Raw genomic sequence first — 110,965 nt, forward strand, 5'->3', positions numbered from 1 at the left:
TGCCCCACCGCAAGCCGATCTTAACCGAGTGTGACGTGCCAGGGATCTAGAGAGGCGTGCTTTATAGACCGCTTACGATAGATTCGTGCTTTTTGCGGAGTGTCGAGGAGATCGGCGAGCGGCGAGAGCGCTGTGTGGACACCGCGGATCGTTCCGGGGGATAGCTTGCCGAAAACGGGGTCGTGCAGGACCGCCTGCAACGCTTGCAAAAGTTGCTTTGCACACGCGTCGTTGATCTTCGCTGCTTTGGTCGCTGCCGGCTCGGTGCTCGACGTGCCGCCGGTCAGGTGCTTTTTCGTGACCTTGTTCTTACCGGCTTCCTTCGCTTTCGACAGCCCGGATACGATGCGTTCAAGCGCCTTGTCGCCGCCGTGCGTGCGGATCTCTTCGATCGCGAGGGTGCCTGCGATCGAGCCGTTGCGGACGAGGTCGTGCAGTTCGGCGGGTGCCTTTTCAAGCAGTGCTGCATCACGGATCGACTGCTCGGAAATGTTTAGCTGGGCGCAGATCTCGTCCGCGTTCATTTTGTGAACGTCACGCAGTTCAGCAATCGAGGTGGCGAGATCGAGCGGCGACGATGGCTTTGAGCGATTGCTCAAGTAACCGTCGACGACCATCTTCGGTCGCTTCACTTCGCGAGAATCCAGCACGACAATCGGAATCTTTCCCAGATCCTTCCCGGCCTTAATCGCTGCGCCCGCTGAGAGGTAGCGGTGCTGGCCCTTGAAGACGTAGAAGTAGTCTTTCCCGTCCACCTTGCGCACATAGCAGTGCATCGGGGCGGCCTTGTCATATCCGTTCTGCATCATCAACGCGGTCAGCTCCTTGACCCACTCCGGATCTACCGGGCGAACGTTGTCGCGTGGGTCATAGCGGAGCGATTCGTAAGGCGTCATCCACAGGTCCGCCGATGTTGCGCCGGCAGCGGCTGCTGCAGCTTTCGTGTTCCCGGTTGGGATCGGCGCTGTAAGGTCGAGCTGTTGCGTGCGATCGTCCATTACGCAACCTCGCGCGTCGTCGCGGTGCGAGCCTTGCCGGGCTTCTTCGCCTTGTTGATCGCCTTCGATGCCTCGATAGCAGCTGCCCGCTTCGCGTCGCGGAGACGCTTGATTGCGTCGGCGCAGGTGCCTTCGTCCGGGATCGAGATCTGCTTGCGGGCAATCTCAGTGCCGTCGAGGATCAAATACTCCGTGTGTACGCTGTCCGGCAAGGGACGGCGACCAACAACGTATTTGCCGACGAGGATAGCGGTTGAGGGGCGTCGAGCGTTCGGGTCGTAACGGACGATCGTGCGCAGCGAGAGGGTGTCGCGACGTTCGACGTCGACGATGGGGAGGGTGCGGGCTTTGATTCGCGACATGGTGGGTCTCCATGACGCCGGGGGCGCATGCCCCGGCAGAGTCGGGGCGGATTAGACGGTGACGCGGTACGCGGTCGGCGGCACGACTGCCGGATCGTCTTGGAACACGTTCACCGCGACAAACAGGAGGCCGGCGACGACCGTCCAGCGGAAGATCGGCGATTTTTCAAAGTTGCTTTGGCGGGCCGGTTCGGAAGGCGTGATGCGGGGCGTGTGTTCGTCACGGAGCCATTCGTGGCGATCGGTGGACTGATGGTCGAACATTTTCATGGGCTTCTCCGAAGACTGCGCGAGCGGCAGCATTGGAGTCGAATGTTAGGCATTCCTTTGTCTATTTGCAATAGGAATTCCTAACTCTTTCGTCAATGTCGCGATTTCGGCGCGTATGCGCGCGAAGCGATCTCGGTGAATCTTCTTGAAAGGTGTTGTATTCTTTCGACCAAATACTGTATTTTTATACAGTAGTTAAGCCAGAATATTGCCTAGGGGAGGTTGTTGCGGGGCTATGTCAACAGGGGAATTGCGTTGCAAACCGGGCGATGTGGCGATCGTCAGCCGATGCCGGAACCGGTCGCGTATCGGCATCTTGGTACGAGTCATCGCCCCGCACGGCAGCGGAGACTTCGATTGGGATGTTGAGATTCTGGGCGGCCCGATCAGGGGACGCGGGATACGTTCCGGGCAGGTCGGAACGCACCGCAGAGCTGCTGTGTTTGACTGGAACCTTACCCCTCTTGCGGGTCAGGGGCATTCAGATCGAGAAGATCACCGGACTGCTGTCCGCGCAGATCTTCAAACACCTTGAGCGTATCCAGTAGCGCGACAAATGCCGTGGACGGCAATCCAACCTTGTCAGCTTTAGCAAGAGCATCAACTAGCGCTTGAGCATGCGCGCCTAGAGTTTCCTGTCTTTGTGGTGCAGGGGCATTGGCACGACGCACCATCTGCCCTTCGCCAGTGGCGAGCCACCAAGGATCAACGTTCAGGAATTCGGCCGCGAGCAGCAAGTTCGCGCCCTCCATCTTTTTGGTTTTCCCGCTTAACCAGTCGCTGACCGAGGGCGCTCGCACTCGGCACGCTCGCGCCAGATCTGCTGCCTTTTTCTCGGGCGGCAACTTCATTGCCTGTTCCAGGCGTTCGGCTAGTGTCGTCATTAGGAAAGCCTAACTGAATGGACATTAGGAATGCCTTGCTTTTTGTATAAGGAGCGCCTAACATGGCGGCATGAACACGCTCCTGAATCGAGATCCGTACGCGTGCGCCGTGATCGATGCATTTGGTGGTACGGCCGCAACCGCTCAACTTTGCGAAGTCCGTATGCCCTCCGTATCGGAATGGCGTCGAAACGGCATTCCGCGAGCGCGTCTCTTGTTCTTGAAGCTTGCGCGTCCTGACCTGTTTGCTTCTCTGGATTCACACGACAAGTCGTTGTGACACTCCGCCGTTGCGTGACCGCAGTGGTTACGCGGCTCATGAGCCGAATCTTAGTTGCGGCTACAAGTACGCAACAGGATGAAAGTTGCCGTCTACCAATCTCCCGCTATGACCTGCCGATACGACAGTACCGAATGGCTGGACGTCCTCTATACGTCCGTTCGCAACACGCCAGGCGGTGTCGCCGACGCCGCGAATCACCTCACGATACGGCGCGGTAAGAACATCACGCCGGAATCGCTTCGCTTGCGTCTGCGTGGTGTCGGCGACAGTCGCTTGTCGATGGAAATGTTCGAGCTGCTGATCGAGTGGATGCAGGAAAAGGCCGAGAGTGAGGTCTTTGCGCTCGACGCGGTGCACGCGTTGAACGCGCGCTTCGGGCTGGTCGCCGAACACGTCGATGACCACGCCGCTGACGACGTCGGCGAACCCGGCACGCTGCGCCTCGTTTCGACAGCGCTGCACCTGCAGGCGCATGTTGGTCTCGTCGCTGACGACGTGACGCGTGCGCTGGCTGATCAGCGAATCGACGACCAACACGCCGAGAAGATCATCGCGACCGGCCGCAAGGGCCAGCGCTTGTTCCAGCGTCTGATTCACGCTGCTCGCAATCTCGCCGCACGTCGCCGTCGCCGTCATGGAACGGTTTAAGTCCGGCATGGGGTGCTGCCGACCCGAGCGTGAACAGATCGGCCTCTGTTGTTCGCCTGAGCAGCAATTGGCGTGCGCTGTCACGACACTCGCATCCCGCTTCGAATGTGCCCCCGCTGAAGCGGGGCGCTTGCTATCCGAACTGATTGTCACGTTCCCCGATCGCCTCGCTCCGATTCTTGCAGAAGCGAGTGCAGTGGGGAACGTACGGTCGTTCGTCGACCGAGCTGCGCGCGCATGCGCCGCGCTCGCAACCAAGGCGGAACGTCACGCGTTCCGCGACCAGCTAACCGATCGTCTCTGCGCGCTGGACCTCGCGGCGTTCGACGATTCCATGTCGGCCGAGTGGCGTCGACTGCGCGGCAAATAACCGGAGACCGAAGTGAAGGTGAGTGCAACGAGTAGCGGGCTTAGACATGGCGCATCGCACATTCGCCGCAGGCCGAGCGGGCAGCACTGCTACGCAGCCGGGCGAGGTGTTTGGCGCAATTTTTCCCACCGGGCCGAGCGCGATCGACGGCTGCTCGAGCTGCTGAACGAAAGAGTGAAGCGCTAGGGGTGGTCGCGGTTGCTACTCAACGAATTGTGATCTGGCCGCACCACGCGGCCAAAGTGACTTTGAAAGAGGGAATTATTGTATGGCGACACTGGACCAGATCATTCGGCAATTGCGTGCGGCAGGGCATCCCGACCTACCCACCGGCCATCCGGTCGCGGACGGCAAACATCATCGGTACGGGCCGCGCAAGAAATACTGGTATCAGCTTCGCGAGATCGTCAGCAAGGGCACGGTAATCGGCTATGGCGGAACGTTCGGTCACTTCTCGGGCGACGATCCGGGCACCGAGCGATTCGAGTGGAGCGGTGCACCGATGAGCGAGGAAGTGCTCGCGGAGACGCGTCGCCGGCAGGAAGCTGCTGACCGTGAGCAGGCCGAGCGTGATGCACGTCAGGCGAAACTCGCCGCGAACCGTGCGCGGGACCAGTGGAACCGTGCGGCCGAACATGGCGAGTCCGCGTACCTGGGCCGCAAGCGCATCACGGCCGAAGGCGTGCGGTTCGACGCGGACGGCACGATCTTCGTGCCGATGTACCAATATGGCGAGGATACCCGTCTCGTCGGCCTGCAGAAGATCACGCCGGACGGGGCGAAGCGCTTCAACAAGGGCATGGAAAAGAAGGGCGCTTCGTACCTGCTCGGTGAGGTCGGCGCAGACGACCAGATCGTGCTGGTCGCCGAAGGCTACGCGACTGCGCGTTCGATCCGCATGGCGATCGACGACGCGTTCGCCGTCAATGTCTGCTTCGATGCGGGCGGCATCCTACCAGCCGTGCGCTATCTGCGCGCGACGTATCCGGATGTGCATGTGCTGGTCTGCGCCGACGACGACTGGAAGATCGAGCAGCGCGTGCGCGATTGGCTCGCCGACGAGTTCGCTTTCCGGGATGAACTGGTGTTTGGTGCCGACCCGGTGCGGATCGAGGCGAAGAACACGTGGTACATGGTCGCCGCGTCTCGACGTCGCGACGACAACGGCGTGCCGTACGTTGAGGTGAGCTACGGTAACGACGTGATGCCGCAGCGCCGTAAGCGCTTCGAGAATACCGGCCTGAAACGCGCGTACGAGGCGGCAGCGACGGTCGGCGACGTCAGCGTCGTCTATCCGGCATTCGCGAATCGCGGCGAGCGCAAGCTGACCGATTTCAACGACCTGCATGTCGAAGAGGGCTTCGAAGCTATCGAGGCGCAGCTGCAGGCGGCAATCTTGCGCGTCATCGCGCCAGCGAACGAAGGGATCCGGCCGGCAACGGTCGACGTGTCGACCGCGGACGTCACTCCGTCCAAACCTGTCGCGACGTCCGCTGCCGCGAAACGGCCGGAATGGGATGGCCGTGAGGCAGAGAACGGCGCACACACGTGGGAGCAGGATCTTGCGCGGTCGGACAAGGGCACGCTGCTGCCGACGCTCGGCAACGTGCACATGATCCTCTCGAATCACAAGGCATGGCAGGGCGTCATCGAGCAGGACGACTTCGGCGGACGGGTGATGAAGCGCAAAGCGCCACCGTTCATGCAAGGTGTGAAGGGCGAGTGGACCGACATGGACGACCAGCGCTGCGCGCTCTGGTTGTCGCAGCGATACGGCCTCTCGGTGCGTACCGATGTCGTGATGAACGCGGTTCTGCTGGTGGCGGATGCGACCCACTTCCACGACGTGCGCGAATACCTCGAGGGGCTGAAATGGGACGGCGTGTCGCGCGTGCGATCGATGCCGTCGACATACCTGCGTGTTGCCGACAGCGAGTATGTGCAGCTCGCGTTCATGAAGTGGATGATCGCGGCCGTCGCGCGCGTGATGGAGCCGGGCTGCAAGGTCGACAACGTCCTGATCCTCGAAGGCAAACAGGGGCATCGCAAATCGACGGCGCTGAAGGTGCTGGCCAGCGCTCCGTGGTTCACCGACACGCCGATCCAGATCGGCAACAAAGACACGTACGCGGTGCTGGCGGGCAAGTGGGTGATCGAGCTGGCCGAACTGGACTCGTTGAACAAGGCCGACTCGTCGGCGGTGAAGAGCTTCTTCGCGACGGCCGTCGACCGGTTCCGCAACTTCTACGGCAAGCGTGCGACCGACGTACCGCGTCAGTGCGTGTTTGCTGGCTCTGTCAACTTCGACACGTACCTGAAGGACGAGTCGGGCAACCGGCGCTACTGGCCGCTGCGTGTCGGCGGTCTGGTCGACATCGACGGCATCGTAGCCGTTCGTGAACAGCTCTGGGCGGAAGCCGTGCACCTGTATCGCACGGGTGTCGTGTGGCACGTCGAAGAGCATGAACGCCCGCTGTTCGAGATCGAGCAGGCGGAGCGCTACGAAGGCGACGTGTACGAGGACAAGATCGCCAAGGCCCTGGAATTCGTGTCACGTACCACGATGGAAGAAATCCTGGCGGACATCCTGAAGCTGGACACGTCGAAGTGGACGCTCGCAGAGCAGCGCCGCATCGGCAAGGCGTTGAAATCGCTCGGGTGGGTGCGCAAGCGCGAGTCGACCGGGTCGCGCGGTTGGTACTACGTCAAGGAAGAGCACGAGCCGGAAGCGGAACGCGAACTGGTCGCAGCGGGTGATGACGACAGTCCGCTGTGATCGCGTGGCGCGCTGTGCGTGCACGGTAAGCGCGCCACTTGCCCCGTCTTGGCGCGCTGCGGACGTCCCATGTCCCAATGTCCCAAGGCGCGGTCTCGGGCGCGTGTGCAGGGGCGCGACATGCGCGACGTGAGCGGCGCATGTCGCATGTCGCAGGCGCGCACCCCTGCAAGCTTTTCCCCTTGGGACATTGGGACATTAGGACGAGTAGGAGATAGCCATGATCGATTTGAAAGAGCGGGTGGGCGTTGCGATGAGCGTTCGTGGTCAGTTCACCGACCCGATTGCCGATCCTAAAGTTACTTTGGGCGCGCTCGCCTTTGCGAACGAACTCGGTAGCGCGCTCGCCCGAATCAAGGCTGGGCCGCTGCCGACGCCTGCGATGGTTCGACGTGCAACGTTGCTGTTGGCGCAGATGATCCGGACGTCGGGCCGATTCAAGCGTGCGCGATTCACGGGCCTGTCGCGCGACGAGAGTCGCGAACAACGTGCGGGGCATGTTGTTGAGAAATCGAAGGTCGACATCGTTGAGCGCTTCGCCCTGCGGTTGCTGGACGAGTGGGTGAACGACCAGTGTGTCGAGTGCGAAGGGCGCGGCGTCGTGCGTCGTGCGCGTCCCGTTACGACGTCCACGCATGCTTGTGATGTATGTGGGGGCAGCGGGAAGGTGTGCGTATCGGAGGAGCGTATCCCGTTCTTCGAAGGCCGTAACGGGCCGCTGGTCTTTCGGGAATACGAACCATGCGACGACTGCGGTGGGATGGGGCGGATCGCGGCGTCACCGGCTCCGGATGGGAAGGGCCGGCACATTTGCCCTGACTGTTCCGGTTCTGGCAAGCGACAGGTCGACGACGCTGGCCGGGCGCACGCGCTCGGAGTATCGCTCGACGAGTGTCGGAAGAACTGGTCCTGGCGCTTTCACGACATGCTCGCGCTGTTGGATACGGTAGATGGATCGGTATACGACACATTACGTCGGCAATTGCGAGGATGAAACGTATTCCATTTCAAGAGCGGATCGCGTAAACTTTGCACATCCTTTACCGCGTCACTGGATACGTGAGCGACCGCACACTCGTGTCGCAACAATCGCCCGACAGGCGTACTGAATCGCGGGAGCGCCGCGACCAATAACGATAACTGTCTGACGGGCTCTGTTGGGCGGGCGTTCGCCCTCAAGAAATGCAGCCAAGGCCCTGATGAAAAATCCTCAGGGCCTTTCCATTTTTGTTCCTTTGTAATTGTCGCGTGAACCTCGTTCTCCCGCGTCTTGTAGACGCAGGCCCGTGAAAATGGCTACTATCGACTATTACGGAATCGGCTACCGGGGGCGAAATGGCGGACGCAAAGTGTTACGAAATCTTGAACGAGTACGACGCAGCGGAAGGATCGTATCGAATTCTTGGGAAAAAGCTTACCGACCTGATGGCAGATCTGCTTGACGGTGATTCGATACGGGTACATTCGGTAACCTTTCGTAGAAAAGAACGGGACAGCCTGGAAAAGAAAATCGCAAGCAAGCCCAGTGGCAAGTACGCATGCCTTGCAGATATTACTGACATTTGTGGTTTGCGAATTGTCACCTACTTTGAGGACGACGTCGCGCGTGTGGAGGCGCTAGTTAGGCGGGAGTTTTCAATTGACGAGAAGAACTACGAAAATAAGTCTGCCCAGCTTGACGATAATGAGTTCGGGTACCGATCGGTTCATCACATAGTTTCGTTGGGTGACGCGCGGCGAAATCTTCCGGAAAATAAGAAGATCAAGAGTCTTAAGGCTGAAGTTCAAATACGTTCAATACTTCAACACGCATGGGCGGAAATTGAGCACGACCTCGGTTACAAATTCGACGCGGCAGTTCCTAAGCTTGTGCGTCGAAGGTTCTATAGGTTGGCTGGATTGTTTGAACTGGCGGATCAGGAGTTTATGACGATTCGGGACCAGTTGACGGAATATGCTGGTCAATTGCCTAGTGAGATTGTAGAAAAACCTGCAGAAGTGACTGTTGATATGCTGTCGCTTTCAGTGTTTGTCGAGCAGAGTGCCATTGTTGCTGATCTTGATCGAGAAATCGCCAATATTGGAAATTGGATGCTGGTCAGCATCAATGATGATATGGCTTCGCGAGATGCTGCTATGCTTCGTTTTCTCGGAATTATTACCATTGATCAGGTGGTCAGTGAATTGACGAAGTATAGGCAGTTAATTTTGGATTTTGCGCGAGCGTGGATTAATAGGTCGAAGACGTTCGAAGAGTTTCCTGACGACGATCCTGGCTATGACGAGGTCAAGAAAGGAATCGTTCTGATGTACCTTTCCTATGTTAAGGTTCTCTCGAGTGGAACCATTGCGATAGTTAAAACATACGTGAACGAGTTTTTTGATGGTGACGTCACTATGCCAGAGCGATTGATGGAGGTTTTTAAGTCCGTCGTTGATTCTCGTGGCGCGTGATTGACTTAAAAGGTTCCTGAAGCTCGGGACCACTGCGACCAGCAACGATAGCTGTTTGTCGGGATCTGTTAGCAGGGCGTTTGCCTTTACGAAATGAATATCGAAGCCCTGAGTGCGCAAGCCCTCAGGGCTTTTTGCATTGGAGTGTGCGATGTGTACAAACTCTGTAACTGGCAGGGTTGACCTGATTCTTGGCGAACGGGTGGTGGCGGCTGTCAATGAGGCGGTGCAAGACGATCCGAAGGCGTATGGCTTGGCGGATGGGGAAGAAGCGGATGCGCTCAGGGCTTTGTCGGCGAGCCTGAGCGCGGTGGACGAATCTGGCTGTCGGATCGCCATGTTGATCTACGCCGAGCGCAGCGTCCGTGAATCGCTTAGATCTTCCGCAGTGCTTCCGGGAGCAGGTCGCGTACCGACTGCTTGAACGTCTCGATGATCTCATCGGACGCTTGCGACGCGATGAGCTTCGATACGCGCAGCTCTGTCAGCGTATCGACAGAGGCGACAAATGTTGGATTGTTCGCGTTGGCTTCGGCGAGTGCGCGTACAACGGTGTAAAGCGCCATGTTGTCAGCAACGAGTTGTTGCTTGATCTGGGCCTCAGCTTCCATTGCTTCTGCGATTTTCTTGGTCGCGTCGCTCATGTGGATCTCCTGTGGTGGTTTGGACGCGCGATTCTACAGTGCCATCGGATCGATTTGACTCACGCTTCGGCCGTGTGTCGATGAAACCAATCCGCCAGGTGCCGTGGTTCCGTCGAAACGTTGACCGTGGCGGGGACCCTCAGGGGGCGCGCACACGCGGGGGCTCGCACCCGCGTTTTTTCTCTACTGGCGAGTTTCCATAGGGGGTCATATTCATGCCGACTCAGCAGCAGATTGCCGATCATCTCGACCTTGATCAGTCGGCCGTTTCAAGGTTCGTCGACAAGGTGCGGCTCGATTACCGTGTGACGTCGATCGACGAGATCCGCATCGCGTACATCCGGAATTTGCGCGAGGTTGCGGCCGGTCGCTCCAGCGGTACGGGCATCGATCTCGTTGCCGAACGGGCGAAGACCGAGATCGTCGACCGCGAGATCAAGCTGTTGACGCTGGCCGAGAAGAAGGGACAGCTCGTCAACGCGGCGCAGCTCGAACAGGCGTATGGCCTGATGGTCGGCGCATTTCAAACGGAACTGCTGTCGCTCTCCGACAAGCTGGTGCAGGAGCTGCACACGCTATACGGCGTCGAGGTGGACGTCGAATGGTTGAACGAGCATATATATGGATGCCTTGAGCAGCTTTCTGAATACGACCCAGACAGTCCACGCGGTGATTCGCCGGATCGCGAAGATGCTGCGTCCGCCGGAGCGGATTGGGACGACGGATTGGGCGCGCAAGCATCGTAGGTTGAGCGCGAAGGGATCAGCCAGCCCCGGCCGCTATAACCCGAGCATCACGCCGTGGGTGTTCGGCATGCATGAAGCGCTGGACGATCCGACTGTGCAGAAGGTCGTGTGCATGAAGTCGGCTCAGGTTGCGTGGACGGACGGCGTGCTGCTGAACTACATCGGCAAGCGGATCGATGTCGACCCGTGTCCGATGATCGTCATGTTCCCGAAAGAGAAGACGGCGAAGAAGTTCAACCTGGAGAAGTTCGAACCGATGGTCGAGGTGACGCCTCGCCTGTCGGCGAAATTGCCGGTTCACGCGGCACGTGACAAAAACAACTTGTGGGATCACAAGACGTTCGCGCGCGGCTTTTTGAAGTTCATCACGTCGAACGCGCCGGACGATGTGAAGTCGACGCCGGCCCCGGTCGTCGCGGTCGAGGAACCGGACGACGCGAACACGAACGTCCGCGAACAGGGTGACTCGATCACGCTGCTGGAGGAGCGGAACAAGAGCTATTCGGCTCGGCGACGCAAGATGATCTTGGGCGGGACGCCGACTGTTGATGGCCTGTCGCGCATCCAGCAGGGCTACGCGGCTTCGGATCAGCGCGTCTATCTGGTGCCTTGCCCTGATTGCGACGAGGAGCATGAGCTGGCGTGGGAAAACGTCACGTGGAGCGAGGGCGCCGAAGTCGCGCACGAGGTCTACGGCCGTGCACAACCGGAGACGGCCCGTTACACCTGCCCGCATTGCGGCTCTTTGTGGGACGACGCGACGCGCATTCGCGCGGTTCGTCGCGGGCGATGGGTTGCGACGGCACCGTTTCACGGCGTTGCCGGCTTCCGCATCAACGAGCTGGTGTCGCCGTTCCCCGGCTCGAACATGGCCGAGCTGGTCAAGAAGTGGCTGACGGCCGACAAGGCGCTGCGCGAGGGTGACGATACGAAGATGCGTTCGTTCGTGAACAACTCGCAGGGCCGACCGTACAAGTACAAGACCGATCTGCCCGAGCTGGACGTACTCGCGCAACGTGCGTTGCCATATGCGGAGCTGACGGTGCCGATCGGCGGCCTGCTGTTGACGCTTGGCGTCGACGTGCAGCACGACCGGCTCGCGATCGTAGTGCGCGCATGGGGGCGCGGCGAGGAAAGCTGGCTCGTTTTGTGGGGCGAGATCTTCGGCAATGTGACGGAGCAGCAGCAAGACCCGCTGACGGGCGGTGTATGGGGCGCGTTGACGACGCTGCTGTCGCACGCATACCGGCACGAGAACGGCTGGCTGCTGCGTGTACGTGCAATGTCGATCGACTCGTCGGACGGAGCGACGTCGGACGCCGTATACAAGTACGTGCGCGCGGCGCAGCAGGCTGGTTTCAACGTGATGGCCGTCAAGGGCAGTAGCAACGTCGACGCGGAGATCTTCAGCGTGCCGAAGGCGTCGATCGACTCGACACGCAACAACAGCAAGGCGGCGAAGTACGGGCTGCGGCCGTATATGGTCGGCGTGAGCCGTGCGAAGGATCTGATCCTCGAAAACCGGCTGAAGCTCGAAGGCGACGGGCCGGGGCGGATGCATTGGTATAGCGGCGTGCGCAGCGACTACCTGTCGCAGCTCACGGCGGAGGTCAAGGTGCCGGGGCCACGTGGTGGTAAGCGCGTGTGGAAGAAGATCAGTCCGCGCAACGAGGCGCTGGACTGCGAAGGGTACGCGCTGCACGCGGCCCGCAGCGTGAAGGTGCACCTGATGACCGAGGCGCACTGGCAGGTCGAGCAGCATCGTGCGTCGCAGGTTTCGCTGTTCGATGCGGTTCCGGTGCTGGAGGCCTTGCCGTCGGCCGTGCCTGCGGAGGTGCCGCCTGATCCGCCGGACGTGCCCGAGGTTATCGAGACTCCGCGGCCGTCGCCGCCTGTAGTAAAACCCGCTGAAACCCCGCCCCCGAGCGGGGTTTCGCGCTTTCAGGGCCGTCGTGTCGGTCGCTCGACGTACCTGAAGCGCCGCTAAACGAGGTAATCGCATGGCATACACAAAGCAGGATCTGGAGCGCATCCAGTCGGCAATCGCGAAGGGCGAGCTGGAAGTCCAGTATGCCGACCGGCGAGTTAAATATCGCTCGATCGGCGAGCTGCGCGAAGCCCGCACCGAGATCATTCGCGACCTGAACGGCGCGGCCGGACGTTCGTCGATCGTGCGTATTCGTCACGCAGGCAAGGGGGTGCGATGAAGTCGGGCTATCCGTCACTCGCACGGCGCGGGTTCGTGGTGCCGACGCGGCTGAAGGCGGCGGCCTACGAGTCGGCGAGCACGTCGGGCGCACGGGCGAAGTCGTGGCGGGCATCGGGCGCGGGACCGAACGCGGCGGCGGTGCAGAACCTGCCGCTGTTGCGGTCTCGTGCTCGCGATGCGATCCGCAACGATCCATGGGCGAAAACGGCGATCGCGCGACTCGTATCGAACACGATCGGGAACGGTATTCAGGCGCACCCGCAACATCCGAACGACGCGGTGCGCAAGATGCAAAAGCAACTTTGGGAGGATAGCTGCGAGGAGATCGACGCGGACGATCTCTTCGACATGGCTGGTGTGCAGACGCTCGCCGCGCGCTCGTTCTTCAGCGATGGCGAGGTGCTGGTGCGTCGCCGATTGCGCAGTCCGCGTGAGGGTTTGGCGGTTCCGATGCAGATCCAGCTACTCGAAGGCGATCTGCTGCCGATGGAGAAGAACGAGATCGTGGCGGGTGGGGGCGAGATCATCAACGGCGTCGAGTTTGACTCGGGCGGCCGACGCGTTGCGTATCACCTGCTGCAGCGGCATCCCGGCGAATACGGGCGCGCGTTGACGACCAACATGCTGACCGTGCGCGTGCCGGCCGACGAGATCGCGCACGTTTTCTATGCGCTACGGCCCGGCCAGGTGCGCGGTGTTCCGGAGCTGTCGACCGTGCTGCTGCGGCTCAAGTCGCTGGACAACTTCGACGATGCGGTGCTGTTCCGGCAGGAGGTCAGCAACCTCTTTGTCGGCTTCGTCACGAAGCCGCCTGCCGAGCCGGGTCTGATGGGCGATCCAGTTACCGGCGCTGCGATGGAGTACGACGTCGACGGCTTCTCGCCGGTCGTGTCGCTCGAACCGGGGAGCATGCAGGAGCTGGCTCCGGGTGAAAGCGTTACGTTTGCCGAGCCGCCGGGCGCGGGGACCGACTACGGCCCGTTTATGCGTCAGCAACTGATGGCCGCTGCGGCATCGGTCGGCATGCCGTACGAAGTGATGACCGGCGATTTGCGCGACGTGAGCGACCGCGTGCTTCGGGTGATCTTGAACGAGTTCCGGCGGTCGATCGAGCAGATCCAGTGGAACGTGTTCATTCACCAGTTTTGCCGGAAGGTCTGGCGCTGGTGGGTTGACGCTTGCGCGTTGTCTGGCGCGATGCCGATGCCGGACTACTACCGACGCCGTCGCGAGTATCTGCGGGTGCGGTGGGTGCCGCAGGGCTGGCCATACATCCATCCGGTGCAGGACGTCACGGCGAAGCGGATGGAGATCCGCTCCGGGCTGGCGAGCCGGACAGGTGCGGTGCTTTCGCGTGGTGACGATCCGGAGCAGGTTGACCGGGAGAACTCGGACGATCTTGCTCGCGAGCGTCGCCTCGGGATTCGGTATGACACGCTCGATCCGGTCGACGGGGCGGGCGATCTTTCTAATGGGGATGGCGAATGAAAGGGAAGAAGCGGTGGTGGGACATCCGCGCGCAAGCGAACGCGGACGGCGGCAAGGCGGTCGAGATCCAGATTTACGGTGACATCGGATTCTGGGGCACCGACGCGGATCTGTTCGCTTCGAAGCTCGACGAGGTAGCGGCGACGGCGATATCGATCGTTGTCGCGATCAACTCGATGGGCGGTGACGTGTTCGATGCGTTCACGATTTACAACGCGCTGCGTCGGCATTCCGGCAAGGTGACGGGGCGCGTCGATGGCGTTGCCGCGTCGGCAGCGTCGCTGATTCTGATGGCATGCGACACGATCGAGATGCCGTCGAACGCCATGTTGATGATTCACAACCCGCATACGGTCGCGGCCGGAGAGGCAGGCGATCTGCGCAAGCTCGCCGATCTGCTCGATAGCACGTCCGGAAACATGCTGGCGGCGTACGTTGAGCGCAGCGGCCGGACCGAGGAGGAGGTCCGCGCGATCATGGATGCCGAGACCTGGCTGACGGCTGCGCAAGCGAAGGAGCAAGGTTTCTGCGACGCGATTGTCGATCCGATCCGCATCGCCGCATACGCGGGTGCAGCGCGGCTCGCTGCGCGCTATGCGGCGGTGCCCGCCGAAATCGTGGCGGTACTGGAGGACGACGTCGAGGTGCCGCCGGTCAATCCGCCAGTCGATCCTGCACCGCAGCCGCCGGCAACGCACGACATCACTGCGCTGGCGTCGCATGTGTACGCGGCGTGCCGTGACGCGCGGATCGAGCACTGCGCCGAGGGCATTGTGCTAGCGACGGGACTGCGCGATCGCGCGACTGTCGACGCGGCGATCCGCAGCGCACAGGACATCGCCGGTATCTGTCTGGCTGCGAGCCTGACCGAGCTGACGGCTGGCTTCGTCGCAGACGGCCTGACGCCGGATCAGGTGCGCGCGCGGCTGTTCGAGCGCGTGACGGCGTCGCAGAAGCCGATCAACCATCGTGCTGCCCCGGTTGCGTTGCAAGACGCGCCCGTGGTCGCGAACGCGCCGCGAGCGGCGTCCATCTACGCGGCTCGCAAGAGCGGCAAGTAACTTTGACGTAACCCGAGGAGGGGAAAACTCATGTCGAACTGGAAGGTACAGGCAAATCTCCCGGCCGAATTTCTCGTGTCGGAAGGCAACGGGCAGATCTCGCGCGAGCACATCATCGTCAAGGCCGGCCCGGCGCTGCCGGCCGGGCAGGTGCTTGGCGTGACGAGTACCGGCGAATACGCGCCGTACGACAACGCGGCGAACGACGGTTCCGAAGTCGCAGCAGCTGTGCTCTACGCGCCGCTGGCGGCGTCCGAATCGCCCCGCTCGGCGACAGGGATCGTTCGGCTCGCCGAAGTCGCCGGCGGGCTGTTGACCGGGCTGGATAAGGCCGGACGCGGTGATCTCGCCGAGCGGCACGTGATTGTCCGCTGATCGCAACACACCCCATTCGAGGCCACGCCGACCGCGTGGCCTTTTTTGTATCCATTTTCATGTCGGAGGTTGTATGGCGGATATCGCCCTGTTTCAAGACGACGCGTTCTCGCTGTCGTCCCTGAGTGCTGCGATCAACGAGCAGCCGTATGTTCCCGGCCGGATTGGCTCGCTCGGCCTGTTCGAAGAGGACGGAATCACGACGACGACGATCCAGATCGAGCGCGACGGCGACACGCTCGCACTCGTTGCGGCTGGTGAGCGCGGCTCGCCGGCTGCCGTTGTCAGTGGCAGCAAGCGCAGCATGATCCCGATCAACGCGGTCCACCTGCCGCAGCGTGCGGTGATCAAGGCGGACGAGATCCAGAACCTGCGCGCGTTCGGTTCGGAGACCGAGCTGGAAGCACTGCAGACCGTCGTGAATCGCCGCCTCGCGAAGATGCGCCGCCAGCTCGATGCGACACACGAATTTCATCGCATCGGTGCGATCAAGGGTGCAGTGCTGGATGCGGACGGCAAGCGGGTGCTGATCGACCTGTGGAAGTACTTCGACATCGAGCAGACGGTGATTCCGTTCGAGCTGGGCAAGGCTGATACGGAGCTTCGCACGAAGTGTATCGAGGTGCAGGACGCGATCGAAGATGCGCTCGGCGCGACGACTTACACGGGCGTGCGCGTGCTCTGCGGCCGCGCGTTCTGGAACAAGCTGATCAGCGCGAAGTCGGTCAAGGAGACGTATCTGGCGTCCGTGATGGCGGCGCAGTTGCGTGGCGACGCGCGCGAGGCGTTCGACTTCGGCGGGTGCACGTTCGAGCGCTATCGCGGCCGCGTCGGCGACGTCGGCTACGTGGCGGACGATGAGGCGCACGCGATCCCGGAAGGTGTTCCGGACCTGTTCATCTCGCGCTTCGCACCGGCCGATTATGTCGAGTCGGTCAACACGACCGGCATCCCGTACTACGCGAAACAGGAGCTGATGGACTTCGGCAAGGGGGTCGAGATCGAGGCGCAGTCGAACCCGATTCACCTGTGCACGCGCCCGAAGGCGCTGATCAAGCTGAAGGCGTGACATGGCGTTCCGGGATCTGATGGCCGATGTCGACACGGCCGTGAAGCGAGACCTGTCGGACGAGGTGAAGATCGACGGCAAACCGCTGGCGGGCATGTTTAAGGCGCCGTGGCTTGGCCCGGATCTCGGAACGCAACGCACGCAGCTCGTTGCGCCGGTCCTCGACATCACGGACGACGATGCGGCAAGTGTGCGCGAGGGCAGCATCGTCGAAGCGGGTGGCGAGCGGTTCCGTGTGTTAGAGATCCACCCGACCGGCACGGGCTGGACGATCCTGATTCTGAGGTGACGATGGATCTGCTGAAGATCGAGATCGACGTGAAGGGGGCGCTCGAAGCGCTCGCGGGCTTGCCGCCTGCAGCAATGCAGGCGGCATGGCGTCGGACGCTGCGCAAGACGGGCGCATGGATCAGGAGCCAGACCGCGAAGGAGGTAGGCAACGCGACGGGCATCCAGCAGAAGCTGCTGCGGCAGCGGATGTACTTCTTCATGCGGTCGCTCGATACGGGCAAGGTGTGGCTCGGGTTAAATCCGATCGAGGCGCACCGGCTCGGCACGGTCCGGCGCACTAAGAAGGGCATCCGCGCCGGCAAATCGCTGTTCGAGGGTGCGTGGCGCAAGACGACGCGCCAGCCGGACGGGCCGATCTACCGCCGGACCGGGAAGGCGCGAACGCCGTTCGAGGTCGTGACGGTCGAGTGGTCACAGACGGGCGATCCGGCGTTTCGACGGGCAGCCCGAGCCTGCGAAGTGCGTCTGATGACGGTGCTGCGGCAAGAGGTCAACTATGAACTGCAAAAGGCGATAAACCGTGCTCGATAACCTGAAGCAACTGCACGACGGCATCGAGGCCGGGCTGCGTGAGCGGCTGCCGGATCTCGAACGCATCCACGCGTACCCGAAGATCGGCAAGTCGATCGACACGCCGTTCATTGCGATCGAACTGACGGAGCTGGAGCCGGGCCACGATGACGGTACGGGTCGCGTGCCGCTGATCGCGCGCATGCAGGCCCGCGTGATCGTTGACCCGTTGGTGGAGGATGCCGAGGTCCAGGTGCGCGAGCTGTCCGCCCGCGTCCTGCAAACGGTGCACGGGGCGACGTGGGGACTGCCCATGACGCCCGGCAAACAGGTCGGGTCGGCCGGTGAAGATCCGTTCCGGCCCGAGCTGGACACGTATCTCGTCTGGCTCGTCGAGTGGGTGCACGAATTCGACCTGGGCGACGCGTACGAGCCGCCGACAAAGGGGCGGGCGGTGTTGTGGGGCGTCGATCCGGAGACGGGGCCGGAGCACGAAGACAGGTACTGGAATCCGGCGGATCACGGAGCGGGGTGACGTGTGAGCGACTTCGAACTTGGCGAGATGGATCGCCGCATGGCGTGTCTGACGCAGTCGGCGATCGTCGAGGCGATCACGTACGACCCGCCGCGCGTGAAGGTGCGTGTCGGCGATTGGGTGAGCGATTGGCTGAAATGGCAGGCGGGCGCAGCCGGCAAGGTTCGGCATTGGCGTCCGCCGTCCGTCGACGAAGAGGTCGCGCTGTGGGCACCGTCCGGAGATCTCGCGGGGGCGTTCGTCGCGCCGGGGTACTACACGGAGCAGCACGGCGGGTCCGGTCGGTCGAGTCCAGACGAGACCGCGACCGACTTCCCGGATGGCGCATTCGAGCAGTACAACCATGCGAGCCATGAATACGTGCTGTCGGTGCCGGCCGGTGGTCGGATCGTGTTTCGCATCGGCGGGACGGAGTTTGAGCTGAAGGCGGACGGTGCGACGCTGCGTAGCGCGAAGCTACTGGCAGATGTGCCGGACTCCACGTTCACAGGGAACACGACGACCGAACAACTGCTGACATTCAACGGCGGCATGCAGGGCAAGCCGGGCGAGGGTGGCGGTGTCGCGATGAAGATCGCGGGCAGTGCCGAATACACCGAAGACGTTGTTGCCGGCGGTAGGTCGCTCACGAAGCATCGACACCGCGAGCAAGGTGACGGCGAGTTAGTTAGCCAGCCAGTTTAGGGTCTGCCCGAGAATTGCGCGGGAAGTCACGAAGTGGCATTTTGATGCCGACTAGTTTCTCAGGCGAACATATCGCGTCAATCCCAGTTAGGAGCAGCTCTGTCATTGCATTCTGGCCAGCTTCGCTCCCTAGATCGAACCGAGGGTGTGGCCGGATACTTCTTGTGAAATAGTTCATGCACAGTCTCAGTGCGATTAGTCGCGATTGAATAGTGAAATCCGGTAGAGGTGCGCTTGTCGAGCATCGTAGGTCTGCGGATTTATCCACTCGTATCCCTGATACATCGTTGAAATGGGACTGCACGCAGTTGTCCAGTAGCTCTGTTCCAAGCTGTACTAGATCGCCGATTTTGATGATGACGTGCCCGCTACTGCCACCCACCAGTCGCTGGTTGATCGATACGGTATCTATGGCTCGATGCTGGACCCAAGTGGCGTATGCGGCTTGATAGTCACGATTCGCCTGCAGCAGGGTTGCATCAGACGAGCTTGATTGCAAGGCGAGCATCGCGTGTTTCGATGCCGACGCATACAAATCGAACGAAGCGGCCAAGTCATCAATCGATGATCGAAGCTGATCATGGTCCCGAATGACGGCGTCGTTGTGCCGACGATCTTCGTCGAGTTTGTTGGTGATGCGAAGGGCGAGACCGTTCGTAAGGACGAAACCTACCAAAAGAAGCACAAGCGGGTGACGGAGCGACGCAACGAAACCCTGCCAACCCTTTTCGATCATTGCGGTGGCGGTCCCATGGCCGGGAACTGCGGACTTTGCGGGGCGTCTCTTGATTGTAGTGCGTCGCTGAGTGCTCACGGTTCAACTCCATGCAGGTATGTACCGTGATTCTAGACAAAAGTTACTTTGCCCCGCCTAGTGCGGGGTTTTTCATTTGCGGGGGATGTTATGGCGAAAGACGCGCATCAAGGTGGGGCGGTAGCACCCGTGACGTACATCGATACCGAGTTTCGCAGTCGCGTCATCGTGTTTCCGGATGGCTCGCACGTCGCGGTGTTGGCGGGTAAGGCGACTGTAACGGAGCCGGCGCACATCCGGTACATGGACGACCGCGCAGACTTCAGGCGCGTTGACGCGAAGGTGATCTGATGGTCGCGCTGGTCGGTATGTGTCGCCGCACGGGCCGACTGATCGGCGGACTCGATCATCTGGTGCAAAGCATCGCGGACATCCTGAGCACGCGCAAGGGAACCCGCCGCGAACGGCCCGATTACGGTTCGGATCTTCCTGCGATGGTCGACCTGCCCGTCACGCGCGGATGGATATCGGCCGCGCAGGCCGAAGCCGCGCGTGCAATCGGACGGTGGGAGCCGCGCATCGCGCTTGACCGTGTGAACGCGCTGTCTGTCGTGGACGGCAAAGTAACTTTTCGAATCGCCGGCCGTTACAGCGGCGATGACGTTGTGTTCGAGGTGACGATATGACAGTGATCGATCTGTCGGCGCTTGATCCGCCGGATCTCGTCGAAACGCTCGACTTCGAAGAGCTGTACCAGCGCAAGCTGGACCACTTCAAGCGCATTTATCCGGACTGGACGGCCGCGCTGGAGTCCGATCCGGTCGTCAAGCTGCTGGAGCTGGCTGCATACGAGGATGTCCGGTTTCGGGCTCGCGTCAACGATGCGGGCCGGGCTGTGTTGCTGGCCTATGCGACGGGCGCGGATCTCGAACACCTCGCGGCGCTCTGGAACCTGAAGAAAGAGATCGTCGACCCCGGCGACCCGGAGGCACATCCGCCGATTCCGGTCACGTACGAGCGCGACGAGCGGCTGCGATTGCGCACGCAGATGGGGATCGAGCGCGCGTCGACGGCGGGGCCGTTCGGCGCGTATCGGTCGCTCGCGATGGACGCGTCGGCGGATGTCGCCGACGTGCGTGTCGATCGCCCGGAGCCGGGCGTGGTGCGCGTCGTGGTGAAGTCGTCGACGAACGGCGGTGTTGCGAGCGCTGCGTTACTCGATACGGTCCGCCGAGCGCTGTCCCCGGAAGATCGTCGGCCGCTCAACGACAGTTTGCTCGTTGTGCCGGCCCGGCCGGTCGAGTACGCAATCGTCGCGGACGTGTATATCGGGCGCGGACCCGATCCGGGCGTCGTGCTTGCCGCGCGACGGCAGGATCTCGATATCGCGATTGCAACTGGTGAAGCGCTGCGGGTTGGCATGCCGCGCTCGGCCGTAACCGGGGCGCTGCATCCGAAAGCGTCGGGTGTTGTGCGCGTGGATCTGAAGTCCCCTGCGGCTGATGTCGTGTGTGCGATCGACCAGTTCGCGCGGTGCACATCGATTGTGCTGAATCCGAAGGTGAACGATGACGACTGAAGCGCTGTTGCCGACGAACCAGACAAGTCTAGAGGCGGCGCTCGCGCAGGTAATGCGGCCAACCGTTGACCCGGATGTGATTCGTACGCTGTGGGATGCGGATCGCTGTCCGGCCGCCTTCCTGCCGTGGCTCGCTTGGTCACTCGCGGTCGACGGATGGGAGCTGGCGGAGTCGGAAGAGGCGCGGCGCGAGCTGATCAAGTCGTCTCTGGCGATCTATCAAAAGAAGGGCACGCCGTGGGCGATCCGCGAGATCGTTCGACGTCTCGGGTTTGGCGAGGTCGACATTCAGGAGGGGCGGCAGATCAAGCGGCGCGACGGCTCGGCGAAGCGCGACGGTCGATATCTGCACGGCGGGTCAACTGCGTGGGCCGAGTACATCGTGAAGCTGCGTCGACCGGTGACGCGAGATCAGGGCGAAAACCTGAAGCGGGCGATCGAGCGTTACGCGCCGGCTCGTAGCCGGCTCGCGTGGCTCGATTTTTCTGAGGTTGCGATCCGACACAACGGTGTCGCGATGCGCAATGGTCAATTTACGCGAGGGGTGATCGGTACATGGCCAATCTGAAAGAAGAAAGTAAGTGGGAAGACGGTGTCTATCAGTTCGAGACGTCGGACCCCGTGCAGGGCGGTCCCGATGGGGTCGACAACTTGCCGACAAAGCAACTTGCGAATCGGACACGGCACCTGAAAGACAGGGCGGACGGCAATGACCGACGAGTCGGCGATATCAGTGCACAGGTCGATGCGCTCGGTAAGCGTACTGACGCGCTCGGCAATGACAAGCTGCCGTACACGGGCGGAACGTTGAAGGGTGTTCTAAGGGGGAAAGTCGGCGCAATCACGCCGAACAACACAAACAACGCTGGCTTCGGGTTCGACAACGATCCGGATACGGGCATGTTTTCGCCGGGCGATGGATATCTGCAGATCGGTGCACAGGGCGTTTCGCACCTGGAGATTCAGGGCAATAACTGCTTTGTCGGGCCAGCCGCCGCGAGTGGATGGCTCGCACTCATTGCAGGCGGAGCCGAGCGGATGCGCGTCACTCGCGAGGGGCGCGTGCTTCTGGGGACGACGGCCGACAACGCGCGGGACGGCTTCCAAGTAGCTTACCGTGCGTCGTTTTCAAACGGAATTCAGATTACCGGGATGGACTCGGGCGACGGTGGGCAGCTTCGAGCCAGCAGCGGCAATTACGGGGTATTCCTGCGCAACGACGACGTTTCTGCGTATTGGCTGCAGACAAAGAAGAGCGACCCGCTTGGCTCCTGGAACGCGTACAGGCCGTTTTCGTGGGCGCTTGAAACCGGTGTTGTGAGCATTGACGGAACGGGGGCTGGCACATACCTCGGTGGGGCACTCAACGTCGGTGGCGACATTGTCGTTAAGCGAGGCCAAGGCGAGGGTCACCTCATCCTGGGTGACAGCAATGGGTACTTCTTTGCCAACGCTGGGCGTGCTGGATGGTACTCGGGGACCAATGGTTCGTTTCAGTACCACTACGGCGAACGTGTTCTGAAGGTCAACGACAGGGTTGTCTGGAACGAAGGCAATCTGACGCCGCTTGATTTGAACAATGGCGGGACGCTCAAAGGGACACTCTCCCTCGCTGCTGGTGCTCGGATCTTTCTGTCGGAAGGGTCGCCGCAGTTTCCGTCGTTGGTGTTCAGTGAATACGGCTCTGACACGGGGCTGTACCACGTGGCAGACGGTGCGTTTGGCGTGACTTGTGACGGCAAAGTTACTGTCCGATTTACGTCCGACAAGGGCACGATCTTCGATCGTCCGGTGCAAGTCCCGACCGTGGCGGCTGGCGACCGTTCAAACAATGCGGCGTCGACGGCATATGTTGTCGACGCGATTGCATCGGCGTCGATCGGCCAGATCATCTTCGAGGTGCGGAACAGCGTCCGGGCGGGTTGCCTGAAGCTGGACGGTGCGCTGCTCAAGCGTGCCGACTATCCGCAGCTCTGGGCGTATGCGCAGGCGAGCGGAGCGCTTGCAACGGAAAAGGATTGGGCGGCTGGGTGGTGGGGGTGCTTCTCAATCGGTGACGGCGAGACAACCTTCCGTATTCCCGAGTTTCGCGGTGAAGGCATTCGGTGCGCCGACGGTGGACGTGGTGCAGATGCCGGTCGAGGTGTCGGCTCTTGGCAAGACAGCCAAAACCGCTCGCACGCGCATGGTGCTTCGTCTAGTGGAGTTGGGGACCACTCGCACAACGCTTGGACAGATGGGGCCGGGTGGCATGGACACAATGTTTCGCAGCAGCCGCACTCGCACGGGTTCGGTCTCGGGTCGAATGGCGCGTATTCGACGAGTACTGGACGTGGATACGGTATGGACAACGGTCGTGCGAACAACTTGGGGACCGATGGCGCAACGATCCCGATCGGCATTGATGGAAACGGGACGCATACGCACGCCGTTGGTATCGGTGGGGCGGGTGGTCACTCGCACGTGATTAGCGTCGCGGCTGACGGTGGTTCGGAGGCTCGCATGCGCAACATCGCTGTGCTCGCCATGATCCGCGCATATTAATTCGAGGGGTACAGCATGCTTTGCAATCAATACGACAGTTTGACGGGACAGTACATCGTGAGTTTTCTGGCCGATCTCGATCCGATGAATCCGGATCGCTATCTGGTTCCCGCGTTCTGTACGCTCGAACCGCTGCCCGAGCGTGCCCCGCGCACCTGGCCGTTCTGGCGTAACGAAAAATGGGAAATGCTGCCCGACTATCGCGGCGTGCGTCTGTATCGCACGGAGTCGGGTGCAGCCGCCGAGATTACGGTGGCAGGCGTGACGCCTGACGATGCGGGCCTGACCGAGAAGCCGCGTCCGTCTGATACGCACGTTTGGCTGGACGGCGCATGGGTCGTCGACGAGAAGATCGTCGCGGATCGGGCGCGCGAGGCAGCGATGAATGACTTCTTTGCTCGGCTAGAAAGTGCCCGCCAGCAGAATCGCGGGAAGTCGGATGCGCGGATGACGGGGCGGCTGTCGGATCTCGAAGAAGCGACGTTCGACGCGTGGGCCGACTATCAGGTCGCGCTGGCGCGTGTCGTCGACTCGCCGGGTTTCCCTGCGAAGATCGAATGGCCGGCCGAACCCGATCCGCAAGCGCTTCTCGCGAAGGTCGCAGCCGAACGTGCGGCAAAGGCGGCACGTGAAGCCGAAGAGGCTGCGCAGCGCGAGGCTGCGGCGAAGCAGGCCGAAGAGGAACGTGCTGCAGCCGAGGCCGAAATGCAGCGTCGAGCTGAAGGAGCGGATGCGTCCGACGTCGCTGTCGATTCGGAGCAACCGAAGGCATCCGATAAACCCGCCAAAAAGTAACTTTGCCGACGCAGCACGCGTCGTTTCGTTTCAAGCCGCTCCGATGAGCGGCTTTTTTATTTCGGAGATCCGCATGGCAGCGACTTCCTTTTTTCACGGCATTACGACGACGATCGTCGATAGCGGCCCGCGCACGATCGCGGTGCCGTCGTCGTCGGTGGTCGGCATGACCGATACCTACACGCCCGGCCCCGATCTCGCCCAGCCGAATGTGCCTGTGCAACTGACGAGCTACGGCGAGGCTGCACGCGCGTTTGGTGAGAACAGCTCGATCGCGCGGGCAGCCCGCGCAATCTACGCGCAGAGCAGCGCAGTTGTGATCGCGGTGGGCGTGCCGGCAGCGGCCGACGCGGCGCAGCTCACGTCGGCGATCATCGGTGGCGTATCGGCCGGCGGTGCACGCACTGGTATGCAGGCGCTGCTCGACGCGAAGTCGCGTTTCAACGCACAACCGCGTTTGCTGATCGCACCTGGGCACACGTCCAAGCAGCCGGTCGCGACGGCCGCCGACTCGCTCGCCGGCAAGCTGCGCGCGATGGCCGTGATTGACGGCCCGAACGTCGACGACGAGGCGGCGATCGCGTACGCGAAGAATTTCGGCAGCAAGCGTCTGTACATGGTCGACCCCGGCGCGAAGGCTTGGGACAACACGACGAACGGCGAGATCTCGCTGCCGGCGTCGACGTACGCGGCGGGGTTGTTCTGTCAGACCGACGCGAAGATCGGCTTCTGGGCGTCGCCGTCGAACAAGGAGATCGTCGAGATCACGGGCACGGGCCGGCCGATCGAATACCTCGACGGCGACGATACGTGTCGCGCGAACCTGCTCAACAACGCGAACATCACGACGATCATTCGCGACGGCGGGTTCCGCCTGTGGGGAAACCGCACGCTGTCGGCCGATCCGAAATGGAAGTTCGTCACGCGCGTGCGGACGCTCGACATCGTCATGGATGCCGTGCAGGCCGGCCACAAGTGGGCGGTCGATCGCGGCATCACGGCGACGTACGTCAGCGACGTGACCGAAGGGCTGCAGGCGTTCATGCGTGACCTGAAGCGTCAGGGCGCAGTGATCAACTTCGAGGTCTATCCGGACCCGCTGCTGAACACGGCGAGCCAGCTCGAAGACGGCAAGGTGTACTGGAATATCCGCTTCACGGATGTCCCGCCGGCCGAAAACCCGATTTTCCGCTTCGAGGTCACGAACCAGTGGCTGACCGAAGTGCTCGACAACCAGATCTAAGGGGGAACGATGATTCCGGAAACTCTGCACAACTGCAACGCGTTTATCGACGGCCGCGGATACGCGGGCCGTGCAACGAGCGTGACGCCGCCGAAGCTGAAGATCAAGACGGACGACTTCCGCGCTGGCGGCATGGACGCGACGGTCAAGATCGATCAGGGGATGGAAGCGCTCGATGCGTCGTTCGCCATGTCGACGATGGAATACGAGGTGCTGCGCTTCTTCGGGCTGGTCGACGAGAACGCATTCAATGGCGTATTCCGCGCAGGCTTCAAGGATCGCAGCGGTAAGACGAAGGCGGTTGCCGTGTACATGCGCGGCATGCTGTATGAGGTCGATCCCGGTGAATGGAAGCCGGGTGACAAGGTCGACGCGAAGTTCAGCGTCTCGTGCGACTACTACAAGCTGGAGATCGACGGCGCGATCGTGCATGAGATCGACGTATTCGCATGCAAGCGCGTGATCAACGGCGTCGACCAGCTCGCTGACATGCGCAAGGCGCTCGGCATGTAGCCGTCATCGAGCAGACACGCAGCAAATCTACTTTTATCAATCAATGGCGAGCCGACGGCTCGCCATTTTTCTTTTCAGGAACCGCAATGGAAAAGGTCACGATCAAGCTCGACTATCCGATCGATCTCAATGGCGTGCAATGCGACACGTTCACGATGCGACGGCCGAAGGTGCGCGACATGCGCGGTGCGCAAAAGCTCGCGCCGAACGATGCGGAGGAGCAGGAGCTGATCCTGTTCGCGTCGCTCGCCGAAGTCGCACCGAGCGATCTCGATGCGATGGACATGGCCGATTACGAGCGCGTGCAGGACGCCTACTACTCCTTTCGATCCGTACGCAAGGGTGGACAGAAAGACGCTCAAAGCGCTGGCGAAGCGGCTGGTGCGTGAATACGGCATGTCGCCGACGTCGATCGACGAGATGACGATCGACGACATGCTCTGGTGGCTGACGGATTGAGGGGGCCGGGATGGCGAAAGACCTAGCGCTTGGCATCGTGATCGGCGGGGCCGTGTCGGCGACGTTCGGGAAGGCAATCACCGACACGTCGTCGAAGATCGACGCGATGAAGAAGCGGGCGAACGACTCGCGGCTCTGGCAGCGCCAGATCGGCGAGACGATGCGTCTGCAGGACGAGTTCCGCCGGCTGCATCTGGCGGGCGATAGCGCGGCGGATGGTATCCGTCGCAAGCTCGACAGCAATCTGAAATCTCTGCGAGACGCTGGCATCGAGGTCGCGCGGCTCGATCGCGCGTATGCACAGCTTGGCCGGACTGCTCGGGGGCTGGATCTGAAGGCGTCCGGTCATGAGCGGCTGGCCGCCGGGCAAGAGGCCGGGCGTGGCGTGATCGGGGACGCTATGAAGCTGACGGCAGCGGTCGCGGTGCCGGCGACGATCTCGGCGAACTATCAGGCGATCATTCGCGACATCGCGATCAAGGCCGGTATCGCGCGCACGCAGGAAGAGGCCGCGATGAGCGCGCGTATTCGGCGCGACGCCGGGGCGAACGGCATCGGTCGCAACGAGCTGGCGGACGCCGTGAACCAGATGGTTGCGGGCGGCATGGACCTCGACCGGGCGCTCAACTTCGCGCCGCTGGTCGCGAAGTTCTCGATCGGCCAAGGGGCGACGACGGTCGAGACCGCGAAGATGATCCAAGCGCTGCAGCAAAACGCGGAGATCGTCGACCCGCGCCAGATGGCGAAGGCACTCGAAGCAATCGCGTATCTCGGCAAGGAAGGGTCGTTCGAGTCCGTCGACATGGCGCGGTGGTTCCCGGTGCTGCTCGCGGAGATGAAGAAGATCGGCATCACGGGGCAGGACTCGGTGACGCAGCTCGGGGCGATGCTCCAGGTGCAGATGAAGACGGCGGGCAGCTCGGACGAGGCGGCGAACAACCTCAAAAACTGGTTCTCGAAGATCGGCTCGGGCGAGACCGAACGCAACTATGCGAAGGCCGGCGTCGACTATCAGGCCAAGATGCGCGAGGCGATCGGCAAGGGCTGGTCGCCGCTGGAGGCGTCATTCGTGCTTGCCCGTGCGTACATCGAGCGTGTCGACCCGGCCAAGGCGAAGCAGCTCGCAGCGGCTGCCAAGCAGTTCAATTCGGAAATGGACCCGGCCAAGCGTCAGACGCAGATGGCCGCGTTCGCCGAAACGATGAAGACCGGCGACCTGTTCAACGACATGCAGGTCAAGGCTGCGCTGACGGCTTACATGCAGAACGCCGAGCTGTATGCGAGCCTGAAGCGAAACGCGCAGCAGGCGAGCGGCGAGATCCAAAAGGATCTGGAGGCGCGTCGGGAGACGTCCAAACAGGTCTGGGGCGAGGTCGGGCAGCAATGGGACGACGCGATGCGCAGTATCGGCGACGCGTTGCGTCCGATCACGGATCGCGTTGGCGAGGCTGTTAAGGGGGCCGGGAGCGGTGTCCGGTCCGCAGCGGACAGCGCTCCGAAGGCGACGGCTGCTGTCGTCGGCATTGCCGGCACGGTTCTCGCGGTGCGCGGAGCAAAGGCACTTTGGGGCATCGGGCGCGGCTTGTTCGATATCGCGCGGGGCACGCTGCTGGCGCGTGGTGGTGGTCGAGGGGCCGCAGGGAGGGCGGGGGCTGCGGGCGGGGCGGTCGGGCGAGCGTTGGATGCGCTCGGCGGGGCCGCTGGTGCCGCTGGTGGCGTGCAGCGCGTGTTCGTCGTGAACATGCCCGGCGGTGGCTTCGATGGTGGCGGGCTTGGTGATCTCGCGGGTGGTGGGCGTGCCGGTCGAGCCGCGCGTCGTGCCGCAGCTCGGGCGGGGCGAATCGGGAGGATCGGGCGGATCTTCAACGCTGGACGTGCTTTATTCGGTCGAGTTGCGCCGTGGGCGGGGAAGCTGGCCGTGGCGGGGACCGTGCTGAAGTTTGGTCTGGCGGCTCGCGAAGCATACGCCGTCGCGTCGAGCACGGATACGAACGAGAAAAAGGCGACTCGCTTTGCGGGTATCGCCGGCAGTCTCGCGGGTGGCGTGATCGGCGCGAAGGTCGGGGCGACGATCGGAGCGCTCGGCGGGCCGATCGGATCGGCCGTCGTCGGCGTGCTTGGCGGGGCACTCGGGACGTTCGTCGGCGACAAGGCATTGAGCGCCCTCGCGAGCAAGTTTCTGGCCCAGAAGCCTGACGAGACGCCCGCGAACGCCGAAGCGGTCGCCAATGCAGCGAAGGCCGCAGAGACTCCGGCGGCAGATGCCCGCTTCGGCCCGCGTATCGATCAGCAGAACACGTTCGCGCCGGTCTTCAACGTGAAGATCGAAGCGAGCGATACCGACATGGCTAACAAATTCCTCGCGCAGGTCAGTCCGCAGTTGACGCGGATGATGGAGGAGCAGCAGCGCAAGGCGAATAGTCGATCGGCAATGTTCGACTCGCCACATATGTAAGGGAGGTGGTATGGACGTGATTCGACAGATCACGGGGGCGGCAACGCAGGCGGGAATCGCGACGGAGCGCGTGCGGCAGATGGTCCGCATATTCGATCGAAACCGCGCGGCGAGCATGGCGACCATCGACGTGCTGCAGCGTCTTGCGACCGGCAACCTGAGCAGTGCAGCCGAGCTGCTGACAGGCGCGACGAGTGCGCTGTCGGTCGCGTCGGATCTGTTTCCGCAGGTCGGTGCTGTCCTGCGCAGCTTCAACGCGACGCAGGCGTCGATCGGCTCGATTCTGAAGGCCGTCGACGGATCGAATTTCCCCCTTGTGCGGGCTGCCGCCGACAGCGTCAAGTCTGCATTGGGCGGGGCATGGAATCAGTTCAACGCGGCAGTCGGCCTGAAGGATTCGGCGGTGCTCGATGTGATCAAGTCGACCGGTGTCGGCTCGATGCTGTCGGGTTTGGTCGACGGAGCGTCGTCGAGCACGCCGCACCTGATGACGATGACGACCGATGCCGGCGACGCGTTCCACTTCAACCTGTCGACGGCCGCTCACGACAAGCTGCGACGGGCGACGCGGTATCGCGTCGCGTCTCAGGAGCGCCTGAATCGTCAGGAGGCGCTGCAGCCGGTCAGCGAAGGGGGCGAGACGATCACGCTGTCGGGCGTCGTGTTCCCGTCGCTTGGGGCCGGCACGAAGCAGATTACCCGGCTGCGAGCGATCGGCGGCCGGATGAAGCCCGCGCAGCTCACGACCGGCGACGGCGAAGTGCTCGGTCGCTGGCTGTTGCAGGCGATCGAGGAGGAGCAGGACGCGTTGCTCGCCGATGGCATGCCGCGCAAACAAACTTTCTCGGTGGAGTTCGGCCGCTATGGCGAAGACTTTAAGAACGTCTGACGGTGACGTGCTCGACACGCTCTGTTACCGCGTCTACGGAACGCTGCAGGGCACAGTCGAGGCTGTCTATGACGCGAATCCGGGGCTGGCGAATCGACCGCAGCCGTTCCCGTCCGGCGTCGAGATCCTGATGCCGGATCTCGATGCGCCGCGTGTTGAATCGGTCCAGCTCTGGACATAGGGAGAGGCGATGGAAGCGATCTTTCAGGTCGTCGCGAACAGCTCGGACGTGACGAAGGTCATTCAGGATCGCGTGCTCGAGATCCGGGCGATCGACAAACCCGGCCTGGACGCGGATGAATGCACGATCACGCTCGACGATCGCGACGGCCGCATCGAGTTTCCACCGAAGGGCGCGACGTTGAAGGTGTCGATCGGATGGGAAGGGCAGGGGCTGTCGATGCTTGGCGAGTATGCCGTCGACGAGGTCGGCGTGCGCGGGCCGCCGGCCAGCGTCGTGATCAAGGGCAAGCCGGCGAACATGCGCGCGACGTCGAAAACGCAGCGATACGGAAGCTGGTCGAACGCGAAGCTGGCCGACATCGTCGGCGACATCGCGCGTCGTAACAAGTGGTCGGCTGCGTGCGACGTCGACGTCGTCGTGCCGCGTATCGACCAGTTCGGCGAAAGCGATCTGCACTTCATCACGCGCGTGGCTCGACTGTACGGTGCGACGGCGACGGTCAAGGCCGGCAAGCTGATCGTGCTGGCTCGCGGCGCTGGCAAGAGCGCGAGCGGCAAGCCGCTGCCGATCGTGACGCTCACGCCCGGCGATCTGCTCGACTACGACATCAACTTCCCGGACCGCGCGAGCTTTGCGGCCGTTCGCACGAAGGTGCACGACCGCAAGACGGGGAAGAAGATCGACCTGACGATCCCGAATCCGGACGCCCCGCCAGGTGCGTCCGCGGTGCATACCGAACGCCATACGTTCGCCAGTCCGGAAGCCGCGAAAGCCGGGGCGACGTCGCGACTCGCGACGCTCAACCGGCACACGTCGACGAGCCGGCTGACGATGCGCGGCCGCGCCGATCTGTCGGCGGAAAAGACGATCGCGCTGAAGGGGTTCAAGACGGGTGTAGACGGCGAATTTCTGATCGAGTCGGTCGAACACACGTTCGCGTCGCGCGGGTGGATCACGGTCGTCTCATTGAACGGAGGGAACAAGGGGAAAGCGAAGGTCGGACACGGGAAGAAACCGGGCAAGAAAATCAATCTGGTAGTGCCGGCGCCGCAGTAACGCGTCACGCACTGTATTTGCAGGCCGCTCACGGGCAACCGTGGCGGCCTTTCTTTTTATCGGGAAGGGGAACCGATGCAAGACCACGAAAAGACGATTCTGGAGCTGATCATCATGGGCGGATTGATCGGCATCGCGAAGGTGTTGGTAGGTGGGGAACAACTGACGTTTCGGCTCGTTGCCGGCCGGGCCATGCTCGGATCGGCGACGTCGATGGTGGCCGGCATTGCGCTGCTGCAGATCCCGGATCTGCCGCCGATCGCGCTGCTGGGTCTCGGGAGCGCGCTCGGCATTGTGGGGTCGCAGTACCTCGAAGTGCTGCTGCGTCGGAATGCAAAGCGTGTGTTTGGGGAGAAGTGAGCATGGCTCGAATCAGTGTTGCCGCCGCAGGCGGAAAGAACCGCGTGGCGTTCCTCGATGCGATTGCGGTAAGCGAGATCGGATCGTCGCTGCTGGCGAAGACGGACGACGGATACAACGTACTGGTCGGGGCGACAGCGTCGCGTCCGATGCTGTTCTCCAGCTACGCGTCGCATCCGAACGTGCTCAACCGACAGATCCGGGTGCCGTCGACGGCGGCTGGCCGTTATCAGATCCTCACGCGCTGGTGGCGGATCTATCAAGCGCAGATGAAGCTGCCTGACTTTGGACCTGTCTCTCAGGACCGATACGCGCTGCAGCAACTGCGCGAGCACGGCGCATTGCCGTTGATCGACGCCGGACGGTTTCGCGAAGCCGTCGCGAAGGTGTCGAACGTGTGGGCCAGTCTGCCGGGGGCCGGATACGGCCAGCATGAGAACGACATCGAGCATTTGCTGGCCGCGTATCGCGCGGCCGGCGGGGAGGTGGTCGCATGACGTGGATCGACCCGCGTATCTGGCTGCTCGTCGTTGCCGGCGTCATAGCCGGATCGGCATGCGGGTACTTCAAGGGACATCGTGACGCCGACCAGTCCGCGAAGGTTGCAGATCAGGCGAGGCAGATCGACGACCTGGCGAACGAGCGTAATGAGTTTCGCCGCCGGCTGGCGGCACAACAGGAGATCGCAACCGATGCTGCGAAAGAACGTGATCAAGCGGTGGCTGATGCCGCTGCTGCTGGTGGAGCTGCTGACGGGCTGCGCAGGCAGGTCGCCGCGCTTGTCGCCGATGTCCGACGTGCCGGCGCTACCGCCGGAAGCGCGACAGCCGGCGACGCCCTCGATCTGCTTGCCGACGTGTTCGGCCGGGCTGACGAGCGCGCGGGAGAGTTGGCGAGGATCGCTGACGAGCGCGGCATCGCCGGCAGGCAGTGCGAGCGCAGTTACGACGCGTTGATGAACGACGCGGAAAGCAATTTGACATGGTAATGCAGGCCATTCAGTCTCGAAATAAACGAGGCTGCTGACTTTTTCAGTTGCCTTTCTGGTTGATATTCGATAGGTGTTTTGTATGAATAATGCGATGTGATGAGGGGTGATTGTTAAGTGAAGTTGTTATTATTTTGTATTGTATTTGTTGGAGTGAAAATTAACGAGGGTTTTTGTGGATGATTTTTGCTTGATATCAATCATTGGGCTTCTATCATGAAGCTGTATCGGTGGCTGGTTTGGACGTGGGGCCGTTGTTGATTTGGTGAATTAATGCGCGGGGTGGGTATGAAAAAATCACAAATGATGCTTTCTGCCATTATTGGGTCGATTTGTTCGATTTCGTATGCGAATTGCTATGTAATTAGGAATGACAATAATTCAAATATTCAGCTGCAATTTCATTACAATGGAACGATACCGAATGGCGCCACTACGGCAGCTACTGTTTTTCCGCATCAGCAGTTCCCGCTTGGTGGTGGGCAGTGGTGCTGGAGTGGGACAGGAGGGGCAGGTGCAAGCATAATATTTTCTGGTGGCGGTAAGCTTCATAGCCCTAGTGGCAAGGTGTTGATGGGGCCTCCAATGTTTGGAGATGGTCCTCAATTTGCGCCGTCAGGATTGTATGTGGTCGGGCCATAGTGTCAATTTGGTTTCGCCAGTTACGCAGCATGTGACATCGCTGAGGTGTGAGGTCGATTATGTTTGATCGAAAATATCATGAAATTGATGAGGGCAATGAGTTTTTTTCAGATTCGTTGTCTGAGAAAGAGGTGTTGAAGCCTCGTGCTGGTGATCATCCGTGTAAGCTCTGTGCGTGCGCGAATTTTACAGAAAGTGTCTGGAATAGTGTGACTTGCACTTGTGGGCATGCGTCTAATGAGCATGTTGGTTTGCCGTAGTCGATGTAGTTGGTGTGTTTTTTTTGTGTTGTTTTAATTTATGTAATTGGGTTTGGATGATTTTTAATTTGATAATTTTTGGTGTGAGTCGATTCGACTGATTATGTGGTTCGGTGTTGGTGATTTCTGATGGGTCTCTTGAGTAAGGAGGCGTCATTTTTTAATTCATAGTCGACGGCGCAGACTATTTTTCTATGAGCTGCAGTGTTCGGCGAGCGGAGTTCTGAGACGAGCGGTACATATGCAGGGCATCGGCTTTCCGATCGGCAATCGTATGCGTCACCAGCATCTGGCGGCGCTACGATGGTCGTGACGGCCGTTCGCTGGTCGGCATGAGCATGTGGGACCGCCAACGCGGACGGGTATGCCGTGATGGGGCGCATGCACAAGCCCGATGACGAAAAGCGGTCAGTGGTCATATTGCGCCCAGCTGATTATGACGAGTGGCTGCACACGAAGAACATTGATGCCGCGCGCACGATGTTGCAGCTCTATCCGGCAGGGGAGATGGTCGCCGAGCCAAAGTCACTTTGATGTAGTTTCAACCACTAACCATCAGACCTTCTTGACGGGATGCCGCGCCGAGCCGCGTCGATGATGCGCGCCCTGTTTCGATCGAACTCGTGGAGCACCTGCTGTGGAAGGATTAGCTTGACCTCGCGATTCGCTATCAAACGTTCTAGCGGGCTGCCAACGGGCTGTTCCCGAAAGTCCTTCGCAAGGTCGAGCCAGACGCAGGTATCAACCAAAATCCGTGCAGCCGTACCGTCTCTCCTTTGCGGTAGCGCATTCGCAAAATTCTGCATTTCGATCGACGCAGTTGAAGCACGGCTCGGTAGATTTCGTTCGACAAGACCGGACTTCTGTTGATCGCAGAAATTCAGGCCAGCGGCGGAATCTTTGCGATCATCTGATCTGGGTACGCTACTTCCTGTTTCACGCGTTCCCATTCCGTCTTCAGAATCTCATTCGTCAACGTATCGGCCTCAGCCACTAACGTTTCCACACTTGCGAGCAGCGCGACAGCCGTGTTTTGATCCTCCGCGCGAGCCATATCATCGAAAATCTTGCGGATCTCGTCCAGATAGCCGCGCAACCTTATATGGTTCGCCTCGTTGGGGTTGAGGCGAAAGCGAAGGCGGTGGTGACGCTCCTGATGAGAGCGGTCAATTGCGCCATTCTTCTCCGAAAAATCTAGTGCTAACTGCTTCATCTCCGCTACGCGCTTTTCGTGCGGAATAGTTGCATCGTTCATCAAATCTGCGCTGCGTAGTCGTATGCCGTGCCATTTCCACAGATATTCTTGGGACTCCGCGAGGTGAGCCGCCATGTCAGTTCGCAGCTCGTCGATCCACTTTTGGCGCTTGTCTGCGATAAAAGTAGCCGCTGTGCGACCCGTTGTCGTGCGCTGAACATCGAGAGATGCGGCAGCTTGCCGGAGTGTTGCTGAGGCCGTTTCAATTGTTTGATTTCGGCTCTTTTGGCTTGCGTAGGAGGTCGCGACTACGCTAATGATCGCGGTTAGGGTGGATCCGATAATCGCCCAGCCAGCGGTGTGTATGCTCATAATTAAGTTCTGTATTGCCTAGATGACGTCTGCAGGTTGTGTACGCATGTGGCTGAGAAAACCAGCTTTGGATGAACTTAGATCTCAGCGTCGCGTTTCTCAAATTGCATTATGGAGCAGGATGCAGATGCCGCTGAATCATTGAACGCTGCAAGTTGCTTTGCGACGCGTGGCTGGATCGATGTTCAGAAACGCCCGCTGCGAGTGGGCTTTTTTGCGCTAAAAACTTGCTACAGCAAGGGCTAGAAGCCTTTCTGGAAAAGCTTTGCGGTTATCATTCCATCCCTTGAACTACGGCGTGGACATCTTCGAGGGAATATGGTCCATATTACTGTAATGCCGCTTTCGCTTCAGCCTCGAATCGGACGCAGGTGCCGCGGTGGGTTGCGTGCTCATGTGACCGGGAAAAGTTGCTTTGGCTGTCCGAGTTTACCAGCGGCGCGTATGCGATCGCTCGAAGTTGGGCTATCCGGTCAGGTGTCTGCGATGGCGGGCGGCAGCTATCCGCAGCCAATAGCCGACACTCGACGCATACGGCCGGATCGTTGACAATTTGGCTTCTTGAACGTCGGCATACACGATGAAACCGTACGGTATTCAACTCCGTGAGCACGTGCCGTCTGACGCCGATCGGTTCTGCGAATTGCAGATGAGTTCCGCTGTCGCACGATATGTGTCATGGCTCCCGCGAACGCGAGAGCAGTGCGAGAGAGCTCTGGCTGACGCGATCGCGCAACAACGATCCGCCAGACGGGTACGGTTCTTCTATGCTGTTGAATTTCAGCACGTGGCAGGGATGATCGGAAGCGTCGGATATACAGTTCGGGCTCCCGGCTCGGCCGATTGCGGGTGGTTCCTGTTACCCGCCTTCTGGGGAAAAGGCCACGCGGCTTCGGCGGTTCGAGAATTGCTGCAACGGGCGTTTGGCTCGGGTGGAATCGTAAGCATGACCGCGTCATGCTCCGTTGAAAATCGGGCCTCTGTTCGAGTAGCGGAAAAATGCGGATTTCGCCTGATCGCAGAGATTCGCGGGCGCGCGCACTTTGAAATCCGGCGGGAAGACGCTCACGAGCTTGCTCTGCATGGGCCTGACTAGAACGCTCGTTACCGGCTATGAGCAGCCGTTCGACGTTCGGGGGCGATCGTTGACAATTTGCAAGCGTTGCCGGTACACCTCAAACAGAGCGACGTAGAGTAAGACGGTTCATCTGTCGGAAAGAGGGGCACTATATGGATCGCGACGAAGCCCGGGCGTTGATGGCCGGTAGGCTGGGCGAACAGCTAATGAAGTTCCCCTTGCGGTGGTGCAAGCCCGCTTTCTTCGGGATTGAGCCCGAGCCTGGAAACCAAGTTGAAGTGCAAAACGGCACAGCTACCCTCATCGTCCGCGGCGATGACCATTTCGCAATCACCTGTCGGCACGTTCTGGACGGCTTTAGAGACGTATGGGTAAAGTCTGATCAGGCATTTTTCCAGATCGGCAATTGCCCGATCGATCCGTTAGCTCAGCTTGTAATCGAAGGACTTGGCGATCTGGACGTTGCCGTGCTGAGCCTGACGCAGGAACAAGCGCAGCGCATTGTCTACAACAGCGACGGCATCGGAGAGGGCTTTTTTCAGGTCGGTCAGCACCGGCCGGTCGTCATCGGTGAGGGCAACGGCGTTGCATTCGCAGGCTTTCCCGGCGCACTGAGACGCCATGACGCGCCCCAAGAGCTCAATTTCGGTTCGTATGGTTGCGGTGCCACGCCTGTCACAGCAGCGAACGATGAAAGGTTCATCTGCCAGTTTGATCGCGACGAATGGGTCGTCCGAGCGGTCGAAGCCGAGCCCGCGACCATCGGCGGCCTTAGCGGCGGTCCAGCTTTCCTGATCAGGCAAAGTTTGGCCGGACTGATTTCCTACGAATTCGCCGGCATCGTCTATCAATTTTCCGAAGACTACGAACTACTGTACATCGCCCAAGCCGCGGCCATTTTTGACCTGATGCATTGAGGCGAGCCGCTGCCGCATGCGAACACGCAACAGCCATATCTCACTCCAGGCTCGCGAGCATAGCAGCTAACGGTGGAGGCGACGGGCCGCTCCAGGTCGGCATACACTGGATGTGTCGGACTGCAAGCGGCTAGCGTGAGACGTGTACGCTTCGTGCCCCCGTTCATCGTGTGGTCTGTTGCTGCTCATGCTCCCTGCGGTGAGCGGCCATTAACTGGCGGATGTCGCTCTGCACTTCGTCAAACAGAGGGCGAATTTTTCCGGCCGTGATCTCTGCTGCTTCCGCGACCATGGGTCCGTGATGACTCTCGTGGCCAACGCGTACAGTTGTCAGCGCGCTATACAAAAGCTCCGACAGGGCCCCCAGCTTCACGAATAGCGTTTCTGGCATAAATAGGAAGTTGCGATTGGCGTAGATCGAGAACTGACGAACGGCGGTTTCGACGCGCTGGTAGCGGTGAAAGAAGATCGTGTGCTGGTAGTACTCCGCTCGGTCGCGGCCTTTGCTCTGGCGCAGCTGCTGCTTTTGCGTCTCGAGAAGCTCGCTGTCTTTCAAAAACTGCTCAAGCTCCGCATCATTCATTGCTGCAACGTCCGCATACTGCTGTGTCCGGCTGGTAAGCCAGCTTACGAGACCGAACGCATCCGCAAGCTTTTCCCATGCATCGGGGATGACTGTGAATTCGCGCTCTTGGTACTTGAGTCTGCCTTGAAGGTCAGTGTCCCACTTGACCTTCAGCTCGGCCAGTTCCTTGGCATTTGTTTGCCGAAGGTGCTCTAGACGCTGGGAAAATTTGTCTTCGATCCACTTTTGGCCTAGCCACTTGAACAGCCCGTATGCTATGGCAGCTGCACCACCACCGGTCAGAATGAACTGCTTGAAGAACTCCCAGGCGTCAGCTTGCGTCATTTTTTTGAATGTCTCCCGGACTACGTGTTGTGGGCCGTGGCGCGAGCAGTCGCCTTCTAAGATTCGCCGTCGACGGCCGCAATTGCAACCGCATGATAACGTCCAACGAGGAGACAGCACGCAGCAGTAGGTTACCGAGAGCGTCCGCTTTCGGGACGTCCGGTAGGCCGAAACGGGTCGGTAGTTGCCGCAGGCAAAACAATTCAGCGTAGGTTGCAGCGTAGCTTTCGAGTTCGGGCCTTGTCAGATAAGGCGCAGGTACTGCTGCATCATCGGTCGCTGATGGGGATGCTTGCGGTACCCCCATCTCGGAATGCCTCCTCCTCGACGTCTCTGAGCCAGTTCGCCCACGCTTGCATCATCTCCCGACGCTCCGGTAAATACTTCGCATGGTTGTACGTCGAGCGAGTCCTGTCCTTGTCCTTATGCGACAACTGCATTTCAACCACTTCGTCCTTCCACCCCATTTCATGGAGGTTGGTCGACGCGGTTGCTCGAAAATCATGACCCGTTATCGGTTCGGGGTTGTCCGGAACCATGTAGGCGATCGCGCGATTGATCGTTGCACGACTCATGTGTGGACGAATTCGATTGCTATGCAGAATCGGCAGGATGTACCCACGATCTCCATACATCTCCTGCAGTTCGCGCAGCAGTCCCAGCGCTTGCTGTGGAAGGGGAACGATATGCAGGCGCCTTGATTTGATCTTCTCCGGGGGCACCCTCCATTCGGCGGTTCCTAGGTCGATTTCTTCCCATCGCGCCCGGCAAAGTTCGATCGTTCTCGGAAACAGAATCATCAGCAATCGAATCGCAATTGCTGTTCGTCTGCTTTTGTAGGTCGGAAGCTGTCGGAAGAGCGCCTTCAGTTCGTCGCGGCTCAACGGCCGAGCATTCTCTGTTGGTGGCTTCAAGACAGATCCCCGCAGCACCGATGCGGGGTCTGCATCTGCCCGAAGCGTGATCACCGCATACTGGAATACGTTGGACACGTACTGGCGCAGTTTGATTGCTACGGAAGGGGAGCCACGCTCTTCGACCCGACGCATCAAAGCAAGCACATCATGGGCGGTAACAGAGCGCATGGGGCGGTTCCCGATGTATGGATAAGCATCGGCTTCGAGCATGCGCAGAATCTCGCCAAAATGCCGCTCGGTCCAAGTCTTCCGCTTCTTCTCCAGCCACTCGTCGCTGATAGCTCGAAAAGTTGCTTTGCCTTCGTTGATGCGCGCGGACAGGACTTCCTGTCGCGCGTGGGAAGGGTGCAGCCCCTTCTTGACGAGTTCACGGGCATCGTCGCGTGCAGCGCGTGCGCCTTGAAGGCTGATGGTGGGATATTCGCCGATCGCGAAGAGATTCTCCTTCCCGGCAATTCTGTACTTGTATCGCCAGAGCTTGGAGCCGGACGGATTCACCAACAGATACAGTCCATTGCCATCGGTAAGTTTGGTAGGCTTGTCGCCTGCCTTCGCTTGTCGGATCTTGATGTCGGTAAGTGGCACGGTGAAAAAGGGGGTATCGTCTCTGGATGGTCGAAATGATACCCCCTTTTTTCTCGGCTGAACACGATTTTCGGCGAACGTAAGCGAACAGTGGAAGGGCATGAAATGCCCGACTGGCAAGGGGTTGCGGCAAATTGCCGAACCATCACGAACAGGAGCGAACGAAGTGATCAGACATATTGTCATGTGGAAGTTGAAAGAATCGGCCGAAGGCGCGACGCGCGCACAGAACGCGCTGAAGCTGAAGGAAAAGCTCGAAGGCTGCCGCGACCTCGTGCCGGGCACGCTGCAGATCGACGTCGGCGTGGCGACGCCGGGCCTCGACGCAACCGCCGACATCGTGCTGGTATCCGATTTCGCGGACAAGGCCGCGCTCGATGCGTACCAGGTGCACCCGGTTCACCAGGAAGTGAAGAAATTCGTCGTCGCGGTGGCTGAATCGCGCGAGTGCGTCGACTACATCGTCGACAGCGCACGATGAGCGACGCGGCAACTCCGACGGACGGCCCGTCGATCGAAAGCCCGTTCGTCGACCTGCTCGGCGTGCAGCTCGTGTCCGCGAAGGACGGCGCGAGCGAGCTCGTGCTGCCGCTCGAAGAGCGGCACATGAACACGTGGAGCATCGCGCACGGCGGCGTGACGATGACGCTCGCGGACATCGCGCTCGCGATGGCCGCACGCAGCCTGACCGACGACGGCGTCGGCGTCGTGACGGTCGAGATGAAAGTGAACTTCATGCAGCCGGGGCGCGGCGAACTGCGCGCTTACGGACGCGTGATGCATCGCTCGACGACGATGGCCTACTGCGAAGGCGAAGTGCGCGACAGCGACGGCAATTTCGTCGCGAAGGCGCTCGGCACGTTCAAGTACATGCGGCGGCTCGCGGTGGGCCGCGACATCAAGCGGCAACGCTCGCGCACGGCGCCGGACGCCCAGCCCGGCCCGAGCGACGCGTAAGCGCCCGGACGCACGGCGGCCCTGCCTCTTCACCGGCAGGGCCGTTTTGTTTTGCGGCGTGCACTGGCTCGCCGGGATTTCGATACGCACGGCGCGGCGCGCCCGCCCGACCTGCGCATGGCATCATGCACGCTTGTCCGTTCACGGTGCCCCGCAGGCGCCGTCCTACCCGATGCCGCTGAATCCGAAGATCGCCCAGGTGCTCGACATGATCGAGCGCGCGAAACGTCCGACCTATCACCACCAGACACCGCAGCAGGCGCGCGCCGCGTACGAGAAGAGTGCGCCGATCCTCGACGTCGCATCGGCGTCGATGCATTCGGTCGAAGAATGCGTCGTGCCGACGCGCGACGGCCGCACGATCGGTGCGCGGCTGTACCTGCCGGTCGCGCCGAGTCTCGCGGAGCCGCTGCCCGCGCTCGTCTACTACCACGGCGGCGGCTTCACGGTCGGCAGCGTCGACACGCACGATGCGCTGTGCCGGATGTTCGCGCGCGATGCGCAATGCGCGGTGCTGTCGGTCGGCTACCGGCTCGCGCCGGAACACCGGTTTCCGACCGCGGTGAACGACGCCGACGACGCATTGCAATGGCTGCATCGCGAGGCGGCCACGTTCGGCATCGACGCCGAGCGGCTGGCCGTCGGTGGCGACAGCGCGGGCGGCACGCTCGCGACCGTCTGCGCAGTGCTCGCACGCGACGCAGGCATTCGCCTGGCGCTGCAGATGCTGATCTATCCGGGCGTGACGGGCTACCAGGACACCGAGTCGCATGCACGGCTCGCGAACGGCTACCTGCTGACGCAGGACACGATCCAGTGGTTCTTCACGCAATACGTGCGCGACCGGGCGGACCGCGACGACTGGCGTTTCGCACCGCTCGACGGCACGCGCGATGCGCCGTCGTTCGCGGGTGTCGCGCCGGCGTGGATCGCGACGGCCGAATACGATCCGCTGAGCGACGAGGGCGCCGCGTATGCGGACAAGTTGCGCGCGGCGGGCAACGCGGTCACGCTGGTCTGCTATCCGGGGATGATCCACGAATTCTTCAAGATGGGCGGCTACGTGCCCGAGGTACGGGCCGCGCATGCGGACGCGGTCGCGGCGCTGAAGGCCGCATTCGACGACGTTTGACGGCGGTTGTTTGGCGGCTTATGCGCCGCATGGGAGCTGCGATGACGAACGGCGTGGTGGAAACGGGCGACTGGACGGTACTGGGCGGCGACGCCGCGCGGATTCGCGACGCAGTGTTCGTGCGCGAACAGCAGATTCCGCCGGAATGGGAGCTCGACGACGACGATCCGCTGTCGCTCCATGCGGTGGCGTACCGGGTCGATGCGGCGACCGGCGCACGCCGCGCGGTCGCGACGGGGCGGCTGCTGCCGTCGGGCACGATCGGCCGCGTCGCGGTGCTGGCCGATGCGCGCGGGCAGGGCGTCGGGTCAGCCGTGCTGAACGCGCTGCTGGGCGCGGCGCGGCGCCGCGGTGAAATCGTCGTGCGGCTCTACGCGCAGGATTCGGCCGTGTCGTTCTACTTGCGGCACGGCTTCGCGGCGGTCGGTGAACCGTTCGTCGAAGCCGGCGTGCCGCACGTCGAGATGGCGCGTGCGCCGTAGCGCAGCGCCTGCTCGCGCTTAGCGCGGCGGCGTCGCGTCGAGGTCGAAGGTGAACGCGCGCTCGAACGTGCCCGGCCGGACGGTGCGGTGCGAGCCGTCGTCGTCGCAGCGTTCCTTGATCTCGACCGTCAGCCGCACGCCTTCCTTCATCGTGACGCGCAGCGCGGTCGTGCCGCGCGTGCCGTATTCGGGGGTCTCGATGAACGCGGCCGACAGCGCACGCTCGCGCTCGATCGGAATGCCGGTGTGCGGCAGTGCGTCGTCGTCCGCGACATGCGGGTCGCGCATCAGCGCGATCAGTTCGTCGAGCGACGGGGTCGGATTGTCGGTGAGCAACGTGCCGAGCTCCGCGCGCTTGCGCACCACTTTCGGCCAGGGCGTATCGAGCCGCGCATTCGACAGCGCATGCACGCCGGGCGCGATCGCGACCGGCGCGGCGACACCGCTTTCGCCTTCGGGCGCGCGATTGCAGAACCACGCGAGTTCACGCCGCCGCCAGTCGCCGACGAGCAGGTTGAAGCCGTTGTAGACGGCCGCATGCTCGGCGAGCTGCTTGAGGTAGTCGAGCGGCGCGACGGACGGTCCGCCGAGAAAATCGGACACGAGCTTGCCGCGGGTCGGTGCACCCGCGCGGATGTCGAACGGCGCGCGGTAATTCGTCAGCGCGGCAAAACGGCCGTCGCGCGATACGCCGAGCCACGTGCCGCCCGCTTCGAGATCGCGGCCGGCCAGCACGCCCGGTACATCTTCCCACCACGACAGCGGCGCGCTCGTCCGACGAAAGAACTCGTCGCGGTTCGCGGTGAGGGTAAAGACGGGACCGGCGGCGGCATCGGGCTGCCAGTCGAAGGCAATCAGACACATCGGGCGAATCTCTCGCAGGAAACATCGGGCGCCGGCTGCGACTCGCGAGCCGGCGCGCGAACGGGTTATCAGTGCGTCACGCTTCCGTCGGCCAGGCGTACGGCAGCGTATCGAACGCGAGCACCGGGCCGTCGGCCGAACCGAGGTGCACCGTGCCGTTGTCGAGCGCGGCGAGCTTGATCTCGACGAGCGCGTCGACACCGCCCGCGGGCGCGGCCGCCGCATTGACGATCATCCCGCACGGCTGGCCGGGATCGTCGCTGTGGAACAGCTCGACGCCGGCATGCACGCTATCGGTCTCGCCGGCGACGTGCGCGAGCGCGGTGCGGCGCTTGATCGTGCCGCGGTACTGGCTGCGCGCGACGATTTCCTGGCCCGGGTAGCACCCCTTGCGAAAGTTAACGGCGTCGATCACGTCGAAGTTGACCATCTGCGGCACGAACTGTTCGACGGCAGGCTGCGTGATGCGCGGTTCGCCCGCGCGGATGTCGAGCCAGTCCCAGACGGCCGGCGACACGACCGGCAGCGACTCGCCGAGCGCAGCGATGCGTGCGTCGACTTCCGCGCGCGGGCCGATCCACAGATAGCGCTTGCGGCCGGCCGCATCGGGCACGCGAATCAGCGTGCCGGCGGGGCCGTCGACCTTCACGTGCACGCCGTCCGGCAGCGCATCGAAGATGCCCGACAGCGCGTCGCGCACGTCGCCCGCGAAACCGACCACCGCGAGCGCGTCGCTCGCATCCGTCAGCTTCGCCTTGGCGCGCAGCACGAACATCGACAGCCGCTTCTGCACGGCGGGCTGCACGTCCTTCGACACCAGCAGGCGCACGCCGTGGCCGGCGCGCCACGTGAGGAACGAGCCGAGGAGGCGCCCCTTCGGCGAGCAATAGCCGGACAGCCGCGCAGTCGCGGCGTCGAGATGCTCGATGTCGTTGGTGAGCTGGCTGTGCAGGAACGTCGCGGCGTCATCGCCGGCCACGTCGATCACGCCGAACTGCGGCAACGGCATGCAGGCGCCCGGCGCGTCGAAATCGGCGGCGGACGGACGGGGGAAAACGGGGAGCGAGGCGGGTGCGGCCTGGACTGCCGGTGAAGCGAACGGTGTGCTCATGGAATGAGGGAACAGTCAACCCTGACTTTGACGAAGGCGAGCAAGTATTATATGGGTCTTACCTGAGTCACGTTTCCATGTCCCTACTGAAGAAATGCGCCGCGACCGTCGTGGCGCTGGCCGTCGTTGTGGCCGCTGCCGGCGCGGGCGGCGGGTATTACTGGGCAACCCGGCCACTGCTGCTGGGTTCCGCATCGCTCGACGTCACGATCAAGCCGCGCAGCAGCGTGAAGAGCGTTGCGCTGCAGCTCAAGCGCGGCGGCGTGCCGGTCGAGTCGCTCGGCTTCGTCGCGATGACGCGCGTGCTCGGGCTGTCGAGCCGGCTCAAGTCCGGCAACTACGAATTCAAGACCGGCATCACGCCTTACGAGGTGCTGCAGAAGATCGCGCGCGGCGACGTGAACGAGTATGTCGCGACGGTCATCGAAGGCTGGACCTTCAAGCGGATGCGCGCGGAACTCGACTCGAACCCCGATCTTGCGCACGCGACGGCCGGCATGAGCGACGCCGAGCTGCTGCGCGCGATCGGCGCGTCGGACAACGCGGTGCAGCGCGGCAGCGGCGAGGGGCTGTTCTTCCCCGATACCTACCTGTTCGACAAGGGCACGAGCGACCTGAACATCTACCGGCGCGCGTACCATCTGATGCAGACGCGCCTCGACGAGGCCTGGGCCGCGCGCGTGCCGGGCCTGCCGTACAAGACACCTTACGAAGCGCTGACGATCGCGTCGATCGTCGAGAAGGAAACGGGCCATGCGGCCGATCGTGCGTTCGTCGCGGCCGTGTTCGCGAACCGGCTGCGCATCGGCATGCCGCTGCAGACCGATCCGTCGGTGATCTACGGGCTCGGCGACGCGTACGACGGCCGCCTGCGCAAGCGCGACCTGCAGGCCGACACTCCTTACAATACCTACACCCGACGCGGGCTCCCGCCGACACCGATCGCGTTGCCGGGCGTGGCCGCGCTGCAGGCGGCGATCAATCCGGCACAGACGAGCGCGCTCTATTTCGTCGCGAAAGGCGATGGCACGAGCGTGTTCTCGGACACGCTCGGCGACCACAACAAGGCCGTGGACAAGTACATACGAGGTCAATAATGGCGAGCGGTAAATTCATCACGTTCGAAGGCATCGACGGGGCGGGGAAGACCACCCACCTGCAATGGTTCTGCGAACGCCTCCAGGGCAAGCTGGCCGCGGCCGGCCGGCAGGTCGTCGTCACCCGCGAGCCGGGCGGCACGCAGCTCGGCGAAAAGCTGCGCGAGATCCTGCTGAACCAGCCGATGGATCTCGAGACGGAAGCGCTGCTGATGTTCGCCGCGCGCCGCGAGCATCTCGCGCTCGTGATCGAGCCGGCGCTCGCGCGCGGCGACTGGGTCGTGTCCGATCGCTTCACCGACGCTACGTTCGCGTACCAGGGCGGCGGCCGCGGGCTGCCGCGCGACAAGCTCGAGACGCTCGAGCGCTGGGTGCAGGGCGGTTTCCAGCCGGACCTGACGGTGCTGTTCGACGTCGCGCCGCAGGTCGCGAGCGAGCGCCGCGGCGCCGCTCGCATGCCCGACAAGTTCGAAAGCGAGTCCGACGCGTTCTTCGCGCGCACGCGCAGCGAGTACCTGCGGCGTGCGGAAGAGGCGCCGCACCGCTTCGCGATCGTCGACGCGACGCAGACGATTCCCGAGATCCGCCAGCAGCTCGAACGCGTGCTCGCCGCGCTGTAATTCGCAAGGAACGCACCACATGATCTATCCGTGGCAGACCGACGACTGGAACCGCCTGCAGCAACTGCGTGCGCAATGGCCGCACGCGCTGCTGCTGCATGGCCAGGCCGGGATCGGCAAGCTGCAGTTCGCGCAGCATCTCGCGCAGGGCTTCCTGTGCGAATCGCCGCAGCCGAACGGCGAGCCGTGCGGCACCTGCGCGGCCTGCACCTGGTTCTCGCAGGGCAACCATCCGGACTACCGGATCGTGCTGCCCGAGGCGCTGGCGGGCGAGGCGCCGGGCGCCGCGGACGACGCGAAGGCGACCGACGCGGACGAGGGCGGCAAGAAGACGCGTGCGCCGAGCAAGGAAATCAAGATCGAGCAGGTGCGCGCACTGCTCGACTTCTGCGGAGTCGGTTCGCACCGCGGCGGCGCGCGCGTCGTCGTGCTGTATCCGGCCGAGGCGCTCAATGTCGCCGCGTCGAACGCGTTGCTGAAGACGCTGGAGGAACCGCCGTCCGGCGTCGTGTTCCTGCTCGTGTCGGCGCGCATCGACCGCCTGCTGCCGACGATCATCAGCCGCTGCCGGCAGTGGCCGATGACCGTGCCGGCGCCCGACGCGGCCGCGGCGTGGCTCGCCGCGCAGGGTGTCGATCACGCGCCTGCGCTGCTCGCCGAGGTCGGCGGCGCGCCGCTCGCCGCGCTGGCGCTCGCGAGCGACGAGAACCGCCCGCTGCGCGACTACACGCTCGGGCAGCTCGCGGCCGGTGCGGCATGCGACCCGTTCGCGTGCGGCGAGACGCTGCAGAAGCTGCCGGTGCCGCTGGTGCTCGGCTGGCTGCAGCGCTGGCTGTACGACCTGCTCGCCCAGCGGATGGCGGGCACGCCGCGCTATTTCCCGGCGCACGCGGCGGCGCTCGCGCGCTGCGCGGAAGCGGTCGATGCGAACGCGTTCGCCCGCTTCATGAAGGCCGTGACGCGGCAGCGGACGGTGGAGAACCATCCGCTCAACGCACGGCTCGTATTCGAGGAATTGTTTCTCGGATACCGGGAAATGTTCGCGTGATCCGGCATTGTTTCTCGTGGGTTGCGAAACGATGATCGGCTCACGCCGCGACGCGACCGTGGCCGTCCGGCCCGCGAACGCCGCCCGTTGCCGCATGCCGGCGCGCGCATGAGCGCACGCCTTACGTATTCAGGAAACACGATGTTCGTCGACTCTCACTGCCATATCAATTTCAAGGGCCTGGCCGACCGCCTGCCGGCCGTTCTCGAGAACATGCGAGAGCACGACGTCACGCACGCGCTGTGCGTGTCCGTCGATTTCGAGACGCTGCCCGACGTCCTGGCGATCGCGGACGCGCACGACAATGTCTATGCGTCCGTCGGCGTGCATCCCGATCACGAGGACATGCACGAGCCGACGCTCGCGGAGCTCGTCGAGCTGGCCGCGCACCCGAAGGTCGTCGCGATCGGCGAAACGGGCCTCGACTACTACCGTCTCGAAGGCCGCTCGATCGCCGACATGGAATGGCAGCGCGAACGCTTTCGCACGCATATCCGCGCGGCGACCGCGACGATGAAGCCGCTGATCATCCACACGCGCTCGTCGTCGGAAGACACGCTGCGGATCATGGCCGAGGAGCGTGCGGACGTGCCGGGCGGCGTGATGCACTGCTTCACCGAGCCGTGGCCGGTGGCCGAGCAGGCGCTCGCGCAGAACTTTCATATCTCGCTGTCGGGCATCGTCACGTTCAAGAACGCGACCGACGTGCAGGACGTCGCGCGGCGCGTGCCGCTCGACCGGCTGCTGATCGAAACCGACTCGCCGTACCTCGCGCCGGTGCCGTATCGCGGCAAGCCGAATGAACCTGCGTACGTCAGCCATGTCGGACGCTTTATCGCATCCGAGCGCGGGATCGCCGTCGAGGCGCTCGCCGATGCGACGACGCAGAACTTTTTCCGGCTGTTCAAGATCGCCCGCTAACGACGTGCGCGCAGCCGACAACCCAGGGAAGGAGCCCACAACAATGACGAAGCCGACCAACCATCTGCCGAAACGCGCACTCGTTGCCGCCGCGCTCGTCGCGAGCGGCCTGTTCGCGGCAGCCGGCGCGCATGCCGAATCGCTCGACGCGATCGTCAAGGCCGTCAAGTTCGACGACATCGCCGACATCGGCCAGCAGCTCAAGAGCGGCAAGCTCGACCCGAACACGATCGCGCCGAACGGCGACCCGCTGATCGTGATCGCCGCGCGCGAGAAGTCCGACAAGGTCGCGGCGGCGCTCGCCACGACGCCGAACGTCGACCTCGAGAAGGAAGACAAGGCCGGCGAAAACGCGCTGATGCTCGCGTCGCTGAACGGCGACGTCGGTCTTGCCAAGCTGCTGATCGACAAGGGCGCGGAAGTCAGCAAGAAGGGCTGGGCGCCGCTGCACTACGCGGCCACCAACGGCCAGGACGCGGTCGTGAAGCTGCTGCTCGACCACGACGCGTACATCGATACCGCCTCGCCGAACGGCACGACGCCGCTGATGATGGCCGCACGCGGCAACCATCCGTCGACGGTCACGCTGCTGCTCGACCAGGGTGCCGATCCGCAGGTGAAGAACCAGCTCGGCATCACCGCGCTCGAATTCGCGAAGCACTACAACGCGCCGGACGCGATCGAGATCCTGAGCAAGCGGACGACGCGCATCGGGGCGTCGACGCCGGCAGATGCACAAAAGAGTGCAAAATGACGGTTTTCGGTGCGGCTGACGGTGCCCGCCCGGCCGGATTCCGGCCGGAGCAGGGCGTCCCGGCGCCGTGCCGGCCAAGGCAGCAGGCGGTCTCGGGCCGCATTGACATAAGGAACACCATGTTGCGCGCAATGTTTTGTGCCGCGGCGTTTGCCGTGCCGTTGTCGGCGGCGGCTTTCACGGGCGCTGATCTCGACCGGCTGTGCGCGAAGACGGACGTCAAGTCGCGGGCGTCGTGCGCGGCCTACATCGAAGGCGCCGCCGACGGCGTCTACAACACCATCGATGCGATCGGCGGCACGACGGGGCCGCGGGTCGGCCAGTATTTCTGCCTGCCGCCCGACATCCGGGCGCAGCAGATGACCGACGCGGTGCGCAAGTACATCGCGGAAAATCCGAAACTGGCCGACTACAACGCGAGCACCGCGGTGTCGCTCGGTCTCGGCAAGGCGTTTCCCTGCAGGAGCGGCAACTGATCTGACGCCGTGTCCGGGCACACGCATCGCCCGGACGTCGCCGACGCATCCAGGACGAGGCGTGCGCGCCTCATCACCCAAGGGCGCCGATGATTTCAATCGAGGAACTGCAGCGCATCACCGATGCGCCGCTGCATTCGTGGCTCGGCACGCTGGCCGTGTCGGTCATCGTCATACTGGTCGTCACGATCGTGCACCGTCTCGGCGCACGCATCGTCAAGCGTATCGCGCAGCCGTATCCGTTGATGAGCGCGATCCTGCGCTACATCGACAGACCTTCGCTCGTCGTGCTCGCGCTGCTGGCGCTCGAATTCCTGTGGGTCCAGGCCGACGACGGCATGTCGTTCGTGCGCGGCATGCGCACGGCGGCGGCGGTCGGCTCCATCGTGTCGCTCACGTGGCTGCTGGTGCGGCTCGCCGCCGGCGTCGGCGACGCCATCATCCAGGCGCATCCGATCGATACGGCCGACAACCTCCAGGCCCGGCGCATCCATACGCAGGCGAGGGTGCTCGTGCGGACCGTGATGGTGCTGATCGTGATCATCGGCACCGGCGCCGCGCTGATGACATTCCCGAACGTGCGCCAGGTCGGCGCGAGCCTGCTGGCATCGGCCGGCGTCGCGGGCCTGGTCGCCGGTATCGCCGCCCGCCCGGTGCTCGGCAACCTGATCGCCGGATTGCAGATCGCGCTCACGCAGCCGATCCGGCTCGACGACGTGGTCGTGATCCAGGGCGAGTGGGGGCGCATCGAGGAAATCACCGGGTCGTTCGTGTCGGTGCGGCTGTGGGACCAGCGGCGCCTCGTCGTGCCGCTGCAGTGGATCATCGAGAACCCGTTCACGAACTGGACGCGCAGCAGCTCGGAAATCATCGGCACGGTCTATCTGTCGGTGGATTACCGCACGCCGCTCGCGCCGCTGCGCGAGGAACTCGCGCGGCTCGTCCATGCGGCGCCCGAGTGGGACGGCCGCGTGCAGGTGCTGCAGGTGACCGACGCGACGGAGCGAGCGATGCAGTTGCGCGCGCTCGTCAGCGCGGCCGATTCGTCGTCGTGCTGGGATCTGCGCTGTCGCGTGCGCGAAGGCCTGATCGCCTACCTGCAGGACCGCTATCCGCAATGCCTGCCGCGCAGCCGGATGGAGCTGTATCCGCATGATTCCGCGCCGGACGCGCCGAATCCCGAACGGCCGCACGCGCGGTCGCCTGCCGCCAGTACGGCGGCCAACACCGCGGCCGACCCGCAAGCCGCCGAAGGCCGCTGACAGCGGCTTCGCTCTCCATCGTCATGACCGCGCTGAAAACGCTCGCTATCGCCAATTACCGCTCGCTGCGCGAGCTGATCGTGCCGCTCGCGGCGCTCAACGTCGTCACGGGGCCGAACGGCAGCGGCAAGTCGAGCGTGTACCGCGCACTGCGACTGCTCGCCGACACCGCGCAGGGGCGCGTGATCCCGTCGCTCGCCCGCGAAGGCGGGTTGCCGTCGACGCTGTGGGCCGGCCCCGAGCGCTTCTCGCGGGCGATGCTGGATGGCGACGTGCCGGTGACGGGCACGGTGCGCAAGGGGCCCGTGAGCCTGAAGCTCGGCTTCGCCTGCGACGATTTCGGCTATTCGATCGATCTCGGCATGCCGGTGAAGAACGACGCGACGCAGTTCTCGCTCGATCCGGTGGTCAAGCGCGAGTGCATCTGGGGCGGTGCGCTGCTCCGCCCGTCGACGCTGCTGGTCGACCGGCAGGGCGCGCAGATCCGCGCGCGCACCGCATCGGGCGACTGGCAGACGATTCCGCAGCCGGTGGCCAGCTTCGACAGCATGATGACCGAGTTCGCCGATCCGACCGGCGCACCCGAGATGATCGCGGTGCGCGAACGGATCCGCTCGTGGCGGTTCTACGACCATTTCCGGACCGATGCGCAGGCGCCCGCGCGGCAGTCGCACATCGGCACCCATACGCCGGTGCTCGCGGACGACGGCGCCGACCTGGCCGCCGCGTTGCAGACGATCCGCGAGATCGGCGACGGCGCGGCACTCGATGCGGCGCTCGACGACGCGTTTCCCGGCGCATCGGTCGAGATCGACAATCCGGGCGGCCGTGGCCGCTTCGACGTGCTGATGCGCCAGCCTGGGCTGCTGCGGCCGCTCGCGGCGGCCGAGCTGTCGGACGGCACGCTGCGTTACCTGCTGCTCGCGGCCGCGCTGCTGACACCGCGGCCGCCGGCGCTGATGGTGCTGAACGAACCGGAGACGAGCCTGCACCCCGATCTGCTGCCGGCGCTCGGCCGCCTGATCGCGCAGGCGGCGCAACGTTCGCAGGTGCTCGTTGTGTCGCATGCGGCGCGGCTGATCGCGACGCTCGAGCGCGAGGCCGGTTGCGAATCGCTGGTGCTCGACAAGCAGCTCGGCGCGACGGGGCTCGTCGATGCCGATACGCGCGACCTGCCGGCGTGGAAGTGGCCGTCGCGCTGACGGGCGGGGCGGCCTGAATTCGGGCGTGATCGTCGCGTTGGGGGCCGGATCGGCCCGGCAGGCGGAATGTATCCTGCCTGTAACAACGCCCATAAAATGAAAGACGGGCGGTTCCGGGCAGCGGGATCGCGAATAATGAAGAGATATCCGCCCGGCGCCGAGCCGGCCGGCGCGGCATGGGGGCGAGTGGGGCGCGACAGCCCGAAGGCCCGCCGGCCGTGCCGCAATGGACAGGACACAGGAGACGTGGACCATGAGAATTGCCCAGATCGCGCCGCTGACCGAATCCGTGCCGCCGAAGCTGTATGGCGGCACGGAGCGCGTCGTGTCCTACATCACCGAGGCGCTCGTCGATCTCGGCCATGATGTGACGCTGTTCGCGAGCGGCGATTCGACGACGCGGGCGAAGCTCGAGCCGGTCTGGCCGCGCGCGCTGCGGCTCGACTCGTCGATCCGCGACCGGGTCGCACCGCACATGCTGCTGATGGAGACGGTCGCGCGCCGCGCGAAGGACTTCGACGTACTCCATTTCCACATGGACTACTACTCGTTCTCGGTTTTCAACCGGCAGGAAACGCCTTACGTGACGACGCTGCACGGCCGGCTCGACCTGCCCGAGCAGCAGCCGGTGTTCGACACGTTCAACACGGCGCCGGTGATCTCGATCTCGAACTCGCAGCGCCAGCCGCTGCCGCAGGCGAAATGGCTGACGACCGTCTACCACGGGCTGCCCGATACGCTGTACATGCCGCAGCCAGTCGAGCCGCGCTACCTCGCGTTCCTCGGCCGCATCTCGCCGGAAAAGCGCGTCGACACGGCGATCCGCATCGCCCGCCAGTGCGGGCTGCCGATCAAGATCGCCGCGAAGATCGATGCGGCCGACCAGGAATACTTCGAGCGCGAGATCAAGCCGCTCTTCGCGTTGCCGCACGTCGAATACATCGGCGAGATCGCCGATCGCCAGAAGGCCGAATTCCTGTCGGGCGCACATGCGCTGCTGTTTCCGATCGACTGGCCGGAGCCGTTCGGCCTCGTGATGATCGAAGCGATGTCGTGCGGCACGCCGGTGATCGCGTTCAATCGCGGCGCGGTGCCCGAGGTGGTGGACGAGGGCGTGTCGGGCTTCATCGTCGAGGATGAAATCAGCGCGGTGGCCGCCGTGAACCGGCTGCACCTGCTGCCGCGTGCGCGTGTGCGGCAGCGCTTCGAGGCGCGTTTCACGTCCCGCCGCATGGCGCAGCAGTATGTCGACGTCTACCAGTCGGTGATCCGCGCGCAGAAGCGCTCGCGCTTCAAGGTGATCGATTCGACGACCTGACGCGTAGGGTGCAGGTCGCGCGCGGATAAAAAAACGGCGATGCCCGCAAGGACATCGCCGTTTGTGCATGGCCCGCGCGCAGTGCGCACGGGCGGTGCACGAGCGTCAGATCTTCAGCTTCGAGACCTTCGTGCCGTTGATCGACACGTCGCCCATCAGGCCCGCGTTCGTCAGCACGACGACCTGGACCGGTGCGGTGGCCGTGGTCGTGTCGACCGCGCCGTTCGCGCCCATCTTCACGAGCGCGACCGACGCGCCGGCGCCGGCTGCCCAGCCGTCCGAGCCGCGGAATTCGTCGAGCGCTTCCTGCGTCATGAACAGGAACACGATCGCCTTCGACTGTGCACCGGCCTGCAGGCCGACCGACAGCGACGACGTGTTGTAGTAGCCGACCGTGCTGCCGCCGACGCGCAGTGCGCCATTGCCGGACTGGCCGCCGACGATGAAGCCGGCCTGGATCACGTCCGGGAAGACGAGCACGCCGCGCGACTTCGCGACGAGTTCACGCGAACCCTTGACCGTGGAGTACATGCGCGACAGCGTGGCGTCGACGCTCGAGTCGATTGCCTGGCGCTTCGACGCGTTCGTTGCGGCGTTGTCCGGCTTGTCCGGGGTGGTGGTGCAACCGGTGAGCGCGAGGCTACCGACGATAAGCGCCGCGGCGGCTTTCAGCACAAGATTCCGTTTTTGCATCGTTCTTCTCCATCGGATGATGTTCGGAGTGAGTCTCGCTCAGGGAGCAGATCACGTCGGCAGTTATATCACAGCGGATTACAGCCTCTTTTCGTTGCGGCGTGAAAAAGCGTCAAATCGCCTGGGGATGTCGCGGCGCACCAACGGACGAACCGGCGCCCGCGCGCCGACGTCGGGTCGGCATGCGGGAAACACGGTGGTCGATCGGACGGCGGCGCCTGCCGCGCGCATCAGTGCGTGACGGGCGGAACAGGCGGCTTGATCGGGGGACGGCGCAGCGCACGGCGGATCAGCGCGATCACGACGCCGCAGGCGAACAGGAACGCGGCCGGCACGACCCAGTAGCCGACGAATGCGTGCCACAGGTAGCTCGCGAGCGTGCTGCGGCGCACCACGTATTCGTCGCGGGCGGCCTGCTGGCGCGGCGCATTGGCGGCGAGCACGTCGGCCGGGCAGCCGGCCGCGCGCGCCTCGTCAGGATCCCCGTGGCACTTCGCGGCGGCGCCGGCTGCCTGCTGCGCATCGGTGAGCTGCCAGGTGGTCAGCGCGAGCTGCAGGTCCGCCTTGTTGTACGCCATTTCCTCGCGGATTTCGCGCACGGCGACGATCGCGACGGGCACGGCCCAGAATACGATCACGATCAGCCAGCGGCGGAACCAGCGGTGTTGTCTCCATGCCATCCATGCCTCCGTTTGACGCGTGTGCGCGTCTGTCTCGAGGGCGGCCCGATGGCGCTTCTTGTACTTGGATGGGCCGCGTTGCAGCCATCATAGAAGAAAACGCGGCGAATTGCCGCACCATGTGGCGACGCCGGCACGGCGGGGCGGGAAAGCGGGGCGGGAGGCGCGGGAGAGGCGAGGGGCGGGGCGCGTCGATGCGCGTGCAACGAAAACAAAAATGCCGCGCCCGCCGAAGCGGTGCGCGGCATTCGATACGGGAGCGCGGGAACTCAGGCGGCCGGCGCGTTGCTCAGGCAGCTCTTCATGAACGCCTTGCGGTCGTCGCCTTTCTTGCCGGTGGCCTGCGTGTTGCACGCCTTCATCTTTTCCTGCTGCGACATGGCTTTCGCGGGTTTCGCCGACAGGCAGTCCTTCATGAACGCCTTGCGTTCGTCGCCCGTCTTGCCGGATGCCTGGGTGTTACAGGCTTTCATCTTGTCCTGCTGGCTGTTCGCCGCGAACGCGGGGGAAGCCAGCATGCCGCCGAGAAGTACTGCGGCTACGAGCGATTGGATTTTCATTTCGACACTCCCATGGGGTGAATTGCGTGTTATCGACGCCGTCACGAAGCGCCGCGCGATGAGGATAGGGCCGCATCGCACAGCGCGCTCCGATTATGGCAAATCAATGTGAAAACACCAAAACGGCACTTTCTATAACGTTGCGGACACCACGGCCGTTGACGGCACGCGCGGCCGGACGATCGGGACAAACCATGATGTGCGGCGGCCGGCCTGGGCCGCCGCGCCGGAACCTGCCGGCTCCCGGCCGCAAGCCTTTACAATCGCGGCCATGAACACTCCGAATTCCGCATCCCCTTCGTCCGCGGCGGCTCTGCCGCGCATCGCCGTGCTCGCCACCGGCGGCACGATCGCCGGCGCCGCGCCCGACGCGGCCAGCACGGCCGGCTACCAGGCCGGCGCGCTCGGCGTCAATTTCCTGGTCGACGCGGTGCCGGCGCTCGCGTCCGTCGCGCGCATCGACGCCGAGCAGATCGCCAGCATCGACAGCAAGGATCTCGCGCTGCCGTTGTGGAACACGCTCGCCGCGCGGATCGACGCACTGATGGCCGACCCGGCGGTCGACGGCATCGTGATCACCCACGGCACCGACACGCTCGAGGAAACCGCGTATGCGCTGCACCTGGTCGTCAACGGCGACAAGCCGGTCGTGCTGACGGCCGCGATGCGCCCGGCGACCGCGCTGTCGTCCGACGGCCCGCTGAACCTGCTGAACGCGGTGACGGTGGCCGCGCATCCGTGCGCGCGCGGGCAGGGCGTGCTGGTCGCGTTCAACAACCGGATCCACGGCGCGCGCGACGTCGTGAAGACGAGCACCTATGCGGTCGACGCGTTCCAGTCGCCGGAGCTCGGCGCACTCGGCTGGGTGCAGGACGGCCGGGTCGAATTCGCACGCCGCGTCACGCGTTCGCGCGACACGCAACTGGCGATTGCCGCGGCGTGGCCGCCCGTCGAAGTCGTCGCGAGCTATGCGGGCGTGACGCGTACGGCCGTCGACGCGCTCGTGGCCGCCGGCGTGCGCGGTCTCGTCGTCGCGGGCACCGGCAACGGCTCGATTCATGCGACGCTGCAGGCGGCGCTGGCCGATGCGGTGAACGCGGGCGTTGCGGTCGTTCGCGCGTCGCGCGTCGGGTCGGGGCACGTGATGCGCAACGGCGCTGCGAGCGACGATGCGCTCGGCTTCGTGAGCGCCGGGTCGCTGAACCCGTTCAAGGCACGCGTGCTGCTGATGCTCGCGCTCGCGAACGGCATTCATGGCCGCGACGAACTGCAACGCAGGTTCGATACGCTGTGACCGGCTGACTGATACGCGCGTCGCCATGAAAAAAGGCAGGCCATCGGCCTGCCTTTTTTGTGCCAGTCAGTCCGGCAGGAATGCTCAGGACTGCGGCGGAATCACGAGCTTCTGGCCCGGGTAGATCCGGTCCGGGCTCGACAGCATCGGCTTGTTCGCCTCGAAGATCACCGGGTACTTGTTCGCGTCGCCATAGACTTCCTTGGCGATCGCCGACAGCGTGTCGCCCGACTTCACGTCGTGGTACTGCACTTCCGGATCGTCCGGTTGCAGATCGTCGTCGTTGACGCCCGCGACGCCCTGCACGTTGCCGGCCGCGACCTTGACCTTGGCCTTCGTGTCGAGGTCGGCGACGCTGCCCGACAGCGTCACGGTGCGCGATGCGCCGTCGAACGCGACGGTCAGGTTCGACGTATCGAGACCTTGCGTGTTGATGTAGTTCTTGATGGCATCGGCCGCGGTCTGGTTTGCGGCATTCGGATCTTCCGCGGCTTGCGCATCGGCATGACCCAGCAGTTTTTCACCCGCCTCTTTGATAAACGAAAGAAGACCCATCGTTGCACTCCCTAGGTGGTTGAAAAGAAAACGCGCCGTGAAGTGGCGAAAAAAACACCGCGCTGGGCGCGGTCACCGGAGGTGAACGCAAGCGCGGCGGTTTTCTCGAAAGGCGTGGCGAAAGTGTAGGCGTTCATGACGACGATTGCATGAAAAATCGCACGCTTGAACGTAAAGAAATGTAATACGCGAAATCCGACAGGCGGACACCCGACGACGACGTCTGACCGACCAAGGCTTCCCCGGCGTCGCCGGGTGCCGCTGCGGACCCCACCACGCCGCTCTCAGCCCAGAGCGGCGTTTTTCGCCCCGTCCCGCATGCCGCTAGGCAGTGCAGGGCGGGGCGCCCCACCGTGATGCGCGAGTGCGTGGTGCCTCGCGCATCGATGCGACCGGCCGTACCGGTCACGTATGTCTGTCGCGCGCGTCCGCCATCGCGGCGGAAACGCGCATCGTTGCAGCCGTGTTACGCAGCCGGCGTCTGGCCGATCTCGAAGTTCGACATGATCTCGAGCGCGCGCACGAGTGCCGAGTGATCCCATGCCTTGCCGCCGTGCGATGCACACACGCTGAACAGCTGCTGCGCGCTGGCCGTGTGCGGCAGTGCGAGGCCGAGCTTGCGTGCGCCGTCGAGCGCGAGGTTCAGGTCCTTCTGGTGCAGCTCGATGCGGAAGCCCGGATCGAACGTGCGCTTCGTCATCCGCGCGCCATGCACTTCGAGGATGCGCGATGCGGCGAAGCCGCCCATCAGCGCCTGGCGCACGCGCTCCGGATCGGCGCCCGAACGTGCGGCGAACAGCAGCGCTTCGCCGACCGCTTCGATGTTCAGCGCGACGATGATCTGGTTCGCGACCTTGCAGGTCTGGCCCGCGCCGTTGTCGCCGACGAGCGTGATGTTCTTGCCCATCTTCTCGAACAGCGGCTTCGCGCGCTCGAATGCCTGCTCCGGGCCGCCGACCATGATCGTCAGCGTCGCTTCGCGCGCGCCGACTTCGCCGCCGGACACCGGTGCGTCGAGGTAGTCGCAGCCGAGCGCGTTGATCTGCTTCGCGAATTCCTGCGTGTCGAGCGGCGAGATCGAGCTCATGTCGATCACGAGCTTGCCGGCCGTCAGGCCCTTCGCGACGCCGTCTTCGGCGAACAGCACGTTACGCACGTCCGGCGTATCCGGCACCATCGCGATGATGATGTCCGCGTTCTGCGCGACTTCGGTCGAGTTCGCGACGACCTTCGCGCTCGTGCGCAGGTCGTCCGGGATCGGGAACGCGCCGTTCACGACGAGCTGGTGGTCGCCCTTGAGCAGGTTGCGCGCCATGTGCGCGCCCATGATGCCGAGGCCGATGAAACCGATGGTTGCCATGTGAAAGTCTCCTATAGGGCTGAAAACGGGAAGGGCGTGACTCAGGCGGCGCGACGCGCCGAGCCCGGTGCGCAGCCGGCGACGCTTTGCAGCCAGCCGAGGCCTTCCGTCGTGGTGGTGCGGGGCTTGTACTCGCAGCCGACGTAGCCGGCATAGCCGAGCCGGTCGAGCAGCGCGAACAGGAACGCGTAGTTGATCTCGCCCGTGCCCGGCTCGTTACGGCCCGGGTTGTCCGCGAGCTGGACGTGGCCGATCGATGCGAGGTTGCGTTCGATCGTCGCGGCCAGTTCGCCTTCCATGCGCTGCATGTGATAGATGTCGTACTGCAGGAACAGGTTGTCCGAGCCGACCGCGCGGATCACGTCGAGCCCTTCCGACGAGCGGTTCAGCGCGAAGCCCGGGATGTCGAAGCTGTTGCACGGCTCGACGAGCAGCCGGATGCCTTCGCGCTTGAGCGCGTCGGCCGCAAAGCGCAGGTTGTCGACGATCGTGACGAACGTCTTGTCGCGCGCCGTGCTCGCCGACGGGATGCCGACGAGGCAGTTCAGCTGCGGCACCTTCAGCGCCTTCGCGTACTCGATCGCACGGCCGACACCTTCCTGGAACTCGCCGACGCGATCGGGCAGGCACGCGATGCCGCGCTCGCCCTGGTCCCAGTTGCCGGCGGGCAGGTTGTGCAGCACGAGGCGCAGGCGATGCGTCTCGAGCCGCTCGGCGAGTTCCTCTTTCGCGTACGGATACGGGAACAGGAACTCGACGGCGTCGAAGCCCGCGTCGGCGGCCGCCTTGAAGCGGTCGAGGAACGGCACTTCGTTGAACAGCATGGTCAGGTTTGCAGCAAACTTCGGCATGAGCTAAGCCTCTTCGGTCGGTCAGTCAAAAATGTCGTGCGGTTCAGTCGAGCATCGAGATTGCGGTCGGTGCGTGCTCGGCCTTTTCGGCGAGATCCTCGAATTCGTTGATCGCGTCGATCTCGGTGCCCATCGAGATGTTCGTCACGCGCTCGAGGATCACTTCGACGACCACCGGCACGCTGAACTCTTCCGCGAGCGTTTGCGCCTGACGCAGCGCCGGCTCGATCTCTTCCGGCTTGAACACGCGCAGCGCCTTGCAACCGAGGCCTTCCGCGACGGCCACGTGGTCGACGCCATAACCGTTCAGTTCCGGCGCGTTCACGTTGTCGAACGCGAGCTGCACGCAGTAGTCCATGTCGAACGCACGCTGTGCCTGGCGGATCAGACCGAGGTACGAGTTGTTCACGACGACGTGCACGTACGGCAGCTTGAATTGCGCGCCGGCTGCCAGTTCCTCGATCATGAACTGGAAGTCGTAGTCGCCGGACAGCGCGACGATCGGGCGGCTCGGGTCCGCTGCACGCACGCCGAGCGCGGCGGGGATCGTCCAGCCGAGCGGGCCGGCCTGGCCGCAGTTGATCCAGTTACGCGCCTTGAACACGTGCAGGAACTGCGCGGCGGCGATCTGCGACAGGCCGATCGTGCTGACGTAGCACGTATCGCGGCCGAACACCTTGTTCATCTCTTCGTACACGCGCTGCGGCTTGACCGGCACGTTGTCGAAGTGCGTCTTGCGCTGCAGCGTGCGCTTGCGTTCCTGGCATTCCGAGACCCATGCGCTGCGGTCCTTCAGCTTGCCGGCGGCCTTCCATTCCTGTGCGACCGCGACGAACAGCTCGAGCGCTGCCTTCGCGTCCGACACGATGCCGAGATCCGGGCCGAACACGCGGCCGATCTGCGTCGGCTCGATGTCGACGTGCACGAACTTGCGGCCCTTCGTATAGACCTCGACGCTGCCCGTGTGGCGGTTCGCCCAGCGGTTGCCGATGCCGAGCACGAAGTCGGACGCGAGCATCGTGGCGTTGCCGTAGCGGTGCGACGTCTGCAGGCCGACCATGCCGGCCATCAGCGGGTGATCGTCCGGAATCGCGCCCCACGACATCAGCGTCGGGATCACCGGCACGCCGATCGTTTCGGCGAACTGGACGAGCAGGTCTTCGGCCGCCGCGTTGAGCACGCCGCCGCCCGACACGATCAGCGGCTTGTCCGCGTCGTTGAGCATCGCGAGCGCCTTCTCGATCTGCGCGCGGGTGGCCGCGGGCTTGTAGATCGGCAGCGGTTCATACGTGTCGATGTCGAATTCGATTTCGGCGAGCTGCACGTCGATCGGCAGGTCGACCAGCACCGGGCCCGGACGGCCCGAGCGCATCAGGTGGAATGCCTGCTGGAACACGCGCGGCACGAGCGCCGGCTCGCGCACGGTGACGGCCCACTTCGTGACGGGCTTCGCGATCGATTCGATGTCGACGGCCTGGAAGTCTTCCTTGTACAGGCGGGCACGCGGTGCCTGGCCCGTGATCGCGAGAATCGGAATCGAGTCGGCCGATGCGGAGTAGAGGCCGGTGATCATGTCGGTGCCGGCGGGGCCCGACGTGCCGATGCACACGCCGATGTTGCCCGGGGCCGCACGCGTGAAGCCTTCGGCCATGTGCGATGCGCCTTCGACGTGGCGTGCCAGCACGTGGCTGATGCCACCCGACTTGCGCATCGCGGAGTAGAACGGGTTGATCGCTGCGCCCGGCACGCCGAACGCGGTCTGGATGCCTTCCTTCTCGAGCACGAGCACAGCTGCGTCGACGGCTCTCATCTTGGCCATGAATGTCTCCTTGAATGGGGTGGATCTTGCAAATCGGTCTGTTGGGGACACTTTAGGGATGCAGGAAAGGTTTGATAAGATCAGCCGAAGTCGCTTTTTTCGAAACTAAAAGTATGGAATGACGGCCGGGCGGGGCTTTCCGCCAGCGCCGGAACAGAGACGGAGACGGGAGATGGATCGCTTCAAGCAGATCGAGACGTTCGTGCGGGTGGCCGATGCCGGCAGCCTCGCGGCGGCGGCGCTCGAGGAGGGCGTGTCGCCGGTGGTGCTCGGGCGGCGCATCGACGCGCTCGAAAAGCGTCTCGGCGTGAAGCTGATGTACCGCTCGACGCGGCGGCTGGTGGTCAGCGAAGAGGGGGCCGCGTTCCTCGAGCGCTGCCGCGGCCTCCTGTCCGAATGGGACCAGGCCGAGAACGAGCTGGCCGCAGGGCGGCGCGCGGTCAGCGGGCACCTGATCGTGTCCGCGCCGGCCGCGTTCGGGCGCAAGCACGTCGCGCCGCACGCGCCCGGTTTTCTGGTCGACAAGCCCGAGATGCAGCTGTCGTTCAACCTGACCGACCGCGTCGTCGATCTCGTGCGTGAAGGCTACGACCTGTCGATCCGGATCGGCGGGGCCGTCGATCCGAACTTCGTCGCGGTGAAGCTGGCGTCGAACCGGCGCGTCGTGTGCGGCACGCCGGAGTATTTCCGCCGGCACGGCCGGCCGAAGTCGCTCGACGATCTGCTCAAGCACAACTGTCTCGCGTTCAACCTGCAGGGTGGGCAGAACCGCGGCTGGTATTTCCAGCGCCACGGCAAGATCGCGACGATGCGCGTGGCCGGCAATCTCGACTGCAACGACGGCGAGTTGCTGCACCGCTGGGTGGCCGAAGGCCTCGGGCTCGGCTGGCGCTCGACGTGGGAAATCGCCGCGCAGCTCGAGACGGGCGCGCTCGAGACCGTGCTCGACGAATATGCGCTGCCCGACTACGACATCCTCGCGGTCTACCCGCAGCAGCGCTATGTGCCGGCGCGCGTGCGGTATTTCATCGACTACCTGCGCGCCGCTTACGCCAGCCCCGGCTACTGGAGCACCACGCCGTAACCGGCGCGGCGGGCGGTCCAGCCACGGGGCCGCGCGACTTTTTTACGCTTCAGGCGCACGGCACGGGAATAAACTCGACGCAACGACGGTAAGGTCATCGAGCGCGCACGTTGCCGGTCTGTCCGGGCGTCGTGCGCGGAACGGGCGCGGCTTTGGCCGCCGGGACCAGGGGGGCGATGTGGGGCAAGCCGGACAGGCGGTCGATGAGCGGTCGGCGGACGACGCGGTTGCGCGCGGCGAGCGGTTTCGCGCGCTCGTGCTGCCGCATCTCGACGCCGCGTACAACCTCGCGCGCTGGCTGAGCGGCAGCGCCGGCGATGCGGACGACGTCGTCCAGGACGCGTGCATGCGCGCGCTGCGCTTCGTCGATTCGTGTCGCGGCGACAACGCGCGGCCGTGGCTGCTGACGATCGTCCGCCACACCTGGTACACCGAGTGGCGGCGCCGCACGCATGCGCACGAGGTCGCGCTGCCCGACACGCTCGACGACACCGACGTTCCCGACGACTGGCAACCGGCGACCGACGATCCGCTCGCGCACCTGCTGCGCGGCGAGAACGTGCGGCTCGTGAACGAAGCGCTCGCGAAGCTGCCGCCCGAATACCGCGAGGTGCTCGTGCTGCGCGAGATGGAGGACCTGAGCTATCGCGAGATCGCGGCGATCGCGGACGTGCCGGTCGGCACCGTGATGTCGCGGCTCGCACGCGGCCGGCGCAAGCTTGCCGCGCTGCTGGGCGGCGCGCCGGCACCGGCGGCCGCAGGCAGGCCGGGCCGCACGCCGGCCGGCGGAACCGCATCGGAGGCTATCGATGGACTGTAACGAAGCGCGAGCGTTGCTGGACGCGGACGTCGACCGCGAGCTGTCGGCGCCCGATGCGTTGCGGGTCCAGCAGCATGTCGAAGGGTGCGAAGCGTGCCGCCGTGAACGCGCGCGGATCGTCACGCTGGTGCAGGCCGTGCGCCAGGCCGACTATCACCGTGCGCCGGATGCGTTGCGGGCCAGCATCCTCGCGAGCCTGCCGGCGGCGGCCGAAGCGCCCGCGCGCGAGCAGGCGCGGGCGGAGCCGCAACCCGAACCGCGATCGCAGCCGCGTCCGCGTGGCCGTCGCTGGTTCTCGTGGCTGACGGATCAAGGCGGGGCGGCACGCCCGGCGTCGGCCGGCGCGGGGCCGCGGGTTGCCGCGCTGCCCGGCCTCGGCTGGGGCGTCGCGCTGCTGGTGGCGCTTGCCGCGGCGGGCGGTATGACGTTGTCGGCGCGCCACGCCGACACCGACCGCACGGTCGACGAACTCGTGTCGAGCCACGTGCGGGCCGACCTGTCGGCGCGCGACATCGACGTGATCTCGACCGACCGGCACACGGTCAAGCCGTGGTTCAACGGCCGGCTCGACTATGCGCCGCCGGTCGAGGATCTCGCGGCGAACGGTTTCGCGCTGGTCGGCGGCCGGCTCGACTACGTCGGGCGGCGCCGCGTCGCGGTGCTCGTCTACCGTTACCGGCAGCACGTGATCGACGTCTACGTGCGGCCGGCCGGGGAAGGGCCGGGCACGCCGTACGCGACGGTGTCGCAGGGCTATGCGCTCGATCGCTGGGACGCGGCCGGGATGACGTGGTGGGCCGTGACCGACGCCGAGCCGTCGGCGCTCGCGGCGTTCAGGACGGCGCTCGATGCGCGGCTCGGCGGCACGCGCACCGAGTGACGGCACAGCGGCGGGCTGCAGACCCGCCGCGCGCCTCGGTTCCGACCCTGACCGGGAAAAGGGCCGAAGGGCGGCCCGCTTGCCGGGCGCGCCCGTTCAAGTCTTTGAAAACATGGCCGAATCAGCGCGCGAATTGTCGATTGGCCTTGCATGCGCCCCGTATCCGGGTTAGAATCTTCGGCTTCTCACTTGCCACACCGGTTCAGACGCCCGGGTGGCTTTAATCCACAAGGAGTGTGTAATGCGTCATTACGAAATCGTATTCATCGTGCACCCCGATCAAAGCGAGCAAGTGCCCGCGATGATCGAGCGTTACAAGACCACGATCGCGTCGCACGGCGGTCAGATCCACCGCGTCGAAGACTGGGGCCGTCGCCAACTGGCCTACATGATCGAGAAACTCGCGAAGGCTCACTACGTCTGCATGAACATCGAGTGCGACCAGACGACGCTCGACGAACTCGAACACGCGTTCAAGTTCAACGACGCCGTGCTGCGTCACCTCATCGTCAAGATGAAGAAGGCCGAAACCGGCCCGTCGCCGATGATGAAGGAAGTTCAGCGCGAAGAAGCCAAGAAGGCGGCTGCAGCTCAGCCGACCGAAGCGCAGGCTTAAGTTCGTCATTCATTAAGCCATCAAGGAGCGCGTCACTCACGTGAACAGGTTGCAATTGACGGCAAGCGTCGTCGAACGCGCACCGGTGCGATATACGCCGGCAGGTGTTCCGATCGCAAGCGCCACATTGCATCACCGCACGGAAGTCGTCGAAGCAGGCATTCCCCGTCAGGTCGAAATGACGATCGAGGCGGTGGCGGCCGGTGAGGCGAGCGGCAGGCTGGAGAGTCGTGAAATGGGCGTCGAAACGCTGTTCACGGGCTTCCTGGCAAAGAAAAGCCGCAACGCGAGAACCTTGGTGTTTCACATCACAGCATTGCAGGACATTGGAAAGGACTGAAATCATGCCCCGCCCGACTGGTAAGAAATTCGACAAGCGTCGTCAGCAACAAAACCCGCTCTTCAAGCGCAAGAAGTTCTGCCGTTTCACGGCCGCAGGCGTCGATCAGATCGACTACAAGGACACGGATACGCTGAAGGACTTCATCGGCGAAAACGGCAAGATCACGCCGGCTCGCCTGACGGGTACGAAGTCGCACTATCAGCGTCAGCTGGATACGGCAATCAAGCGTGCGCGTTTCCTCGCGCTGCTGCCGTACACCGATCAGCACAAGGCGTAATCAGGCGACGCAATAAGGAGAATTCGAATGCAAATCATTCTGTTGGAAAAAGTCGCCAATCTGGGTAACCTCGGCGACATCGTCAAGGTCAAGGACGGTTACGCTCGCAACTTCCTGATCCCGAACCGCAAGGCTCGCCGTGCAACGAAGGAAGCGATCGCCGAATTCGAAGTTCGCCGCGCCGAACTCGAAAAGATCGCCGCTGAAAAGCTGGCGGCATCGCAGGCAGTCGGCGAGAAGCTGAACGGCCTGTCGTTCGAAATCACGCAGAAGTCGGGCGTTGACGGCCGTCTGTTCGGCTCGGTCACGAACGGCGACGTCGCGGAACTGCTGAAGAAGGCAGGTTTCGAAGTCGAGAAGCTGCAAGTTCGCATGCCGGAAGGCCCGCTGAAGATGATCGGCGAGCACAGCGTCCAGGTCGCGCTGCATACGGACGTCGTCGTCGACGTCACGATCAACGTGATCGGCGACCACGCGTAAGCGTACGCAAGCTTTCCGGGCGGCTTCCGCCGTCCGGACAAGGGCAGGCGCCCGGGCAACCGGGGCCTGCCTTTTTTATTGCCGCATCGCCGGGGCTCTCTCTGGCGTCGTCGTAGGTTATTCGCGATAATCCCAACCCATGAACGCGCCGCAAGATCCTCAAATCGAATCGCTGAAAGTCCCGCCGCACTCGGTCGAAGCCGAACAATCCGTGCTCGGCGGCCTGTTGCTCGACAACGCGGCCTGGGACCGGATTGCCGACTTCCTGTCGCAGGGCGATTTCTACCGCTACGACCACCGGATCATCTACGAGCACATCGGCCGCCTGATCGCGTCGACGCGCCCGGCCGACGTCGTGACCGTGTACGAAGCGCTGACCACGTCCGGCAAGGCCGACGACGTCGGTGGGCTCGCCTACCTGAACGCCCTTGCGCAGAACACGCCGAGCGCGGCGAACATCCGCCGCTATGCGGAAATCGTGCGCGACCGTGCGGTGTTGCGCCGGCTCGTGTCGGTCGCCGACGAAATCTCGGCCGATGCGTTCAACCCGCAGGGCAAGGAAGTCCGCCAGCTGCTCGACGAGGCCGAGTCGAAGGTGTTCTCGATCGCCGAAGACGGCGCGCGCGGCAACCAGGGTTTCCTCGAGATCGGTCCGCTGCTCACGCAGGTCGTCGAGCGCATCGATACGCTGTACCACACGGCAAACCCGAGCGATGTCACAGGTACGCCGACGGGCTTCGTCGACCTCGACCGGATGACGTCCGGGATGCACGGCGGCGAACTGATCATCGTCGCAGGGCGTCCGTCGATGGGTAAGACCGCGTTCTCGATGAACATCGGCGAATACGTCGCGGTCGAGTACGGGCTGCCGGTCGCGGTGTTCTCGATGGAAATGCCGGGCACCCAGCTCGTGATGCGTATGCTCGGCTCGATCGGCCGGCTCGACCAGCACCGGATGCGGACGGGCCGCCTGACGGACGAGGATTGGCCGAAACTGACGCACGCCGTGCAGAAGATGAGCGAGGCACAGCTCTTCATCGACGAAACGGGCGGCCTGAACCCGATGGAATTGCGCTCGCGCGCACGGCGTCTTGCGCGGCAATGCGGCAAGCTCGGCCTGATCATCGTCGACTACCTGCAGCTGATGTCGGGTTCGTCGCAGGGCGAGAACCGCGCCACCGAAATCTCGGAAATATCGCGATCGCTGAAGAGCCTCGCGAAGGAACTCGACGTGCCGGTGATCGCGCTGTCGCAGCTGAACCGCGGCCTCGAACAGCGTCCGAACAAGCGCCCGGTGATGTCGGATTTGCGTGAATCGGGCGCAATCGAACAGGACGCGGACGTGATCCTGTTCATCTACCGTGACGAAGTCTACAACCCGGACAGCCCCGACAAGGGCACGGCCGAAATCATCATCGGCAAGCAGCGTAACGGTCCGATCGGCCCCGTTCGGCTCACGTTCCTGGGGCAATACACGAAGTTCGACAACTTTGCAGGGGCGCAGACGTTCTACGGCGAGTAACGCCGGTTTGTAAAGCCCTAAATCGCCAAACGTTGTATCCAATCCCGGCGCGCGCATGTGCGCGCGTCGCGGCGCGACCGAAAACGGTACAATGTCGCCCGTTTTCGTGACAGTAGTTTGACAATCTCTCAGGAATCCCATGTTCGGTCGATTCATGCCCACCGAGGGCAAGTTCTTTGAACTCTTCAATGCGCACGCGAAGTACATCGTTTCCGGTGGCCGCGAGCTCGAACTGCTGATCGACAATCTCGCCGACGCCGAGATTCACAAGCAAAACGTGCAGACCGCCGAGAAGGCCGCTGACAAGCTCACGCACGAAGCGATCGATTTGCTGCACAAGACTTTCATCACGCCGCTCGATCGCGACGAGATCCACAAGCTGATCACGACGATGGACGACATCCTCGACCTGATGGAAGACGTCGCAACGGCCGTGTCGCTGTACGACGTCCGTGCCGTCACGTCCGAGGCGAGCCAGCTCGCGCACATCGTCACGCAGTCGGCCCAGCACGTTCAGCAGGCAGTCGCCATGCTGTCCGACATGAAGCAGTCGGCGCAGATCCTCAAGGCATGTGAAGAGATCGATCGCTGGGAGTCGGAGGCCGATCGCGTGCTGCGCGCGGCGATGTCGAAGCTGTTCCGCGAGGAAGACGACGTGAAGACGCTCATCAAGCTGAAGGCGATCTACGAGCTGCTCGAAGAGATCACCGACAAGTGCGAGGACGTCGCGAACATCATCGAAGGCATCGTGCTGGAAAACGCCTGAGCGGACCACGATGCATTCGATACAACTCGCCCTATGGATGGTCGCGACGCTGGTGCTCGTCGCGCTCGTATTCGACTTCATGAACGGCTTTCACGACGCGGCGAACTCGATCGCCACCGTTGTGTCGACCGGGGTGCTGAAGCCCCAGCAAGCCGTCGTGTTCGCGGCGGCGTTCAACGTCATCGCGTATTTCATCTTCCACCTGAAGGTCGCACAGACCGTCGGTAAAGGCACGATCGATCCCGAGATCGTCGACCACTACGTCGTGTTCGGTGCGCTGGTCGGTGCGATCGGCTGGAACGTGATCACGTGGTACTACGGGATCCCGTCGAGCTCGTCGCACGCACTGATCGGCGGCCTGGTCGGCGCGGCGCTCGCCAAGTCGGGCTGGAGCTCGCTGAACATCGACGGGCTGCTGAAGACCATCGCGTTCATCTTCATCTCGCCGCTGCTCGGGTTCATCCTCGGCTCGCTGTTCATGCTCGGCGTGTCGTGGCTGTATTTCCGCACCGCGCCCAGCAAGGTCGACCGGCGCTTCCGCCGGCTGCAATTGCTGTCGGCCGGGCTGTACAGCCTCGGCCACGGCGGCAACGACGCGCAGAAGACGATCGGCATCATCTGGATGCTGCTGATCGCGTCGGGCTATGCGTCGGCGACCGCCGATGCGCCGCCGGCGTGGGTGATCGGCGCGTGCTACCTGTCGATGGGCCTCGGCACGCTGTTCGGCGGCTGGCGCATCGTGCGCACGATGGGCCAGAAGATCACGAAGCTCAAGCCGGTCGGTGGCTTCTGTGCGGAAACCGGCGGTGCGATGACGCTGTTCCTCGCGTCGTTCCTCGGTATTCCGGTGTCGACCACGCACACGATCACCGGTGCGATCGTCGGCGTCGGCGCGACGCAGAAGCTGTCGGCCGTGCGCTGGGGCGTGGCCGGCAACATCGTGTGGGCGTGGGTGCTGACGCTGCCCGCGGCCGCACTGTTCGCGGCCGGTGGGTGGTGGCTGGGCCATCAGATCTTCTGATCGCCGACACTGTCGAACGGACATGAAATGCGCCGCAAGCCGAAAGGCTGCGGCGCATTTTCTTTTGGGGTGCGGGAACGTGCGGCGAATGGCGGCTGCGGTCGCGGGTGGCGGCAGGCGAGGGCGAAACGGATCAGTAACTTCCGTTCGCGAACCGGGCAATCGGATCGTCTGCGGTGGCGGTGCGCGGGCTGATTGGGGCGGATTGCGTCGACGCACGCAATACCTGCACGGGGGCGGGCTCGATACTGCGCGGTGACGCAGCCGCGGTGGCCGGCGGCGGCTCCGCATCGAACGCGGCGGCCTGGGCGGCGGTCAGCGCCGTCGTCGGAATCTGTGTGCCGGACTCGGCGGGGCCGGCCGGCGCGGCATTCGCCGTTACGGCGGCGGCGCCCGTGCCGTCGTTGACCGACGTTGCTTGCCGCTGAGCCGCCTGCATGCGCGGTGGCGGCGGTTCATACGGGTCGGCCGACGTGGCGGCGGGGGCAACTGTCGCGGTCGATACGACCTGTGCGGCCGGCATGACGGGTGCAGGTGCCTGCGTCGCGGCAGCTTGCGGCGGCGCATAGGCCGGCTGTCGCGACGCAGTGGCCGTCACGACCACCGGGGCGGGTGCAACGACGGGGGCACTGCGTGGCTCGTCACGCTTCGCCTCGTAGGTCGGCGCATCGAACGGCGTAGGCGCCCCGCGCGGCGGCGCGACGCGGCGAATGCCGTCGAAACGCTTGGCCCAGTACGGGTTCGTCAGGTAGTCGAGCCGCACGGTGCCGCCCGTCGACGGGGCGTTGACGAAGCGCAGCTTGCCGACATAGATGCCGACGTGCGAATGCGGCCGTCCGGTCGTATTGAAGAAGATCAGGTCGCCCGGCGCGATCTGGTCGGGGTCGACCGACACGCCGCGGCCGCTCATGTCGGCGGTGGTGCGCGGCAGGTTCACATCGGCCGCACGGCCGATCACGTAGCGCACGAGCCCGCTGCAGTCGAAGCCGCTCGTCGGCGTGTTGCCGCCCCAGCGATACGGGACACCGACGAGGCTCATCGCCTGGATCGAGATTTCTTCCTGGCCGACGCTGTGGTCGACGAACTTCGGGAAATTGGCGGGGGCGGGGAACGCGCGCGGCGTCGTGATCTTCATGCCCGAGGCGGGGCGCGATGCCGACTGCGGCGGCACGCTGGAGCAGGCCGCAAGCAGTGAAACGACAGCAACGGGAACCCAGGTTCGAAGCATGGCAAGGCGGGCGAGCGCGGCGCGCTCGCGAATCGTATGACAACAGACAGATCCGATGGTAGACGCTCCGGCGGGGCTTAGGCAACCATTCTTGAGAATTTACTTGAAGTTTCGCGCGTAAATGTGCTTGTTGCGTGACGAAGCGTTACCAACGTTTCCGACCCCAAAATAAAAACGGCGCTCCGGAAACGGAGCGCCGTGAGGCGTTCGATGCCGGCCGACGGGCCGGCGCAACGCAGGGTTACAGGATGTCCGACGCGTAGTCGGCAAGCCGCGAGCGTTCGCCGCGCGCGAGCGTCACGTGGCCGCTGTGGCCCCAGCCCTTGAAGCGATCGACGACGTACGTGAGACCCGAACTGCCTTCGGTCAGGTAAGGCGTGTCGATCTGCGCGATGTTGCCGAGGCACACGATCTTCGTGCCCGGGCCCGCGCGCGTGACGAGCGTCTTCATCTGCTTCGGCGTCAGGTTCTGCGCCTCGTCGATGATCAGGTACTTGTCGACGAACGTACGGCCGCGCATGAAGTTCATGCTCTTCACCTTCAGGCGCGAACGGATCAGTTCCTGCGTTGCGGCACGGCCCCACTCGCCGGCAGCGTCGTCGGTCTTCTGCAGCACTTCGAGGTTGTCGTCGAATGCACCCATCCACGGCTGCATCTTCTCTTCCTCGGTGCCCGGCAGGAAACCGATGTCCTCGCCGACGGGCACGGTCGCGCGCGTCACGATGATCTCGTTGTAGCGCTTGTCGTCGAGCACCTGCGCAAGGCCGGCCGCGAGCGCGACGAGCGTCTTGCCGGTGCCGGCCTGGCCGAGCAGCGTGACGAAGTCGATCTCGGGGTTCATCAGCAGGTTCAGCGCGAAATTCTGCTCGCGGTTACGCGCGGTGATGCCCCACACGTTGTTCTTGTGGTGGCTGTAGTCGCGCAGCGTCTGCAGCAGCGCCGTCTTGCCGTTCAGTTCGCGGACGATCGCATGGAACGTCGGCTCGCCGTTCTGCGGCTCGAGATAGACGAACTCGTTGACGAGCATCGACGCGACGAGCGGGCCGGTCACGCGGTAGTACGTGGTACCCGTCTTCGTGTCCTGCCAGCTCTCCATGCCCTTCGCATGCTTGGTCCAGAAGTCCTGCGGCAGTTCGCGCACGCCGTTGTACAGGAGATCCGAATCCTCGAGCACCTGGTCGTTGAAGTAGTCTTCCGCGGGCAGGCCGAGCGCGTGCGCCTTGATCCGCATGTTGATGTCTTTCGACACCAGCACGACCTGGCGGTCGGGCCGGTCGCGCTGCAGCGCGCGCACGACACCGAGGATCTGGTTGTCGGCCTTGCCTTCGGGCAAGCCTTCGACGGGCGCGATATCCGCGAGCTTCGTCTGGAAGTACAGCCGGCCGAGCGCTTCGCGGCTGCCGAGTCGCGACAGCGGGATGCCGGCCGTGATCGCGCCGGCATCGGCGACGAGCGCGTCGAGCGTGCGGCTGACCTGGCGTGCGTTGCGCGCGACTTCGGACATCCCCTTCTTGTGGTTGTCGAGTTCCTCGAGCGTCATCATCGGCAGATAGACGTCGTGTTCCTCGAAGCGGAAGAGGCTGCTCGGGTCGTGCATCAGCACGTTGGTGTCGAGCACGAACAGTTTCTGCTGTTCGGTTTCGGCGGGCTTGCGGCTGCGCGATTTCGTCGCGGCGCCGGTATCGCGCGCGGGCGCGGCGGCTGGTTTGTCGGCAGCCGGCTTCTCGTTGCGCGCAACGACCGGTGCCGCGGGTTCGGCGGGCGCCGGCATCGGCTGCAGCAGTGCAGCCGTCTGTTTCGTCTTGCGGCCACGTGCGGGTGTGCTTGCGGCATCTTGCGTCGAAGACGCGACGGCGCGCAGCGGCGCGGCCGTGTTCGCGGCTTCGGTCATCGGTTGGGCCACGCTCGCCGGACCAAAGTCACCGGCTGTGGATGCGTCCCCTTCGGCGGATTTCTTCGCGGCTTTCGCGGGCCGCGCTTTCGCCTTGTATTCGTCGGGCGGCAGCAGGCTGCCGAGCTTGCTGGGGGGGGTAGGCAAAGGCATGGTGTCCCTCGGGAGGAATCGTGTCGCATGGCGTGCGCCGCTGATCGCATCCTGCGTGACGTAGACGCATGCAGTTTGCGCGCGGTGGCGCACAGGAAGTTCGTCTAGCCGGTTCGCCTAAGTGTCGATCAGCTCCTTGACGCGGTGAGGGCCGGACCGAGGGCCGGCGCGCAATCCATAAAAAAAGCCGCTGCCTCGTCGATAGAGGCATGCGGCTCGGCTGATACCGTCGTAATGCGCGTCAGGTGCCGGCAAGCATCGCAACGAGCACCGGCGCAGCTACGAGAAATATGGGGCGAACTGGCATTCATTGCGGCCCAATATAACGCGCCTCAAAGCGCTTGTACAGCACTTAGCACGTCGTCCACGTGACCCGGAACCTTGATGCCGCGCCATGCCTGGCGAAGCACGCCGTCAGCGTCGATCAGGAACGTGGAGCGCTCGATTCCGCGCACTTCCTTGCCATACATTTTCTTCATCTTGATGACATCGAACAGCGCGCACAGCGCTTCGTCGGCATCGGAAATCAGCGGGAACGGCAGTTCCAGCTTTGCCTTGAAATTGTCATGCGAGCGCAGGCTGTCGCGCGACACGCCGATGACTTCCGCACCGGCTTTCTTGAACTTCGGATAGAGATCGCGGAACTGCAGCCCTTCGGTCGTGCAGCCCGGTGTGTTGTCCTTCGGATAGAAGTACAGCACGAGTTTCTTGCCCTTCAGGTCGGACAGCGAAATGTCGCCGCCCGTGGCCGGTGCGGTGAAATCGGGAACTTGACGGTCAACTTCGACGGACACGTGTTTCTCCTGTTGTTATGGAAAGGCGCCGCTGCGGCGGCGCGGTTCGCAAGGGCGTCGCGGCAGCGCGCCGCAACGGCGGAGCGGGCGACGCCGGCTCGTGCGAACTCAGTCGGGCTGGACGATCAGTTCGCCGGAGCGGCCGGGGATTTCGCCCCACGTGACAGGGTACGATGGCAGCGAGTCGCGGTCCAGCGTCGCGTGGTAGTCGCCCATCGTCGCAAACGTGTGGCCTTGCGCGCGCCAGCCGGCGAGCAGTTGCTCGAACACGGGCGCGAGCTTCTGGCCTTCCAGTTCCGCGTGCAGCGTGAACACCTGGTCGTGCGGATTGGTTTCGGTGAACTTGAGGATGTGCGCGGCGACGTTGTGCGTGTCGACGCCGTCGATGCCGAGCACTTCGTCGAGCGTCGGCAACGTGGTGGGCATCTGCACGTGCGACAGCGTGCGGCCGTTGACGACGGGCAGGTACGGCGAATGGCCGCGGCCGTCGGATGCGTAGCGCATCCCCCATGCGTCGATCTGCTCGAATGCGGAATCGTTCATCTGCCAGCCGGCCGCGCCGTGCGTGACGGGCGGCGCGCCGAAGACCTCGATGAAGCGCGCGTGACTCTTCTGCATTTCACGCGCGGTCCAGTCGCGATCGCGTGCGCGGACGTTGTCCTGCCAGTACACGTGATCCCACGTGTGGATCCCGCATTCGAAGCCGGCCTCGTGAATCGCGCGCATGTCGGCGATTGCACGGCGGCCGATGTCGGGGCCCGGCAGCAGCACGCCGTACATCAGCTGCTTCACGCCGTAGTGTTCGACCACCGACGTGCGCGACACCTTCTTCAGGAAGCCGGGGCGGAACACGCGCCGCAGCGCCCAGCCCGTGTGATCGGGCCCGAGGCTGAAGAGGAAGGTCGCGCGCGCATTGAAGCGGTCGAAGATGCGCGCGAGGTTCGGCACGCCTTCGCGCGTGCCGCGCAGCGTGTCGACGTCGATCTTGAGGACGATGCGAGCCAAGCGAACGTCCCGATCAGCCTTGCTGTTCGACGAGCGCGCGCGCGTCGGCGACGTGGCCGCGATACGCTTCGAAGATGTTGCGCAGCGCGTCGTCGAACGTCGCTTGCGGCGCCCAGCCGAGCTCCTGCATCGTGTTGTCGATCTTCGGCACGCGGTTCTGCACGTCCTGGTAGCCGTTGCCGTAGTAGGCGCCGGACGTCGTTTCGACGAGCTTCACCTGCTTGGCCGAATCGGCGTACTCGGGGTATTCCGCCGCGAGTTCGAGCATCTTGTGCGCGAGTTCGCGAACCGAGAAGTTGTTCTTCGGATTCCCGATGTTGTAGATCTTGCCCGACGCGACGCCGTCCTTGTTCTCGATGATCTTCATCAGCGCGCTGATGCCGTCGCCGATGTCGGTGAACGCGCGCTTCTGCGAGCCGCCGTCGACGAGGCTGATGTTCTCGCCGCGCACGATGTGGCCGAGGAACTGCGTGACCACGCGCGAGCTGCCTTCCTTCGGCGTGTAGATCGAGTCGAGGCCCGGGCCGATCCAGTTGAACGGGCGGAACAGCGTGAAGTTCAGGCCTTCCATCCCGTAGCCCCAGATCACGCGGTCCATCAGTTGCTTCGAGCACGCGTAGATCCAGCGCGGCTTGTTGATCGGGCCGTAGGTGAGGGCCGATGCATCCGGGTCGAACTGCTCGTCCGAGCACATGCCGTAGACCTCGGAGGTCGACGGGAACACGAGGTGCTTGCCGTACTTGACGGCCGAACGCACGATCGGCAGGTTCGCCTCGAAGTCGAGTTCGAACACGCGCAGCGGCTGCTGGACGTAGGTGGCGGGCGTCGCGATCGCGACGAGCGGCAGGATCACGTCGCACTTCTTCACGTGATACTCGACCCACTCCTTGTTGATCGTGATGTCGCCTTCGAAGAAATGCATCCGCTCGTGGTTGACGAGGTCGCCAAGCCGATCGGTCTGCATGTCCATGCCGAACACTTCCCAATCGGTGGTTTCAAGAATGCGCTTCGACAGGTGATGGCCGATGAAGCCGTTCACACCCAGGATCAGGACTTTTTTTGCTTTCATGAATGACGGGAAGAATGAATGAACTGCGCGAATTCCGCGGGCGTCACGACGGTTTCGCTACCGTCGCGCTGCTGCCACAGCTCGAGAATGGATAGGGCGCGGCTGTCGCCGCAGACGCCGAATAGCGCATTATCGCTTACGTGCAGGCCGGGCGGCAAATCTGCCGCGGCGGCCGCAGCCGCGCTGCCGGGCGCCGCGAGGCGCGCGCGCGCGATCACGAAACGCGCGCCGTCGACATCCGTGAACGCGCCCGGATACGGGGGCGCGACCGCGCGCACCAGGTTGTAGACCTGCGCGGCCGGCTTCGACCAGTCGATGCGGCCGTCCTCGGGCTTGCGCCCGCCGTAGTAGCTGCCGGTCGAGAGATCGTTCGGCAGGTGCGGCGCCTCGCCGGCAAGCAACGCGGGCAGCACGCGCCAGAGCGTCTGCTCGGCGGCCACCGTGACCTTGTCGAACACCTGCGTGGCCGTGTCGTCCGGCAGGATCGGCACCGCGGTCTGGCCGATGATCGCGCCCGCGTCGGGCTTCGCGGCCATCTCGTGCAGCGTCGCGCCGGTTTCGGTTTCGCCGTTCAGCACCGCCCAGTTGGTCGGTACCCGACCCCGGTATTTCGGCAGCAGCGAACCGTGCATGTTGTACGCACCCTTCGGCGCGATCGCGAGCAGGTCCACCGGCAGCATGTGCCGGTAGTAGAACGAGAAGATGAAGTCCGGCTGCGCGTCGGATACCGCGCGGCGCAGCGCCGGATCGGCGGGATCGGCCGGCATGAGCACCGGGATGCCGTGCTCGGCCGCGACGGACGCGACGCTGCCGAACCAGATGTTCTCGTTCGGGTTGTCCTCGTGCGTGACGACGAGCGCGACGTCGACACCGCGCGCGAGCAGCACCTGCAGGCACCGCACGCCGACGTTGTGATACGCGAAGACGACTGCGCGCGGCTTCATTGCGCGGTACCCGTGCGGTTCGCGCCGGCCGGCACCGCCGGCACGCCGTCGTGCTGCTCGAGCACGGCCTGGATCAGGTAGCGCGGCCGTGCGCGCACCTGCTGGTAGATGCGGCCGACGTATTCGCCGAGCAGGCCGAGCGCGAAGATGATCACGCCGAGCAGGAAGAACGTGATCGCGAACAGCGTGAACACGCCTTGCACTTCCGCGCCGACGATGAAGCGGCGCACGAGCAGCAGCACGAACAGCGCGGCGGAGCCGAGCGACAGGATCACGCCGATGAACGACAGCCACTGCAGCGGCACGACCGAGAAGCCCGTCACGAGGTCGAAATTCAGCCGGATCAGGCTGTACAGCGAGTATTTCGACTCGCCGGCGAAGCGCTCCTCGTGCGCGACCTCGATCTCGGTCGGCTTCTGCGCGAACGTATACGCGAGTGCGGGGATGAACGTGTTGACTTCGCCGCACACGTTGATCGTGTCGATGATGCGGCGGCTGTACGCGCGCAGCATGCAGCCCTGGTCGGTCATCTTGATGCGCGTGATGCGCTCGCGCAGACGGTTCATCATCTGCGACGCCTTGCGCCGCCACAGGCTGTCCTGGCGCTGCTTGCGGATCGAGCCGACGTAGTCGTAGCCCTCGCGCATCTTCGCGATCAGCTTGCCGATTTCCTCGGGCGGGTTCTGCAGGTCGGCGTCGAGCGTGATGACGATCTCGCCGCGCGATTGCGCGAAGCCGGCGAGGATCGCCATGTGCTGGCCATAGTTGCCGTTGAGCAGCACGATGCGCGTCGTGTCGGGCCGTACGTGGAACTGATCGGCGAGCATCGCGGCCGAGCGGTCGCGGCTGCCGTCGTTGATCAGGATCACTTCGTATGACGTGTCGAGTGCGTCGAGCGCCGGATACAGCCGCGCGAACAGCGCGGCGAGGCCGTCTTCCTCGTTGTACACGGGGATGATGATCGATACTTCCGGCTGCCCGGCGACCGGATGCCCGGCGCGTGCTTCAAGGTGACTCATGTACGCTTATTTTCCGTATTGTTCGCAAATCTGGTTGATGGCGTCGACCACGCGACGCACGTCGCCTTCCGTCATCTGCGTGAAGAGCGGCAGCGTGACGGTCGACGCGCCGTACCGTTCGGCGTGGGGGAACATGCCCTCCTTGAAGCCGCGCGCGCGGTACAGCGTGAAAAGATGGATCGCCGGGTAGTGGATGCCCGTGCCGATGCCGCGTTTCTTCAATTGCGCCATGAACTCGGCGCGCGTGATCGTCAGCCGCTCGAGCGGCAGCGTGATCAGGAACATGTGCCAGTTGCTGTTCTCGAAGTCGGCAACCGGCAGGCCGACGCCGAGCTTCACGGCCGCGCCGCCGTCGAACGCGGCGAAATACGCACGCGCGAGCGCGCGGCGCTGCGTGGTGAAGCGTTCGAGGTGCGGCAGCTGGCCGAGGCCGACGCGCGCGGCGACGTCGGTCAGGTTGTACTTGCCGCCGAGCACGTCGCAATCCATCCCGTCGAAGCCCGTGCGCGTGATGCCCTGCAGCCGGTACTTCTGCGCGAGCGTCGCTTCTTCCTCGTTGTTCAGCACGAGTGCGCCGCCTTCGATCGTCGTCAGGTTCTTGTTCGCGTGGAAGCTGAACGACACGATGTCGCCGATCGCGCCGATGCGCTTGCCGTTCCACGTCGAGCCGAACGCCTGCGCCGCATCCTCGATCACGCGCAGCTTGTGCGCGCGCGCGATCGCGTACAGGCGGTCCATGTCGACCGGCAGGCCGGACAGGAACACGGGGATGATCGCCTTCGTGCGCGGCGTGATCGCCTGCTCGAGCTTGTCGAGGTCGATGTTGCGCGTGACGGGATCGATGTCGGCGAACACGGGCGTCGCGCCCGTCTCGATGATCACGTTGCTGGTCGAGACCCACGATGCCGGCGTCGTGATTACCTCGTCGCCGGCACCGACGCCCGCGATGCGCAGGCCGATCTCGAGCGTGCAGGTGCCAGAATTGAACGCGCGGACCGGACGGCCGCCGCAGTACTCGGACAGCGCCGCTTCGAATTTCTGGCTCTGCGGGCCGGTGGTGATCCAGCCCGAGCGCAGCACTTCGACGACGCCCTGGATGGTTTCCTCATCGATCTCGGGGCGGGTGAACGGCAGAAACGGAGCGGTAGTCTGGCTCATGTACGCGTTGGCCTGTAATGGCGTGTAATAAAAGGGTCGGGCGATCCCGGCCGAAACCGGCATTAAACACCGGTTGGCGGAATCGCACCGTGATTTTTTGTAGGCGGACGCTTAACGCGGCGGGGAGTGCTCAGCTTCGCGCGAGCACCAGCACGCCGATCAGGATGATGCCGATGCCGACGAGCCGCTGGACCGACAGCACTTCGCCGAACAGGTACCAGGCCGCGAACGCGTTGACGACGTAGCCGAGCGACAGCATCGGGTACGCGATCGATACGTCGACCCGCGACAGCCCGACGATCCAGACCACGACGCTCAGTACGTAGCAGCCGAGGCCGCCGATGATCGGCAATTGGGTCGCGATCTTCAGGCCGACCGGGATGATGTTCGCACGGCTGAATTCGAAGTGCCCAACGGCGTTGACGCCGGCTTTCAGCAGAAGTTGCGCACAGGCGTTGAGCATCACGCCGGTGATGATGCAGACGAACGAAACGGGATTCATGCGGCAGGGATCCTTACGATTGCGGTTTCTCGACGATCACGCGGCGGTTGTCGCGCGCAATCACGCGCATCGGCACGCCTTGCTTGACCAGGGTGTCGTACTGGCCGGGCGACATGATCGCGAGCGCATGGGTTTCCTGCTTCCAGCGCGTGATCCACTCGTCGACCGTCGGAACCCACTTGTTCGGCTCCATCGAGATCCCGAACGCAAGCTCGTCCTGGCGCTGGACCATGATCGTCGTGTGGCCCATATAGAACGGGAACGTGTGATCGAGCATTTCGACCGAGTAGAACGGCGTGTCGGGCGGCAGCTTCGCCAGTTCGGCGCGCACGGCCGGCGCGAGCAGCGCGCCCGAGCTGTAGCGGCCGAACTCGTCGTGCCCGGTGCCGCCGATCGTGCCGAACGCGAGCCAGGCGGCGCCGAACGCGGCGAGCGCGGCCGCCACGCCCGCACGGCGGTTCAGCCAGGCGGCCGCGAGCGTCAGCGCGCCTGCGACCGCGAGGCCTGCGTACAGCCACATCTGGAACGCGCGGTACTGCGCGTTCGGCGTGCGGGCATCGCCCAGGTACGCGAGGAAGATGATCCCGAACGCCGCGACGACGACGAACACGAGGTAGCCGAGCAGGTGGCGGCGGAACCGGTCGGCGCTCATCAGCGGCAGGTACGCGCCGATGATCAGCGCGAGCGCCGGCGCGACCGGCAGCACGTACGAGATCAGCTTCGAATGCGACGCGCTGAAGAACAGGAAGATGAATGCGCTCCAGATCAGCAGCACGAGCATCGGCGAGAAGCCGTTCGGCTGGCGCGGCATCCGCAGCGCATGGCGGATGCTCTGCCACGCGACCGACAGCCACGGCAGGAAGCCGACCAGCAGCACGGGCACGAAGTAGTAGAGCGGGCCCGGGCGGTTCTGTTCCGGGGTCAGGTACCGGCGGAACTGCTGGACGATGAAGAAGAAGTTGAAGAACTCGGGGTTGCGCTGCTGGACGAGCACGAACCACGGCGTGACGATCGCGAAGAAGATCACGAGGCCGCTCACCAGGTAAAGGCGCTTCCACAGCGCCCAGTCGCGCGCGACCAGCGTGTAGAGCACGAGCACGGCGCCGGGCAGGATCAGGCCGACGAGGCCCTTCGACAGCACCGCGAACGCCATTGCGGCCCAGCACGCCCACATCCAGCCGCGTGCCGCGGCCGGGCGCAGCCCGGGCCGCTGCGCGAGCAGCAGCGAGCACAGCGACAGCGACATCCAGAACGCGAGCCCCATGTCGAGCGCGTTGAAGTGGCCCATCAGGTTCCAGTACGGCGACGACGCGAGCACGACGGCGGCGAGGAAGCCCGACAGCGGGTTGAACAGGCGCGCGCCGGTGTAGCCGACCAGCAGGATGCCGGCGAAGCTCGCGACGGCCGTGTAGAGGCGCGCCTGCCATTCGCCGATGCCGAACCACGCGAACGTGAGCGCATTCAGCCAGGTCTGCAGCGGCGGCTTCTCGAAGTACTTGTAGCCGTTGTAGCGCGGCGTGATCCAGTCGCCGGTGACGAACATCTCGCGCGCCATTTCCGCATAGCGGCCTTCGTCGCTCGGGATCAGGTGGCGCAGCCCGAGCGGCGCGAACCAGACGATCGCGAGCGCGATGACCAGGAGGACGAGCGTGATGCGATTGAGCGGTAGCCTCGACGGCGTATCGTTCATGGATTTTCAGCCTGTTGGTTATTGTGACGGGCCGCCGGCGGGTTGCGCCGGGGGCGGGCGGCCTGGCCGGGCCGATCCGGGGGATCGACCCGCTGCGCCGGCCCGAGTTTTACCGCATCGGGGATTAACGTTCAATTAAGAGCGCGGCGGCGACTTTGCGGCCTTCGGCCATCAGGATGTTGTAGGTGCGGCAGGCGGCCTGGAAATCCATCGTCTCGACGCCGATCCGCTTCGCCGTGAGCGCCGCGACGAGCCGCGGGTGCGGGAAGCGCAGCCGCGCGCCGCTGCCGAAGATCACGAGTTCGGGCGTCGGGTCGAGCAGCATCGCGAAATGCTCGGGCGCGAGCGCCTCGAACGACGACACGGGCCATGCCTGGACCGGCGCGCCGGGCAGCACGATCACGCTCGTTTCATGGCGTTCGAGATTGACGTCGACATAATCGGGGCCGTAGCCGGTGACGGTGTTGAGCGCGCCGCTCGCGTCCTGGTGCAGTTTCAAATCGGTATTCCGCGGTTCCGTAGGGGAATGTGTCGCAGGGCCACAGGGGCCCGGATGGCCGGTTTTCGCTCGCCCGGGCACGCGGGACGCCTGACGGCGTGGGCCCGCGCGGCTATGGTGCATTGCGAAAGTCGGCCAAAATCCGCTAAATTATAACTTTTTGGTCGCCCCCGGGCGCCACTTGCGTCGCGCGTCGCCACAAGCCGCGCCCGACCGCCCGCTTTTTTCCAGTCTAGACAGCGCGCACAGACCGGCCGCTTTCCAGTTTTGATCCCGTCCCCCCGGCCGCAAGGCCAACCCAGGAACCGTGTCGTCGTGAAACCGATTCAGAAGTCGAACAAGCTGCTCAACGTCTGCTACGACATCCGTGGCCCGGTGCTCGAGCACGCGAAGCGCCTCGAGGAAGAAGGCCACCGCATCATCAAGCTGAACATCGGCAACCTTGCGCCGTTCGGTTTCGACGCGCCGGACGAGATCATCCAGGACATGATCCGCAACCTGCCGACATCGTCCGGCTATTCGGATTCGAAGGGCGTGTTCTCGGCGCGCAAGGCCGTGATGCACTACACGCAGGAAAAGGGCGTCGTGGGCGTCGGCCTCGACGACATCTACATCGGCAACGGCGCGTCCGAGCTGATCGTGATGGCGACCCAGGCGCTGCTGAACGACGGCGACGAAGTGCTGCTTCCCGCGCCCGACTACCCGCTGTGGACGGCGGCGGTCAGCCTGTCGGGCGGCACGCCGGTACATTACATCTGCGACGAGCAGAACGCGTGGATGCCCGATCTCGACGACATCCGCCGCAAGATCACGCCGAACACGAAGGCGATCGTCGTGATCAACCCGAACAACCCGACGGGCGCGCTTTATTCGGACGAATTGCTGCTCGAGCTGCTCGAGATCGCGCGCCAGCACGGGCTGATCGTGTTCGCCGACGAGGTGTACGACAAGATCGTCTACGACGGCCTCGAGCACACGGCGCTGGGCTCGCTGTCGGAGGACGTGATCACCGTCACGTTCAACAGCCTGTCGAAGAGCTATCGCTCGTGCGGCTACCGTGCGGGCTGGATGGCCGTGTCGGGCCTCGGCGGCGACAACCGCCGGCACGCGAAGGATTATCTCGAGGGGCTCGGCATCCTGTCGTCGATGCGCCTGTGCGCGAACGTGCCCGGGCAGTTCGCGATCCAGACGGCGCTCGGCGGCTACCAGAGCATCAACGAGCTGATCGTACCGAGCGGGCGCCTGTACAAGCAGCGCGAGCTCGCGTACGACATGCTCACGTCGATCCCGGGCGTGACCTGCGTGAAACCGCAGGCCGCGCTGTACATGTTCCCGCGCCTCGACCCGAAGCTTTATCCGATCCAGAACGACCAGCAGTTCATTCTCGACCTGCTGCTCGAGGAGCGCGTCTTGCTCGTACAGGGCACGGGCTTCAACTGGACGACGCCGGATCACTTCCGCGTGGTCTTCCTGCCGAACCTCGACGACCTGACCGATTCGATCAACCGGATCGCACGCTTCCTCGACGGCTACCGCAAGCGCCATTCGGCCTGAGCGGCACGGCCATACGGAACTTACTACTTCTCACTCATTCGATCACACGCAGCATGGAACCGATCAAAGTTGGCCTGTTGGGCTTCGGCACGGTGGGCAGCGGCACCTTCACGGTGCTGGGCCGCAACCAGGAAGAAATCAAGCGACGCGCGGGGCGCGGCATCGAGGTGACGCGCATTGCGGTGCGCAACCCGGCCAAGGCGCTGGCTGCGCTCGGCGGCGACGCCGGCGCCGCGCAGATCACCGACGATTTCAACGCAGTCGTCGATGATCCGTCGATCTCGATCATCGCCGAGATGATCGGCGGCACGGGTGTCGCGCGCGAGCTCGTGCTGCGCGCGATCGCGAACGGCAAGCACGTCGTGACCGCCAACAAGGCGCTGCTCGCGGTGCATGGCACCGAGATCTTCGAGGCTGCGCGCGCGAAGGGCGTGATGGTCGCGTTCGAGGCGGCCGTCGCCGGCGGCATCCCGATCATCAAGGCGCTGCGCGAAGGCCTGACCGCGAACCGCATCCAGTACATCGCGGGCATCATCAACGGCACGACCAACTACATCCTGTCGGAAATGCGCGATCGCGGGCTCGACTTCGCGACCGCGCTGAAGGCCGCGCAGGAGCTCGGCTACGCGGAAGCCGATCCGACCTTCGACATCGAAGGCGTCGACGCCGCGCACAAGGCGACGATCATGAGCGCGATCGCGTTCGGCGTGCCGGTGCAGTTCGACCGCGCGTACGTCGAGGGCATCAGCAAGCTCGACGCGACCGACATCCGCTACGCGGAAGAGCTCGGCTACCGGATCAAGCTGCTCGGCATCACGCGCCGCGCCGAAAACGGCATCGAGCTGCGCGTGCACCCGACGCTGATCCCGGAGAAGCGCCTGCTCGCGAACGTCGAAGGTGCGATGAACGCGGTCGTCGTGCACGGCGACGCGGTCGGCACGACGCTGTACTACGGCAAGGGCGCGGGCGCGGAGCCGACCGCATCGGCCGTGGTCGCGGATCTCGTCGACGTCACGCGCCTGCACACGGCGGACCCCGAGCATCGCGTGCCGCATCTCGCGTTCCAGCCCGACAGCCTGTCGAACACGCCGATCCTGCCGATCGAGGAAGTGACGAGCGGCTATTACCTGCGCCTGCGCGTTGCCGATCAAACCGGCGTGCTGGCCGACATCACGCGCATCCTCGCCGCATCGGGCATCTCGATCGACGCGCTGCTGCAGAAGGAATCGGAGCAGGTCGACGACGCGAACGGCGAAACCGACATCATCCTGATCACGCACGTCACGGTCGAGAAGAACGTGAATGCGGCGATCGCGCAGATCGAGAGCCTCGCGACGGTGGTATCGAAGGTGACGAAGCTGCGCATGGAAGCGCTGAACTGAGCTGAGGACGACATGAACTACATCTCCACGCGCGGCGCCGGCATCGGCGAGCGCCACACGTTCTCCGACATCCTGCTCGGCGGCCTCGCGAAGGACGGCGGGCTCTACCTGCCGACCGAGTATCCGCAGGTGTCCGCCGACGAGCTCGCGCGCTGGCGCACGCTGTCGTACGCGGATCTCGCGTTCGAGATCCTGTCGAAGTTCTGCGACGACGTGCCGGCCGACGACCTGCGCGCGATCACGCGCCGCACGTACACGGCCGACGTGTACCGCAACACGCGCCATGGCGAGAACGCAGCCGACATCACGCCGCTGAAGACGCTCGGCACCGAGAACGGCGTGCCGATCTCGCTGCTCGAACTGTCGAACGGCCCGACGCTCGCGTTCAAGGACATGGCGATGCAGCTGCTCGGCAACCTGTTCGAGTACACGCTCGCGAAGCACGGACAGACGCTGAACATTCTCGGCGCGACGTCCGGCGACACGGGAAGCGCGGCCGAATACGCGATGCGCGGCAAGGCCGGCGTGCGCGTGTTCATGCTGTCGCCGCACAAGAAGATGAGCGCGTTCCAGACGGCCCAGATGTTCAGCCTGCAGGATCCGAACATCTTCAACCTCGCGGTCGAAGGCGTGTTCGACGATTGCCAGGACATCGTGAAGGCCGTGTCGAACGATCACGCGTTCAAGGCGCAGCAGAAGATCGGCACGGTCAACTCGATCAACTGGGCGCGCGTCGTCGCGCAGGTCGTGTACTACTTCAAGGGCTACTTCGCGGCGACCCGATCCAATGACCAGCGCGTGTCGTTCACGGTGCCGTCGGGCAACTTCGGCAACGTCTGCGCAGGCCACATCGCGCGGATGATGGGGCTGCCGATCGCGAAGCTGGTGGTCGCGACCAACGAGAACGACGTGCTCGACGAGTTCTTCCGCACGGGCGCGTATCGCGTGCGTAGCGCCGAGAACACCTATCACACGAGCAGCCCGAGCATGGACATCTCGAAGGCATCGAACTTCGAGCGCTTCGTGTTCGACCTGCTCGGCCGCGATCCGGCGCGCGTGATGCAGCTGTTCCGCGACGTCGAGGAGAAGGGCGGCTTCGATCTGGCGGCGAGCGGCGATTTCGCGCGTGTGGCCGAGTTCGGTTTCGTGTCGGGCCGCAGCGGCCACACGGACCGCATCGCGACGATCCGCGACGTGTTCTCGCGGTACGACACGATGATCGATACGCACACGGCCGACGGCGTGAAGGTCGCGCGCGAGCATCTCGACGCGGGCGTGCCGATGGTCGTGCTCGAGACGGCGCAGCCGATCAAGTTCGGCGAGACGATTCGCGAGGCACTCGATCGCGAAGCCGAGCGGCCGGCCGCATTCGACGGGCTCGAGGCGCTGCCGCAGCGTTTCGAGGTCGTGAACGCCGACGCGCAGCAGGTGAAGGACTTCATCGCCGCCCATACGGGCGCATGACGCACGGCCGGGCCGCGAGCCCGGCTGCGCAGGACGGCCGGAATGCCGATTCGTCGAACGGATCGGGGTTCCGGCCGTTTCGTTTGGCGGTGCCGCGCGCTTACAGCCGCACCGCGCCCGAAACAAGTGCCAGACCCGCACGTTCGCGCCGATCACAGTTTCCGCATGTCCGCCATATCGCGCGCCCGCGCGACGGCGTCGCTACAATGACGTATTGAATCCAACGATCCCCGATTCCATCGATGTCGAACCCGAATCCCGCGGCGCCGCGCGCGCCGATGCTGTCGACCGCCGAGGCACTCGCCGCGCTGCTCGATGCCGCGAAGCCGTTGCCCGGCACCGAAACCGTCGCCACGCTCGATGCGCTCGGGCGCGTGCTGGCAGCCGACGTGAGCTCGCCGCTCGACGTGCCGCCGATGCATACGAGCGCGATGGACGGCTATGCGGTGCGCGTCGCCGACCTGCTGCATGGCGAGCGGCGTCTGCCGGTGTCGCAGCGCATTCCGGCCGGTCATCCGGCCGCGCCGCTCGCGGCCGGCACGGCCGCGCGGATCTTCACCGGCGCGACGGTGCCGCCCGGTGCCGACGCCGTCGTGATGCAGGAGCAGACGGCGGCCGATGGCGATGCGGTCGAGATCCTGCACACGCCGAAGGCCGGTGAATGGATCACCGCGCAGGGTGCGGATATCCGGCAGGGCTCGGTGATCCTGCCCGCCGGCACGCGGCTCACGCCGCAGGCGCTCGGCCTGGCCGCGTCGGTCGGCTGCGCGCAGCTGTCCGTCGCGCGGCGGATTCGCGTCGCGGTGTTTTTCACCGGCGACGAGCTGACGATGCCGGGCGAGCCGCTGAAGCCAGGCGCGATCTACAACTCGAATCGCTTCACGTTGCGCGGGTTGCTGGAGCGGCTCGGCTGCCACGTGACCGACTACGGGATCGTGCCCGATTCGCTCGCCGCGACGCGCGACACGCTGCGCGAGGCTGCACGCGATCACGACGTGATCCTGACGAGCGGCGGCGTGTCGGTCGGCGACGAGGATCACGTGAAGCCGGCAGTCGAGGCCGAAGGGCGGCTCGCGCTATGGCAGATCGCGATGAAGCCCGGCAAGCCGCTTGCTTACGGCGCTGTGCGTCGCGGCGACGATCGCCCCGACGCGCACTTCATCGGGCTGCCCGGCAACCCGGTGTCGAGCTTCGTCACGTTCCTGCTGTTCGTGCGACCGTTCCTGCTGCGCCTGTCCGGCGTGCGCGACGTCGCGCCGCGCGCGCTGTCGCTGCGCGCCGACTTTTCGCAGAACAAGGGCGACCGGCGCAACGAATTCCTGCGTGCGCGCGTCAACGCGGCCGGCGGTCTCGACCTGTTCCCGAACCAGAGTTCGGCGGTGCTGACGTCGACGGTGTGGGGCGATGGCCTGATCGACAACCCGCCGCAACACGCGATCAGCGCCGGCGAAACCGTGCGTTTCATTCCGTTTTCCGAACTGCTGTCGTAACGCGACGGCTTCCCGAACCATGAAGATTCAGCTGAAATTTTTTGCAAGCGTGCGCGAGGCACTGGGCGTCGCCGACGAGCAGGCCGACGTGCCGGACAGCGTCACCACCGTGGGCGACGTGCGCGCGTGGTTGCGCGTGCGCGGCGGTGCGTGGGCCGAGACACTCGCGGAAGGGCGCGCACTGCGCATGGCGTGCAATCACGAGATGACCGATCCCGACACGCGGCTGACCGAAGGCTGCGAAGTTGCGTTCTTTCCGCCGGTCACGGGCGGTTGAGGCACCGGCGATGGCTACGGTACGAATCCAGACCGACGACTTCGACCTGAACGCCGAGGTTGCGGTATTACGTGCGCGCAACCCGAAGATCGGCGCGGTCGCGTGCTTCGTCGGCACGGTGCGCGATCTGAACGAAGGCGATTCGGTTGCGGCAATGGAGCTCGAGCACTATCCGGGAATGACCGAGAAGGCGCTCGAGAAGATCGCCGCCGAGGCCGCCCGGCGCTGGCCGGGCATTGACGTCGCGATCGTGCATCGGGTCGGTCGGCTCCTGCCGCTCGACCAGATCGTGATGGTCGCAACGGTTGCGTCGCACCGCGGCGATGCGTTCGCGTCGTGCGAATTCGTGATGGACTACCTGAAGACGGAAGCGCCGTTCTGGAAGAAGGAAACCACGCCGGATGGCGAGCGCTGGGTCGATGCGCGCAGTACCGACGATGCCGCGCTCGCGCGCTGGGGCATCGAATCGGGCAATACGCGGCGCTGAGCGTGGCGCCTGGGTAATGCGGCGCGATGCCGCATGCGTGCAAGCGGCGCGCGCGATGGCCACCCGTTCCGCTTACGCGTCCGGATCGCTGCTGCGCCCGATGATCTTCGTCGGAAACGGCTCGCCGCGGGCACGCGACGGCAACGCGTGCGGATCGTCGCCCGCGTCGCGACGGCGCGGCGCGACCGCGTCGAGCAGCGCCTGCTGCTCGGGCGGAATCTGGTAGTCCCAGCCGAACCGGCTCAACTGCAGGCTCTGCGCGATCCGCAGCGCCGGTTCCATGAAGCGGATCGCCGCGGGCGGCGCGTAGCGCGCCTCGACGGTTTTCAGGAACAGCGACAGCCAGCGGCTGAAATGGGCCGGCTCGATTCCATCGAGCGGCTGGTGCGCCTGCTGCACGTTACCGCGATAGCCCTTGGTGCCGAGCACGAGGCTCGACCAGAACATGACCATCTTCGGCAGGTGGTCGTCCCAGCGGCCGGCCAGCTTCGCGTCGAACACGGGCCCGAGCAGCGGATCGGCGCGCACGCGGTCGTAGAACGCGTAGACGAGATCGCGGATGTTCTCTTCGGTCGGCTCGGTGTCGCGAGGGCGGGCCGGGGCGGTATCGGGCGAGGCGGGCAGGACGGTCATGGAAAAAGGGCCGGGAGAAATAGGCAACGCCGGGGCGACGGCGCGGGCATCGAGCAGGACGCCGGCCGGATTTTGACGCAAAATAGCGTCCAACAACCCCTGAAAAACGTGTAAGTGTCACGCATCTTATTGCGCGCGCGCCATCCCGGCAACCCGGGACCGCGGAACAGGGCCGTCAACCGGCCTCGTGCGCATCCCGATCGGCCCGGCTCACGTAATCGGGGCACGATCGATCTTTTCCGTATTCGCCCATGAGACTCACCGACTACACCGACTATTCGCTGCGCGTGATGCTGTACCTTGCCGTGCGTGGCGAGGGACTCGCGACGATCCAGGAGATCTCGGACGCCTACGGCATCTCGAAGAACCATCTGATGAAAGTCGTGCAGCAGCTCGGCGAGCTGGGATGGGTCGACACCGTCCGTGGCCGCAATGGCGGGCTGCGGTTGTTTCCCGAATCGCTGCAACTCACCGTCGGCCAGGTCGTGCGTGCGACCGAGAGCGATTTCGCGCTGGTCGGCTGCTTCTCGACCGACGGTGACGCGTCGCGCGGCTGCGTCATCGAGCCGCAGTGCCGCCTGAAGGGCGTGCTGGCAGCCGCGCGCGATGCGTTCTTCGCCGAACTCGACCGTCACACGGTCGGCGAGCTGGTCGAACCCGCTTCGCCCCTCGTGGCATTGCTCGGCATCCGTCCGGTCGTGCGCATGCGTGCCGAGCCGTCGCCGGAAGACGCGCCTGCGTCCGTCGAGCCGCCGTCGACGGCCGGCTGATACGCGCTCGCCGCGCGCCGCAATCCAGCCGTGGCCCGTCCCCGGGCCGCTTCGAGGCTATCCATCGATTTTTGCGCTGAATCAACCCGAATTTCGCTTGAAAGCCGCATAACCATCCTCATCTTGGTGTTAATCGAAAATTGGAGGTCTCGACTAAATGAGAATCGACAAGCTCACCACCAAGTTCCAGGAAGCACTCGCGGACGCGCAAAGCCTCGCGGCAGGCCGCGACAATCAATACATCGAACCCGTTCACGTTCTCGCGGCGCTGGTCGCGCAGCAGGACGGTTCCGCCCGCTCGCTGATGTCGCGCGCGGGCGTTCACATTCAGGCGCTGCAAGGCGCGCTGAACGAGGCCATCTCGCGCCTGCCGCAAGTGACGGGTACGGGCGGCGACATCCAGATCGGCCGTGAACTGGCCGGGCTGCTGAACCAGGCCGACAAGGAAGCGCAGAAGCTCAACGACACGTTCATCGCGAGCGAGATGTTCCTGCTCGCCGTGTCCGACGACAAGGGCGACGCCGGCAAGCTTGCGCGCCAGCACGGCCTCACGCGCAAGGCGCTGGAAGCCGCGATCGCCGCGGTGCGCGGCGGCTCGCAGGTGCACAGCCAGGACGCGGAAAGCCAGCGCGAGGCACTGAAGAAATACACGGTCGACCTGACCGAGCGCGCCCGTGCGGGCAAGCTCGATCCGGTGATCGGCCGCGACGACGAAATCCGCCGTTCGATCCAGATCCTGCAGCGCCGCACCAAGAACAACCCGGTGCTGATCGGCGAGCCGGGCGTCGGCAAGACGGCGATCGTCGAAGGGCTCGCGCAGCGGATCGTCAACGGCGAAGTGCCCGAGACGCTGAAGGGCAAGCGCGTGCTGTCGCTCGACATGGCCGCGCTGCTTGCCGGCGCGAAGTATCGCGGCGAATTCGAGGAGCGCCTGAAGTCGGTGCTCAACGACATCGCGAAGGACGAAGGCCAGACGATCGTCTTCATCGACGAAATCCACACGATGGTCGGCGCGGGCAAGGCCGAAGGCGCGATGGATGCGGGCAACATGCTGAAGCCGGCGCTGTCGCGCGGCGAGCTGCACTGCATCGGCGCGACCACGCTCGACGAATACCGCAAGTACATCGAGAAGGATGCCGCGCTCGAGCGCCGCTTCCAGAAGGTGCTCGTCGACGAGCCGAGCGTCGAGGCGACGATCGCGATCCTGCGCGGGCTGCAGGAGAAGTACGAACTGCACCACGGCGTCGACATCACCGATCCGGCGATCGTCGCCGCGGCCGAGCTGTCGCATCGCTACATCACCGACCGCTTCCTGCCGGACAAGGCCATCGACCTGATCGACGAAGCCGCTTCGAAGATCAAGATGGAAATCGATTCGAAGCCCGAAGAGATGGACAAGCTCGACCGGCGTCTGATCCAGCTGAAGATCGAGCGCGAAGCGGTGAAGAAGGAGCAGGACGAAGCATCGCAGAAGCGCCTGCAGCTGATCGAGGAAGAGATCGAGCGCCTCGGCCGCGAATATGCGGACCTCGAGGAGATCTGGACCGCCGAGAAGGCCGCGGTGCAGGGCAGCGCGCAGCTGAAGGAAGAGATCGAGAAGGTGCGCGCCGACATCGCGCGGCTGCAGCGTGACGGCAAGCTGGAGAAGGTTGCGGAGCTGCAGTACGGCAAGCTGCCGCAGCTCGAGGCGCAACTGAAGCAGGTCACGCAGGCCGAAGAGCAGGAGCAGCACAACCCGACGCGCCCGCGCTTGTTGCGCACGCAGGTCGGTGCGGAGGAAATCGCGGAAGTCGTGTCGCGTTCGACCGGGATTCCCGTGTCGCGGATGATGCAGGGCGAACGCGAGAAGCTGCTGCACATCGAGGAAAAACTGCATGAGCGCGTGGTCGGCCAGCACGAGGCGATCAGCGCGGTGGCCGATGCGATCCGCCGTTCGCGTGCGGGTCTCGCCGATCCAAACCGTCCGTACGGCTCGTTCCTGTTCCTCGGCCCGACGGGTGTCGGCAAGACCGAGCTGTGCAAGGCGCTGGCGTCGTTCCTGTTCGATTCGGAAGAGCACCTGATCCGCATCGACATGAGCGAGTTCATGGAGAAGCACAGCGTCGCGCGGCTGATCGGCGCGCCGCCGGGCTATGTCGGCTACGAGGAAGGCGGCTACCTGACGGAAGCCGTGCGTCGCAAGCCGTACAGCGTGATCCTGCTCGACGAGATCGAGAAGGCGCATCCGGACGTGTTCAACGTGCTGCTGCAGGTGCTCGACGACGGCCGCATGACGGACGGGCAGGGGCGCACGGTCGACTTCAAGAACACGGTGATCGTGATGACGTCGAACCTCGGCTCGCAGGTGATCCAGGCAATGACGGGTGCGCCGCAGGAAGAGATCAAGGACGCGGTGTGGCTCGAGGTGAAGCAGCATTTCCGCCCCGAGTTCCTGAACCGGATCGACGACGTCGTCGTGTTCCATGCGCTCGACCGCAGCAACATCGAGTCGATCGCGAAGATCCAGCTCGCACGCCTGCACGACCGGCTCGCGAAGCTCGACATGGCGCTCGACGTGTCGGAGGCGGCGCTCGAACAGATCGGCAAGGTCGGCTACGATCCGCTGTTCGGTGCGCGTCCGCTGAAGCGCGCGATCCAGCAGGAGATCGAGAACCCGGTCGCGAAGCTCATCCTCGCGGGCCGCTTCGGTCCGAAGGACGTGATTCCGGTCGACATCCACGACGGCAAGTTCGTGTTCGACCGCGTCGTTCACTGATCGCAGGCCTCCGGCCGCCGCCCGGTTCGCGCCGGGCGCGCAAAAACAAACACCCCGCCTCGGCGGGGTGTTTGCTTATGGAGCGTCGCAACGACGCAGCGCTTCAGCCCTGCTTGTTGCCGCCGAACATGCCGGCGATCTGCGACAGCGAGCCGAGCACGTTCGACGGGTCGACCTGTGCCTGGCCATCGGCCGGCACGGCGCCGTCCGGCGTCGCGTGGTTGACGACGTGCGGCAGCACCTGCGCGAGCACGGTCGACGCCATCGACGGGTCGACACCGAACTTGCTTGCCAGCGCGCCGATCGCGTCCGAGCCGAGCACGTTCTGCAGCGCGTCCGGCGAGATCGGCTGGTTCTGGCCGGTGCCGACCCACGAACCGATGACGTCGCCGGCGCCGCCGGCCTTGAACTTCTCGATCAGGCCGTTCAGGCCGCCCGGCTGGTTGTTGATGAATTCGAGCGCGGTCGTGATCAGCGCGCTTTGCGAGTTGCCGCCGGCCTGGCCGCCGATCAGACCGCCAACGATGTCGAGGAGACCCATGGTTCTTCACCTTTACCGATAAGGGCGCCACGCAGTGGGCGCCCGTTGAACGAATGCCGCGCGCACGCTGTCGTGCGCGCGGCGCATATCAGGCGCCCGACGCCGCGGCGGCGGAGGCTGCCTTGTCCTTCTTGCTCTTCTTCTTCGAACCCTTCGTCGCCTTTGCCGACGACGCTGCGGCCGGTGCGCTCGCACCCGCATCGGCGGATGCCGCCGCTGCTGCGGCCGCCTTTTCCTTCTTCGTCATGCGCTTGGCCTTGGCCGGCTTCGCCGCCGCATCCGGCGCGCTTGCCGCCGGTGCCGGCGCAGTGGCCGTGGTGCCGGCCGTCGCGGTCGTGGACGTCGATGCCGTGCCTGCCGACGTCGTTGCCGACGTGGTGGCCGATGTCGTCGCGGCCGGCTTCGACAGCTTCACGCCCTTCGGCGGCGTCGACGAGCCGCCGATCGTCAGGCCGTTTTCCTCGAGATGCCCGACCGACTTCGTGCCGAGGCCCTTGACGCGGTTCGCGAGATCGTCCGCATCCTTGAACGGGCCGTTCTTGGTGCGTTCGTCGATGATCGCCTTCGACTTCACGGGCCCGAGACCCTTCACGGATTCGAGCGTGGCCTGGTCAGCCGAGTTGACTTCGACGGCCGCGGCAAGGCCTGCGGCGAGCGACAGCGATAGCGCGACGAACAGCATCAGCAGCTTTTTCAGCATGGCAAAGGCTCCCTGGTTCTGACGGATGAATGGCTGTTGCAACGGACGGCAGGTCGAGGCGTGGCCGGGCGTCGCCGTTAAGCATAGGACAAATGCGTGCCCTTTTTAAGACAGGCTGACCGAATCTTGCTGAAGGCTTGCGGCGCTGTAAAGACAGAAACCCGTGTCGGGCGGCGGTTTTGACCATTCTTTACGGTGTCGCCGGCATGTCGCCGACGATCGTCGCGCTAGCTGTTCGACAGGGCTTGACTTAGAGTGAACTCTAACTCCTAACCTTGTTCCTGCCATGTCGAAAACCGTATCCAAACCTTCCGCCGCCGGTCCGCTGACGATCGGGCAAGTCGCCGAAATGACCGGCTTGTCGACGCATACGCTGCGGTACTACGAGCAGGTCGGCCTGCTGCGCGCGATTTCGCGCACGGCGGCCGGGCACCGGCTCTATGCGCCGTCCGACCTTGACTGGCTGGACTTCGTGATGCGCCTGAAGGCGACCGGCATGCCGATCGCGCAGATGCAGGCGTTCGCGGTACTGCGTGCACAAGGCGAGTCGACCTTCGGTGCGCGGCGCAGCCTGCTGGTCACGCATCGCGACGCGGTGCGCGCGCATATCGCGGAGCTGCAGGCGAGCCTCGACGTGATCAGCGACAAGATCGCGTACTACGAGGCGCGGGAGCGCGAGTCGGAACGACAGGCAAACCCTTCTTACTCTCTACCGGAACAGGACGGACACCATGGAACGACTCGTTGAAGATCGCTACACGCGCGGCTGGAACAAGCTGAAGGAAATCGACGGTGAAGTGGGGGAACGCGTGATCGCGGCGCTCGCGCCGATCGCGCCGGATTTCGGGCGGCTGCTCGTCGAGTTCGGCTTCGGCGACATCTACAGCCGGCCGCAGCTCGACCTGAAAGCGCGCGAGATCGCGACGATCGCGGCGCTGGCCGCGCTCGGCAACGCGCAGCCGCAACTGAAGGTGCATATCGAGGCCGCGCTGAACGTCGGCTGCACGCGCGACGAGATCGTCGAGGTGTTCATGCAGATGGCCGTCTACGCGGGTTTCCCGGCCGCGCTCAACGCGCTGTTCGCCGCGCAGGAGGTGTTCGTGCGACGCGACGAAGCGGCCGGCAAGGCCGATGAGGCGGGTGGCACCGCGAACGCGCGCGAAGCGGCAGCGCAGGACGCATGAGGGGCGACGCGCCGGATCGTCACGCGCGGTGCGGCGCGACGATCCGGTGCTTCGCGATGCGCCGGTACAGCGTCGCACGCGAGATGCCGAGCGCCTGCGCGGCCGCGTCGGGCCGCCAGCGATGCGCGGTGAGCGCCGCGACGATGCGGCCGCGTTCGTCGTCGGGTAGCGTGCCGGGTACTACGCCGCGGAGTTGCGCGGCGATATCGGCCGGCAGATCCTGCCGCGTCACGCGCGCGGCGTCGCACACCGCACACGCATAGCGCAGCACGTTGCGCAATTGCCGCACGTTGCCGGGCCACGGGTACGCGGCGAGCTGTTCGGCGAGCGTCGCATCGAGCGTCAGCACGTGGCCGGTTGCCTGTGCCTCCTCGGCGAATACAGTGGCGATCACGTCGCGCACATCGGCGCGCTCGCGCAGCGGCGGCAGTTCGAACGTCGCGCCGCTCAGCCGGTAGTACAGGTCCTCGCGGAATATGCCGTCGGCCACCATGCGCGCGAGATCGCGGTGCGTCGCGCAGATCACGTCGAGATCGACGCGAACGGGCGTGTCGCTGCCGAGCGGCACGACTTCGCCATCGGCGAGCACGCGCAGCAGGCGCGTCTGCAGCGCGAGCGGCATGTCGCCGATTTCGTCGAGGAACAGCGTGCCGCCGTCGGCGAGCGCGATCTTGCCGCGCGCGCCGTGCTTGCGTGCGCCGGTGAACGCGCCGGCCGCATAGCCGAACAGTTCGCTCTCGATCAGCGCTTCCGGCAGCGCGCCGCAGTTGACCGCGACGAACGGCCGCGCGCGCCGTGCGCCGGCGTCGTGGATCGCACGCGCGAACACTTCCTTCCCCGCGCCGGTCTCGCCGAGTACGAGAATCGGCAGCCGCTTGCTCGCGACACGCAGCGCGAGTTCGGCCTGTTGTGCGATATGCGTGTCGCTGCTGTGCAGGAACGGCGTCAGCGCGCCGACGTGGCGTTGCGCGGTGCCCGGGCGGCGCGAGGCCGTGCCGGGCTCGCGGCCGGTGCGCCGTAGCGGCGCACGCAGCCGCGCATAGAGCGGCGCGCCGGTCGCGCGCAGCCGCAGTGCGACGATCGCATCGAGTCGCGCGGCATCGCGCAGCGGCATCTCGGTCGCATCGAAGATCTCGTCGATATGGCGCGGTTCACGCAGTGCGGGCAGCGCGTCGCGCGCCTGCCGGTTCGCAGCGACGATATTGCCGCATTCGTCGAATGCGATCAGCCACTCCGGTTGCGCTTCGACATAGTGACGATTCGGATGCCCGAACAGGATCCAGTGCTGCGCGGTGCTATGTACGAAATAGCCGTCCTCGATCAGCGCTGCGCTCTGCCGCACGAGTTGATAAACGAGACGCTGGCTGTCGCGGCCGTCGGGCGAGTGGACGGCCGACGCGTCGAGCACGCCGATCAGCTCGCCGCCCGGCGAGAAGATCGGCGCCGCGCTGCAGGTGAGCGTCGTGAATGCCGCGCGAAAGTGATCGGTCTTGTGCACGGTGATCGGCGCGAGATCGGTCAGCACGTTCGCGACGCCGCACGTGCCTTCCTCGCTTTCCGACCAGCACGAGCCGATGTGCAGCCCCGCATGACGGAAGTCGTTGCGGCGCTCGCGGTCGATCCGGTAGTCGATCGTCACGCCGTGCGCGTCCGTCAGCATCACGCAGTAGTCGGCGACGCGGATCATGTCGTGCAGCCGCGTCAGGCACTGGCCCGACGCACGCAGGAAGGCCTCCTCCTTGTCGCGCACTTCGCGCAGCTCGGCCGCGGTCAGCACGCGCGGGCCGATCGATGATGCGGGGTCGAGACAGTAGCGCTCCAGCGACCGTTGCCACGACGACACGAGGCGCGTGGAATCGGCCGGCGCGGGCAGGCGTCCGGCGAGCGCGCCGAGCACTCGGTCGGCGTGCTGGGCCTGGGGGACGGCGTAGGGCATGGTCGGCTCCGGTTCCGTACGGCGGGGATGCGATGTTCTTGTAGCACATCCCGTTCGCCGGATCACATTGCATCGCAGCACGCGGCGGGCGTGAGACGTTCGTCTCACCGGTATCGCGGACTGTCTCGTGTCGTTGAGACACGTTCATGTGCGACAGGCGGAGATCGTCCGGCATGACGCGGCCTGCGCGGCGCCCCGATACCGCGGGGTTTGCGGCCAGAGCGGTGCGCTTGCACCGGCGACGCGGCAGCCGTTTCATCGCATCGGCGATGTGAGACGCGCAGGCCGAGTTGCCGCGCGCTCCGTCCTTCCAGCATCGAATCAGGAACGCCTGCATACCGGCTGCTCCCGCATTCACAAGGGTTTCACGTTCATCGCACGCACGGTGGCACGCCGCTTGCAGAGATCACGGGCAAGTCGGCGCGGTCGCGTCGGCGACGATCCGCCGCCCGACGATGGCAGCGGACGAGACAGGCAGGACCCGGCGCACGCCAATGCACCGCGGCCGGCCAACTGGATGGAGACGAACCCGTGACGACGCCCGTTACCGTCGGTGTGATCGCGAACCCCGCATCGGGGCGCGACATCCGCCGCCTCACGACGCATGCCTCCGTGTTTCCGACGGCCGAGAAGGCGAACATGATCGTGCGCCTGCTGGCCGGCCTCGGCGCGATGGGCGTCGAGCGCGTGCTGACGCTGCGCGACCGCACGGGCATCGCGACGCTGCTGCTGCGCGCGATCGACACCCATCGTGCGGTCGCGCCGCGCGAGCGCTGGCCCGAGGTCGAATTCGTCGACCTGCCGATCACCGATTCCGTCGCCGATACACAGGCCGGCGCCGCGTACCTGCACCGGACGGAAGTCGCACTGATCGTCGTGCTCGGCGGCGACGGCACCCATCGCGCGGTTGCCGCGCACTGCGGCGCGACGCCGCTCGTCGCGCTGTCCACCGGCACCAACAACGCGTTTCCCGAACATCGCGAAGCCACCGTCGCCGGCGTCGCGGCGGGACTTGCCGCCACCGGCGCGGTGCCGGCTGAAGTCGCGTTCACGCGCAACAAGCGGCTCGTCGTGCGCTGCGTGGCGGGCGCGCAGCCGGGGCGCGAGGAGATCGCGCTCGTCGACGTGTGCGCCGCGCGGCAGCGCTTCATCGGCGCCCGCGCGATCTCGGGGTCCGACGACATCGATTCGCTCTACCTGACGTTTGCGGAACCGGACGGAATCGGGCTATCCGCGCTCGGCGGCGCGTGGGCGCCGCTCGAACGCAGCGCGCCGCACGGGCTTGCAATGCGCTTCGCGGCCGAAGGCAAGACGGCCGGCACGCCGCTCGTCGCACCGATTGCGCCGGGCCGCGTCGACCGCGTCGTGATGCGCAGTTGCGAGCGGCTCGAGCCGGGTGCATGGCAGACGATCCCGTTCGAGCACGGCACGCTCGCGTTCGACGGCGAGCGCGAGATCGAGGTCGCGCGCGGCGATCGCTACGAGATCTCGCTCGACTGGCGCGGGCCGCTGACGGTCGACGTCGGCCGCACGCTGCGCTACGCGTCGTCACGGCAGCTGCTGCGCGATGCCGGCGAGTGGCGCTACTGAGACGCCGTTTTACCGTGTGACATTTCGATATCCATAACGATCATCAAGGAGACATTGCCATGACAGCCCCACTCGAAGGACAGGTCGCCATCGTCACGGGCGGCGCGCGCGGCATCGGCCGCGGCATTGCACTGACGCTTGCCGACGCGGGCGCCGACATCCTGCTGGCCGACCTGCTCGACGACGCACTCGACGCCACCGCACGCGAGATACGCGCGCTCGGGCGGCGGGCGGTGGTTGCGAAGGTCGACGTCACGCAGGCCGCGCAGGTCGACGCAATGGTTGCGCAGGCGCTCGCCGACCTCGGCCGGCTCGACATCCTCGTGAACTGCGCGGGCGTGATCAGCATTCATCCGGTCGGCGAATTGACCGAGCGCGACTGGGATTTCGTGATGGACGTGAATGCGAAGGGCACCTTCCTCGGTTGCCGCGCGGCGCTTGCGCCGCTGAAGGCGCAGGGCCGCGGCCGGATCATCAACGTCGCGTCGATCGCCGGCAAGGAAGGCTTTCCGAATCTCGCGCATTACAGCGCGTCGAAATTCGCGGTCGTCGGGTTCACGAACGCGCTCGCGAAGGAGGTCGCGCGAGACGGCGTGACCGTCAACGCGATCTGCCCCGGCATCGTGCGTACCTACATGTGGGACCGGCTGTCCGACGAATGGAAGACCGACGGCGAATCGGTCGAGGAGTCGTGGCAGCGGCACCAGTTGACGCTGATCCCGCAGGGCCGCGCGCAGACACCGGAAGACATGGGCCGGCTCGCGCTGTTCTTCGCGACGATGGACAACGTGACGGGCCAGGCCGTGAACGTCGACGGCGGTTTCACGTTTCACTGACGGCCGCAGGCCGTGCAATCCGTCGCCGCGGCCCGGCCGCGGCGGCATTCGCAGTCAGACCTACCCAGGAGACACACATGACAGCTTCGACACAGCTCAGCAGGGACAAACTGCTGGACGCCTACCGGATGATGCGCACGATCCGCGAATTCGAGGAACGCCTGCACGTCGAATTCGCGACCGGCGAGATCCCCGGCTTCGTTCACCTGTACGCGGGCGAGGAGGCCTCCGCGGTCGGCACGATGCTGCACCTCGGCCTCGACGACTACGTCGCGACCACGCACCGCGGCCACGGCCATTGCATCGCGAAGGGCGTCGACGTGCACGGGATGATGGCCGAGATCTACGGCAAGAAGACGGGCGTCTGCCACGGCAAGGGCGGCTCGATGCACATCGCCGACCTGTCGATGGGGATGCTCGGCGCCAACGGGATCGTCGGCGCGGGCGGCCCGCTCGTCTGCGGCGCGGCGCTCGCGGCGAAGCACAGGAAGACCGGCGGCGTCGGCGTGTGCTTCTTCGGTGACGGCGCATCGAATCAGGGCGTGATCTTCGAATCGATGAACCTCGCGTCGGTGTGGCGGCTGCCCGCGATCTTCGTGGCTGAAAACAACGGCTATGCGGAAGCGACGTCGTCGAGCTGGTCGGTCGCGACCGACAACATCGCCGATCGCGCGAACGGGTTCGGGATGCCGGGCGTGATCGTCGACGGCTTCGACTTCTTCGCGGTGCACGAGGCGCTCGGCGAGGCCGTCGAGCGCGCGCGCAACGGCGGCGGCCCGACGCTGGTCGAGGTGAAGTTCACGCGTTATTTCGGTCACTTCGAAGGCGATGCGCAAACCTACCGCGCGCCGGGCGAAGTGCAGAAGCTGCGCGACGAGAAGGACTGCCTGAAGCATTTCGAAACACGCGTGGTGCGGGCCGAAGCGCTGACGACCGCCGACCTGCGCGCGGTCGATGCACAGGTGAAGGCGCTGATCGACGATGCGGTTGCACAGGCCAAGGCCGCGCCGGTACCCGACGCAGCCGACCTGCTGACCGACGTCTACGTGTCGTACCCGTGAGCGCGGCCTGACACCGCGGCCGGCACGGCGAACCGAACATTCCAGGAGACAGACATGGCAAGGAAGATCACTTATTCGCAGGCGATCAACGAAGCGCTCGCGCAGGAAATGGCGCGCGACGACAGCGTGATCGTGATGGGCGAGGACAATGCAGGCGGCGCGGGCGCGCCGGGCGAGGACGACGCGTGGGGCGGCGTGCTCGGCGTGACGAAGGGGTTGTTCCACAAGTTTCCGGGCCGCGTGCTGGATACGCCGCTGTCCGAAGGCGGCTACATCGGCGCGGCGGTAGGCGCTGCCGCATGCGGGATGCGGCCCGTCGCGGAGCTGATGTTCATCGATTTCATGGGCGTGTGCTTCGACCAGATCTTCAACCAGGCCGCCAAGTTCCGCTACATGTTCGGCGGCAAGGCCGTGACGCCGGTCGTGATCCGCGCGATGTATGGCGCAGGGCTGCGTGCGGCTGCACAGCATTCGCAGATGCTGACGTCGCTGTTCACGCACATTCCGGGGCTGAAGGTCGTGTGCCCGTCGACGCCGTACGACGCGAAGGGCCTGCTGATCCAGGCGATCCGCGACAACGATCCCGTGATCTTCCTCGAACACAAGCTGCTCTATACCCGCGAAGGCGACGTACCGGAGGAGTCCTATGCGATTCCGTTCGGCGAAGCGAACGTGATGCGCGACGGCGACGACGCGACGATCGTCACGTACGGCCGGATGGTGCATCTCGCGATGGACGCGGCCGCGAAGCTCGCGAAGGACGGCATCCAGGTCGACGTGATCGACCTGCGCACGACGTCGCCGCTCGACGAGGAAACGATCCTCGAAAGCGCGGAGCGCACCGGGCGCGTGGTGGTTGTCGACGAAGCGAACCCGCGCTGTTCGATCGCGACCGACATCGCCGCACTCGTCGCGCAGCGCGCGTTCCATGCGCTGAAGGCGCCGATCGAGCTGGTGACCGCGCCGCATACGCCTGCACCGTTCGCGAGCGTGCTGGAAGACCTGTATATCCCGTCCGCCGATGCGATTGCGCAGGCGGTCCTGAAGACGAGGAGCTGACACGATGTCGATTCACATGATCACGATGCCCAAGTGGGGGCTGTCGATGGAGCAGGGGCAGGTCAACGGCTGGCTGAAGGCGATCGGCGAACGCGTGGCGAAGGGCGACGAAGTGCTCGACGTCGAAACCGACAAGATCTCGTCGGGCGTCGAATGCGCGTTCGACGGTACGCTGCGCCGGCAGGTCGCGCAGGAAGGCGAGACGCTGCCGGTCGGCGCGCTGCTCGGCGTGGTCGCGGCCGTCGACGCGAGCGATGCCGACATCGATGCGGCGATCGCCGATTTCCAGCGCGATTTCGTGCCGAGCGCGGCCGCCGACGAAGCCGCGGGCCCGCAGCCCGAAAAGGCGCAGATCGGCGGCCGGACGGTGCGCTTCCTGAAGCTCGGCGAAGGCGCGGGCACGCCCGCCGTGCTCATCCACGGCTTCGGCGGCGACCTGAACAACTGGCTGTTCAATCACGCGGATCTCGCCGCGCACCGGCCGGTGTGGGCGCTCGACCTGCCCGGTCATGGCGAGTCGGGCAAGGCGGTCGAGACGGGCAGCCTCGACGAACTGGCCGACGCGGTGCTTGCGCTGCTCGATGCGAAGGGCATCGACCAAGCCCACCTGATCGGCCATTCGATGGGTGGCGCGGTCGCGATGGCGGCGGCCGAGCGCGCACCGCAACGCATCGCGTCGCTGACGCTGATCGCGAGCGCGGGGCTCGGCACCGACATCAACCGTGCTTACATCGACGGCTTCGTCGCCGGCAACAGCCGCAACACGCTGAAGCCGCACCTCGGCGCGCTGTTTGCCGACAACGCGCTGGTCACGCGGCAACTCGTCGAGGATCTCGTCAAGTACAAGCGGCTCGAAGGCGTGCAGGCCGCGCTCGAAAAGATCGCGCATGCCGCGTTCGACGGTGCCGCGCAGCGGCGCGTGTTCCGCGACCGGCTCGCGACGCTTGCACCGCGCACGCTCGTGATCTGGGGCGAGCGCGACCAGGTGATCCCCGCGCAGCACGCGCAGGGCCTGCCGGACGGCGTGCGTGCCGAGGTGATCGCAGGCAGCGGGCACATGGTGCAGATGGAGGCGGCCGCTGACGTGAACCGCCTGATCGTTGCGTTTCTCGGAGACTGACGATGGCCGCCGCGCTCGAACGACCCAGCCTCACGGCGCTCGGCCAGCCGGGCGCGCGAAGCCGCGACAAGCTCGCGCGCATTCCGGTGCGCGTCGAGCCCTCGACCGGCGCGGCGTTACCGAAGCCGCCGTGGCTGCGCGCGCGGCCGATGATGAGCGCGGCGGTCGCCGACATGGCGGCCGTGCTGCGCGACCATCGGCTGCATTCCGTCTGCGAGGAGGCGATGTGCCCGAACATCGGCGAATGCTTCGCACAGCGCACCGCGACCTTCATGATCATGGGCGGGTTGTGCACGCGGCGCTGCCCGTTCTGCGACGTCGCGCACGGCCGTCCCGAGCCGCTCGATCCCGACGAGCCGGCGCGGCTGGCCGATGCGGCCGCGGCGCTCGGGCTGCGCTACGTCGTGATCACGTCGGTCGACCGCGACGACCTGCGCGACGGCGGCGCCGCGCATTTCGCCGCGTGTATCGCGGCGGTGCGCGCGAGCGTGCCGGGCATCGGCGTCGAAGTGCTGACGCCGGACTTCCGAGGCCGCGTGGCCCGCGCGCTGGAGGCGCTATCGACGGCGTGGCCCGACGTGTTCAACCACAACATCGAGACGGTGCCGTCACTGTATCGCGCAGCGCGGCCGGGCGCAGACTATCGCGGCTCGCTCGAACTGCTCGCGCAGGCGAAGCGGGCGAGGCCGGGGCTGGTGACGAAATCGGGGTTGATGCTCGGGCTGGGCGAGTGCGACGACGAAGTGCGCGACACGCTGCGCGACCTGCGTGCGCATGACGTCGACGTGCTGACGCTCGGCCAGTATCTCGCGCCGTCCGCGCACCACCTGCCGGTGCGGCGCTACGTGAGCCCGGACGCATTCGCCGCATGGCGCGACGACGCGCTATTGCTCGGTTTCAGGGAAGTCGTCGCCGGCCCGCTCGTGCGGTCGTCGTATCACGCGGCCGACGTGCTGGAGGAGACGTAACGGTCGGCGCGTCAGGCGGATGTGGACGCGGCAGCATGCGCGCGACTGACGCGGCGCAGATACAGCACGAGCCCGGCACCCGCGAGCACCAGGCTGATCGTGTTCGCAAACCAGAAGCCGCGCGCGCCGGTCAGCCACGCGGGTGCGATGCCGCCCACGTCGAAGCCGAGCGCGTAGCCGCCGCTGAGCCCGACGCCCCACAGCGCGACCGCATAGATCACGGTCGGCACGACCGCGACCTTGTAGGCGCGCAGCACGAACGCCGACGTGACCTGCACCGCGTCGAAGACGTGGTAGCACGCGACGATCGCGACGAGGGGCATCGCGGCCGCGGCGACGGCCGGGTTCGGCGTATAGCCGCCGATGATCAGCGGGCGCAGCACGAACACGAGCAGGCCGTAGGTCGCGGCGATGCCGCACGCGAAGATCACGCTGTGCCGGCCGAGCAGCCGGGCTTCCTCGGGCCGTCCGGCGCCGAGCGCGCGCGCGACCAGCGTCGATGCCGCCACGCCGATCGACAGCGGTGTCATGTACAGCACCGCGCCAATGTTGCCGGCGATCTGGTGGCCGGCGAGCGTCGTCGTGCCGAACTGCGCGATGAACAGCGCCATGCACGTGTACGACGTGACCTCGATCAGGTACGACAGGCCCATCGGTACGCCGAGTTTCAGGATCGCCTTCTGGCGCGCCCAGACCGGCCAGCAGAAGCGCGAGAAGATCGCGAGCGGCGCGAACACGTCGAGCTTCGCGAGCAGCGTGTAGCCGATCAGCGCGAGCGCCCAGTTGATCAGCGTGCTGGCAAGCCCGCAGCCCGGGCCGCCGAGCGCCGGCACGCCGAACCCGCCGAAGATGAACCACACGTTGAGCGGAAACTTGAGCAGCAGCGCGCCGATCTGCAGGATCATCGCGAGGCGCGGCTTGCCGGCCGCGTTGGTCAGCGCGTTGTAGATGCGGAAGACGAGGCTGGCGGGCAGTCCGTACGACAGGATGCGCAGGTAGTCGACGGTGCGGTCGTGCAGCGCGGCGGGCGTGTGCGCGACGCGCAGCAGCGGCTCGGGAAAATGCAGCAGGAGAAAGCCGGGCACCGCGAGCAGCAGCGCCAGCCACAGCGCCTGCCGCACTTCCTCGCCGATCTCGGCATAGCGCCGCGCGCCGTACAGTTGCCCGGTGATCGGCTGCAGCGCGGACAGGATGCCCGTCAGGCCGATATAGATCGATATGTAGATCGACGAGCCGAGCCCGAGCGCGGCCAGATCGACGGCCGAGTAGCGCCCGACCATTGCGGTGTCGATCACGCCGAAGGCGATGATCGCAAGCTGGCCGACGAGCACCGGCCATGCGAGACCGACGATCCGGCGGATGTCGCCGAACATCGTCAGTCGGCCGGCTGACGGCGCGGCGGACGGCGCTTGACGGGTGTCTTCGGCCGTTCGATGCGTTCGTACAGGCGGAAGCGCTCGTCGCGGTCGGCGGCGCGGCGGCCTTCCCACACGAGACGCCACACGTATTGCGACATCGAGCTCGGCTCGCCGAAGTCCGAGCGATCCTGGCGCAGGATCACGTCGCAGTCGCCGGAGAAATCGAACCGCATGTTGCCGAAATACGCGAAGGTCGCGATTTGCGCATCACCGAGCCGCACGGGCGAGATGCACTCGTAGTCGGACGGCAGGTGCACGGCGATCTGCTGCGCGACATCGCGATAGGTCCGGCCGTAGTTGACGATCGGCAGCCACAGCGTCATCAGCAGCACCCACATCAGCGTGGTGCCCGCACCCGACAGCACGACGCTGCGCCACAGGACCTTCGGCTGCCGCGAGATGCGCCAGCGCACCAGGAAGCACCAGCACACGGTGGCGATCACCGCGCAGACGAACGACAGGATCTTGAAGTGCGGCTCGTAGCCGGGCACGAGGCGGGCGAGGTTGCGCGCGAGCGGATGCGGGAAGCCCGTGAGCGATGCCAGCCACACGAGCCACACGAAGGTGCCGAGGATCGTGAAGCTCAGCACCGCGAACCAGTCGATCGCGTTGATCGCGCCGCGCTTGAGGGTCGGCAGCGCGAACGTCGCGAGCACCGCGAGCGGCGGCAGCAGCAGCATGTACATGCGGTTCGACTGCTGGCTCTGCAGGATCACGAGCGCGACGAGCGGCACGGCGACCGCCAGCGGAATCGCGATGTGCGCACGGCGGCGCATGCCGGCCCAGCTCCACCACGCCCAGATCGCGAGCGGCCAGGCCGGCCACGTGAACAGCGGCAGGTTCTTCGCCGCATAGCCGAGCACCGCGGTCGGCGGGCCCGAAAAGCGCATCAGGCTGCCGTGGATCCACTGGTTGAAGAACCATGCGGCATCGTCCGGCGCCGCGACGAACGCGGCCAGCGGCCACAGCGCGAAGATCGCGGCCGCGAGCGGCACGCCGACGAGCGGCAGGCGCAGGTTGCGCATTTCGGGCGTGACGAGCCACAGCACGGCCGTACCGGCGAGCAGGGCGACGACCAGCACCGGGTTGCCGGACAGCGCGACCAGGCCGATCGCGACGCCCCACCACAGCGCGCCTTGCATCGGCTTGTCGATGCCGCGCACGATCCCGTAGACGAGCATCGCGATCCACGCAAACTGCGCGACCTGCGGCGTCGTTTCGTGCCCGCGCTCCGCGAGGCCGAAGCAGGCGACGAGCACCAGCAGCGCGCCGTCGGCGAGCGTGCGGCCGTAGTCGCGCGGCTCGGGTTCGCCGCCGAATGCGTATTTGAACGGCTGGACCTCGGCACGCCGGCCGAGCAGGTAGGCCGCGTACCAGACGAATGCGCACGCGACGCAGAACAGTATGCCGGTATCGACACGCGACGCGTTGCTCGCGTCGACCCACGGGCCGAGGCCGCGGATCGACAGCGCGCCGAGCCAATAGCCGAGCGGCCCGTCGGTCGTGATGAACTTGCCGACCAGGTTCGGCAGCAGCCAGTCGTGCCAGCCGCCCTTGGCCATCGTCCACATCACGCCGAAGCCCGCCGCGTCCTCGTTCTTCCACGGGTCGCGGCCGAACAGGCCGAACGCCGCGTAGACGAAGCAGAGCGTGAGCAGCAGCCAGCGCGGCAGCGCGCGCGTGGCGGAGGCGGTGAGACGGACGACAGGCTTCATGCAGATGAGCGATTTGTTATGGGCGGGCGGCCGGCGCGGATGCGCGCGGTCGAGCCGGTTTCGAGCATCCGGCATTGTAGACGCGCCCGCTGTTACGCGTCAGGTCGATGCCCGGGCGACGGCTGGCGCCTGCCGGGCGAGCAGAGACAAAAAAGGGCAGCCTGGGCTGCCCTTTTGTGCGACACCGGTGCGTTGCGACCACCGGATGCAGTGCGAAGCTTACTTCGCCTTGCCGCTGGCGCGAACGCCGAACTTGTTCTTGAACTTCTCGACACGGCCTGCCGTGTCCATGATCTTTTGCTGACCCGTGTAGAACGAGTGCGATTCCGACGACACTTCGATCTTGGCGAGCGGGTAGGTCTTGCCGTCGAGTTCGATGTTTTCGCGCGTCTGGATCGTCGAGCGCGTGATGAACTTGAAGCCGTTCGACATGTCTTGGAAGACGACTTCGCGGTAGTTCGGGTGGATGCCTTCTTTCATGGTCTTTCCTTGGTGAGAGCGGTAGCCAACCCGCCGCTTGCCGTGCCCGAGTGCGCAGATTGCGCAAACCAGACGACGCCAAGCCCGGCGCGAGCCACTTGCCTAAGGTCGAAAAACGGCGATTATGCCAGAAAATCAGATGGTTGACGAATAATTTTCACGGTGCGTCGAGCGCGCCGGTGCCGGCCGGATCCTGCCGGTAGTAGCGCGCGAGCAGCCGGTACAGCTCCGGAAATTCGGACTCGAACGCTTTCGGCCGCACGAACAGCGCTTCGCTGCATACCGCGAAGAATTCCGACGGGTGGTCGGCCGCATACGGATCGATCAGCGAATCCCGCTCGAAGCGCGCCCACGCGCGGTCCGGCACCGCGTCGACGCGTGCGCAGAACTGGTCGTATGCGTGCTCGAACACGTCGGCCCAGGCCTGTGCATCGAGGTGCGGCGCGTGCCAGCGGCGAAATAGGGGCGGATAGCCGTCGGCCGCGCCGTTGAGCATGTCGATCTTGTGCGCGAACTCGTGGATCACGACGTTGTACGCGTCGTGGCCGTCCGTCATCTGCGCGTCTTCCCAGGACAGGATCACGGGGCCGCCTTCCCAGGCCTCGCCGCTCGCGTCCTGCTCGACTTCGTGGACGACACCGTCCTCGTCCTGCACGGTCTTGCGGATCACGAATTCGCCCGGATACACGACGACGCCGACCCAGCCGTCGTACAGCGACAGGTCGAGATTCAGCACGGGCAGGCAGGCCTGCGCGGCGATCGCGACGATCATCGCGTCGGTCAGCTCGAGCCCGTGCGCGGTCGAGAACGATTTCTTCGCGACGAACAGGCTCGTCAGTTCGCGCAGCCGGCCGAGCGCGTCGGGCGACAGCGCGGCGAGGAACGGCAGGCGCTGGACGGTGTCCTGCCACAGCGCGTCGGGAATCGGGTGGCTGCGCAGCGCGCGGTCGCGGCGGCGGTCGTCGAACCAGCGGGTCAGTTTCGAGAGCATGAAGGCGGCTCGCGGAAATCCAAAGCCTGTCTTTTAACTCAATCGATCTCTTTTTGCCATGCCGCGAAGAGGCCGCCGACGAGTGCCACGCCCGCCAGGAAGTAAAAGCCGTCGAGCGACGCGAGGAACGACGCCTGTTGCGCGACCATGCGCGCGATCGACGCGATCGCGAGACCGTGCGCCTCGTTCAGCGCGTGGCCGGCGGCCGCGTAGCTGCGCGTCAGCGCGTCGACGGTCTGCTGGAAGATCGGATCGAACACGTTCGCGCGCTCGACGAGCCGCGTCTGGTGCACGGCCACGCGGTGCTGCTCGACGATGATCACCGACGACGTCGCGAACGAGATCGTCAGTTGCCGCACGATGTTCTTCAGCCGGTAGCCGTGCGTATATTCGTCGATCGCGAAGATCCGGAACGTCAGGTTGGCCACCGGCAGCACGATGAAGAGCAGCAGCAGCCCGCGCAGCAGCAGCGGGACGATCAGCGCGGCTTCGCCGACCTGCGGCGTCATTCGCGTCATCCACAGCGCGGCCGTGACGGCGATCGCGAAGCCCGGCACGACGAACCACTTCTTGTGCGTGACGAATTTCGCGTATCGCAGGTACGCGAACAGCGCAGTGGCCGAAATCAGCGACATCGTGCCCACCAGCCGCCCGGCGTTCTCGACGGGATAGCCGAGCCCGCTTTCGAGAAACCGTGACGTCAGGTAACTGAAGCCCGTCGACTCGTAGTAATAGAACATGTAGAGCAGCAGCCCGACCTGGAACGTCCGCTCGCGGAACGCATGCAGGCGCACGAGCGGCGTCGGGTGGTTCCACTGGTGATACGCGAACCACGCAAGCGCGCCGATTCCCGCGATCGTCAGCAGGATCAGCGTCGGCGAGCCGCTGTAGAGCTGGTAGTGCACCTGCTGCAGCACGATCTGCAGCGCGCCTTGCGCGAGCGCGAACACGACATACGGCCAGAAGTGTCCGGAGCCGCGTTCGTCGTCGGGTGTCCGGCCCGAATCGGGCAGCGTGAGCAGCGCGAGGATCGCGAACGCGATGCCGGCCGGCGCCGAGCACGCGAACAGCGCGCGCCACGTCGAATGGGCGACGAGCAGGCCGCCGACGATCGGCGCGAGCGCGCTGCCGAGCAGGATCATGATCAGGAACGCGCGCGTCGCGGGCGGCCGTTCCTGCGGCTTGAAACTGATCTGGATCAGGATCCGGCACGCGCCCATCATCGGGCCGATGAAATAGCCCTGGAAGCCGCGCGCGAACGCGAGTTCGAGCGACGTGTCGGCGAGCGCGGCCGCGATCGCGCCGAACGAGAACATCAGCATGCAGCCGGCGACGTAGCGGCGGTGGCCGAGCCGGTCGACCCACCATTGCTGCTGCAGGATGCCGAGCACGGCCGTGACTGCGTAGGCGCTCGACGACCACACGAGTTCGTCGGGCGATGCGTTGATGCCGCCCGCGATGTAGCTCGCGAAGAACGAGAAGATCGCGTTGTCGAAATAGTCGATGCCGGTCACGAGTGCGAGCGCCCACGGGAACAGGTCCGCGCGCAGGTTCGCGCGGCTCCACAGCGGCGGGCGACCGGGCATCGCACTCATTCTCGCGCCTTGCGCGTGCGCCGTGTGCCGGCTTCGGCCTGCCGCTGCGCGATCAGCGCGTCGGCGTTTTCGCCGGCAAGACGCCGATCGACGTAGTCGATGTCGTGCTGCAGTTCCTTGCGCAGCGCGACGGCTTCCTTCAGTTCGCGCTGGACGGCCGCGATCCGCCGGTCGAGCGTGTCGATCTGCCCGGCAAGGCCGGTACGGATGTCGCGCAGCGACGCGTCCGAATAGCGGCGCCGGCCGTCGCCCGTTTCTTCCAGCGGGCGCTTCAGCATTTCGGTGATGCCGTGCAGCGAGAAGCCGAGCGCGCGCAGCCGCAGGATGCGCGCGAAGCGCTCGAGATCGGCTTCGTCGTAGAGGCGGTAGCGGCCTTCGCTGCGCGACGGCGTGACGAGCCCGCGCTCTTCGTAATACTTCAGCGTGCGAGGCGTGACGCCGAGCCGCGACGCGGCATCGCTCACGGTCAGCAGCGGAGGGGAGGCGTCGTTCGGCATCGGGAGGCGGGAGATTCGGTGAGGGCGGTGATCGCAATTATAGATCAACCTGTACGTTCACGTTCAGGTTGGCGCCGAAAAACGGCCGCCGGGCAGGATGCGCGGGCGGCCGTTTTCGAGTGCGGGGCGGGGGTGATCAGCCGCCGCGGCGCATCAGGTCGAAGAACTCGGAGTTGCTCTTCGTCTGGCGGATCTTGTCGAGCAGGAATTCCATTGCCTCGACTTCGTCCATGTCGTGGATGAACTTGCGCAGCACCCAGATCTTTTGAAGGATCTCGGGCTTGATCAGCATTTCTTCGCGGCGCGTGCCCGACTTGTTCAGGTTGATCGACGGATACACGCGCTTTTCCGCGAGACGGCGCTCGAGGTGCACTTCCATGTTGCCGGTGCCCTTGAACTCTTCGTAGATCACGTCGTCCATGCGGCTGCCGGTTTCGATCAGCGCGGTGCCGATGATCGTCAGCGAACCGCCTTCCTCGATGTTACGCGCTGCGCCGAAGAAGCGCTTCGGACGCTGCAGTGCGTTCGCGTCGACACCGCCCGTCAGCACCTTGCCCGATGCCGGGATCACGGTGTTGTACGCGCGTGCGAGACGCGTGATCGAGTCGAGCAGAATCACGACGTCGTGCTTCATTTCGACGAGGCGCTTGGCCTTCTCGATCACCATTTCGGCGACCTGAACGTGACGCGTGGCCGGTTCGTCGAACGTCGAAGCGATCACTTCGCCGGCGACCGAGCGCTGCATTTCGGTCACTTCTTCAGGGCGCTCGTCGATCAGCAGCACGAACAGGATCACGTCCGGGTGGTTCTGCTTGATCGCGTGTGCGATGTGCTGGAGCATCACGGTCTTGCCCGACTTCGGCGACGCGACGAGCAGGCCGCGCTGGCCCTTGCCGATCGGCGCGATCATGTCGATGATGCGGCCCGTGACGTTTTCCTCGCCGCGCATTTCGCGTTCGAGCGACAGCGGCTTGTTCGGGTGCAGCGGCGTGAGGTTCTCGAACATGATCTTGTGTTTCGAGGCCTCGGGCGGCTGCCCGTTGACTTTGTCGACCTTCACCAGCGCGAAGTAGCGCTCGCCGTCCTTCGGCGTGCGGACTTCACCTTCGATGGTGTCGCCGGTGTGCAGGTTGAAGCGGCGGATCTGCGACGGGCTGATGTAGATGTCGTCGGTGCTCGCGAGGTACGACATTTCCGGCGAGCGCAGGAAGCCGAAGCCGTCCGGCAGCACTTCGAGCGTACCGTCGCCGAAGATCGTCTCTCCCGTCTTGGCGCGCTTTTTAAGAATGGCAAACATCAACTCCTGCTTGCGCAGGCGGTTCGCGTTTTCGATCTCCAGGCCATTGGCCATTTCGATCAGTTCGGAGACGTGCAGAGACTTGAGCTCGGATAAATGCATACGGAGAACCCGCCAGGGAGGAGACGACGAAAGAAATAAAGGGAGGAGGGCGAGCGGAAGCGCTCAGAGACTTAAATGCGTCTTGTAGACGTTTTTTAATTCTAGCATAGGCCGATTCGCGCTTGAGCGAGCGATCGGCGGCTTGTCGACGGACGTGTTGCCGGTTGACAACACGTCCGTGGAACTGCCTGTATTACAGGTGGCTGTCCAGGAATGCGGTGAGCTGCGACTTCGACAGCGCGCCGACCTTCTGCGCAGCGGCTGCGCCGTTCTTGAACAGGATCAGCGTCGGGATGCCGCGCACGCCGAACTTGGCGGGCGTTGCCTGGTTGTCGTCGACGTTGATCTTCGCGATCTGCAGCTTGTCGCCGTAGTCCTTCGCGACTTCGTCGAGGATCGGGGCGATCATCTTGCACGGGCCGCACCATTCGGCCCAGAAATCGACGAGCACGGGCTTGTCGGACTTGACGACGTCCTGTTCGAACGATGCGTCGCTGATGTGTTTGATCTGTTCGCTCATTGGGTCAATACCTCTTACGGTTCGGGGACTGCCTGCTTGCGCGTTGCGGCGTACCGGCCGCCGTTGGCTGCCGGCCGCTGCGGCAGGTCACTCCGCTCTCCGGAAAGGAGGCGTGTAAGCGCTGCATGCCGCGGCTCGCGGGTCGTTCGGGCGTCATATTAGCCTAAATTGCTATCTGCTGCGGGCGGCGATAGTAGCCGCTACGCGAGTAGGGGTACGACGCGACGTTCGACCGTTGTATCCGGCAGATGGAGGTCGGCCGGCAAATTGCAAGGGGTAGCGGGCACGCATGCGATTCGTGCGGCACGCGTGCAATACCGGCCTGCGCCGGTTTGTCCGGCCAAATTCGCATTGGGGCGAACAAACGGTCGCAT

Annotated in this window: 116 protein-coding genes and 3 pseudogenes; 76 read left to right on the forward strand and 43 right to left on the reverse strand. The window is 64.7% G+C overall.

Annotated features, from left to right (window positions below):
* Positions 1-101: 101 nt before the first annotated feature.
* The 4 genes and pseudogenes from BDI24065_RS06255 to BDI24065_RS06270 all read right to left on the reverse strand — a co-directional run.
* Positions 102-998 (reverse strand): annotated as a pseudogene (locus BDI24065_RS06255) (pyridoxal phosphate biosynthetic protein PdxJ); the annotation flags it as partial.
* Positions 998-1,360: a beta-hexosaminidase gene (locus BDI24065_RS06260; protein ID WP_175030491.1), complete on the reverse strand. Its 363-nt coding sequence runs from the start codon at positions 1,358-1,360 to the stop codon at positions 998-1,000. The gene BDI24065_RS06260 and the pseudogene BDI24065_RS06255, both read right to left, overlap by 1 nt.
* Before the next feature lie 51 nt (positions 1,361-1,411).
* Complete coding sequence (locus tag BDI24065_RS06265) at positions 1,412-1,630, reverse strand: hypothetical protein (RefSeq protein WP_175030492.1); 219 nt, start codon at positions 1,628-1,630, stop codon at positions 1,412-1,414.
* Between the two features lie 455 nt (positions 1,631-2,085).
* Positions 2,086-2,514, reverse strand: a complete 429-nt coding sequence (locus tag BDI24065_RS06270) for a transcriptional regulator (protein ID WP_175030493.1) — start codon at positions 2,512-2,514, stop codon at positions 2,086-2,088.
* Positions 2,515-2,902: 388 nt separating this feature from the next.
* On the opposite strand from BDI24065_RS06270, the gene BDI24065_RS06275 reads away from it, so the two are divergent.
* From BDI24065_RS06275 to BDI24065_RS06295, 5 genes are all read left to right on the forward strand, one after another.
* The gene (locus tag BDI24065_RS06275; RefSeq protein WP_175030687.1) at positions 2,903-3,445 is read left to right on the forward strand and encodes a phage regulatory CII family protein; all 543 of its coding nucleotides are present in this window, start codon (positions 2,903-2,905) and stop codon (positions 3,443-3,445) included.
* On the forward strand, positions 3,432-3,815 hold the full coding sequence (locus BDI24065_RS06280; protein ID WP_175030494.1) for a hypothetical protein: 384 nt from the start codon (positions 3,432-3,434) through the stop codon (positions 3,813-3,815). Before BDI24065_RS06275 ends, BDI24065_RS06280 begins: the two co-directional genes overlap by 14 nt.
* Positions 3,816-4,083: 268 nt before the next feature.
* Positions 4,084-6,591, forward strand: coding sequence for a VapE domain-containing protein (locus tag BDI24065_RS06285; RefSeq protein ID WP_175030495.1), 2,508 nt, complete (start codon positions 4,084-4,086; stop codon positions 6,589-6,591).
* Between the two features lie 220 nt (positions 6,592-6,811).
* Entirely contained in the window at positions 6,812-7,585 is a 774-nt protein-coding gene (locus tag BDI24065_RS06290) for a hypothetical protein (RefSeq protein ID WP_175030496.1), read from the forward strand.
* A 368-nt stretch (positions 7,586-7,953) separates the two neighbouring features.
* Positions 7,954-9,045, forward strand: coding sequence for a GTP pyrophosphokinase (locus BDI24065_RS06295; protein ID WP_175030497.1), 1,092 nt, complete (start codon positions 7,954-7,956; stop codon positions 9,043-9,045).
* A gap of 374 nt (positions 9,046-9,419) precedes the next feature.
* Here the strand turns inward: BDI24065_RS06295 and BDI24065_RS06300 are convergent, their stop codons facing one another.
* Positions 9,420-9,689, reverse strand: coding sequence for a hypothetical protein (locus BDI24065_RS06300; protein ID WP_175030498.1), 270 nt, complete (start codon positions 9,687-9,689; stop codon positions 9,420-9,422).
* Positions 9,690-9,904: 215 nt separating this feature from the next.
* Between BDI24065_RS06300 and BDI24065_RS06305 the strand changes: the two genes are divergently transcribed.
* The 11 genes from BDI24065_RS06305 (at position 9,905) to BDI24065_RS06355 (ending at position 18,657) form a co-directional block, all read left to right on the forward strand.
* Positions 9,905-10,435: a MarR family transcriptional regulator gene (locus BDI24065_RS06305; RefSeq protein ID WP_175030499.1), complete on the forward strand. Its 531-nt coding sequence runs from the start codon at positions 9,905-9,907 to the stop codon at positions 10,433-10,435.
* Position 10,436: 1 nt separating this feature from the next.
* Complete coding sequence (locus tag BDI24065_RS06310) at positions 10,437-12,422, forward strand: phage terminase large subunit family protein (RefSeq protein WP_175030500.1); 1,986 nt, start codon at positions 10,437-10,439, stop codon at positions 12,420-12,422.
* Positions 12,423-12,435: 13 nt separating this feature from the next.
* Positions 12,436-12,642 (forward strand): phage head-tail joining protein, encoded by a 207-nt coding sequence (locus BDI24065_RS06315; protein WP_034188735.1) that lies wholly within the window; start codon positions 12,436-12,438, stop codon positions 12,640-12,642.
* Complete coding sequence (locus BDI24065_RS06320) at positions 12,639-14,132, forward strand: phage portal protein (protein ID WP_175030501.1); 1,494 nt, start codon at positions 12,639-12,641, stop codon at positions 14,130-14,132. Before BDI24065_RS06315 ends, BDI24065_RS06320 begins: the two co-directional genes overlap by 4 nt.
* The gene (locus BDI24065_RS06325) at positions 14,129-15,193 is read left to right on the forward strand and encodes a head maturation protease, ClpP-related (protein WP_175030502.1); all 1,065 of its coding nucleotides are present in this window, start codon (positions 14,129-14,131) and stop codon (positions 15,191-15,193) included. The genes BDI24065_RS06320 and BDI24065_RS06325 overlap by 4 nt, the downstream gene beginning before the upstream one ends.
* Before the next feature lie 30 nt (positions 15,194-15,223).
* Positions 15,224-15,568 carry a head decoration protein gene (locus BDI24065_RS06330; protein WP_175030503.1) on the forward strand — a complete coding sequence of 115 codons (345 nt, stop codon included), beginning with the start codon at positions 15,224-15,226 and terminating at the stop codon, positions 15,566-15,568.
* Between the two features lie 73 nt (positions 15,569-15,641).
* Entirely contained in the window at positions 15,642-16,637 is a 996-nt protein-coding gene (locus tag BDI24065_RS06335; protein ID WP_175030504.1) for a major capsid protein, read from the forward strand.
* A gap of 1 nt (position 16,638) precedes the next feature.
* Entirely contained in the window at positions 16,639-16,926 is a 288-nt protein-coding gene (locus tag BDI24065_RS06340) for a head-tail joining protein (RefSeq protein WP_175030505.1), read from the forward strand.
* Positions 16,927-16,928: 2 nt separating this feature from the next.
* Entirely contained in the window at positions 16,929-17,459 is a 531-nt protein-coding gene (locus tag BDI24065_RS06345; protein WP_175030506.1) for a phage tail protein, read from the forward strand.
* Positions 17,449-17,973 carry a hypothetical protein gene (locus tag BDI24065_RS06350; protein ID WP_175030507.1) on the forward strand — a complete coding sequence of 175 codons (525 nt, stop codon included), beginning with the start codon at positions 17,449-17,451 and terminating at the stop codon, positions 17,971-17,973. The genes BDI24065_RS06345 and BDI24065_RS06350 overlap by 11 nt, the downstream gene beginning before the upstream one ends.
* Positions 17,974-17,976: 3 nt before the next feature.
* Complete coding sequence (locus tag BDI24065_RS06355) at positions 17,977-18,657, forward strand: phage baseplate assembly protein V (RefSeq protein ID WP_175030508.1); 681 nt, start codon at positions 17,977-17,979, stop codon at positions 18,655-18,657.
* Here the strand turns inward: BDI24065_RS06355 and BDI24065_RS06360 are convergent.
* Complete coding sequence (locus BDI24065_RS06360) at positions 18,641-19,393, reverse strand: hypothetical protein (RefSeq protein ID WP_175030509.1); 753 nt, start codon at positions 19,391-19,393, stop codon at positions 18,641-18,643. The two genes, BDI24065_RS06355 and BDI24065_RS06360, sit on opposite strands and share 17 nt — an antisense overlap.
* A 368-nt stretch (positions 19,394-19,761) precedes the next feature.
* On the opposite strand from BDI24065_RS06360, the gene BDI24065_RS06365 reads away from it, so the two are divergent.
* The 17 genes and pseudogenes from BDI24065_RS06365 to BDI24065_RS06445 form a co-directional block, all read left to right on the forward strand.
* Positions 19,762-20,097, forward strand: coding sequence for a GPW/gp25 family protein (locus tag BDI24065_RS06365; protein ID WP_124647107.1), 336 nt, complete (start codon positions 19,762-19,764; stop codon positions 20,095-20,097).
* Positions 20,094-20,990, forward strand: a complete 897-nt coding sequence (locus BDI24065_RS06370; protein WP_175030510.1) for a baseplate assembly protein — start codon at positions 20,094-20,096, stop codon at positions 20,988-20,990. Before BDI24065_RS06365 ends, BDI24065_RS06370 begins: the two co-directional genes overlap by 4 nt.
* The gene (locus BDI24065_RS06375; RefSeq protein ID WP_175030511.1) at positions 20,980-21,558 is read left to right on the forward strand and encodes a phage tail protein I; all 579 of its coding nucleotides are present in this window, start codon (positions 20,980-20,982) and stop codon (positions 21,556-21,558) included. Before BDI24065_RS06370 ends, BDI24065_RS06375 begins: the two co-directional genes overlap by 11 nt.
* The gene (locus BDI24065_RS06380) at positions 21,546-23,534 is read left to right on the forward strand and encodes a phage tail protein (RefSeq protein WP_175030512.1); all 1,989 of its coding nucleotides are present in this window, start codon (positions 21,546-21,548) and stop codon (positions 23,532-23,534) included. Before BDI24065_RS06375 ends, BDI24065_RS06380 begins: the two co-directional genes overlap by 13 nt.
* A gap of 15 nt (positions 23,535-23,549) precedes the next feature.
* Positions 23,550-24,329, forward strand: a complete 780-nt coding sequence (locus tag BDI24065_RS06385; RefSeq protein WP_175030513.1) for a tail fiber assembly protein — start codon at positions 23,550-23,552, stop codon at positions 24,327-24,329.
* 73 nt (positions 24,330-24,402) lie between these two features.
* Positions 24,403-25,572, forward strand: coding sequence for a phage tail sheath subtilisin-like domain-containing protein (locus BDI24065_RS06390; RefSeq protein ID WP_175030514.1), 1,170 nt, complete (start codon positions 24,403-24,405; stop codon positions 25,570-25,572).
* 9 nt (positions 25,573-25,581) lie between these two features.
* On the forward strand, positions 25,582-26,085 hold the full coding sequence (locus BDI24065_RS06395; RefSeq protein ID WP_175030515.1) for a phage major tail tube protein: 504 nt from the start codon (positions 25,582-25,584) through the stop codon (positions 26,083-26,085).
* A gap of 86 nt (positions 26,086-26,171) precedes the next feature.
* Positions 26,172-26,474 (forward strand): phage tail assembly protein, encoded by a 303-nt coding sequence (locus BDI24065_RS06400; protein ID WP_175030516.1) that lies wholly within the window; start codon positions 26,172-26,174, stop codon positions 26,472-26,474.
* Positions 26,475-26,554: 80 nt separating this feature from the next.
* A complete protein-coding gene (locus BDI24065_RS06405; protein ID WP_175030517.1) occupies positions 26,555-28,999 on the forward strand; it encodes a phage tail tape measure protein in 2,445 nt (814 codons plus the stop codon).
* Positions 29,000-29,009: 10 nt separating this feature from the next.
* Positions 29,010-29,888 carry a phage tail protein gene (locus BDI24065_RS06410; RefSeq protein ID WP_175030518.1) on the forward strand — a complete coding sequence of 293 codons (879 nt, stop codon included), beginning with the start codon at positions 29,010-29,012 and terminating at the stop codon, positions 29,886-29,888.
* Positions 29,863-30,069 carry a tail protein X gene (locus tag BDI24065_RS06415; RefSeq protein ID WP_175030519.1) on the forward strand — a complete coding sequence of 69 codons (207 nt, stop codon included), beginning with the start codon at positions 29,863-29,865 and terminating at the stop codon, positions 30,067-30,069. The genes BDI24065_RS06410 and BDI24065_RS06415 overlap by 26 nt, the downstream gene beginning before the upstream one ends.
* Before the next feature lie 9 nt (positions 30,070-30,078).
* Entirely contained in the window at positions 30,079-31,128 is a 1,050-nt protein-coding gene (locus BDI24065_RS06420; protein WP_175030520.1) for a phage late control D family protein, read from the forward strand.
* Positions 31,129-31,203: 75 nt separating this feature from the next.
* Positions 31,204-31,488: a phage holin family protein gene (locus tag BDI24065_RS06425; protein WP_069248175.1), complete on the forward strand. Its 285-nt coding sequence runs from the start codon at positions 31,204-31,206 to the stop codon at positions 31,486-31,488.
* 2 nt (positions 31,489-31,490) lie between these two features.
* Positions 31,491-31,985 (forward strand): glycoside hydrolase family 24 protein, encoded by a 495-nt coding sequence (locus BDI24065_RS06430; RefSeq protein WP_175030521.1) that lies wholly within the window; start codon positions 31,491-31,493, stop codon positions 31,983-31,985.
* On the forward strand, positions 31,982-32,476 hold the full coding sequence (locus BDI24065_RS06435; protein WP_175030522.1) for a DUF2514 family protein: 495 nt from the start codon (positions 31,982-31,984) through the stop codon (positions 32,474-32,476). The genes BDI24065_RS06430 and BDI24065_RS06435 overlap by 4 nt, the downstream gene beginning before the upstream one ends.
* 288 nt (positions 32,477-32,764) lie before the next feature.
* Positions 32,765-33,118, forward strand: coding sequence for a hypothetical protein (locus BDI24065_RS06440; RefSeq protein ID WP_175030523.1), 354 nt, complete (start codon positions 32,765-32,767; stop codon positions 33,116-33,118).
* A gap of 535 nt (positions 33,119-33,653) precedes the next feature.
* Positions 33,654-33,912, forward strand: a pseudogene (locus BDI24065_RS06445) (DUF159 family protein); the annotation flags it as partial.
* A 14-nt stretch (positions 33,913-33,926) separates the two neighbouring features.
* Here the strand turns inward: BDI24065_RS06445 and BDI24065_RS41475 are convergent.
* Together BDI24065_RS41475 and BDI24065_RS06455 are read right to left on the reverse strand one after the other, a co-directional pair.
* On the reverse strand, positions 33,927-34,328 hold the full coding sequence (locus BDI24065_RS41475; RefSeq protein WP_368040774.1) for a PIN domain-containing protein: 402 nt from the start codon (positions 34,326-34,328) through the stop codon (positions 33,927-33,929).
* A complete protein-coding gene (locus tag BDI24065_RS06455) occupies positions 34,259-34,945 on the reverse strand; it encodes a hypothetical protein (RefSeq protein WP_175030524.1) in 687 nt (228 codons plus the stop codon). Before BDI24065_RS06455 ends, BDI24065_RS41475 begins: the two co-directional genes overlap by 70 nt.
* 580 nt (positions 34,946-35,525) lie before the next feature.
* On the opposite strand from BDI24065_RS06455, the gene BDI24065_RS41480 reads away from it, so the two are divergent.
* Together BDI24065_RS41480 and BDI24065_RS06465 are read left to right on the forward strand one after the other, a co-directional pair.
* Positions 35,526-36,041: a GNAT family N-acetyltransferase gene (locus BDI24065_RS41480; protein WP_175030525.1), complete on the forward strand. Its 516-nt coding sequence runs from the start codon at positions 35,526-35,528 to the stop codon at positions 36,039-36,041.
* A 134-nt stretch (positions 36,042-36,175) separates the two neighbouring features.
* Positions 36,176-36,940: a trypsin-like peptidase domain-containing protein gene (locus tag BDI24065_RS06465; RefSeq protein ID WP_175030526.1), complete on the forward strand. Its 765-nt coding sequence runs from the start codon at positions 36,176-36,178 to the stop codon at positions 36,938-36,940.
* A 163-nt stretch (positions 36,941-37,103) separates the two neighbouring features.
* On the opposite strand, the gene BDI24065_RS06470 is transcribed toward BDI24065_RS06465, so the two are convergent.
* Complete coding sequence (locus BDI24065_RS06470) at positions 37,104-37,850, reverse strand: hypothetical protein (protein ID WP_175030527.1); 747 nt, start codon at positions 37,848-37,850, stop codon at positions 37,104-37,106.
* A gap of 269 nt (positions 37,851-38,119) precedes the next feature.
* Positions 38,120-39,352 (reverse strand): tyrosine-type recombinase/integrase, encoded by a 1,233-nt coding sequence (locus tag BDI24065_RS06475; protein WP_175030528.1) that lies wholly within the window; start codon positions 39,350-39,352, stop codon positions 38,120-38,122.
* Between the two features lie 166 nt (positions 39,353-39,518).
* On the opposite strand from BDI24065_RS06475, the gene BDI24065_RS06480 reads away from it, so the two are divergent.
* The 4 genes from BDI24065_RS06480 to BDI24065_RS06495 all read left to right on the forward strand — a co-directional run bounded on the left by BDI24065_RS06480 (position 39,519) and on the right by BDI24065_RS06495 (position 41,923).
* Positions 39,519-39,833: a Dabb family protein gene (locus tag BDI24065_RS06480; RefSeq protein ID WP_027787175.1), complete on the forward strand. Its 315-nt coding sequence runs from the start codon at positions 39,519-39,521 to the stop codon at positions 39,831-39,833.
* Positions 39,830-40,309: a PaaI family thioesterase gene (locus BDI24065_RS06485; protein ID WP_011352338.1), complete on the forward strand. Its 480-nt coding sequence runs from the start codon at positions 39,830-39,832 to the stop codon at positions 40,307-40,309. Before BDI24065_RS06480 ends, BDI24065_RS06485 begins: the two co-directional genes overlap by 4 nt.
* Positions 40,310-40,481: 172 nt before the next feature.
* Positions 40,482-41,441: an alpha/beta hydrolase gene (locus BDI24065_RS06490; protein ID WP_175030529.1), complete on the forward strand. Its 960-nt coding sequence runs from the start codon at positions 40,482-40,484 to the stop codon at positions 41,439-41,441.
* A 41-nt stretch (positions 41,442-41,482) separates the two neighbouring features.
* Positions 41,483-41,923, forward strand: coding sequence for a GNAT family N-acetyltransferase (locus BDI24065_RS06495; protein ID WP_175030530.1), 441 nt, complete (start codon positions 41,483-41,485; stop codon positions 41,921-41,923).
* Between the two features lie 18 nt (positions 41,924-41,941).
* Here BDI24065_RS06495 and BDI24065_RS06500 read toward each other — a convergent pair whose 3' ends face one another.
* Both BDI24065_RS06500 and ygfZ read right to left on the reverse strand, forming a co-directional pair.
* Positions 41,942-42,787 (reverse strand): NRDE family protein, encoded by an 846-nt coding sequence (locus BDI24065_RS06500; RefSeq protein ID WP_175030531.1) that lies wholly within the window; start codon positions 42,785-42,787, stop codon positions 41,942-41,944.
* A 76-nt stretch (positions 42,788-42,863) separates the two neighbouring features.
* Positions 42,864-43,898: a CAF17-like 4Fe-4S cluster assembly/insertion protein YgfZ gene (gene ygfZ, locus BDI24065_RS06505; RefSeq protein WP_175030532.1), complete on the reverse strand. Its 1,035-nt coding sequence runs from the start codon at positions 43,896-43,898 to the stop codon at positions 42,864-42,866.
* 77 nt (positions 43,899-43,975) lie between these two features.
* Here ygfZ and mltG point away from each other — a divergent pair, with 77 nt between their 5' ends.
* The 9 genes from mltG (at position 43,976) to BDI24065_RS06550 (ending at position 52,596) form a co-directional block, all read left to right on the forward strand.
* The gene (mltG, locus tag BDI24065_RS06510; protein WP_175013555.1) at positions 43,976-44,995 is read left to right on the forward strand and encodes an endolytic transglycosylase MltG; all 1,020 of its coding nucleotides are present in this window, start codon (positions 43,976-43,978) and stop codon (positions 44,993-44,995) included.
* Positions 44,995-45,615, forward strand: coding sequence for a dTMP kinase (gene tmk / locus BDI24065_RS06515; RefSeq protein ID WP_174914722.1), 621 nt, complete (start codon positions 44,995-44,997; stop codon positions 45,613-45,615). The genes mltG and tmk overlap by 1 nt, the downstream gene beginning before the upstream one ends.
* 19 nt (positions 45,616-45,634) lie before the next feature.
* A complete protein-coding gene (locus BDI24065_RS06520; protein WP_175030533.1) occupies positions 45,635-46,663 on the forward strand; it encodes a DNA polymerase III subunit delta' in 1,029 nt (342 codons plus the stop codon).
* Positions 46,664-46,804: 141 nt separating this feature from the next.
* The gene (locus BDI24065_RS06525; RefSeq protein ID WP_175030534.1) at positions 46,805-47,584 is read left to right on the forward strand and encodes a TatD family hydrolase; all 780 of its coding nucleotides are present in this window, start codon (positions 46,805-46,807) and stop codon (positions 47,582-47,584) included.
* A 43-nt stretch (positions 47,585-47,627) separates the two neighbouring features.
* On the forward strand, positions 47,628-48,338 hold the full coding sequence (locus tag BDI24065_RS06530) for an ankyrin repeat domain-containing protein (RefSeq protein ID WP_175030535.1): 711 nt from the start codon (positions 47,628-47,630) through the stop codon (positions 48,336-48,338).
* 119 nt (positions 48,339-48,457) lie between these two features.
* Complete coding sequence (locus BDI24065_RS06535; RefSeq protein ID WP_006485939.1) at positions 48,458-48,814, forward strand: Rap1a/Tai family immunity protein; 357 nt, start codon at positions 48,458-48,460, stop codon at positions 48,812-48,814.
* Between the two features lie 89 nt (positions 48,815-48,903).
* A complete protein-coding gene (locus BDI24065_RS06540) occupies positions 48,904-50,076 on the forward strand; it encodes a mechanosensitive ion channel family protein (RefSeq protein WP_175030536.1) in 1,173 nt (390 codons plus the stop codon).
* Between the two features lie 23 nt (positions 50,077-50,099).
* Entirely contained in the window at positions 50,100-51,278 is a 1,179-nt protein-coding gene (locus tag BDI24065_RS06545; protein ID WP_175030537.1) for an AAA family ATPase, read from the forward strand.
* Positions 51,279-51,531: 253 nt separating this feature from the next.
* Positions 51,532-52,596, forward strand: coding sequence for a glycosyltransferase family 4 protein (locus tag BDI24065_RS06550; RefSeq protein ID WP_175030538.1), 1,065 nt, complete (start codon positions 51,532-51,534; stop codon positions 52,594-52,596).
* A 105-nt stretch (positions 52,597-52,701) separates the two neighbouring features.
* Here BDI24065_RS06550 and BDI24065_RS06555 read toward each other — a convergent pair whose 3' ends face one another.
* From BDI24065_RS06555 to BDI24065_RS06565, 3 genes are all read right to left on the reverse strand, one after another.
* Positions 52,702-53,289, reverse strand: coding sequence for a BPSL1445 family SYLF domain-containing lipoprotein (locus BDI24065_RS06555; protein ID WP_011352325.1), 588 nt, complete (start codon positions 53,287-53,289; stop codon positions 52,702-52,704).
* 230 nt (positions 53,290-53,519) lie between these two features.
* A complete protein-coding gene (locus BDI24065_RS06560; RefSeq protein WP_039367018.1) occupies positions 53,520-53,969 on the reverse strand; it encodes a membrane protein in 450 nt (149 codons plus the stop codon).
* Between the two features lie 269 nt (positions 53,970-54,238).
* On the reverse strand, positions 54,239-54,529 hold the full coding sequence (locus tag BDI24065_RS06565) for a PsiF family protein (RefSeq protein WP_011352323.1): 291 nt from the start codon (positions 54,527-54,529) through the stop codon (positions 54,239-54,241).
* A 271-nt stretch (positions 54,530-54,800) separates the two neighbouring features.
* Between BDI24065_RS06565 and BDI24065_RS06570 the strand changes: the two genes are divergently transcribed.
* Positions 54,801-55,823 (forward strand): asparaginase, encoded by a 1,023-nt coding sequence (locus BDI24065_RS06570; RefSeq protein ID WP_175030539.1) that lies wholly within the window; start codon positions 54,801-54,803, stop codon positions 55,821-55,823.
* Positions 55,824-55,907: 84 nt separating this feature from the next.
* Here BDI24065_RS06570 and lysM read toward each other — a convergent pair whose 3' ends face one another.
* From lysM to gcl, 5 genes are all read right to left on the reverse strand, one after another.
* Positions 55,908-56,378 carry a peptidoglycan-binding protein LysM gene (gene lysM / locus BDI24065_RS06575; protein WP_011352321.1) on the reverse strand — a complete coding sequence of 157 codons (471 nt, stop codon included), beginning with the start codon at positions 56,376-56,378 and terminating at the stop codon, positions 55,908-55,910.
* Between the two features lie 11 nt (positions 56,379-56,389).
* Positions 56,390-56,515, reverse strand: coding sequence for a hypothetical protein (locus tag BDI24065_RS41345; protein ID WP_256093589.1), 126 nt, complete (start codon positions 56,513-56,515; stop codon positions 56,390-56,392).
* A gap of 329 nt (positions 56,516-56,844) precedes the next feature.
* Positions 56,845-57,738, reverse strand: coding sequence for a 2-hydroxy-3-oxopropionate reductase (locus BDI24065_RS06580; RefSeq protein WP_175030540.1), 894 nt, complete (start codon positions 57,736-57,738; stop codon positions 56,845-56,847).
* 41 nt (positions 57,739-57,779) lie between these two features.
* Positions 57,780-58,589: a hydroxypyruvate isomerase gene (gene hyi / locus BDI24065_RS06585; protein WP_011657073.1), complete on the reverse strand. Its 810-nt coding sequence runs from the start codon at positions 58,587-58,589 to the stop codon at positions 57,780-57,782.
* A gap of 43 nt (positions 58,590-58,632) precedes the next feature.
* Positions 58,633-60,408 (reverse strand): glyoxylate carboligase, encoded by a 1,776-nt coding sequence (gcl, locus tag BDI24065_RS06590; protein ID WP_175030541.1) that lies wholly within the window; start codon positions 60,406-60,408, stop codon positions 58,633-58,635.
* 172 nt (positions 60,409-60,580) lie between these two features.
* On the opposite strand from gcl, the gene BDI24065_RS06595 reads away from it, so the two are divergent.
* From BDI24065_RS06595 to BDI24065_RS06640, 10 genes are all read left to right on the forward strand, one after another.
* On the forward strand, positions 60,581-61,492 hold the full coding sequence (locus BDI24065_RS06595) for a LysR family transcriptional regulator (protein WP_011352317.1): 912 nt from the start codon (positions 60,581-60,583) through the stop codon (positions 61,490-61,492).
* Positions 61,493-61,670: 178 nt separating this feature from the next.
* Entirely contained in the window at positions 61,671-62,312 is a 642-nt protein-coding gene (locus BDI24065_RS06600; RefSeq protein ID WP_175030542.1) for an RNA polymerase sigma factor, read from the forward strand.
* The gene (locus tag BDI24065_RS06605; protein ID WP_175030543.1) at positions 62,302-63,192 is read left to right on the forward strand and encodes an anti-sigma factor family protein; all 891 of its coding nucleotides are present in this window, start codon (positions 62,302-62,304) and stop codon (positions 63,190-63,192) included. The genes BDI24065_RS06600 and BDI24065_RS06605 overlap by 11 nt, the downstream gene beginning before the upstream one ends.
* Positions 63,193-63,433: 241 nt before the next feature.
* Complete coding sequence (gene rpsF / locus BDI24065_RS06610; protein WP_174914751.1) at positions 63,434-63,808, forward strand: 30S ribosomal protein S6; 375 nt, start codon at positions 63,434-63,436, stop codon at positions 63,806-63,808.
* A 40-nt stretch (positions 63,809-63,848) separates the two neighbouring features.
* The gene (priB, locus tag BDI24065_RS06615) at positions 63,849-64,148 is read left to right on the forward strand and encodes a primosomal replication protein N (protein ID WP_011657069.1); all 300 of its coding nucleotides are present in this window, start codon (positions 63,849-63,851) and stop codon (positions 64,146-64,148) included.
* A gap of 4 nt (positions 64,149-64,152) precedes the next feature.
* Positions 64,153-64,428 carry a 30S ribosomal protein S18 gene (gene rpsR / locus BDI24065_RS06620; protein ID WP_128848718.1) on the forward strand — a complete coding sequence of 92 codons (276 nt, stop codon included), beginning with the start codon at positions 64,153-64,155 and terminating at the stop codon, positions 64,426-64,428.
* A gap of 27 nt (positions 64,429-64,455) precedes the next feature.
* Positions 64,456-64,908 (forward strand): 50S ribosomal protein L9, encoded by a 453-nt coding sequence (gene rplI, locus BDI24065_RS06625; RefSeq protein ID WP_174967463.1) that lies wholly within the window; start codon positions 64,456-64,458, stop codon positions 64,906-64,908.
* A 139-nt stretch (positions 64,909-65,047) separates the two neighbouring features.
* Positions 65,048-66,430, forward strand: coding sequence for a replicative DNA helicase (locus BDI24065_RS06630; RefSeq protein WP_011352313.1), 1,383 nt, complete (start codon positions 65,048-65,050; stop codon positions 66,428-66,430).
* Between the two features lie 139 nt (positions 66,431-66,569).
* On the forward strand, positions 66,570-67,196 hold the full coding sequence (locus BDI24065_RS06635; protein WP_174941145.1) for a DUF47 domain-containing protein: 627 nt from the start codon (positions 66,570-66,572) through the stop codon (positions 67,194-67,196).
* A gap of 10 nt (positions 67,197-67,206) precedes the next feature.
* The gene (locus tag BDI24065_RS06640) at positions 67,207-68,217 is read left to right on the forward strand and encodes an inorganic phosphate transporter (RefSeq protein WP_011352311.1); all 1,011 of its coding nucleotides are present in this window, start codon (positions 67,207-67,209) and stop codon (positions 68,215-68,217) included.
* 133 nt (positions 68,218-68,350) lie between these two features.
* Here the strand turns inward: BDI24065_RS06640 and BDI24065_RS06645 are convergent, their stop codons facing one another.
* Both BDI24065_RS06645 and BDI24065_RS06650 read right to left on the reverse strand, forming a co-directional pair.
* Entirely contained in the window at positions 68,351-69,445 is a 1,095-nt protein-coding gene (locus tag BDI24065_RS06645; RefSeq protein WP_175030544.1) for a C40 family peptidase, read from the reverse strand.
* Positions 69,446-69,686: 241 nt separating this feature from the next.
* The gene (locus tag BDI24065_RS06650) at positions 69,687-71,489 is read right to left on the reverse strand and encodes a PhoH family protein (RefSeq protein ID WP_175030545.1); all 1,803 of its coding nucleotides are present in this window, start codon (positions 71,487-71,489) and stop codon (positions 69,687-69,689) included.
* Here BDI24065_RS06650 and BDI24065_RS41485 point away from each other — a divergent pair.
* Positions 71,385-71,629, forward strand: a pseudogene (locus BDI24065_RS41485) (hypothetical protein); the annotation flags it as partial. The gene BDI24065_RS06650 and the pseudogene BDI24065_RS41485 overlap by 105 nt on opposite strands.
* Positions 71,630-71,821: 192 nt before the next feature.
* On the opposite strand, the gene BDI24065_RS06655 reads toward BDI24065_RS41485, so the two are convergent.
* The 9 genes from BDI24065_RS06655 to BDI24065_RS06695 all read right to left on the reverse strand — a co-directional run bounded on the left by BDI24065_RS06655 (position 71,822) and on the right by BDI24065_RS06695 (position 80,169).
* Entirely contained in the window at positions 71,822-72,283 is a 462-nt protein-coding gene (locus BDI24065_RS06655) for a peroxiredoxin (protein WP_006756046.1), read from the reverse strand.
* Positions 72,284-72,391: 108 nt separating this feature from the next.
* Positions 72,392-73,288, reverse strand: coding sequence for a polysaccharide deacetylase family protein (locus BDI24065_RS06660; protein ID WP_089425589.1), 897 nt, complete (start codon positions 73,286-73,288; stop codon positions 72,392-72,394).
* Between the two features lie 13 nt (positions 73,289-73,301).
* A complete protein-coding gene (locus BDI24065_RS06665) occupies positions 73,302-74,357 on the reverse strand; it encodes a bifunctional UDP-4-keto-pentose/UDP-xylose synthase (RefSeq protein WP_059233974.1) in 1,056 nt (351 codons plus the stop codon).
* A complete protein-coding gene (locus tag BDI24065_RS06670) occupies positions 74,354-75,301 on the reverse strand; it encodes a formyltransferase (RefSeq protein WP_175030546.1) in 948 nt (315 codons plus the stop codon). Before BDI24065_RS06670 ends, BDI24065_RS06665 begins: the two co-directional genes overlap by 4 nt.
* Positions 75,298-76,320, reverse strand: coding sequence for a glycosyltransferase (locus tag BDI24065_RS06675; protein ID WP_175030547.1), 1,023 nt, complete (start codon positions 76,318-76,320; stop codon positions 75,298-75,300). Before BDI24065_RS06675 ends, BDI24065_RS06670 begins: the two co-directional genes overlap by 4 nt.
* A gap of 6 nt (positions 76,321-76,326) precedes the next feature.
* On the reverse strand, positions 76,327-77,478 hold the full coding sequence (locus tag BDI24065_RS06680) for a DegT/DnrJ/EryC1/StrS family aminotransferase (protein WP_175030548.1): 1,152 nt from the start codon (positions 77,476-77,478) through the stop codon (positions 76,327-76,329).
* 130 nt (positions 77,479-77,608) lie between these two features.
* Positions 77,609-77,980: an EamA family transporter gene (locus BDI24065_RS06685; RefSeq protein WP_011352303.1), complete on the reverse strand. Its 372-nt coding sequence runs from the start codon at positions 77,978-77,980 to the stop codon at positions 77,609-77,611.
* A gap of 13 nt (positions 77,981-77,993) precedes the next feature.
* The gene (locus BDI24065_RS06690; protein ID WP_175030549.1) at positions 77,994-79,670 is read right to left on the reverse strand and encodes a glycosyltransferase family 39 protein; all 1,677 of its coding nucleotides are present in this window, start codon (positions 79,668-79,670) and stop codon (positions 77,994-77,996) included.
* A gap of 124 nt (positions 79,671-79,794) precedes the next feature.
* Positions 79,795-80,169 carry an Mth938-like domain-containing protein gene (locus tag BDI24065_RS06695; RefSeq protein ID WP_175030550.1) on the reverse strand — a complete coding sequence of 125 codons (375 nt, stop codon included), beginning with the start codon at positions 80,167-80,169 and terminating at the stop codon, positions 79,795-79,797.
* 315 nt (positions 80,170-80,484) lie between these two features.
* Here BDI24065_RS06695 and BDI24065_RS06700 point away from each other — a divergent pair, with 315 nt between their 5' ends.
* The 6 genes from BDI24065_RS06700 to BDI24065_RS06725 all read left to right on the forward strand — a co-directional run bounded on the left by BDI24065_RS06700 (position 80,485) and on the right by BDI24065_RS06725 (position 86,823).
* Positions 80,485-81,723 carry a pyridoxal phosphate-dependent aminotransferase gene (locus BDI24065_RS06700; RefSeq protein ID WP_046545879.1) on the forward strand — a complete coding sequence of 413 codons (1,239 nt, stop codon included), beginning with the start codon at positions 80,485-80,487 and terminating at the stop codon, positions 81,721-81,723.
* A gap of 53 nt (positions 81,724-81,776) precedes the next feature.
* Positions 81,777-83,105 carry a homoserine dehydrogenase gene (locus BDI24065_RS06705; RefSeq protein WP_122945582.1) on the forward strand — a complete coding sequence of 443 codons (1,329 nt, stop codon included), beginning with the start codon at positions 81,777-81,779 and terminating at the stop codon, positions 83,103-83,105.
* A gap of 12 nt (positions 83,106-83,117) precedes the next feature.
* The gene (gene thrC / locus BDI24065_RS06710) at positions 83,118-84,569 is read left to right on the forward strand and encodes a threonine synthase (protein WP_175030551.1); all 1,452 of its coding nucleotides are present in this window, start codon (positions 83,118-83,120) and stop codon (positions 84,567-84,569) included.
* Positions 84,570-84,811: 242 nt separating this feature from the next.
* On the forward strand, positions 84,812-86,059 hold the full coding sequence (locus BDI24065_RS06715) for a molybdopterin molybdotransferase MoeA (RefSeq protein ID WP_175030552.1): 1,248 nt from the start codon (positions 84,812-84,814) through the stop codon (positions 86,057-86,059).
* Positions 86,060-86,078: 19 nt separating this feature from the next.
* Complete coding sequence (gene moaD, locus BDI24065_RS06720; protein ID WP_011352296.1) at positions 86,079-86,336, forward strand: molybdopterin converting factor subunit 1; 258 nt, start codon at positions 86,079-86,081, stop codon at positions 86,334-86,336.
* Between the two features lie 10 nt (positions 86,337-86,346).
* Positions 86,347-86,823: a molybdenum cofactor biosynthesis protein MoaE gene (locus BDI24065_RS06725; RefSeq protein ID WP_175030553.1), complete on the forward strand. Its 477-nt coding sequence runs from the start codon at positions 86,347-86,349 to the stop codon at positions 86,821-86,823.
* A 72-nt stretch (positions 86,824-86,895) separates the two neighbouring features.
* On the opposite strand, the gene BDI24065_RS06730 is transcribed toward BDI24065_RS06725, so the two are convergent.
* On the reverse strand, positions 86,896-87,456 hold the full coding sequence (locus tag BDI24065_RS06730; RefSeq protein ID WP_175030554.1) for a group III truncated hemoglobin: 561 nt from the start codon (positions 87,454-87,456) through the stop codon (positions 86,896-86,898).
* 251 nt (positions 87,457-87,707) lie between these two features.
* On the opposite strand from BDI24065_RS06730, the gene BDI24065_RS06735 reads away from it, so the two are divergent.
* Together BDI24065_RS06735 and clpB are read left to right on the forward strand one after the other, a co-directional pair.
* Entirely contained in the window at positions 87,708-88,226 is a 519-nt protein-coding gene (locus BDI24065_RS06735) for an Rrf2 family transcriptional regulator (RefSeq protein ID WP_175030555.1), read from the forward strand.
* 157 nt (positions 88,227-88,383) lie between these two features.
* A complete protein-coding gene (clpB, locus tag BDI24065_RS06740; RefSeq protein ID WP_175030556.1) occupies positions 88,384-90,981 on the forward strand; it encodes an ATP-dependent chaperone ClpB in 2,598 nt (865 codons plus the stop codon).
* Between the two features lie 103 nt (positions 90,982-91,084).
* Here the strand turns inward: clpB and BDI24065_RS06745 are convergent, their stop codons facing one another.
* Positions 91,085-91,522 (reverse strand): YidB family protein, encoded by a 438-nt coding sequence (locus tag BDI24065_RS06745; RefSeq protein WP_175013583.1) that lies wholly within the window; start codon positions 91,520-91,522, stop codon positions 91,085-91,087.
* Positions 91,523-91,610: 88 nt separating this feature from the next.
* Positions 91,611-92,222: a ComEA family DNA-binding protein gene (locus tag BDI24065_RS06750; protein WP_175030557.1), complete on the reverse strand. Its 612-nt coding sequence runs from the start codon at positions 92,220-92,222 to the stop codon at positions 91,611-91,613.
* 286 nt (positions 92,223-92,508) lie between these two features.
* On the opposite strand from BDI24065_RS06750, the gene BDI24065_RS06755 reads away from it, so the two are divergent.
* Positions 92,509-92,970, forward strand: coding sequence for a MerR family transcriptional regulator (locus tag BDI24065_RS06755; RefSeq protein ID WP_175030558.1), 462 nt, complete (start codon positions 92,509-92,511; stop codon positions 92,968-92,970).
* Positions 92,954-93,406: a carboxymuconolactone decarboxylase family protein gene (locus tag BDI24065_RS06760; RefSeq protein ID WP_175030559.1), complete on the forward strand. Its 453-nt coding sequence runs from the start codon at positions 92,954-92,956 to the stop codon at positions 93,404-93,406. The genes BDI24065_RS06755 and BDI24065_RS06760 overlap by 17 nt, the downstream gene beginning before the upstream one ends.
* Positions 93,407-93,425: 19 nt before the next feature.
* Here the strand turns inward: BDI24065_RS06760 and BDI24065_RS06765 are convergent, their stop codons facing one another.
* Positions 93,426-95,342, reverse strand: a complete 1,917-nt coding sequence (locus BDI24065_RS06765; protein WP_175030560.1) for a sigma-54-dependent Fis family transcriptional regulator — start codon at positions 95,340-95,342, stop codon at positions 93,426-93,428.
* Positions 95,343-95,873: 531 nt separating this feature from the next.
* On the opposite strand from BDI24065_RS06765, the gene BDI24065_RS06770 reads away from it, so the two are divergent.
* From BDI24065_RS06770 to lipA, 6 genes are all read left to right on the forward strand, one after another.
* Positions 95,874-96,932 carry an ATP-NAD kinase family protein gene (locus BDI24065_RS06770; protein WP_175030561.1) on the forward strand — a complete coding sequence of 353 codons (1,059 nt, stop codon included), beginning with the start codon at positions 95,874-95,876 and terminating at the stop codon, positions 96,930-96,932.
* A 59-nt stretch (positions 96,933-96,991) separates the two neighbouring features.
* Positions 96,992-97,768: an SDR family NAD(P)-dependent oxidoreductase gene (locus tag BDI24065_RS06775; RefSeq protein WP_175030562.1), complete on the forward strand. Its 777-nt coding sequence runs from the start codon at positions 96,992-96,994 to the stop codon at positions 97,766-97,768.
* 77 nt (positions 97,769-97,845) lie between these two features.
* Positions 97,846-98,829 carry a thiamine pyrophosphate-dependent dehydrogenase E1 component subunit alpha gene (locus BDI24065_RS06780; RefSeq protein ID WP_175030563.1) on the forward strand — a complete coding sequence of 328 codons (984 nt, stop codon included), beginning with the start codon at positions 97,846-97,848 and terminating at the stop codon, positions 98,827-98,829.
* Between the two features lie 54 nt (positions 98,830-98,883).
* Entirely contained in the window at positions 98,884-99,888 is a 1,005-nt protein-coding gene (locus BDI24065_RS06785; protein ID WP_048021073.1) for an alpha-ketoacid dehydrogenase subunit beta, read from the forward strand.
* Between the two features lie 4 nt (positions 99,889-99,892).
* On the forward strand, positions 99,893-101,008 hold the full coding sequence (locus tag BDI24065_RS06790; protein WP_175030564.1) for an acetoin dehydrogenase dihydrolipoyllysine-residue acetyltransferase subunit: 1,116 nt from the start codon (positions 99,893-99,895) through the stop codon (positions 101,006-101,008).
* Between the two features lie 2 nt (positions 101,009-101,010).
* Positions 101,011-101,976 (forward strand): lipoyl synthase, encoded by a 966-nt coding sequence (gene lipA / locus BDI24065_RS06795; protein ID WP_175030565.1) that lies wholly within the window; start codon positions 101,011-101,013, stop codon positions 101,974-101,976.
* 11 nt (positions 101,977-101,987) lie between these two features.
* Here lipA and BDI24065_RS06800 read toward each other — a convergent pair whose 3' ends face one another.
* The 8 genes from BDI24065_RS06800 to trxA form a co-directional block, all read right to left on the reverse strand.
* Complete coding sequence (locus BDI24065_RS06800) at positions 101,988-103,349, reverse strand: MATE family efflux transporter (protein ID WP_175030566.1); 1,362 nt, start codon at positions 103,347-103,349, stop codon at positions 101,988-101,990.
* A 2-nt stretch (positions 103,350-103,351) separates the two neighbouring features.
* A complete protein-coding gene (locus BDI24065_RS06805) occupies positions 103,352-105,184 on the reverse strand; it encodes an ArnT family glycosyltransferase (protein ID WP_175030567.1) in 1,833 nt (610 codons plus the stop codon).
* A 144-nt stretch (positions 105,185-105,328) separates the two neighbouring features.
* Entirely contained in the window at positions 105,329-105,589 is a 261-nt protein-coding gene (locus BDI24065_RS06810) for a type B 50S ribosomal protein L31 (protein WP_006753671.1), read from the reverse strand.
* Between the two features lie 157 nt (positions 105,590-105,746).
* Entirely contained in the window at positions 105,747-106,580 is an 834-nt protein-coding gene (locus BDI24065_RS06815; RefSeq protein WP_175030568.1) for a zinc-dependent peptidase, read from the reverse strand.
* Between the two features lie 38 nt (positions 106,581-106,618).
* Positions 106,619-108,175, reverse strand: coding sequence for an MFS transporter (locus tag BDI24065_RS06820; protein ID WP_175030569.1), 1,557 nt, complete (start codon positions 108,173-108,175; stop codon positions 106,619-106,621).
* Entirely contained in the window at positions 108,172-108,672 is a 501-nt protein-coding gene (locus tag BDI24065_RS06825; RefSeq protein ID WP_175030570.1) for a MerR family transcriptional regulator, read from the reverse strand. Before BDI24065_RS06825 ends, BDI24065_RS06820 begins: the two co-directional genes overlap by 4 nt.
* Before the next feature lie 136 nt (positions 108,673-108,808).
* Positions 108,809-110,071 carry a transcription termination factor Rho gene (rho, locus tag BDI24065_RS06830; RefSeq protein WP_006478662.1) on the reverse strand — a complete coding sequence of 421 codons (1,263 nt, stop codon included), beginning with the start codon at positions 110,069-110,071 and terminating at the stop codon, positions 108,809-108,811.
* Between the two features lie 193 nt (positions 110,072-110,264).
* Positions 110,265-110,591, reverse strand: coding sequence for a thioredoxin TrxA (trxA, locus tag BDI24065_RS06835; protein WP_006402348.1), 327 nt, complete (start codon positions 110,589-110,591; stop codon positions 110,265-110,267).
* Positions 110,592-110,965 lie beyond the last annotated feature (374 nt).

The sequence above is a fragment of the Burkholderia lata genome, assembly GCF_902499025.1.
Lineage (GTDB): Bacteria > Pseudomonadota > Gammaproteobacteria > Burkholderiales > Burkholderiaceae > Burkholderia > Burkholderia lata_C.

Coding starts and splice junctions, on each gene's coding strand:
- BDI24065_RS06260 (WP_175030491.1), bottom strand. CDS start 1,360: ATGTCGCGAATCAAAGCCCGCACCCTCCCCATCGTCGACGTCGAACGT.
- BDI24065_RS06265 (WP_175030492.1), bottom strand. CDS start 1,630: ATGAAAATGTTCGACCATCAGTCCACCGATCGCCACGAATGGCTCCGT.
- BDI24065_RS06270 (WP_175030493.1), bottom strand. CDS start 2,514: ATGACGACACTAGCCGAACGCCTGGAACAGGCAATGAAGTTGCCGCCC.
- BDI24065_RS06275 (WP_175030687.1), top strand. CDS start 2,903: ATGACCTGCCGATACGACAGTACCGAATGGCTGGACGTCCTCTATACG.
- BDI24065_RS06280 (WP_175030494.1), top strand. CDS start 3,432: ATGGAACGGTTTAAGTCCGGCATGGGGTGCTGCCGACCCGAGCGTGAA.
- BDI24065_RS06285 (WP_175030495.1), top strand. CDS start 4,084: ATGGCGACACTGGACCAGATCATTCGGCAATTGCGTGCGGCAGGGCAT.
- BDI24065_RS06290 (WP_175030496.1), top strand. CDS start 6,812: ATGATCGATTTGAAAGAGCGGGTGGGCGTTGCGATGAGCGTTCGTGGT.
- BDI24065_RS06300 (WP_175030498.1), bottom strand. CDS start 9,689: ATGAGCGACGCGACCAAGAAAATCGCAGAAGCAATGGAAGCTGAGGCC.
- BDI24065_RS06305 (WP_175030499.1), top strand. CDS start 9,905: ATGCCGACTCAGCAGCAGATTGCCGATCATCTCGACCTTGATCAGTCG.
- BDI24065_RS06315 (WP_034188735.1), top strand. CDS start 12,436: ATGGCATACACAAAGCAGGATCTGGAGCGCATCCAGTCGGCAATCGCG.
- BDI24065_RS06320 (WP_175030501.1), top strand. CDS start 12,639: ATGAAGTCGGGCTATCCGTCACTCGCACGGCGCGGGTTCGTGGTGCCG.
- BDI24065_RS06325 (WP_175030502.1), top strand. CDS start 14,129: ATGAAAGGGAAGAAGCGGTGGTGGGACATCCGCGCGCAAGCGAACGCG.
- BDI24065_RS06330 (WP_175030503.1), top strand. CDS start 15,224: ATGTCGAACTGGAAGGTACAGGCAAATCTCCCGGCCGAATTTCTCGTG.
- BDI24065_RS06335 (WP_175030504.1), top strand. CDS start 15,642: ATGGCGGATATCGCCCTGTTTCAAGACGACGCGTTCTCGCTGTCGTCC.
- BDI24065_RS06340 (WP_175030505.1), top strand. CDS start 16,639: ATGGCGTTCCGGGATCTGATGGCCGATGTCGACACGGCCGTGAAGCGA.
- BDI24065_RS06345 (WP_175030506.1), top strand. CDS start 16,929: ATGGATCTGCTGAAGATCGAGATCGACGTGAAGGGGGCGCTCGAAGCG.
- BDI24065_RS06360 (WP_175030509.1), bottom strand. CDS start 19,393: ATGATCGAAAAGGGTTGGCAGGGTTTCGTTGCGTCGCTCCGTCACCCG.
- BDI24065_RS06365 (WP_124647107.1), top strand. CDS start 19,762: ATGGTCGCGCTGGTCGGTATGTGTCGCCGCACGGGCCGACTGATCGGC.
- BDI24065_RS06370 (WP_175030510.1), top strand. CDS start 20,094: ATGACAGTGATCGATCTGTCGGCGCTTGATCCGCCGGATCTCGTCGAA.
- BDI24065_RS06375 (WP_175030511.1), top strand. CDS start 20,980: ATGACGACTGAAGCGCTGTTGCCGACGAACCAGACAAGTCTAGAGGCG.
- BDI24065_RS06380 (WP_175030512.1), top strand. CDS start 21,546: ATGGCCAATCTGAAAGAAGAAAGTAAGTGGGAAGACGGTGTCTATCAG.
- BDI24065_RS06385 (WP_175030513.1), top strand. CDS start 23,550: ATGCTTTGCAATCAATACGACAGTTTGACGGGACAGTACATCGTGAGT.
- BDI24065_RS06390 (WP_175030514.1), top strand. CDS start 24,403: ATGGCAGCGACTTCCTTTTTTCACGGCATTACGACGACGATCGTCGAT.
- BDI24065_RS06395 (WP_175030515.1), top strand. CDS start 25,582: ATGATTCCGGAAACTCTGCACAACTGCAACGCGTTTATCGACGGCCGC.
- BDI24065_RS06400 (WP_175030516.1), top strand. CDS start 26,172: ATGGAAAAGGTCACGATCAAGCTCGACTATCCGATCGATCTCAATGGC.
- BDI24065_RS06405 (WP_175030517.1), top strand. CDS start 26,555: ATGGCGAAAGACCTAGCGCTTGGCATCGTGATCGGCGGGGCCGTGTCG.
- BDI24065_RS06410 (WP_175030518.1), top strand. CDS start 29,010: ATGGACGTGATTCGACAGATCACGGGGGCGGCAACGCAGGCGGGAATC.
- BDI24065_RS06415 (WP_175030519.1), top strand. CDS start 29,863: ATGGCGAAGACTTTAAGAACGTCTGACGGTGACGTGCTCGACACGCTC.
- BDI24065_RS06420 (WP_175030520.1), top strand. CDS start 30,079: ATGGAAGCGATCTTTCAGGTCGTCGCGAACAGCTCGGACGTGACGAAG.
- BDI24065_RS06425 (WP_069248175.1), top strand. CDS start 31,204: ATGCAAGACCACGAAAAGACGATTCTGGAGCTGATCATCATGGGCGGA.
- BDI24065_RS06430 (WP_175030521.1), top strand. CDS start 31,491: ATGGCTCGAATCAGTGTTGCCGCCGCAGGCGGAAAGAACCGCGTGGCG.
- BDI24065_RS06435 (WP_175030522.1), top strand. CDS start 31,982: ATGACGTGGATCGACCCGCGTATCTGGCTGCTCGTCGTTGCCGGCGTC.
- BDI24065_RS06440 (WP_175030523.1), top strand. CDS start 32,765: ATGAAAAAATCACAAATGATGCTTTCTGCCATTATTGGGTCGATTTGT.
- BDI24065_RS41475 (WP_368040774.1), bottom strand. CDS start 34,328: ATGGGAACGCGTGAAACAGGAAGTAGCGTACCCAGATCAGATGATCGC.
- BDI24065_RS06455 (WP_175030524.1), bottom strand. CDS start 34,945: ATGAGCATACACACCGCTGGCTGGGCGATTATCGGATCCACCCTAACC.
- BDI24065_RS41480 (WP_175030525.1), top strand. CDS start 35,526: ATGAAACCGTACGGTATTCAACTCCGTGAGCACGTGCCGTCTGACGCC.
- BDI24065_RS06465 (WP_175030526.1), top strand. CDS start 36,176: ATGGATCGCGACGAAGCCCGGGCGTTGATGGCCGGTAGGCTGGGCGAA.
- BDI24065_RS06470 (WP_175030527.1), bottom strand. CDS start 37,850: ATGACGCAAGCTGACGCCTGGGAGTTCTTCAAGCAGTTCATTCTGACC.
- BDI24065_RS06485 (WP_011352338.1), top strand. CDS start 39,830: ATGAGCGACGCGGCAACTCCGACGGACGGCCCGTCGATCGAAAGCCCG.
- BDI24065_RS06490 (WP_175030529.1), top strand. CDS start 40,482: ATGCCGCTGAATCCGAAGATCGCCCAGGTGCTCGACATGATCGAGCGC.
- BDI24065_RS06495 (WP_175030530.1), top strand. CDS start 41,483: ATGACGAACGGCGTGGTGGAAACGGGCGACTGGACGGTACTGGGCGGC.
- BDI24065_RS06500 (WP_175030531.1), bottom strand. CDS start 42,787: ATGTGTCTGATTGCCTTCGACTGGCAGCCCGATGCCGCCGCCGGTCCC.
- ygfZ (WP_175030532.1), bottom strand. CDS start 43,898: ATGAGCACACCGTTCGCTTCACCGGCAGTCCAGGCCGCACCCGCCTCG.
- mltG (WP_175013555.1), top strand. CDS start 43,976: ATGTCCCTACTGAAGAAATGCGCCGCGACCGTCGTGGCGCTGGCCGTC.
- tmk (WP_174914722.1), top strand. CDS start 44,995: ATGGCGAGCGGTAAATTCATCACGTTCGAAGGCATCGACGGGGCGGGG.
- BDI24065_RS06520 (WP_175030533.1), top strand. CDS start 45,635: ATGATCTATCCGTGGCAGACCGACGACTGGAACCGCCTGCAGCAACTG.
- BDI24065_RS06525 (WP_175030534.1), top strand. CDS start 46,805: ATGTTCGTCGACTCTCACTGCCATATCAATTTCAAGGGCCTGGCCGAC.
- BDI24065_RS06530 (WP_175030535.1), top strand. CDS start 47,628: ATGACGAAGCCGACCAACCATCTGCCGAAACGCGCACTCGTTGCCGCC.
- BDI24065_RS06535 (WP_006485939.1), top strand. CDS start 48,458: ATGTTGCGCGCAATGTTTTGTGCCGCGGCGTTTGCCGTGCCGTTGTCG.
- BDI24065_RS06540 (WP_175030536.1), top strand. CDS start 48,904: ATGATTTCAATCGAGGAACTGCAGCGCATCACCGATGCGCCGCTGCAT.
- BDI24065_RS06545 (WP_175030537.1), top strand. CDS start 50,100: ATGACCGCGCTGAAAACGCTCGCTATCGCCAATTACCGCTCGCTGCGC.
- BDI24065_RS06550 (WP_175030538.1), top strand. CDS start 51,532: ATGAGAATTGCCCAGATCGCGCCGCTGACCGAATCCGTGCCGCCGAAG.
- BDI24065_RS06555 (WP_011352325.1), bottom strand. CDS start 53,289: ATGCAAAAACGGAATCTTGTGCTGAAAGCCGCCGCGGCGCTTATCGTC.
- BDI24065_RS06560 (WP_039367018.1), bottom strand. CDS start 53,969: ATGGCATGGAGACAACACCGCTGGTTCCGCCGCTGGCTGATCGTGATC.
- BDI24065_RS06565 (WP_011352323.1), bottom strand. CDS start 54,529: ATGAAAATCCAATCGCTCGTAGCCGCAGTACTTCTCGGCGGCATGCTG.
- BDI24065_RS06570 (WP_175030539.1), top strand. CDS start 54,801: ATGAACACTCCGAATTCCGCATCCCCTTCGTCCGCGGCGGCTCTGCCG.
- lysM (WP_011352321.1), bottom strand. CDS start 56,378: ATGGGTCTTCTTTCGTTTATCAAAGAGGCGGGTGAAAAACTGCTGGGT.
- BDI24065_RS41345 (WP_256093589.1), bottom strand. CDS start 56,515: ATGAACGCCTACACTTTCGCCACGCCTTTCGAGAAAACCGCCGCGCTT.
- BDI24065_RS06580 (WP_175030540.1), bottom strand. CDS start 57,738: ATGGCAACCATCGGTTTCATCGGCCTCGGCATCATGGGCGCGCACATG.
- hyi (WP_011657073.1), bottom strand. CDS start 58,589: ATGCCGAAGTTTGCTGCAAACCTGACCATGCTGTTCAACGAAGTGCCG.
- gcl (WP_175030541.1), bottom strand. CDS start 60,408: ATGGCCAAGATGAGAGCCGTCGACGCAGCTGTGCTCGTGCTCGAGAAG.
- BDI24065_RS06595 (WP_011352317.1), top strand. CDS start 60,581: ATGGATCGCTTCAAGCAGATCGAGACGTTCGTGCGGGTGGCCGATGCC.
- BDI24065_RS06605 (WP_175030543.1), top strand. CDS start 62,302: ATGGACTGTAACGAAGCGCGAGCGTTGCTGGACGCGGACGTCGACCGC.
- rpsF (WP_174914751.1), top strand. CDS start 63,434: ATGCGTCATTACGAAATCGTATTCATCGTGCACCCCGATCAAAGCGAG.
- rpsR (WP_128848718.1), top strand. CDS start 64,153: ATGCCCCGCCCGACTGGTAAGAAATTCGACAAGCGTCGTCAGCAACAA.
- rplI (WP_174967463.1), top strand. CDS start 64,456: ATGCAAATCATTCTGTTGGAAAAAGTCGCCAATCTGGGTAACCTCGGC.
- BDI24065_RS06630 (WP_011352313.1), top strand. CDS start 65,048: ATGAACGCGCCGCAAGATCCTCAAATCGAATCGCTGAAAGTCCCGCCG.
- BDI24065_RS06635 (WP_174941145.1), top strand. CDS start 66,570: ATGTTCGGTCGATTCATGCCCACCGAGGGCAAGTTCTTTGAACTCTTC.
- BDI24065_RS06640 (WP_011352311.1), top strand. CDS start 67,207: ATGCATTCGATACAACTCGCCCTATGGATGGTCGCGACGCTGGTGCTC.
- BDI24065_RS06645 (WP_175030544.1), bottom strand. CDS start 69,445: ATGCTTCGAACCTGGGTTCCCGTTGCTGTCGTTTCACTGCTTGCGGCC.
- BDI24065_RS06650 (WP_175030545.1), bottom strand. CDS start 71,489: ATGCCTTTGCCTACCCCCCCCAGCAAGCTCGGCAGCCTGCTGCCGCCC.
- BDI24065_RS06665 (WP_059233974.1), bottom strand. CDS start 74,357: ATGAAAGCAAAAAAAGTCCTGATCCTGGGTGTGAACGGCTTCATCGGC.
- BDI24065_RS06670 (WP_175030546.1), bottom strand. CDS start 75,301: ATGAAGCCGCGCGCAGTCGTCTTCGCGTATCACAACGTCGGCGTGCGG.
- BDI24065_RS06675 (WP_175030547.1), bottom strand. CDS start 76,320: ATGAGTCACCTTGAAGCACGCGCCGGGCATCCGGTCGCCGGGCAGCCG.
- BDI24065_RS06680 (WP_175030548.1), bottom strand. CDS start 77,478: ATGAGCCAGACTACCGCTCCGTTTCTGCCGTTCACCCGCCCCGAGATC.
- BDI24065_RS06685 (WP_011352303.1), bottom strand. CDS start 77,980: ATGAATCCCGTTTCGTTCGTCTGCATCATCACCGGCGTGATGCTCAAC.
- BDI24065_RS06690 (WP_175030549.1), bottom strand. CDS start 79,670: ATGAACGATACGCCGTCGAGGCTACCGCTCAATCGCATCACGCTCGTC.
- BDI24065_RS06705 (WP_122945582.1), top strand. CDS start 81,777: ATGGAACCGATCAAAGTTGGCCTGTTGGGCTTCGGCACGGTGGGCAGC.
- thrC (WP_175030551.1), top strand. CDS start 83,118: ATGAACTACATCTCCACGCGCGGCGCCGGCATCGGCGAGCGCCACACG.
- BDI24065_RS06715 (WP_175030552.1), top strand. CDS start 84,812: ATGTCGAACCCGAATCCCGCGGCGCCGCGCGCGCCGATGCTGTCGACC.
- moaD (WP_011352296.1), top strand. CDS start 86,079: ATGAAGATTCAGCTGAAATTTTTTGCAAGCGTGCGCGAGGCACTGGGC.
- BDI24065_RS06725 (WP_175030553.1), top strand. CDS start 86,347: ATGGCTACGGTACGAATCCAGACCGACGACTTCGACCTGAACGCCGAG.
- BDI24065_RS06730 (WP_175030554.1), bottom strand. CDS start 87,456: ATGACCGTCCTGCCCGCCTCGCCCGATACCGCCCCGGCCCGCCCTCGC.
- BDI24065_RS06735 (WP_175030555.1), top strand. CDS start 87,708: ATGAGACTCACCGACTACACCGACTATTCGCTGCGCGTGATGCTGTAC.
- clpB (WP_175030556.1), top strand. CDS start 88,384: ATGAGAATCGACAAGCTCACCACCAAGTTCCAGGAAGCACTCGCGGAC.
- BDI24065_RS06745 (WP_175013583.1), bottom strand. CDS start 91,522: ATGGGTCTCCTCGACATCGTTGGCGGTCTGATCGGCGGCCAGGCCGGC.
- BDI24065_RS06750 (WP_175030557.1), bottom strand. CDS start 92,222: ATGCTGAAAAAGCTGCTGATGCTGTTCGTCGCGCTATCGCTGTCGCTC.
- BDI24065_RS06755 (WP_175030558.1), top strand. CDS start 92,509: ATGTCGAAAACCGTATCCAAACCTTCCGCCGCCGGTCCGCTGACGATC.
- BDI24065_RS06760 (WP_175030559.1), top strand. CDS start 92,954: ATGGAACGACTCGTTGAAGATCGCTACACGCGCGGCTGGAACAAGCTG.
- BDI24065_RS06765 (WP_175030560.1), bottom strand. CDS start 95,342: ATGCCCTACGCCGTCCCCCAGGCCCAGCACGCCGACCGAGTGCTCGGC.
- BDI24065_RS06775 (WP_175030562.1), top strand. CDS start 96,992: ATGACAGCCCCACTCGAAGGACAGGTCGCCATCGTCACGGGCGGCGCG.
- BDI24065_RS06780 (WP_175030563.1), top strand. CDS start 97,846: ATGACAGCTTCGACACAGCTCAGCAGGGACAAACTGCTGGACGCCTAC.
- BDI24065_RS06785 (WP_048021073.1), top strand. CDS start 98,884: ATGGCAAGGAAGATCACTTATTCGCAGGCGATCAACGAAGCGCTCGCG.
- BDI24065_RS06790 (WP_175030564.1), top strand. CDS start 99,893: ATGTCGATTCACATGATCACGATGCCCAAGTGGGGGCTGTCGATGGAG.
- lipA (WP_175030565.1), top strand. CDS start 101,011: ATGGCCGCCGCGCTCGAACGACCCAGCCTCACGGCGCTCGGCCAGCCG.
- BDI24065_RS06800 (WP_175030566.1), bottom strand. CDS start 103,349: ATGTTCGGCGACATCCGCCGGATCGTCGGTCTCGCATGGCCGGTGCTC.
- BDI24065_RS06805 (WP_175030567.1), bottom strand. CDS start 105,184: ATGCCGGATGCTCGAAACCGGCTCGACCGCGCGCATCCGCGCCGGCCG.
- BDI24065_RS06810 (WP_006753671.1), bottom strand. CDS start 105,589: ATGAAAGAAGGCATCCACCCGAACTACCGCGAAGTCGTCTTCCAAGAC.
- BDI24065_RS06815 (WP_175030568.1), bottom strand. CDS start 106,580: ATGCTCTCGAAACTGACCCGCTGGTTCGACGACCGCCGCCGCGACCGC.
- BDI24065_RS06820 (WP_175030569.1), bottom strand. CDS start 108,175: ATGAGTGCGATGCCCGGTCGCCCGCCGCTGTGGAGCCGCGCGAACCTG.
- BDI24065_RS06825 (WP_175030570.1), bottom strand. CDS start 108,672: ATGCCGAACGACGCCTCCCCTCCGCTGCTGACCGTGAGCGATGCCGCG.
- rho (WP_006478662.1), bottom strand. CDS start 110,071: ATGCATTTATCCGAGCTCAAGTCTCTGCACGTCTCCGAACTGATCGAA.
- trxA (WP_006402348.1), bottom strand. CDS start 110,591: ATGAGCGAACAGATCAAACACATCAGCGACGCATCGTTCGAACAGGAC.